This window comes from Candidatus Methanogranum gryphiswaldense (assembly GCA_019262145.1).
GTDB lineage: Archaea > Thermoplasmatota > Thermoplasmata > Methanomassiliicoccales > Methanomethylophilaceae > Methanogranum > Methanogranum gryphiswaldense.
Window position 1 is genome coordinate 861,368 of the sequence record CP076745.1, and the last position, 115,343, is coordinate 976,710.

General features: G+C 42.9%; 116 protein-coding genes and 4 tRNA genes (2 of these 120 running past the window's edge). 63 read left to right on the forward strand and 57 right to left on the reverse strand.

From position 1 onward, the window contains the following. On the forward strand, positions 1 to 1,710 hold the 3' portion of the coding sequence (locus KRP56_04405; protein ID UAL07096.1) for an ABC transporter ATP-binding protein/permease. 45 nt of this gene lie to the left of the window's left edge; the window shows 1,710 of its 1,755 coding nt (coding positions 46–1,755); its start codon lies beyond the left edge, outside the window; the stop codon is at positions 1,708 to 1,710. A gap of 50 nt (positions 1,711 to 1,760) precedes the next feature. Next, positions 1,761 to 3,536 (forward strand): ABC transporter ATP-binding protein/permease, encoded by a 1,776-nt coding sequence (locus tag KRP56_04410; protein ID UAL08457.1) that lies wholly within the window; start codon positions 1,761 to 1,763, stop codon positions 3,534 to 3,536. Between the two features lie 15 nt (positions 3,537 to 3,551). Here the strand turns inward: KRP56_04410 and KRP56_04415 are convergent, their stop codons facing one another. Genes KRP56_04415 through KRP56_04425 form a run of 3 tightly spaced genes read right to left on the reverse strand, consistent with a single transcriptional unit; the run spans position 3,552 to position 5,106 of the window. Then, the gene (locus KRP56_04415) at positions 3,552 to 4,334 is read right to left on the reverse strand and encodes a recombinase (GenBank protein UAL07097.1); all 783 of its coding nucleotides are present in this window, start codon (positions 4,332 to 4,334) and stop codon (positions 3,552 to 3,554) included. Between the two features lie 4 nt (positions 4,335 to 4,338). Next, positions 4,339 to 4,746 carry a hypothetical protein gene (locus KRP56_04420; GenBank protein UAL07098.1) on the reverse strand — a complete coding sequence of 136 codons (408 nt, stop codon included), beginning with the start codon at positions 4,744 to 4,746 and terminating at the stop codon, positions 4,339 to 4,341. A gap of 39 nt (positions 4,747 to 4,785) precedes the next feature. Beyond that, complete coding sequence (locus tag KRP56_04425) at positions 4,786 to 5,106, reverse strand: hypothetical protein (protein ID UAL07099.1); 321 nt, start codon at positions 5,104 to 5,106, stop codon at positions 4,786 to 4,788. 107 nt (positions 5,107 to 5,213) lie between these two features. On the opposite strand from KRP56_04425, the gene cls reads away from it, so the two are divergent. Together cls and KRP56_04435 are read left to right on the forward strand one after the other, a co-directional pair. Beyond that, a complete protein-coding gene (gene cls, locus KRP56_04430; protein UAL07100.1) occupies positions 5,214 to 6,695 on the forward strand; it encodes a cardiolipin synthase in 1,482 nt (493 codons plus the stop codon). A 60-nt stretch (positions 6,696 to 6,755) separates the two neighbouring features. Continuing rightward, positions 6,756 to 7,499 carry a hypothetical protein gene (locus KRP56_04435; protein UAL07101.1) on the forward strand — a complete coding sequence of 248 codons (744 nt, stop codon included), beginning with the start codon at positions 6,756 to 6,758 and terminating at the stop codon, positions 7,497 to 7,499. Positions 7,500 to 7,735: 236 nt separating this feature from the next. On the opposite strand, the gene KRP56_04440 is transcribed toward KRP56_04435, so the two are convergent. The 4 genes from KRP56_04440 to KRP56_04455 all read right to left on the reverse strand — a co-directional run bounded on the left by KRP56_04440 (position 7,736) and on the right by KRP56_04455 (position 12,469). Next, entirely contained in the window at positions 7,736 to 9,136 is a 1,401-nt protein-coding gene (locus tag KRP56_04440) for a methanol--corrinoid methyltransferase (protein UAL07102.1), read from the reverse strand. Between the two features lie 2 nt (positions 9,137 to 9,138). Further along, positions 9,139 to 9,921, reverse strand: a complete 783-nt coding sequence (locus KRP56_04445) for a cobalamin-dependent protein (GenBank protein ID UAL07103.1) — start codon at positions 9,919 to 9,921, stop codon at positions 9,139 to 9,141. A 362-nt stretch (positions 9,922 to 10,283) separates the two neighbouring features. Beyond that, positions 10,284 to 11,684: a methanol--corrinoid methyltransferase gene (locus KRP56_04450; GenBank protein ID UAL07104.1), complete on the reverse strand. Its 1,401-nt coding sequence runs from the start codon at positions 11,682 to 11,684 to the stop codon at positions 10,284 to 10,286. Between the two features lie 2 nt (positions 11,685 to 11,686). Further along, the gene (locus tag KRP56_04455) at positions 11,687 to 12,469 is read right to left on the reverse strand and encodes a cobalamin-dependent protein (protein UAL07105.1); all 783 of its coding nucleotides are present in this window, start codon (positions 12,467 to 12,469) and stop codon (positions 11,687 to 11,689) included. A 303-nt stretch (positions 12,470 to 12,772) separates the two neighbouring features. Between KRP56_04455 and KRP56_04460 the strand changes: the two genes are divergently transcribed. From KRP56_04460 to KRP56_04470, 3 genes are read left to right on the forward strand one after another with little or no spacing between them, the layout of a single operon-like run. Beyond that, positions 12,773 to 13,363: a GTPase gene (locus KRP56_04460; protein UAL07106.1), complete on the forward strand. Its 591-nt coding sequence runs from the start codon at positions 12,773 to 12,775 to the stop codon at positions 13,361 to 13,363. Then, a complete protein-coding gene (locus KRP56_04465; protein UAL07107.1) occupies positions 13,360 to 14,067 on the forward strand; it encodes a hydrogenase nickel incorporation protein HypA in 708 nt (235 codons plus the stop codon). Before KRP56_04460 ends, KRP56_04465 begins: the two co-directional genes overlap by 4 nt. Continuing rightward, positions 14,064 to 15,680, forward strand: coding sequence for a methylamine methyltransferase corrinoid protein reductive activase (locus KRP56_04470; protein ID UAL07108.1), 1,617 nt, complete (start codon positions 14,064 to 14,066; stop codon positions 15,678 to 15,680). Before KRP56_04465 ends, KRP56_04470 begins: the two co-directional genes overlap by 4 nt. A gap of 55 nt (positions 15,681 to 15,735) precedes the next feature. Here KRP56_04470 and KRP56_04475 read toward each other — a convergent pair whose 3' ends face one another. The 4 genes from KRP56_04475 to KRP56_04490 form a co-directional block, all read right to left on the reverse strand. Then, positions 15,736 to 16,566 carry an ABC transporter ATP-binding protein gene (locus KRP56_04475; protein UAL07109.1) on the reverse strand — a complete coding sequence of 277 codons (831 nt, stop codon included), beginning with the start codon at positions 16,564 to 16,566 and terminating at the stop codon, positions 15,736 to 15,738. After that, entirely contained in the window at positions 16,566 to 17,372 is an 807-nt protein-coding gene (locus KRP56_04480) for an ABC transporter permease (GenBank protein ID UAL07110.1), read from the reverse strand. The genes KRP56_04475 and KRP56_04480 overlap by 1 nt, the downstream gene beginning before the upstream one ends. A gap of 17 nt (positions 17,373 to 17,389) precedes the next feature. Continuing rightward, entirely contained in the window at positions 17,390 to 18,583 is a 1,194-nt protein-coding gene (locus KRP56_04485; protein ID UAL07111.1) for an ABC transporter substrate-binding protein, read from the reverse strand. Positions 18,584 to 18,736: 153 nt separating this feature from the next. After that, a tRNA-Leu gene (locus tag KRP56_04490) sits at positions 18,737 to 18,819 on the reverse strand. Positions 18,820 to 18,911: 92 nt separating this feature from the next. On the opposite strand from KRP56_04490, the gene iorA reads away from it, so the two are divergent. Beyond that, positions 18,912 to 20,732: an indolepyruvate ferredoxin oxidoreductase subunit alpha gene (iorA, locus tag KRP56_04495; protein UAL07112.1), complete on the forward strand. Its 1,821-nt coding sequence runs from the start codon at positions 18,912 to 18,914 to the stop codon at positions 20,730 to 20,732. Beyond that, positions 20,729 to 21,319 (forward strand): indolepyruvate ferredoxin oxidoreductase subunit beta, encoded by a 591-nt coding sequence (gene iorB, locus KRP56_04500; GenBank protein ID UAL07113.1) that lies wholly within the window; start codon positions 20,729 to 20,731, stop codon positions 21,317 to 21,319. Before iorA ends, iorB begins: the two co-directional genes overlap by 4 nt. Positions 21,320 to 21,427: 108 nt before the next feature. Here iorB and KRP56_04505 read toward each other — a convergent pair whose 3' ends face one another. Together KRP56_04505 and KRP56_04510 are read right to left on the reverse strand one after the other, a co-directional pair. Then, positions 21,428 to 22,144, reverse strand: coding sequence for a cell division protein FtsZ (locus KRP56_04505; GenBank protein UAL07114.1), 717 nt, complete (start codon positions 22,142 to 22,144; stop codon positions 21,428 to 21,430). Between the two features lie 101 nt (positions 22,145 to 22,245). Continuing rightward, on the reverse strand, positions 22,246 to 22,611 hold the full coding sequence (locus KRP56_04510) for a ribbon-helix-helix domain-containing protein (protein UAL07115.1): 366 nt from the start codon (positions 22,609 to 22,611) through the stop codon (positions 22,246 to 22,248). 346 nt (positions 22,612 to 22,957) lie between these two features. On the opposite strand from KRP56_04510, the gene leuS reads away from it, so the two are divergent. Next, on the forward strand, positions 22,958 to 25,834 hold the full coding sequence (gene leuS, locus KRP56_04515) for a leucine--tRNA ligase (GenBank protein UAL07116.1): 2,877 nt from the start codon (positions 22,958 to 22,960) through the stop codon (positions 25,832 to 25,834). A gap of 2 nt (positions 25,835 to 25,836) precedes the next feature. Here the strand turns inward: leuS and KRP56_04520 are convergent, their stop codons facing one another. Genes KRP56_04520 through KRP56_04530 form a run of 3 tightly spaced genes read right to left on the reverse strand, consistent with a single transcriptional unit; the run spans position 25,837 to position 28,980 of the window. Continuing rightward, entirely contained in the window at positions 25,837 to 26,379 is a 543-nt protein-coding gene (locus tag KRP56_04520; protein ID UAL07117.1) for a UbiX family flavin prenyltransferase, read from the reverse strand. Between the two features lie 8 nt (positions 26,380 to 26,387). After that, the gene (locus tag KRP56_04525) at positions 26,388 to 28,292 is read right to left on the reverse strand and encodes a beta-CASP ribonuclease aCPSF1 (GenBank protein UAL07118.1); all 1,905 of its coding nucleotides are present in this window, start codon (positions 28,290 to 28,292) and stop codon (positions 26,388 to 26,390) included. Between the two features lie 52 nt (positions 28,293 to 28,344). Beyond that, positions 28,345 to 28,980: a proteasome subunit beta gene (locus KRP56_04530; protein UAL07119.1), complete on the reverse strand. Its 636-nt coding sequence runs from the start codon at positions 28,978 to 28,980 to the stop codon at positions 28,345 to 28,347. 417 nt (positions 28,981 to 29,397) lie between these two features. On the opposite strand from KRP56_04530, the gene KRP56_04535 reads away from it, so the two are divergent. Next, on the forward strand, positions 29,398 to 31,650 hold the full coding sequence (locus KRP56_04535; GenBank protein UAL07120.1) for an adenosylcobalamin-dependent ribonucleoside-diphosphate reductase: 2,253 nt from the start codon (positions 29,398 to 29,400) through the stop codon (positions 31,648 to 31,650). Between the two features lie 19 nt (positions 31,651 to 31,669). Here KRP56_04535 and KRP56_04540 read toward each other — a convergent pair whose 3' ends face one another. Then, positions 31,670 to 32,131, reverse strand: coding sequence for a DUF2085 domain-containing protein (locus tag KRP56_04540; protein ID UAL07121.1), 462 nt, complete (start codon positions 32,129 to 32,131; stop codon positions 31,670 to 31,672). 157 nt (positions 32,132 to 32,288) lie between these two features. On the opposite strand from KRP56_04540, the gene KRP56_04545 reads away from it, so the two are divergent. Continuing rightward, positions 32,289 to 33,044 (forward strand): TetR/AcrR family transcriptional regulator, encoded by a 756-nt coding sequence (locus KRP56_04545; protein UAL07122.1) that lies wholly within the window; start codon positions 32,289 to 32,291, stop codon positions 33,042 to 33,044. A 19-nt stretch (positions 33,045 to 33,063) separates the two neighbouring features. On the opposite strand, the gene KRP56_04550 is transcribed toward KRP56_04545, so the two are convergent. The 3 genes from KRP56_04550 to KRP56_04560 all read right to left on the reverse strand — a co-directional run bounded on the left by KRP56_04550 (position 33,064) and on the right by KRP56_04560 (position 36,981). Continuing rightward, positions 33,064 to 34,485, reverse strand: coding sequence for a hypothetical protein (locus tag KRP56_04550; protein ID UAL07123.1), 1,422 nt, complete (start codon positions 34,483 to 34,485; stop codon positions 33,064 to 33,066). A gap of 1 nt (position 34,486) precedes the next feature. Continuing rightward, entirely contained in the window at positions 34,487 to 36,115 is a 1,629-nt protein-coding gene (locus KRP56_04555; GenBank protein UAL08458.1) for a type II/IV secretion system ATPase subunit, read from the reverse strand. Between the two features lie 335 nt (positions 36,116 to 36,450). After that, complete coding sequence (locus KRP56_04560) at positions 36,451 to 36,981, reverse strand: hypothetical protein (protein ID UAL07124.1); 531 nt, start codon at positions 36,979 to 36,981, stop codon at positions 36,451 to 36,453. A 594-nt stretch (positions 36,982 to 37,575) separates the two neighbouring features. On the opposite strand from KRP56_04560, the gene KRP56_04565 reads away from it, so the two are divergent. The 5 genes from KRP56_04565 (at position 37,576) to gpmA (ending at position 41,536) form a co-directional block, all read left to right on the forward strand. Further along, entirely contained in the window at positions 37,576 to 37,881 is a 306-nt protein-coding gene (locus KRP56_04565; GenBank protein UAL07125.1) for a hypothetical protein, read from the forward strand. Positions 37,882 to 37,916: 35 nt separating this feature from the next. Next, entirely contained in the window at positions 37,917 to 39,815 is a 1,899-nt protein-coding gene (locus tag KRP56_04570; GenBank protein UAL07126.1) for a U32 family peptidase, read from the forward strand. Positions 39,816 to 39,869: 54 nt separating this feature from the next. Continuing rightward, positions 39,870 to 40,274, forward strand: a complete 405-nt coding sequence (locus KRP56_04575; protein ID UAL07127.1) for a hypothetical protein — start codon at positions 39,870 to 39,872, stop codon at positions 40,272 to 40,274. After that, positions 40,265 to 40,714 (forward strand): hypothetical protein, encoded by a 450-nt coding sequence (locus KRP56_04580; protein UAL07128.1) that lies wholly within the window; start codon positions 40,265 to 40,267, stop codon positions 40,712 to 40,714. Before KRP56_04575 ends, KRP56_04580 begins: the two co-directional genes overlap by 10 nt. Positions 40,715 to 40,789: 75 nt before the next feature. Next, positions 40,790 to 41,536 carry a 2,3-diphosphoglycerate-dependent phosphoglycerate mutase gene (gene gpmA, locus KRP56_04585; GenBank protein ID UAL07129.1) on the forward strand — a complete coding sequence of 249 codons (747 nt, stop codon included), beginning with the start codon at positions 40,790 to 40,792 and terminating at the stop codon, positions 41,534 to 41,536. 53 nt (positions 41,537 to 41,589) lie between these two features. Here gpmA and KRP56_04590 read toward each other — a convergent pair whose 3' ends face one another. Then, positions 41,590 to 42,165 (reverse strand): flavodoxin family protein, encoded by a 576-nt coding sequence (locus KRP56_04590; protein UAL07130.1) that lies wholly within the window; start codon positions 42,163 to 42,165, stop codon positions 41,590 to 41,592. Positions 42,166 to 42,256: 91 nt separating this feature from the next. Here KRP56_04590 and KRP56_04595 point away from each other — a divergent pair, with 91 nt between their 5' ends. Then, on the forward strand, positions 42,257 to 43,033 hold the full coding sequence (locus KRP56_04595) for an alpha/beta hydrolase (GenBank protein UAL07131.1): 777 nt from the start codon (positions 42,257 to 42,259) through the stop codon (positions 43,031 to 43,033). Here the strand turns inward: KRP56_04595 and KRP56_04600 are convergent. The 3 genes from KRP56_04600 to KRP56_04610 are packed head-to-tail and all read right to left on the reverse strand — an operon-like array spanning position 43,014 to position 44,524. Next, entirely contained in the window at positions 43,014 to 43,547 is a 534-nt protein-coding gene (locus tag KRP56_04600; GenBank protein ID UAL07132.1) for a YkgJ family cysteine cluster protein, read from the reverse strand. The genes KRP56_04595 and KRP56_04600 overlap by 20 nt on opposite strands. Positions 43,548 to 43,551: 4 nt before the next feature. Next, positions 43,552 to 43,842 (reverse strand): hypothetical protein, encoded by a 291-nt coding sequence (locus tag KRP56_04605; protein ID UAL07133.1) that lies wholly within the window; start codon positions 43,840 to 43,842, stop codon positions 43,552 to 43,554. A gap of 34 nt (positions 43,843 to 43,876) precedes the next feature. After that, entirely contained in the window at positions 43,877 to 44,524 is a 648-nt protein-coding gene (locus KRP56_04610; protein ID UAL07134.1) for a class I SAM-dependent methyltransferase, read from the reverse strand. Positions 44,525 to 44,632: 108 nt separating this feature from the next. Between KRP56_04610 and KRP56_04615 the strand changes: the two genes are divergently transcribed. The 4 genes from KRP56_04615 to KRP56_04630 all read left to right on the forward strand — a co-directional run bounded on the left by KRP56_04615 (position 44,633) and on the right by KRP56_04630 (position 48,695). Beyond that, the gene (locus KRP56_04615) at positions 44,633 to 45,904 is read left to right on the forward strand and encodes a phenylacetate--CoA ligase (protein UAL08459.1); all 1,272 of its coding nucleotides are present in this window, start codon (positions 44,633 to 44,635) and stop codon (positions 45,902 to 45,904) included. 1 nt (position 45,905) lies between these two features. Beyond that, entirely contained in the window at positions 45,906 to 46,334 is a 429-nt protein-coding gene (locus KRP56_04620; protein UAL07135.1) for an amino acid-binding protein, read from the forward strand. Further along, the gene (locus tag KRP56_04625) at positions 46,335 to 47,297 is read left to right on the forward strand and encodes a translation elongation factor 1 alpha-related protein (GenBank protein UAL07136.1); all 963 of its coding nucleotides are present in this window, start codon (positions 46,335 to 46,337) and stop codon (positions 47,295 to 47,297) included. 126 nt (positions 47,298 to 47,423) lie between these two features. Then, positions 47,424 to 48,695: a phenylacetate--CoA ligase gene (locus KRP56_04630; GenBank protein ID UAL08460.1), complete on the forward strand. Its 1,272-nt coding sequence runs from the start codon at positions 47,424 to 47,426 to the stop codon at positions 48,693 to 48,695. 41 nt (positions 48,696 to 48,736) lie between these two features. On the opposite strand, the gene KRP56_04635 is transcribed toward KRP56_04630, so the two are convergent. Continuing rightward, on the reverse strand, positions 48,737 to 49,282 hold the full coding sequence (locus KRP56_04635; GenBank protein ID UAL07137.1) for a flavodoxin family protein: 546 nt from the start codon (positions 49,280 to 49,282) through the stop codon (positions 48,737 to 48,739). 84 nt (positions 49,283 to 49,366) lie between these two features. Beyond that, positions 49,367 to 49,783 carry an S-adenosylmethionine decarboxylase gene (locus KRP56_04640; protein ID UAL08461.1) on the reverse strand — a complete coding sequence of 139 codons (417 nt, stop codon included), beginning with the start codon at positions 49,781 to 49,783 and terminating at the stop codon, positions 49,367 to 49,369. A gap of 213 nt (positions 49,784 to 49,996) precedes the next feature. On the opposite strand from KRP56_04640, the gene KRP56_04645 reads away from it, so the two are divergent. The 7 genes from KRP56_04645 to KRP56_04675 all read left to right on the forward strand — a co-directional run bounded on the left by KRP56_04645 (position 49,997) and on the right by KRP56_04675 (position 55,590). Beyond that, complete coding sequence (locus KRP56_04645) at positions 49,997 to 51,130, forward strand: DUF362 domain-containing protein (protein ID UAL07138.1); 1,134 nt, start codon at positions 49,997 to 49,999, stop codon at positions 51,128 to 51,130. Positions 51,131 to 51,159: 29 nt separating this feature from the next. After that, positions 51,160 to 51,426, forward strand: coding sequence for a hypothetical protein (locus tag KRP56_04650; protein UAL08462.1), 267 nt, complete (start codon positions 51,160 to 51,162; stop codon positions 51,424 to 51,426). Positions 51,427 to 51,718: 292 nt separating this feature from the next. Continuing rightward, a complete protein-coding gene (locus KRP56_04655) occupies positions 51,719 to 53,542 on the forward strand; it encodes a sel1 repeat family protein (GenBank protein UAL07139.1) in 1,824 nt (607 codons plus the stop codon). A gap of 183 nt (positions 53,543 to 53,725) precedes the next feature. Continuing rightward, positions 53,726 to 54,268: an RNA 2',3'-cyclic phosphodiesterase gene (thpR, locus tag KRP56_04660; GenBank protein UAL07140.1), complete on the forward strand. Its 543-nt coding sequence runs from the start codon at positions 53,726 to 53,728 to the stop codon at positions 54,266 to 54,268. 53 nt (positions 54,269 to 54,321) lie between these two features. Continuing rightward, positions 54,322 to 54,789, forward strand: a complete 468-nt coding sequence (locus KRP56_04665; GenBank protein UAL07141.1) for a carboxypeptidase-like regulatory domain-containing protein — start codon at positions 54,322 to 54,324, stop codon at positions 54,787 to 54,789. Next, positions 54,786 to 55,223: a hypothetical protein gene (locus KRP56_04670; protein ID UAL07142.1), complete on the forward strand. Its 438-nt coding sequence runs from the start codon at positions 54,786 to 54,788 to the stop codon at positions 55,221 to 55,223. The genes KRP56_04665 and KRP56_04670 overlap by 4 nt, the downstream gene beginning before the upstream one ends. Continuing rightward, positions 55,216 to 55,590 carry a hypothetical protein gene (locus KRP56_04675; protein ID UAL07143.1) on the forward strand — a complete coding sequence of 125 codons (375 nt, stop codon included), beginning with the start codon at positions 55,216 to 55,218 and terminating at the stop codon, positions 55,588 to 55,590. Before KRP56_04670 ends, KRP56_04675 begins: the two co-directional genes overlap by 8 nt. Here KRP56_04675 and KRP56_04680 read toward each other — a convergent pair. Beyond that, positions 55,584 to 56,792, reverse strand: coding sequence for a cysteine desulfurase (locus KRP56_04680; protein ID UAL07144.1), 1,209 nt, complete (start codon positions 56,790 to 56,792; stop codon positions 55,584 to 55,586). The genes KRP56_04675 and KRP56_04680 overlap by 7 nt on opposite strands. Positions 56,793 to 56,803: 11 nt before the next feature. On the opposite strand from KRP56_04680, the gene KRP56_04685 reads away from it, so the two are divergent. The 3 genes from KRP56_04685 to KRP56_04695 are packed head-to-tail and all read left to right on the forward strand — an operon-like array spanning position 56,804 to position 58,927. Beyond that, complete coding sequence (locus KRP56_04685) at positions 56,804 to 57,751, forward strand: dihydroorotate dehydrogenase (GenBank protein UAL07145.1); 948 nt, start codon at positions 56,804 to 56,806, stop codon at positions 57,749 to 57,751. Then, on the forward strand, positions 57,744 to 58,508 hold the full coding sequence (locus KRP56_04690; protein ID UAL07146.1) for a dihydroorotate dehydrogenase electron transfer subunit: 765 nt from the start codon (positions 57,744 to 57,746) through the stop codon (positions 58,506 to 58,508). Before KRP56_04685 ends, KRP56_04690 begins: the two co-directional genes overlap by 8 nt. A gap of 5 nt (positions 58,509 to 58,513) precedes the next feature. After that, positions 58,514 to 58,927, forward strand: a complete 414-nt coding sequence (locus tag KRP56_04695; GenBank protein ID UAL08463.1) for a tetratricopeptide repeat protein — start codon at positions 58,514 to 58,516, stop codon at positions 58,925 to 58,927. Here KRP56_04695 and KRP56_04700 read toward each other — a convergent pair. Further along, positions 58,919 to 59,752, reverse strand: a complete 834-nt coding sequence (locus KRP56_04700) for a hypothetical protein (GenBank protein UAL07147.1) — start codon at positions 59,750 to 59,752, stop codon at positions 58,919 to 58,921. The genes KRP56_04695 and KRP56_04700 overlap by 9 nt on opposite strands. Before the next feature lie 192 nt (positions 59,753 to 59,944). Between KRP56_04700 and KRP56_04705 the strand changes: the two genes are divergently transcribed. The 3 genes from KRP56_04705 (at position 59,945) to KRP56_04715 (ending at position 62,521) form a co-directional block, all read left to right on the forward strand. Then, a tRNA-Cys gene (locus KRP56_04705) sits at positions 59,945 to 60,018 on the forward strand. Positions 60,019 to 60,238: 220 nt separating this feature from the next. Continuing rightward, entirely contained in the window at positions 60,239 to 60,778 is a 540-nt protein-coding gene (locus KRP56_04710; GenBank protein ID UAL08464.1) for a TATA-box-binding protein, read from the forward strand. 165 nt (positions 60,779 to 60,943) lie between these two features. Beyond that, positions 60,944 to 62,521: a zinc-ribbon domain-containing protein gene (locus tag KRP56_04715; protein UAL07148.1), complete on the forward strand. Its 1,578-nt coding sequence runs from the start codon at positions 60,944 to 60,946 to the stop codon at positions 62,519 to 62,521. A 166-nt stretch (positions 62,522 to 62,687) separates the two neighbouring features. On the opposite strand, the gene KRP56_04720 is transcribed toward KRP56_04715, so the two are convergent. The 3 genes from KRP56_04720 to KRP56_04730 form a co-directional block, all read right to left on the reverse strand. Next, entirely contained in the window at positions 62,688 to 63,344 is a 657-nt protein-coding gene (locus KRP56_04720) for a PHP domain-containing protein (protein UAL07149.1), read from the reverse strand. Next, positions 63,341 to 65,593 (reverse strand): methionine--tRNA ligase, encoded by a 2,253-nt coding sequence (metG, locus tag KRP56_04725; protein UAL07150.1) that lies wholly within the window; start codon positions 65,591 to 65,593, stop codon positions 63,341 to 63,343. Before metG ends, KRP56_04720 begins: the two co-directional genes overlap by 4 nt. A 192-nt stretch (positions 65,594 to 65,785) precedes the next feature. Beyond that, positions 65,786 to 67,168, reverse strand: a complete 1,383-nt coding sequence (locus KRP56_04730; GenBank protein ID UAL07151.1) for an MATE family efflux transporter — start codon at positions 67,166 to 67,168, stop codon at positions 65,786 to 65,788. Between the two features lie 87 nt (positions 67,169 to 67,255). On the opposite strand from KRP56_04730, the gene KRP56_04735 reads away from it, so the two are divergent. Further along, complete coding sequence (locus KRP56_04735) at positions 67,256 to 69,022, forward strand: ribosome biogenesis/translation initiation ATPase RLI (GenBank protein UAL07152.1); 1,767 nt, start codon at positions 67,256 to 67,258, stop codon at positions 69,020 to 69,022. A 100-nt stretch (positions 69,023 to 69,122) separates the two neighbouring features. On the opposite strand, the gene KRP56_04740 is transcribed toward KRP56_04735, so the two are convergent. Beyond that, positions 69,123 to 69,290, reverse strand: coding sequence for a hypothetical protein (locus tag KRP56_04740; GenBank protein UAL07153.1), 168 nt, complete (start codon positions 69,288 to 69,290; stop codon positions 69,123 to 69,125). 150 nt (positions 69,291 to 69,440) lie between these two features. Between KRP56_04740 and KRP56_04745 the strand changes: the two genes are divergently transcribed. Continuing rightward, positions 69,441 to 70,421: a hypothetical protein gene (locus tag KRP56_04745; GenBank protein UAL07154.1), complete on the forward strand. Its 981-nt coding sequence runs from the start codon at positions 69,441 to 69,443 to the stop codon at positions 70,419 to 70,421. Continuing rightward, positions 70,414 to 70,770 carry a hypothetical protein gene (locus tag KRP56_04750; GenBank protein ID UAL07155.1) on the forward strand — a complete coding sequence of 119 codons (357 nt, stop codon included), beginning with the start codon at positions 70,414 to 70,416 and terminating at the stop codon, positions 70,768 to 70,770. The genes KRP56_04745 and KRP56_04750 overlap by 8 nt, the downstream gene beginning before the upstream one ends. On the opposite strand, the gene KRP56_04755 is transcribed toward KRP56_04750, so the two are convergent. The 3 genes from KRP56_04755 to KRP56_04765 are packed head-to-tail and all read right to left on the reverse strand — an operon-like array spanning position 70,754 to position 73,892. Then, positions 70,754 to 71,350, reverse strand: a complete 597-nt coding sequence (locus KRP56_04755) for a hypothetical protein (protein UAL07156.1) — start codon at positions 71,348 to 71,350, stop codon at positions 70,754 to 70,756. The genes KRP56_04750 and KRP56_04755 overlap by 17 nt on opposite strands. 32 nt (positions 71,351 to 71,382) lie before the next feature. Then, positions 71,383 to 72,429 (reverse strand): cation diffusion facilitator family transporter, encoded by a 1,047-nt coding sequence (locus KRP56_04760; GenBank protein ID UAL07157.1) that lies wholly within the window; start codon positions 72,427 to 72,429, stop codon positions 71,383 to 71,385. 53 nt (positions 72,430 to 72,482) lie between these two features. Then, positions 72,483 to 73,892: an MFS transporter gene (locus tag KRP56_04765; protein ID UAL07158.1), complete on the reverse strand. Its 1,410-nt coding sequence runs from the start codon at positions 73,890 to 73,892 to the stop codon at positions 72,483 to 72,485. A gap of 68 nt (positions 73,893 to 73,960) precedes the next feature. Between KRP56_04765 and cobO the strand changes: the two genes are divergently transcribed. From cobO to KRP56_04795, 6 genes are all read left to right on the forward strand, one after another. Then, the gene (gene cobO, locus KRP56_04770) at positions 73,961 to 74,506 is read left to right on the forward strand and encodes a cob(I)yrinic acid a,c-diamide adenosyltransferase (GenBank protein ID UAL07159.1); all 546 of its coding nucleotides are present in this window, start codon (positions 73,961 to 73,963) and stop codon (positions 74,504 to 74,506) included. Between the two features lie 29 nt (positions 74,507 to 74,535). Further along, entirely contained in the window at positions 74,536 to 75,438 is a 903-nt protein-coding gene (gene cysK, locus KRP56_04775) for a cysteine synthase A (protein UAL07160.1), read from the forward strand. 6 nt (positions 75,439 to 75,444) lie between these two features. Then, positions 75,445 to 76,170, forward strand: a complete 726-nt coding sequence (locus KRP56_04780) for a TatD family hydrolase (GenBank protein UAL07161.1) — start codon at positions 75,445 to 75,447, stop codon at positions 76,168 to 76,170. Beyond that, positions 76,167 to 76,874 carry a ThiF family adenylyltransferase gene (locus tag KRP56_04785; GenBank protein UAL07162.1) on the forward strand — a complete coding sequence of 236 codons (708 nt, stop codon included), beginning with the start codon at positions 76,167 to 76,169 and terminating at the stop codon, positions 76,872 to 76,874. The genes KRP56_04780 and KRP56_04785 overlap by 4 nt, the downstream gene beginning before the upstream one ends. Positions 76,875 to 77,048: 174 nt before the next feature. Next, a complete protein-coding gene (gene metA / locus KRP56_04790) occupies positions 77,049 to 77,975 on the forward strand; it encodes a homoserine O-succinyltransferase (GenBank protein UAL07163.1) in 927 nt (308 codons plus the stop codon). After that, positions 77,975 to 78,358: a Rid family detoxifying hydrolase gene (locus tag KRP56_04795; protein ID UAL07164.1), complete on the forward strand. Its 384-nt coding sequence runs from the start codon at positions 77,975 to 77,977 to the stop codon at positions 78,356 to 78,358. The genes metA and KRP56_04795 overlap by 1 nt, the downstream gene beginning before the upstream one ends. On the opposite strand, the gene KRP56_04800 is transcribed toward KRP56_04795, so the two are convergent. Beyond that, positions 78,359 to 79,504 (reverse strand): radical SAM protein, encoded by a 1,146-nt coding sequence (locus tag KRP56_04800; protein ID UAL07165.1) that lies wholly within the window; start codon positions 79,502 to 79,504, stop codon positions 78,359 to 78,361. 30 nt (positions 79,505 to 79,534) lie between these two features. Continuing rightward, a complete protein-coding gene (locus KRP56_04805; protein ID UAL08465.1) occupies positions 79,535 to 79,750 on the reverse strand; it encodes a hypothetical protein in 216 nt (71 codons plus the stop codon). A gap of 175 nt (positions 79,751 to 79,925) precedes the next feature. Here KRP56_04805 and KRP56_04810 point away from each other — a divergent pair, with 175 nt between their 5' ends. Further along, the gene (locus tag KRP56_04810) at positions 79,926 to 80,840 is read left to right on the forward strand and encodes a DUF5685 family protein (GenBank protein UAL07166.1); all 915 of its coding nucleotides are present in this window, start codon (positions 79,926 to 79,928) and stop codon (positions 80,838 to 80,840) included. Here KRP56_04810 and KRP56_04815 read toward each other — a convergent pair. Further along, positions 80,832 to 81,086, reverse strand: a complete 255-nt coding sequence (locus KRP56_04815) for a hypothetical protein (protein UAL07167.1) — start codon at positions 81,084 to 81,086, stop codon at positions 80,832 to 80,834. The genes KRP56_04810 and KRP56_04815 overlap by 9 nt on opposite strands. A 68-nt stretch (positions 81,087 to 81,154) precedes the next feature. Between KRP56_04815 and KRP56_04820 the strand changes: the two genes are divergently transcribed. Next, complete coding sequence (locus KRP56_04820; GenBank protein UAL07168.1) at positions 81,155 to 81,718, forward strand: chorismate mutase; 564 nt, start codon at positions 81,155 to 81,157, stop codon at positions 81,716 to 81,718. On the opposite strand, the gene KRP56_04825 is transcribed toward KRP56_04820, so the two are convergent. After that, entirely contained in the window at positions 81,696 to 82,241 is a 546-nt protein-coding gene (locus KRP56_04825; GenBank protein ID UAL07169.1) for a GNAT family N-acetyltransferase, read from the reverse strand. The genes KRP56_04820 and KRP56_04825 overlap by 23 nt on opposite strands. Before the next feature lie 16 nt (positions 82,242 to 82,257). Then, positions 82,258 to 82,677, reverse strand: a complete 420-nt coding sequence (locus KRP56_04830) for a hypothetical protein (protein ID UAL07170.1) — start codon at positions 82,675 to 82,677, stop codon at positions 82,258 to 82,260. Positions 82,678 to 83,026: 349 nt separating this feature from the next. On the opposite strand from KRP56_04830, the gene KRP56_04835 reads away from it, so the two are divergent. From KRP56_04835 to KRP56_04845, 3 genes are all read left to right on the forward strand, one after another. Then, a complete protein-coding gene (locus KRP56_04835) occupies positions 83,027 to 84,427 on the forward strand; it encodes an MFS transporter (GenBank protein ID UAL07171.1) in 1,401 nt (466 codons plus the stop codon). A gap of 172 nt (positions 84,428 to 84,599) precedes the next feature. Then, complete coding sequence (locus tag KRP56_04840; protein UAL07172.1) at positions 84,600 to 85,229, forward strand: InlB B-repeat-containing protein; 630 nt, start codon at positions 84,600 to 84,602, stop codon at positions 85,227 to 85,229. A 332-nt stretch (positions 85,230 to 85,561) separates the two neighbouring features. Continuing rightward, the gene (locus KRP56_04845; protein ID UAL07173.1) at positions 85,562 to 86,482 is read left to right on the forward strand and encodes a DMT family transporter; all 921 of its coding nucleotides are present in this window, start codon (positions 85,562 to 85,564) and stop codon (positions 86,480 to 86,482) included. A gap of 26 nt (positions 86,483 to 86,508) precedes the next feature. On the opposite strand, the gene KRP56_04850 is transcribed toward KRP56_04845, so the two are convergent. Continuing rightward, complete coding sequence (locus tag KRP56_04850; protein UAL07174.1) at positions 86,509 to 86,997, reverse strand: hypothetical protein; 489 nt, start codon at positions 86,995 to 86,997, stop codon at positions 86,509 to 86,511. A 152-nt stretch (positions 86,998 to 87,149) separates the two neighbouring features. Between KRP56_04850 and KRP56_04855 the strand changes: the two genes are divergently transcribed. The 6 genes from KRP56_04855 (at position 87,150) to KRP56_04880 (ending at position 89,574) form a co-directional block, all read left to right on the forward strand. Beyond that, positions 87,150 to 87,374: a sulfurtransferase TusA family protein gene (locus KRP56_04855; GenBank protein UAL07175.1), complete on the forward strand. Its 225-nt coding sequence runs from the start codon at positions 87,150 to 87,152 to the stop codon at positions 87,372 to 87,374. Between the two features lie 103 nt (positions 87,375 to 87,477). After that, complete coding sequence (locus KRP56_04860) at positions 87,478 to 87,888, forward strand: DsrE/DsrF/DrsH-like family protein (GenBank protein UAL07176.1); 411 nt, start codon at positions 87,478 to 87,480, stop codon at positions 87,886 to 87,888. A 4-nt stretch (positions 87,889 to 87,892) separates the two neighbouring features. Continuing rightward, entirely contained in the window at positions 87,893 to 88,192 is a 300-nt protein-coding gene (tusB, locus tag KRP56_04865; GenBank protein UAL07177.1) for a sulfurtransferase complex subunit TusB, read from the forward strand. Between the two features lie 8 nt (positions 88,193 to 88,200). Then, positions 88,201 to 88,557 carry a DsrE family protein gene (locus KRP56_04870; protein ID UAL07178.1) on the forward strand — a complete coding sequence of 119 codons (357 nt, stop codon included), beginning with the start codon at positions 88,201 to 88,203 and terminating at the stop codon, positions 88,555 to 88,557. Between the two features lies 1 nt (position 88,558). Next, on the forward strand, positions 88,559 to 88,921 hold the full coding sequence (locus tag KRP56_04875) for a DsrE family protein (protein UAL07179.1): 363 nt from the start codon (positions 88,559 to 88,561) through the stop codon (positions 88,919 to 88,921). A gap of 152 nt (positions 88,922 to 89,073) precedes the next feature. After that, positions 89,074 to 89,574, forward strand: coding sequence for a hypothetical protein (locus KRP56_04880; protein ID UAL07180.1), 501 nt, complete (start codon positions 89,074 to 89,076; stop codon positions 89,572 to 89,574). A gap of 128 nt (positions 89,575 to 89,702) precedes the next feature. Here the strand turns inward: KRP56_04880 and KRP56_04885 are convergent, their stop codons facing one another. Beyond that, positions 89,703 to 90,272, reverse strand: coding sequence for a hypothetical protein (locus tag KRP56_04885; GenBank protein ID UAL07181.1), 570 nt, complete (start codon positions 90,270 to 90,272; stop codon positions 89,703 to 89,705). A gap of 51 nt (positions 90,273 to 90,323) precedes the next feature. Between KRP56_04885 and KRP56_04890 the strand changes: the two genes are divergently transcribed. From KRP56_04890 to KRP56_04900, 3 genes are all read left to right on the forward strand, one after another. After that, positions 90,324 to 91,223, forward strand: a complete 900-nt coding sequence (locus tag KRP56_04890) for a hypothetical protein (GenBank protein UAL07182.1) — start codon at positions 90,324 to 90,326, stop codon at positions 91,221 to 91,223. Between the two features lie 118 nt (positions 91,224 to 91,341). Continuing rightward, positions 91,342 to 92,067, forward strand: coding sequence for a hypothetical protein (locus KRP56_04895; protein UAL07183.1), 726 nt, complete (start codon positions 91,342 to 91,344; stop codon positions 92,065 to 92,067). A gap of 178 nt (positions 92,068 to 92,245) precedes the next feature. Further along, entirely contained in the window at positions 92,246 to 92,701 is a 456-nt protein-coding gene (locus tag KRP56_04900) for a zinc ribbon domain-containing protein (GenBank protein UAL07184.1), read from the forward strand. Between the two features lie 100 nt (positions 92,702 to 92,801). Here KRP56_04900 and KRP56_04905 read toward each other — a convergent pair whose 3' ends face one another. The 3 genes from KRP56_04905 to KRP56_04915 form a co-directional block, all read right to left on the reverse strand. Continuing rightward, on the reverse strand, positions 92,802 to 94,193 hold the full coding sequence (locus tag KRP56_04905; protein UAL07185.1) for an MFS transporter: 1,392 nt from the start codon (positions 94,191 to 94,193) through the stop codon (positions 92,802 to 92,804). Between the two features lie 356 nt (positions 94,194 to 94,549). Beyond that, the gene (locus KRP56_04910) at positions 94,550 to 95,188 is read right to left on the reverse strand and encodes a TetR/AcrR family transcriptional regulator (GenBank protein ID UAL07186.1); all 639 of its coding nucleotides are present in this window, start codon (positions 95,186 to 95,188) and stop codon (positions 94,550 to 94,552) included. 529 nt (positions 95,189 to 95,717) lie between these two features. Continuing rightward, complete coding sequence (locus KRP56_04915) at positions 95,718 to 97,328, reverse strand: GMC family oxidoreductase N-terminal domain-containing protein (GenBank protein UAL07187.1); 1,611 nt, start codon at positions 97,326 to 97,328, stop codon at positions 95,718 to 95,720. Positions 97,329 to 99,463: 2,135 nt separating this feature from the next. On the opposite strand from KRP56_04915, the gene KRP56_04920 reads away from it, so the two are divergent. Continuing rightward, positions 99,464 to 100,723 (forward strand): leucine-rich repeat domain-containing protein, encoded by a 1,260-nt coding sequence (locus KRP56_04920; protein ID UAL07188.1) that lies wholly within the window; start codon positions 99,464 to 99,466, stop codon positions 100,721 to 100,723. 449 nt (positions 100,724 to 101,172) lie between these two features. On the opposite strand, the gene map is transcribed toward KRP56_04920, so the two are convergent. The 3 genes from map to KRP56_04935 form a co-directional block, all read right to left on the reverse strand. Next, positions 101,173 to 102,063, reverse strand: a complete 891-nt coding sequence (map, locus tag KRP56_04925) for a type II methionyl aminopeptidase (GenBank protein ID UAL07189.1) — start codon at positions 102,061 to 102,063, stop codon at positions 101,173 to 101,175. Between the two features lie 555 nt (positions 102,064 to 102,618). Beyond that, positions 102,619 to 102,693 (reverse strand) — tRNA-Arg (locus KRP56_04930). 77 nt (positions 102,694 to 102,770) lie between these two features. After that, a complete protein-coding gene (locus KRP56_04935; GenBank protein ID UAL08466.1) occupies positions 102,771 to 103,454 on the reverse strand; it encodes an FKBP-type peptidyl-prolyl cis-trans isomerase in 684 nt (227 codons plus the stop codon). Positions 103,455 to 103,777: 323 nt separating this feature from the next. Between KRP56_04935 and KRP56_04940 the strand changes: the two genes are divergently transcribed. Continuing rightward, positions 103,778 to 103,854 (forward strand) — tRNA-Thr (locus tag KRP56_04940). A gap of 135 nt (positions 103,855 to 103,989) precedes the next feature. Continuing rightward, positions 103,990 to 104,520 carry a GNAT family N-acetyltransferase gene (locus KRP56_04945; protein ID UAL07190.1) on the forward strand — a complete coding sequence of 177 codons (531 nt, stop codon included), beginning with the start codon at positions 103,990 to 103,992 and terminating at the stop codon, positions 104,518 to 104,520. A gap of 13 nt (positions 104,521 to 104,533) precedes the next feature. On the opposite strand, the gene KRP56_04950 is transcribed toward KRP56_04945, so the two are convergent. Next, positions 104,534 to 104,803: a hypothetical protein gene (locus KRP56_04950; GenBank protein ID UAL07191.1), complete on the reverse strand. Its 270-nt coding sequence runs from the start codon at positions 104,801 to 104,803 to the stop codon at positions 104,534 to 104,536. Between the two features lie 454 nt (positions 104,804 to 105,257). Between KRP56_04950 and KRP56_04955 the strand changes: the two genes are divergently transcribed. Next, the gene (locus KRP56_04955) at positions 105,258 to 106,211 is read left to right on the forward strand and encodes an asparagine synthase (GenBank protein UAL07192.1); all 954 of its coding nucleotides are present in this window, start codon (positions 105,258 to 105,260) and stop codon (positions 106,209 to 106,211) included. A 108-nt stretch (positions 106,212 to 106,319) separates the two neighbouring features. Here the strand turns inward: KRP56_04955 and KRP56_04960 are convergent, their stop codons facing one another. Further along, on the reverse strand, positions 106,320 to 107,492 hold the full coding sequence (locus KRP56_04960) for a sel1 repeat family protein (protein ID UAL07193.1): 1,173 nt from the start codon (positions 107,490 to 107,492) through the stop codon (positions 106,320 to 106,322). Between the two features lie 307 nt (positions 107,493 to 107,799). On the opposite strand from KRP56_04960, the gene KRP56_04965 reads away from it, so the two are divergent. Beyond that, positions 107,800 to 110,046, forward strand: a complete 2,247-nt coding sequence (locus KRP56_04965) for a hypothetical protein (GenBank protein UAL07194.1) — start codon at positions 107,800 to 107,802, stop codon at positions 110,044 to 110,046. Positions 110,047 to 110,184: 138 nt separating this feature from the next. Here the strand turns inward: KRP56_04965 and KRP56_04970 are convergent, their stop codons facing one another. The 7 genes from KRP56_04970 to KRP56_05000 form a co-directional block, all read right to left on the reverse strand. Then, a complete protein-coding gene (locus KRP56_04970) occupies positions 110,185 to 110,631 on the reverse strand; it encodes a PH domain-containing protein (GenBank protein UAL07195.1) in 447 nt (148 codons plus the stop codon). A gap of 223 nt (positions 110,632 to 110,854) precedes the next feature. Continuing rightward, positions 110,855 to 111,103, reverse strand: a complete 249-nt coding sequence (locus KRP56_04975; protein ID UAL07196.1) for a hypothetical protein — start codon at positions 111,101 to 111,103, stop codon at positions 110,855 to 110,857. A gap of 84 nt (positions 111,104 to 111,187) precedes the next feature. Continuing rightward, the gene (locus tag KRP56_04980; GenBank protein UAL07197.1) at positions 111,188 to 111,412 is read right to left on the reverse strand and encodes a hypothetical protein; all 225 of its coding nucleotides are present in this window, start codon (positions 111,410 to 111,412) and stop codon (positions 111,188 to 111,190) included. Between the two features lie 29 nt (positions 111,413 to 111,441). Then, positions 111,442 to 112,962: a DEAD/DEAH box helicase gene (locus tag KRP56_04985; protein ID UAL07198.1), complete on the reverse strand. Its 1,521-nt coding sequence runs from the start codon at positions 112,960 to 112,962 to the stop codon at positions 111,442 to 111,444. Positions 112,963 to 113,236: 274 nt separating this feature from the next. Further along, the gene (locus KRP56_04990; protein ID UAL07199.1) at positions 113,237 to 113,731 is read right to left on the reverse strand and encodes a hypothetical protein; all 495 of its coding nucleotides are present in this window, start codon (positions 113,729 to 113,731) and stop codon (positions 113,237 to 113,239) included. 430 nt (positions 113,732 to 114,161) lie between these two features. Beyond that, positions 114,162 to 114,848 carry an ACT domain-containing protein gene (locus tag KRP56_04995; protein UAL07200.1) on the reverse strand — a complete coding sequence of 229 codons (687 nt, stop codon included), beginning with the start codon at positions 114,846 to 114,848 and terminating at the stop codon, positions 114,162 to 114,164. Between the two features lie 87 nt (positions 114,849 to 114,935). Continuing rightward, positions 114,936 to 115,343: the 3' portion of a nitroreductase family protein gene (locus tag KRP56_05000; protein ID UAL07201.1), read on the reverse strand. Its footprint extends 90 nt past the window's final position; 408 of the gene's 498 nt are visible here — the last part of the coding sequence; its start codon lies off the right edge, out of view; the stop codon is at positions 114,936 to 114,938.

Consider the following 115,343-nt stretch of genomic DNA (forward strand, 5'->3'; position numbering starts at 1 on the left):
ATATGTGTATTTTTAATTTTCATACAGGTATATTTTGATCTTGAAATACCCGCCTACATGTCATCTATCACCACAATAATATCGACTGGTGGTACTACAGACGAGGTCCTACATGAAGGACTTGGGATGATAGCATGTGCATTTGGAAGTTTGATTTCTGCCATAATCACAGTTTACATTGCTGCATACATCGCTGCATCCCTTTCCATGAGACTCCGTGAGTTACAATTCAAAAATGTGCTTTCATACTCAACCAAAGAGATAAATAAATTTTCAATGGCAAGTCTGATAACTCGTTCAACAAATGATGTCAATCAGATCCAACTTGTTGTTGCTCTAGGTCTGCAGGTAATGATCAAAGCACCTATATTGGCGGTATGGGCAATAATCAAGATAGCAAACAAAAGTTGGCAATGGAGTGCTGCTACAGCGGTTGCAATAATCGTTTTAATGTTGATCATCTCGATATTCATGATATTTGTAATACCTCGTTTCAAGAAAGTCCAATGGTTAACTGATAAACTTAACCGTGTAACGGGTGAGAACCTATCCGGTGTGAGGGTGGTACGCGCATACAACGCTGAGGATTATCAGGAAAATAAGTTTGATAAAGCAAACGAAGAACTTACTTCCAACAATCTATTTACTGGTCATTCCATGGCCTTTTTGATTCCCAGTATGAGCTTGATAATGAGTTTGCTCTCGTTATCCGTATATTGGATCGGTGCGATCCTGATAAATAATCTTAATGGAGATTATTCGGCACAATTCGTTATATTCACCGATATGATCGTATTTTCATCATATGCTATGCAGATTGTAATGGCATTCATAATGACGGTCTTTGTCTTTATGTTCCTTCCTCGTGCGATGGTCGCATCTAAACGTATACAAGAGGTTATAAACACAGAATCTTCAATAAAAGGAGGCAACGTCACAGAAAGTCCTACTGGAATGGAAGGCGAAATAACATTCAAAAACGTGTCATTCAAATATGTGGATTCTGCAGACTATGTTTTAAAAGATATAAATCTTCAAATAAAAAAGGGCGAAACTGTCGCATTCATCGGTTCTACAGGCAGTGGAAAAAGTACGATTCTGAATCTTGTACTACGTTTTTACGATGTAACAGAAGGACAGATCTTGATCGACGGCGTGGATATCCGTGAGTATACATTAGAAACACTCCATAAAAAAATGGGATATGTTCCACAAAGAGCTGTTTTATTCACAGGTACAGTCGATTCTAATGTAAGGTATGGCGATAACTCGGACATTCGTACGGAAGAGGAAGTCAAAAGAGCCATAGCCATAGCTCAAGGAAAAGAATTTGTAGAAAAGATGAACGGACAATATCAAAGCGAGATCTCTCGTGGAGGTACCAACATATCAGGTGGACAGAAACAACGTCTTTCTATTGCACGTGCCATATGTAAAAAGCCTGAATTCTACTTATTCGATGATTCTTTCTCTGCTCTGGATTATAAAACGGATCGTGTTCTAAGAGATAATTTGAAAAAAGAAACCAACGGCGTTACGAGTTTGATCGTGGCTCAAAGGATCGGCACAATAATGGAAGCCGATCAAATTGTGGTTCTTGATAACGGACACATAATCGGAGTAGGAAAACATAAGGACCTACTGCATAATTGTTCTGTTTATCACGATATTGCATCCTCACAACTTTCAGAGGAGGAATTGGGACTATGAGCTCAGATCCAAATGAAAAGAGAAGAGGCCCAATGATGGGGCCAGGCAATATGGGTATAAAAGAAAAACCCAATAATTTTAGAGATGCCTGGTCCAAATTATTTGCATATCTAGGTATTTACAAAAGACATGTCATATTTGCAATATTGTTAGCGATATTTGGTACGATTTTAATACTTCTAGGACCAAATATGTTGGGTGAGATAACCGATACGATAACCGAGGGCATGACCACCGGTAATATGAACATGGAAAAGATCGTTCATATCGGAATCTTCTTAGTACTAGCATACTCCATTGGAACACTCTTAACATTTGCTCAGAACTACATCCTAGCTACAATATCCCAAAGAACAGCAAAAAGACTCCGTACGGACATATCAAAAAAGATCAACAGATTACCATTGAGCTATCTTGATAGAACCTCAAACGGCGATATACTTAGCCGCGTAACGAATGATGTTGATACCATCGGACAGTCAATGAACATGAGCATAGGCACGCTCGTGACAGCGGTTACCATGCTCATAGGTTCATTGATCATGATGGCCTATACCAATATGACCATGATGGTCACTGCGGTCCTATCAACCGTATTTGGATTTGGACTTATGATATTGATAATCTCTAGATCTCAAAAGTACTTTAACCGTCAACAAAAGAATCTAGGCATGATGAATGGTCATGTCGAAGAAATGTATTCGGCGCATGACATCTTGACAGCATACAATGGCGAGAAAAAAGCCACGGATCAATTCGATACAATTAACAAAGACCTTTTCAATAGTGCCTTCAAATCTCAATTCTTCTCTGGTTTGATGATGCCATTCATGACATTCATCGGTAACTTTGGATATGTGGCTGTTTGTATTGTAGGTGCCGTCCTTGTGATAGATGGTGGCGTATCATTTGGAATAATAGTTGCATTCATGATCTATGTACGTTTATTCACACAACCTTTGTCGCAAATTGCCCAAGCATTCACAAGTATGCAATCAGTGGCTGCAGCCTCAGAACGCGTATTTGCCTTCCTCAATGAAGAAGAACAAGAAGATGAAAGTGAAAAATCAAAAAAGCTTGAGAACATAAAGGGTGACGTTGAATTTAGAAATGTGCATTTCGGATATCTTCCGGATAAAGAGGTCATACACGATTTCTCAGTCAAGATATCTGCAGGTCAAAAAATAGCCATTGTTGGACCTACAGGAGCAGGAAAAACAACCATAGTCAATTTATTGATGCGTTTTTATGAACTCAATAGCGGAAAGATATTGATCGACGGCACATCTATAGAAGAGGTCCCACGCAAAAATGTACATGAACAATTTTGCATGGTCTTACAAGACACCTGGCTATTCGATGGGACCATAAAAGAGAACGTTATCTATTGTAAACAAAACATAACTGACAATATGGTCGAGAATGCTTGCAAAGCTGTAGGCATGCACCATTTTATCATGACATTACCAAACGGGTATGATACTGTTTTAGATGAGAAGATGAGCCTATCAACTGGACAAAGACAACAACTGACAATAGCCCGCGCTATGATACAGAATTCACCTTTGTTGATACTTGATGAAGCAACAAGTTCGGTCGACACAAGAACAGAAAAAATAATTCAGGATGCAATGGATGATCTGACAAAAAATAGGACCTCCTTTGTGATCGCCCACCGTTTATCAACTGTAAGAAATTCAGACCTCATATTAGTGATGAGGGACGGAAGCATAGTTGAAAAAGGTACACACCAAGAACTTCTTGATAAGAAAGGATTCTACAGTGAACTTTACAACAGCCAATTCGAAGATGTGGAAATCGCATGATTTGATATCATACGATTAATGTTTTCCATTTTTAGGTTTGGCACGTAAATACTTCAAAAGTTCCACATCTTTTTCAGTCCATTCCGGAGTGTATCCTTTCATAACATATTCTTTGTACCATATTTCAGCCTCTGTCATCTTTTGTGATATTTCTGACATTTTATCGACAATTATTAGTGCAGTATTGTCTGACGAGGGTTTCCATCTTGAAGGCCACCTATAGTCATCCTCCTCAAGAAAACCGACAAGAAACACTACCCTGTCTAGATGAGAAAGTTCAGCATATAGTGATGCTTGCATCAGGTACGAAGGAGGTACACAATTCATATTCCCGTTTTCATCCATCCATTTATCTTTTGAACCCGACGTCTTGATCTCTAAAATAGAATCCCTTTTTCCATTCATTGTGATGTAGCCGTCCACCATGCCGCCAAATAACTTGTTGTCATGGAAATGGTCATATTGACATGATTCTTTTTCCACGGGGGGTTCTACGGCTATTTTTATGCTTTCATCGACACTTAGTGATTCTTTCAACATCCTTGTTACATTATGGCCGAGGTAATCGCGAAGAACAGGTTCCAGAATATTACCTGCATCAATATACTTATTCGGAGGATCACCAGGATAGATACGGGCTAATTCACAGGCCACTTTGAATGGTGTGGAAAAATCACTCATTCCGAATATTCCACCTATCTTCGCACCTGTGATCTTCTTTGGTTTCCATGTCTCAAAATACACGGTCTTCTCCTCATCACAGATCTCAGTTATGTTCATCCTTCCATCAAAGACCATTTTATCATCTCAATGAATATGCAAACAGGATCCGGGTTTCAGTGTATATAACACCCATCGACCACATTTGTTTGCGAACATCCTTATATGCAACATTATGCCCATCGATCCAAACAGTTTCGCTTCCACCACAACGGTCAGATACGTACACTTCTGTAAGTACATTGCCAGTTATTATCGGATATTCTTCAGTTCTGTCCTTTCTTAGACGAGTATGATCAAATATACCGCTGGCATATTTCTCATTCCCTTCGAAAGGATTCATTTCTTCAAAGTTCTCACGATAATTGAAGTTTAATGTGCCTTCTCCATTCTTGGATTCCAACTCATATCTTTCGTTGAATTGACGTATTATACCGTCATCCGATCTTTCCTGAGTCACCTCATATTCGAACCAAGTACCAATGTCCATGAACGAGAATCAACATGTGGTTTTAAAGACATGATTGATTCATTCTTTTATTAGAGACTTGAAGAAACTGGACATATCTCTCAATCTGACATTGTTGAGATAATATATATGGTCCTGTCCCTCTTTTTCGGAACATATCAATCCTGCTGTAGAAAGTATTCTTATGCATTCATTGATTCTTTTTTCATCCAATCCAAAAATTCCATCCGTAAATGGTGTTCTTAGATATTCCTTAGAAAGTCCGCGGACAACTTTAAGAACATCTCCATCTGACAATGCTTTCAATATATCTAATTCAGGATCGTCTGAAATCATTGATATCTGGCTCTTACAAAGACAAACGTGTTTGCTTTGCTTCATTTGGTTTTCATCTGTCACAATGTGTGATCGAAAAATTAAGATTTAATCTTTCCTAAATAATATATTCAATACTTAGGATAAAATACGACAAATTCGTTCGAGTGTTAATGGTCGGCCTTACAAATGCGTTCTTCACTTTTTTGGACGTAATATCAATTTTTGTTTGGTTGATAATAATCATCGACGTCGTTGCCATATTCGTCTTACTTTTTTTGGAAAGGATGGACCCTAGATCATTTGTGGCTTGGTTGACGATATTCATCTTTTTGCCATTTTTAGGTGTAGTGCTATACCTTTTCCTTGGATGTACCCTTTATCGGAAGCATGCTTTCACACTCAAGGAAATAGAAGATGAAAAACTAGCCAATCTCTATCTAAAGGAACTTGATAGGATAGAATCAGACATTGATGCAGATAAAATAGACCCAGATATTCGTAATTTCGCTAAAGCCATCAAAAATGCGGGTGGTTGGGGATACTCCAATAATAACGATATCGAATTGATAACTGAAGGTCAAAAAAAGATGGATATGTTATTTTTTGATCTAAGACAATCTAAAAAATTCATATTATTCCAATACTATATTTTACGTGATGACGAGGTTGGAAAGGAACTGATGGATATATTGACCCAGAAAGTGAAAGAAGGTGTAGAAGTGTACCTTCTTACCGATGCATTCGGAAATGGAAATGGACCGAAGGCAGGCATTCGTGAATTCAAAGCTGCAGGTGGACATTTTGCTCTTTTTCATAGATCTATCAAACTTCTTCTCAGTCCGAAAAAGAACAATCGGAATCATCGCAAGATCGCCATTATCGATGGGGAGATCTCATATTGTGGCGGATACAATATAGGCAAGGAATATGTGAATCATGGGCGGTTTGGCTATTGGAGAGATGCTTCTTTAAGGATCAAGGGCGGAGCTATAATTCCTTTGACTACAAGGATAATCGCTGATTGGAATTATACATCCAAAAAAGACATGATCACAGATCCCAAGAAGTATTTATTGAATGCACCCTATGAAAACAAAGGGGAAGAAAGAGCACAGGTCGTGTCAGGCGGACCCGACACATACAAGAACAATCCAGTAAGATCCCAATATCTCGAAATGATAAGACAGGCAAGGAAAACACTGTACATTACGACACCATATCTTACACCGGATGAGACGATAACTGAATGCATAAAATGCGCTGCCATGGCGGGCGTTGACACAAGAATAATTGTTCCTGCCGTCGGAGATCATATTTTTGTACACTGGAATACCCTTTCTGCCGCCAATGAATTAATGAAACATGGTGTTAAGGTATATCTCCATCAAAATGGGTTTAACCATGCCAAGACGATAATCTGTGATGATGCTTTCCTTTCCGTAGGTTCAGCAAATATGGATGATCGGTCTCTTAATTTAAATTTTGAAACAAATGTTATGGTATATTCTCGTAAGATTCGTGATCAGATGTATGAGATGTTCATGCATGATCTAAAATATTGTTCAGAATATTCTTGTGAAGAATATGAAAGCATGCCACTTAAATATAGAATAAGAACGAAAATCTCGTACTTCTTTAAACTGATCAGTTGACGTCCAATTACTAAAAATTATATATAACTTCAATGTTGACAGCGTTGCAAGGGAGTGAATATGGGCGATTTTAGGTTAGGAGCAACGATTTCTATTGCCCTTATTACGGTTTTAACTGTTACAGCTGTTTCAGTCATTTCTGATGACAGCGACGCAATCTCCTCTATAGAATATTCAGATTTGAATACATCTGATTTTTATGATAATATCATATACGATATCAAAAATGAAAATCCAACTGAATACAACATAGATCTGTCCTCTTTTACATCCACCAACACAATTGTACCTTCGCCAGTTATTGAAGCCCTTGCATCTTCAGATGGCATAAAACTTATATTCAATGTTTATTCCAACGAAGAGATTTACTACATATACATGATTGATTCATTAAGAGTCAACGAGGTCTCATCAGCATCTGTAGTAGATATCGGTGTTAACTTCAATTTTGAATCTAATGAAACAAGTAGCAATGTTGAGGACTCTGTGATCCTTATCATGAATGGAGAAGGTATTCAACCATTTGTCACCACTTTATATCTTAATCTAGGAGCAATAACTGATGAAGATATTTCCAATGTAGAATACACGGTTTCCTCAAGCACCGATGATCTGGAATTTTTAACCATTGATGGCGATTATATGGTATTTGAATTGAGCACAGCTCAAGACTATGTTTTTAATTCATCAGAACAAGTTGGATCTGATGCAAATGATGATTCTAAGATCAATAGGATCATAATTAGTATGATTGTAAGTGCTGCATTCATAATTGGAATACTTGCGATATTCAGAAATTATTGATGATCTCATTTTAAATCAAAACTTTAGGTTCATATCGGATGTCAAGATATGATGAAATGTACCCATATTGTTCAGCATGAGCAGTAACTAGCAATACGTAAAACTTGATTTGATATACTCCGGAACAGGATCATCCTTGTACCAATAATTTTCATTTGATCACATTAAATAATAAACAAAAATGAGGCTCGGGGAATGATCCCCGATAAAATGTTTAGAACACGAGATTACAACCTTCAGAGGTCGTAGTTCTTCATGTTAAAGTTGGGAACAAGTCCTGAGAACTCTTTTACAGCGTACTCAACGAATTTGCTCTCTTCCTTTGGCAATGCCTCGAACTTCTTGATGATGTCCTTGAGGGTGTCGAGCTGTTTGTTGGTGAGCGCGAGCTCTTTGGTCTCGTATCCTTTAAGGATGATCTTGGCACCGGTAAGTCCTGCTCCAAGGGCCCTGTTGTAGAGGTGGTTACCCTCTGCTGCGATGGCCTTTCCGATCTCGTATGCATGGTCGTATGCGAGAACGTATGCCTCTGGTCCCCTGGTCCTGTCAGCGAACATGTACAGATCCCTGAGGGTCTTCTCCTGTTTCATCTGGAGTGCAGTGTTCATGAGGGCTGCTTCGTATCCGATGGATCCGAACCAGCACTGGACGGATGTTCCACCGAACTCGGGGTGGTACTCGACAGATTCGTTGGACCAAAGGTCACAGCACTGTGCGATAAGGTTTCCCTGAAGATCGCAGTGTGCGCACTGGCAGTTCTTTCCTTCCTGAGCGGTAGGCATTCCTGCTATTGCTTTTACTATGGGTCCTTCGTAACCACAGTCTTTGTCAGGTCCGATTGCACCGGACTCCCATGCTGCAAGTGTCCTTGCTGCAGAGATCGACCTTGTTACTGCGGAGAATGTTCTCTGAACATCGTTGTCCTGCATTCCGCCAGCCATGAACATAGCGACGTTTGCTCCGGAGCAGTTTGTGTCTCCTCCAGCAACGCACTTGTGTTTCTTGGCGATGTTTGCGAACTCAGACCAGACATATGTCATGTCAACGGTTCCAAGGTATCCGACACCGAAGAGGAAAGCAACGATATCTCCATTTGTAACTGCGTAGTCTGCGAATTCTTTTCCACCGACGGTCTCACATGAGAGGTTGTCTGCACCGTTCTCGCAAGCGATCTCGGCACATTCGAAAAGTTTCTCAGGGTATGCGTGGTTCTTGTCGTGTCCAGGCCTGAGTCCATGATCTGCCTCACGCTGGTCAGGGATTGTCTGCCTTACACCACAGTTGAGTCCATACTCCTCGTGGTATTTCTCACACATTGCTTTCTGACCTGATACGACAGGTGCAGAGAGTTTTTCCTGGTTCATCTGTGAAACCCATTCGGTCTCAAGCTGAACGTCGGGGAATCCGACAGTGATAGCCCTGTCGAGAATGTCCTTTGTGATGTAATCGACATACTCTTTCCTGAGTTTTGCGGGGTCTTTCTCTGTTCCGGGCCTGGGTGCATAGTTGATCTCAGGGATAACTTTGCCTGCTCCGATCTTCAATCCGAATCCGTAGGAAACGGGCTTGATTGCACGTCCGAATGTCATATCGTCGGCACATGCGTATTCCATTTTTGTGAATCTCTTAACTGACATATTTACTGGCCTCCAATGATTGAGTCCCACTCTTCTCTAACTTTCTTCCAGTCGTATCCCTTGCGGATCTTCTCTGCAATTATAGGCGTCTGGGGGGCTTTCTCGGAATAAATTCCGAGGTCGTATGAGTTTGCATAATCTCTGTTGACTGCTCCACCACATCCCATGAGGGGTGTTTTCATACCTTTGTGGACGAGCATTTTTGCCTCAGCGGGGAATGCAGACATTGTTGTTGTCATAAGTGCTGTTCCGCTGGCGAAGAGTGGTTTGACTTCCACGACTTTATCAACGAACTCTGCGACAGGGACGTCACGGCCCATGTCGATGACAGTGTATCCGGAGGATCTGACCATGACTGCTGCGATGTTCTTTCCGATGTCGTGGGGGTCTCCCTCGGCAGCGTGCATGACAACTGTTCCTTTTGTCTCCCTGCCTCCAGGGACCTGTTTCTCTGCGATTGCGATTCCGATCTCCATGGTCTTTGCGGCCATCATGATCTCAGGCAAGTAGTAGACGTGCTCTGCGTACAGCTTTGCAACGACTTCCATACCAGCAACGAGTCCGTTGTTGATGACATCCAAGGGGTTCCTGTGTTTAAGGGCGTCCATAACTACGGGTCCGACGGTCTTGAATCTCATATAGAGTACTTCTTCTGCGACCTTCTTGAAGACCTCGTCCTTGGGCAACATCTTTTTAGCCATTTCTTCAGGGGTTGCGATGACTTGACCTTCGACGTCATATCTCTTCACAACGACTGAGAAATCTGCTCCATTTGTGCTTAGCATGTTAATTTCTCCAATTTGTTCAGCGTTTTCACGCTTGCAACCTAAATTTTCGGAATAATATTTAGGTGATTTTGTGGTTGGATGGGTTGTCAATGTCAAATAATAAAAATCATTAAATACTATTGAACATAGCAAATTCCAACTGTCCATATTTGCCAATATCTTGTAATGTTTGACTATGTCAAACATTATATTATAGTGGGGGAAGAATCGAATATAAAGATTGGATTCATCCAACGGATACAGATTATTGTATTCTACCGATAGAAATGATTATAAGCACATGGCGATAAATAATTTGAAAACTCAAAAAAAAGGAAAATAGATTAAAAAGTTTAAATCCTCAAAGAATTACTTGAACTTCAGAGTCCGTAGTTCTTCTTGTGGTAGTTGGGGATAAGCTCAGAGTATTTCTTGTCGCAGTACTCGAAGAATTTGCTCTCCTCTGTGGGGAGTGCTTCGAGTTCTTTGATCATGCTCAGGAGGACATCCTTCTGCTTGTTTGTGAGGGCGAGTTCTTTCGATTCGTTGCTTGCCTTTATGATGTGGGCTGCTTCGAGACCGGCTGCTTTCGCACGGAGGTAATAGTTGTTACCTTCTTTGGTGATTGCCTCTCCGATCTTGTATGCATTGTCGTAAGCAAGGATGTGTCCCTCTGGGCCACGTGTACGGTCAGAGATCATGTACAGGTCTCTGAGGGTTTTCTCCTGGCCAGTTGCAATTGCAGTGTTCATCAAGGAAACCTCGTATCCGAGGGATCCGAGCCAGCACTGAACTGAGGTTCCACCGAATTCAGGGTGGTACTCGACAGACTCATTGGACCACAGGTCGCAGATCTGTGCCATCAGGTTACCCTGAAGATCGCAGTGTGCGCACTGACAGTTCTTTCCTTCCTGGGCTGTGGGCTTTCCTGCGATAGATTTGCAGATAGGTCCCTCGTAACCGCAGTCCTTGTCCGGTCCTGCTGCTCCGCATTCCCAAGCAACCAATGTCCTTGCGGATGCGATTGCTCTTGTTACTGCAGAGTATGTTCTCTGAACATCGTTGTCAAGGAATCCGCCTGCCATGAACATAGAGGTGTTAGCTCCTGCACAGTTGGTATCTCCTCCAGCGACTGTCTTGTTCTTCTTTGCGATGTTGACGAACTCAGACCATACGTACTCCATATCGATGGATCCAAGGTATCCAATACCGAAGAGGAATGCAACGATATCTCCGTTGGTTGTTGCGTAGTCAGCGATTTCTTTTCCACCCATTGTTTCACAGGATAGAACATCTGCTCCGTTCTCACATGCAACATCTGCGCATCCAAAGAGGTGCTCAGGGTATGCGTGTGATCCCTTCATTCCGACTCTGAGTCCCTGCTCTGCCTCACGCTGGTCAGGTATTGTGTGCCTTACAGCGCAGTTGAGTCCGTACTCCTCGTGGAACTTCTCGCATATTGCTTTCTGTCCTTCTACGACAGGCTGTGCCATTTTTGGCTGTCCCATCTGTGAGACCCACTCGGTTTCCATCTGAACGTCAGGGAATCCGACTGTTACTGCTCTCTCGAGAACATCTTTAGAAATATAGTCGACGTATTCTTTCTTGAGCCTGGCGGCATCCTTCTCGGATCCGGGCCTTGGCGCATAGTTGAGCTCAGGGATGACCCTTCCAGCTCCGACCTTGATACCGAAACCGTACGAAACGGGTGATTTTGCGGTACCGAAGACCATGTCATCTGCGTGTGCATATGCCATTTTTGTGTATTTTGTGCTTGCCATGATCATGCACCTCCAACAATGTTTTCCCATTCAGCCCTAATCTTCTTCCAGTCGTATCCAGCTCTAACTTTGTCTGCGATCGGTGGGGTCTGGGGTGCTTTCTCCGAGTATATTCCGAGGTCAAATGACTCTGCGAAATCTCTGTTGACTGCACCGCCGGCGGCCATGAAGGGTATGTTGATTCCATCTTTCACGAGCATTGCTGCTGCGTGGGGGAATGCTGTCATTGTTGTTGTCATGAGTGCCGTTCCAGTGACCATCATTGGCTTGGCTTTCTTGACTTCTGCGACAACATCCACAACTGCAACATCCTTACCCATGTCTATGATTGTGTATCCTGTAGACCTGAGCATGACTGCTGCAATGTTCTTTCCTATGTCGTGGGGGTCTCCCTCTGCTGCGTGCATAACGACGACTCCTTTTGTCTCTCTTCCACCTGGAATCTGCTTCTCTGCAATTGCGATTCCGATCTCCATGGTCTTTGCGGCCATCATGATCTCGGGCAGATAGTAGATATGCTCTGCGTACAATTTTGCAACAGCTTCCATTCCAACGACGAGTCCGTCGTTGATAACAGCGAGAGGTGCTTTTGTCTTAAGGGCCTCTGTAACAGCAGGTCCGACTTCCTTGAATTTCATGTACAAGACAGTTTCTGCAACTTTCTTGTAAACTGGATCCGAAGGAAGCATTTTCTTCGCTATGCTCTCAGGGGTTGCTTCGTTCTGGGCCCCAATGTCGTAACGTTTGAGGATCTTTCCGTAGTCCACTCCTTTATAACTTACCATGTTTTTTCCTCCAATGTGCTCCACCGTAATGGACCGGTGTAACAGCAAATGTTCTTAAACGAGTGGTTAGTATTTAATTCATTTCGCGGTTGGATGTTATATCCACGTATTTATAAAAAAACAACAATCATTATATAGTAGTGATTAAAACTTCGTAATTTATAAGGTATTTTAGTGGATAAAAGTTACATCCATAGTAACTAGAGATTAATGTAGTTCTATAGAATTTTAGAGTCTATATTTAAGATAAAAAATACATTCCATTGTAAAGACTAAATACGAACTCGCGGATGTACTCCCACCATGTACGTATATATCCTGGGTGGCTTCCTCGGAAGCGGAAAGACCACCTTACTGATGAAGCTTGCTAGCATGTATAGCAAATTAGGAGAGAAAGTTGCAATCGTTGAGAACGAATCTGGAGAGGTCGGCGTAGACGGGGCAACTCTTAGAGCAGAAGGATATGATGCCATTGAGTTACCGGACGGATGCATCTGTTGCTCTTTATCCGGAAGTCTTCAAAGTGCATTGAAGAACATCAAAAAAGACATTGATCCCGACATTATAATAATAGAACCGACAGGACTTGCACTTCCCCACAAAGTTGTGGACCTTGTTCGTTTTTCTATGATCGACCCTGATGAGATCTGTATAATCGGTGTTGTAGATATTCAGAGATTTGATGATCTAGTAAAGAGAAAAAGCGAGTTCTTCAAAAGGCAAATGCACGGATCGGAATTCATCCTGATTAACAAGTGTGACATATCCACGCCAGAAAAGATCGCTGATGCTACCAAATGGCTTAATACAGAATTTCCTGACAAGAAGGTCATTCCTGTTTCAAACAAGACCAATGAGAATCTAGATAAAGTGTATGAGTTGATGAAGAAATGACCGAAGAAAATCATGAGAAAGTGCATGACGCCAATTGCCACTGCCACGAATGCGAAGAAAAAGGAAAAAAAGAAAAGACCTCAATTGAGGAGGCAGGCGGTGTAGTTGTAGGGTTTACCGGTCATATTCATGGATATAATGCTGATGTCGAAGCTAGACTGGACAAGGCAATGATGCATATCGGAGAATTTGTCCAAAAGGAATCAGGGTCCCTATTAGGCCATATAAAAATGGCCATCTATCTAGAAGACGGTAAAGGAGTAACTCTAAGTCTTACAAGATTAGAAAATGGAGTGGACCACCACGGTGTATTAGAACCTTGCGAAAAAGTAGATTTCAATATGATGGCAGCAGTTCTTGATGTAGACAAGCATGAGTTAGAGCATACGATGATGCATGCACTCGATGACACTGGTATTGATTACCATGTCGAAGCTGGACATCATCACCACGACGAAGAATGCCATGACCATGATGATGGTGACAAATGTAGTTGTCATGACCATGATCATCACCACGACGACGAAGAATGCCATTGTCACGATCATCACCATCACCATGATGATGAGAAATGCGATTGTCACGACCATGATGATGGTGAGTGTCATTGCAAGGCTTGTGAGCAACACCGCAAAGAGGAAGCGGAGTCTGTTAATAAACCAAAAAAATCATTTTTTAGTAAGTTTAGGAGGAAAACCGAATGAGCTACGGAATATCTTTGGATATGGGAACAAGCGGAACCAGGGCACATGCTGTCGACCTATCAGATGGAAAGATCCTTTCCACATCTGTCACAGAATGCCATCCATTACCAGGTGCCAATATTATGGACCACCTGACGTTCTGCATAAACGTCGGAACAGATATTGCCCATGAAATCGTCATGGACACGGTCAACAAGGTCATCAGAACCCTCGATATAGATCTTAAAAAGGTCGAAAGGGTCAGTATTTGCGGAAACCCGATCCAACTATCTCTTTTCCAGGGTATTCCCATTGACGATCTGGCATTTGCAGGTGAGAATGCTCACAAAGCCAGAGGAATAAAGAAACAAGAGAGAAATGCAAGAGTGATACCTGCAGTAGATGTGGGTATGGACGTGCCAGATCGCGCAGAACTATTCGTCCCACCGTCGATAAGACATGAGATAGGCGCTGATGCACTTGCAATGATGTACAAGAGCGGTTTCCTTGAGCAAAAGAAAAATTGCATGGTCACAGATTACGGAACCAATGCAGAAATGGCCTTGAAGGTCGGAGACGATATTTATACCGGATCTGCTGCGGCCGGACCGGCCATGGAAGGTCAGTCCATTAGATGTGGTATGCTCGCAGGTCCCGGTGCCATAAGCGATCTTGAATACGATTTCGCATGGAGATGCAAAGTGCTGGATGATCAGATCCTTCCTCAGGATGGAGATGTTGTTGATTTCGGTCTCAACATCATCAGAGAGGAAGGACCAATGCATGGTAAAGCAAAAGGAATTACCGGAACAGGTGTTGTTGCAGCCGTTGCAGTAGCTCTCGAAGACCACCTCTTGAGAAAAGGAAAGCTCAATACAGACAATGCAAGGATGACCTTCCAAGATGGCATATATATCGATTCAAAAGATGTATCTGAAGCTGCCAAAGCTATCGGTGCCATTAGAGCTGGGCATTTCACACTTCTTGAACATGCAGGCATCAAGTTCGATGAAATGAACATCATGTACATGTGCGGAGCATCCGGAACATATGTGGACGCAGTCAAGGCCAGGGAAGTCGGACTTGTTCCGCCTTCTTCGACGACTATCTATCAATATGGTAACACTTCTCTCGCAATGGCAACTGATATTCTTAAGAATCCTGAACTCTTGGATGAACTTCAGATCATCGCAGATGGGATAAGATCCAACCACGTTATGTTCGCACAGGATAAGACCTTCGAACAGATCTACCTGCAGGAACTTGCCTACTGGGAAGAGGGAATGTCCATGGACATGTATAACGACAACAATGCACTCGAAGGTATACAGCCACTTCCTAAGGTAAAAGGTAAGACAACTGTTCACCGCATGGTGACACGTGACATTCCTGACCTTGGAGCCAGAGGACTTCGCATAATACACGACATAGGTACTGAACTTGTAGGACAGATGGAAGGATGTACTGGATGCAAAAAGTGTGAGAAGGAATGCCCCGAAGACGCCCTTACAGTTGGTCCTGATAAGACCATGCATGTGAAGACCAAGAACTGTCTTGGTACAGCATGTTACAGGTGCCAGTTCATATGCCCTGAGAAGGTCTTCAAGTACGATATATTGAGACTTGTCAAATAAATAATTTAGGGGCAACGCCCCATTATTTTCTTTATTTCTATATTATATTCTTGAGTCAATTATCCATGACGTTCTCTTTTTCAAGTTCTTCAAGTATATGCTTTCTCATTGCTACAAATTCAGGATCTGCTCTATCCCGAGGCCTTGGCCAAGATGGTTCTATTATCTCTTTGATCACTGCAGGACGCTTGGTGAGCATGATGACTCTGTCGGATAAGAAAAGTGCCTCATCAACAGAATGTGTTACGAATACTATGGTCTGTTCAGTGTTCTCAAGTATCTTCAAAAGCTGAGTCTGCATTATATTCCTTGTTTGTGCATCCAAGGCCCCAAATGGTTCATCCATTAACGTGACCTCGGGATGATTGACAAATGCCCTCGCAATACCAACGCGCTGTTTCATTCCTCCTGAGAGTTCATGTACCCGCGCATCGACGAATTTCTCCAACCCTACTATTTTTATGTATCTCTCGGCCCTTTCATGACGCTCTTCTTTGGGAACATTTGATATTTCCAATCCGAACTCCACATTTTTCCTTACTGTTCTCCATGGGAACAGTGCGAAATCCTGGAACACCATTCCTCTATCTGGACCGGGGCCGCTACATTCCTTACCGCCGATCGTGATGGACCCTTCTGTTATCTCTAACAGACCTGCTATTGCTCTAAGGATAGTTGTCTTTCCGCATCCGGAAGGACCGACTATCGATACCAATTCTCCTTTTTTAACATCAAGTGTAAAATTATCGATGGCCACGACTTCTTTCTCATCTGTTCTGTAAACCACCTTGAGATCTTTGATGCTCATGAGGGTCGCACCTTCCGAGATGTCTTTGTATATCCCTTCTGTGCGCTTTACTTTTACTTTCTGTGCTTCGGGATCCATTAGACATCAATCCCCATTCTTTTGGAAACGAACCTGTGAATATAATCTGCAACACCTGTAGTGAGCAATCCTAGTATTGCGATCACCACGATGGCAGCGTATGCGCCTGGCCAATAACCGGCTGTGGCCTGTTCTGCAAGATAGAATCCTATCCCTCCAAGCGGGGTTGCATAAAGTTCTGCAGCCACGATACACATCCAACCTATTCCCAGACCTACTTTTATACCATTCATGATGTAAGGCACTGTGGAAGGTATTAGCACCTTCAAAAATATTTGAGATTGCGATGCGCCTAGTGTTTTTGCAGCGTCCACTAGAAGAGGGTCCATTTTTTTAACACCGAAAACAACACTCGTCAGCAATGGGAAGAATATACCTACAAAAACCACTAACATGGGGCCTATCTCATAGTTGATGGCGAGCATGAATATGGGCGCCCATGCAATTGGCGCTATTGGCCTCATTATCTCAATGATCGGATTAGCCAATTCATTCAAAACCTTGAATGTTCCAAGAACCAGTCCCAAAGGTACTGCGACGACCAATGCTAAAAGGAATCCCTTAACGAATGTTCCCATACTTGATTCAACATACGTTCTCAAGGAGATACCTGTCATGGTATCGCCGTTCTGAATCAGATCTATAAGCGCATCCAACGTCTGTACTGGGGTTGGTATGGCGGGAGTGTGGGCCAATATGGATATCTCCCACCATACTATTACAAATGCGACCAAGGAAACTACTGTTATCAATACGGTCCTTGTGAACCTGTGATATTTGTTGTGCTTGTCGTATTTGAATTCCATTGTCTACCGTCAACCGTTTATGCCTTAATAAGCTCGCTGTTGATTGTAGTGATCGTCGCAGGCGGCGCTCCCATCAAACCAAACTGAACAGTGCGGTTCTGAAGTGCTACTGCAACACCTGCACCGTTGGTCGCCCCAGAAAGAGATATGTTTATCCCGTATTCTGTAAAGAATCCTTGTTCAATTGCTGCGTGCAATGCGATCTGATGAAGATCTCCGGTTATGACCGCCACACCGACCGTCACTGTAGACGAGGATTTGCTTACATCATTGTTCAACACATTGGACAAATAACTGCCATCGATGAATGCGTTTGCAAAATCCGTTGAATCGGAGAATCCTAGATCTTGAACAGTATGTTTCAAAGAACCAAGTGCTTCAAGACTATCTGTGAGTGCAGCAACATCTGCTATGAGCGATGCCAACGGTGCATCATCGTCAGCGTCCCCATATGTGTATGTGACGGTTGCCAATGACTCTTCGATCTCTTCCTCTGTGAGTCCGACAGTTTTTGCCATACAGAGTGCAACAAGATCGGTGTATTCTGTCGAGGTCGGATCAGCCAATGCGTACTGTACCCATTCTACACCTTCCACATATGCTGCAAGGAACCTTTCTGTAACATCTGTATTGGATTTTATGTAAGACGTTGATCCTGCAAGAACGCAACATGTGTGATCGGGAAATATATTGTTTGTAAGCGCAAGCGCTGTAAATTTGCCTGAGGTATCATCCACTATTGCTTGATATTGTGGTTGCCAAAGTATTCCGCCCTCGATTATTCCATTATTGAGGGCATTGGTGGCATTCGTTATACTGGATACGTAATAAACGTGCGTTGGATCAATATCTGTTCCTTCCTGATACAACGAGAATGTCAGGCCGAGATAGTCTTCAACAATCGTCTGAAGTTGAATGTGCTGTATTGATGTTTGTCCGGGAGTTCCGAATATCAAACCGCCCCAGGCTACCGCGTTGGTACTATCGATCGTGTATGTATCGTCATCGTTGATAGTATAAAAGGCCGAAAGACCTCCCCTCTCATCAAGAATACTATCTTCTATGTAGATCCCTGACCCCTCCGTATTCACTCTGGCTAGCAAAGTATATGATGAGTCTGTCTCTGTATCATTCTTAGTAAGTGCGTAGACCCCTACACTTGCTATGACAATTATTGCAACGATTGCTGCAGCAATTACTTTCTTATCCATTTTAGACCTCGCCATCATCCAACTACTTAAAGAATATATTATCCTTTTGGATGTCATTTTCCTAATTAGGATAAATAATTATTATCTAATAACATCGTATTAAAGATTCTAAAGATTCCATAATTTTTAGCCTAATCAATAACTGAAAAATAGTGCAGGGGAGGGGATTTGAACCCCCGAAACACTAAGTACAGGATCCTAAGTCCTGCGCCTTTTCCTGGCTCGGCAACCCCTGCTTTGATGCCCGTACCCAATCCACATTTTTATTGTTTGTCCTCAAAAGATAATATAAACACTCAATAGATACACCGTCCATTAGAGGCATTATATGACTGATATTCTGGCTAAGGACGACCAGCAACTGCTTTTAGGCAACGAGGCAATAACAAGAGGGCTCGTGGAGGCAGGAGTCAAATTCGCCACCACATATCCTGGGACGCCCTCATCTGAGATAGGCAATATCCTTGAGACCATGGCCCACAAAACTGGCATGTATTTTGAATTCTCATCCAATGAGAAGGTCGCAATGGAGACCGCGGCAGCAGCAGCATCGTCAGGCGTCAGATCCTTCACATTCATGAAACATGTCGGACTCAATGTTGCAGCCGATCCCATGATGACACTTGCCTATGCTGGTGTGAAGGCGGGGATGCTGATATTATCTGCTGACGATCCGTCCGCACACAGTTCCCAGAATGAACAGGACAACAGATATTACGCCACGCTTTCACTGCTTCCAATGATGGAACCTTCCACGCCTCAGGAAGCCAAGGACATGATCAAAGAGGCCTACAGAGTATCAGAAGAACTCACCGTACCGCTCATATTTAGGACCACGACGAGGGTCAACCATGCCCGTTCAGTAGTAAAATTCGGATCAATTGATGAATCTCCTGCAATAGGACATTTTGATAAGGATGACAAAAGATTCGTCAATATACCTGCATTCGCTAAGCTCAACAGAGTGAGATTGCTTGAAATAAGTAAAAAAGCACAGGAGCTCTCCGAAGGGTCTCCGTTGAATTTCATTGAAGGTTCTGGCGATGTGGGGATAATAACATCCGGTGTTTCTTACACATATGTAAAGGAATACACTTCGGGGACTTCCATATTGAAACTTGGATTCACCAACCCCCTTCCAGAGAAGAAGATCGCTGAGTTCATAAGAAATAAAAAGTGCATCATTGTAGTGGAGGAATTGGAGCCCTTTGTGGAAGATCAGGTGCTCAGGATCTGCGCTCAGAATCAATTAAATGTGCCTGTCTACGGAAAAAGATCCGGACATCTTCCCAGACAATGGGAATTCTCGCCGGACACGATGAAAGGGCTTGCCGATCTTGTAAAGGTACAGGAGATGCCCGTGCCTCTCGATCAATGCTCGATCAAACTCCCCGGAAGACCTCCGACCCTATGTGCAGGATGTCCTCACAGAGGCATCTACGCAGCGACAAAGAAAGCTGTTGGAGATAACCCACATGTTTACTGTTCAGACATTGGATGCTATACTCTTGGTGTGCAAGCTCCCTTTAACACTGCCGATTTCATAATATGCATGGGAGGTGGCGCCGGAGCTGCAGGAGGATTCGCCCAGGCCACCGATCAAAAGGCCATCGCATTCCTGGGAGATTCAACCTTCTTCCATGCAGGAATTCCCCCGCTGACGTCCGCACTGTTCAACGATCACAAGATCTTGATGGTGATATTGGACAACAGGACCACGGCCATGACAGGACATCAACCAAATCCAGGAACCGGAAGAACATTCGGTAATGTCAACACCGAAGCCATCGACATTGAAGCAATGGTCAAGGGCGTGGGCGTCAAATTCGTAAAAACAGTCAATCCTTACGATGTCAAAGAAGCTACTAGGGTCATGAAAGAGGCAATGGAATTCGACGGGGTCTCTGTCGTCATATCCAAAATGGCATGTCCGTTGGAACTTAAGAAACAGAAACAACTCATCAACAAACAATACTCTGTTGATGGGGAAAAATGCATAAAATGCTACACATGCCTTAAAATGATAGCATGTCCAGCACTCATAAAGAACAAGGACAAGACACTTACTGTCGACAAAACGCAATGCATAGGTTGCGGAATGTGCGCCAATATTTGTCCTAAAGGTGCCATCTCGGAGGTGAAACAATGAAGTACACGATACAGATAGTCGGCGTAGGTGGACAAGGTGTCCTTCTAGCATCGATGGTACTTGGAAATGCCGCCATGAAAGCAGGATACAAGGTATCTATGAGCGAAGTGCATGGAATGGCACAGAGAGGAGGGAGCGTTCTCTCTACTTTGCGTTTCGGTGACAACGTGATAAGTCCGCTGGAAGCTACCGGTGGGGCAGATATCATAATGGGATTCGAACCCGTTGAGACCTGCCGGTCCTTGACCCTAGGTAACAAGGATACTAAGATCCTTATGAACCTCGACCCAATCTATCCATCGATGGTTGCGGCCGGATTTGAAGAGTATCCTAATATCGAAGAATTGGTAAGATCTGTCAAGAATGTGAATCAGCACGTGGCAACCATCGAAGCAACGAAAATAGCTCTTCAGGCAGGAAAAGCTGTTGCAGCCAATGCGGTCATGATAGGCGCGATCGCGGCCATCAAAGGCTTCCCGATATCCAAAGAACTTCTGAAAGAAACCTTGATGGAAACCGTGCCTGCAAAATTCGTAGACCTCAATTCGAAAGCGTTCGATATGGGCTATGATGCAATGAAACACTGATATGTAATGGTCATCCGATCCTCGAGATCATGACGAACTGAAACAACAAACTGTTAAAAATATAGATGTTGGGGCAATTGCCCCAATAGCTATTTAGCTTAGAAGACCTCAAATGTCTTGGACGACCGAAGACCTGATGTCTGTGATCTCCTTGAATCCTGTCTGCTCTTTCTTGCAAATGACACTGGCGACCGCTTCTACTTCTTCCTTCAGATAATTTGGAATCTTTTCTACAGTTCCCATTATTACCTTACGAATGCAAGCATTTACTTCTGCCATTGCCTTCTCAAGTGTCAACTCAGGCATCTGCTCGATCATACGATCGTTTTGAAACCTGAATACGTTCATGCAAACAGCCCTCAGTGACCTAAGTCCTTCTGCCGCTGCTGTCATCCTCGACCCCTCAAACGAGAAAGGATCGATGACGATCGCGAAGGTCATAACATTCAAACGATCGCATATCTCTGCTACGACAGATGCTGCGCCCGTTCCTGTCCCTCCGCCTAGTCCAGCCACTATGAACACTGCGTCGTGTCCTACAAGTGCCTGCTTTATTTCTTCCTCATGGACCTGCGCACACTTCTTACCAAGTCTCGCATCCCCATGTGTACCTTCTCCCCTGGTAACCTCCTTACAAATGTAGATCTTCTTGTCGGCCGATGTCGAAAGAAGAGCCACTTTGTTGGTATTGACAGCTACGGTGTCCACTGGAGCCAAAGAACAGTAAAGATCGTTCACAACGTTGCATCCAGCTCCGCCTACACCGATCACAGCAATATGCGGCTCCAAGGATATTTCCATACCCGCCTCAACCGTACTTACCATTAGTGCATCCCCCATTTTTTTAAATCGTTTTACCGATCGTCTGGCAGGACAGCGCCTAAGCGTTCCCATCCGTCCTGTCGGACGATCAAACTCCCATCCCTTCATTTGAGCTGCGAAGCCATCTGCGCTGCTTTCACGGCACGCGCAATGACGTCTTCCTGGATGCTCGCAGGGACAATGACATCCAAGATGCATTTCCTAGCGAACTCCTCTGCGGAGATCGAGCAAGTCCCATCCATTTCGATCCCTCTGAGGATTCCAAGTTGTACGTCACTGAGGTGGACGAACATCCCGCCTCCAGTTCCCGTACCAGTCATACCTGCCTTTTTGGAGGCTATATGGCTGACTATAGCTTCACGAATGAAATCTGACCTGTTTCCTACACCATGATCTGCCATAAAGTCTTCCATGTTCTGGATTTCCTCAGGTCCCATCCTGATCGTGATCTTGGTTCCTTCGTCGGCCATATTCATCACCGTTACTCATTTGCAAGTCATATCCGACTCGCAAATATGAATATGTCTTACGCGTATTTATATTTTGTCTGACAAACGCCTTACATTGTCTGACAGAAATAACCAGAAAAACAACAGTTATTCCCGAAACATTTTATTAAATAACATGTCACTATATAAACAATATGAAAAATTAAGGGGATTTTTAAAACAATATTTTTATTGTCGGACAAAAGAAAATTAAATTCCGATTCTATGTCATACAACTGTAAGACAGAAAAAATAGGTTCTATTCCGTTTGCGAAATTATATATTACGTGTGAATATACACGCGAGCATAGCTTAAAAAGGGATCCGAATGGCATACGATTACAACGAAATGGAGAAGAAATGGCAATCAAAATGGATCGAAAATGGCCTCAACCTTGCAGAGAGGGATGAGAAAAAACCAAAGTTCATGATGATCTTTGCATACCCCGGTGTTACAGGCTACCTCCATGTCGGCCATCTGAGGGGATATACGTATACCGACGCCATAGGAAGATACAAACGTATGACAGGATACAATGTTCTTTTTCCTGTCGGTACTCACGCAACAGGGAACGGTGCCATAAGTCTCGCTGCCAGAGTAAATAAGAACGATGCCGAATTCATAGACTACTTGATCAGGAACGGATGCCCTGAGGAAAAATTAGAACAACTTAAAGACCCCATGGGTGTAGTGAATTTCTTTAACGATGTCTATGTAGAGGACTATTGGAAGAAATTCGGATTCCTTGCAGATTGGAGAAGATTCACATGCACTCTTTTCCCGGATTATGGTAAATTCATCCAGTGGCAATTCAGAAAATTAAAAGAAAAAGAACTTTTAATGCAAAAACCCTATTTTGCACCTGCGTGCCCTAATTGTGGACCAGTTGCGGTAGATGCATCAGAAACAGACATCTCCAAAGGTGGGAACGCCGAAACACAAGAATATACGCTTTTAAAATTCAAATGTAACGACGTCTACCTCATCGCAGCTACATTGAGGCCTGAAACCGTTTATGGACAAGTATGTTTCTGGGTAAATCCCGAAGTAGAATACAAGAAGATCTCAAAGAACGGAGAGATCTGGATAGTATCTCCTCAAGCAGCAGAAAAACTTCAACTTCAAAAGGATGGGATCAAGATCGTCGGCTCCATACCAGGTCGTCAGATGATAGGATGGATGTGCGAAGCCCCGATGATCCATCGTATGATCCCTGTGTTCCCAGCCGCTTTCTGTGACCCTTCTGTGGGAACAGGATTGGTAACATCTGTTCCTTCAGATGCCCCCGATGACTGGATCTCGCTAGATGCCATAAAAAAAGATTCCAATATAATAACTGAGTACGGACTATCGAAGGATGTCGTGGATTCTGTAGTACCAATATCAATCATAGATATTGGAGGGTACGGGGATTTTCCGGCCAAGGATATGATCGATAAACTCGAAATAACTCAGCCTGGCGATCCCAAACTTGTAGAAGCTAAAAAACAGGTCTACAAGGACGGATACCACATGGGTAAGATGAAGGACGTCTGCGGACCATTCTCAGGAATGCGCGTGGAAGAGGCCAAGGACAAAATGAAACAGGCCATGATCGACACCGGAGAAGCAGAACTTTTCCATGACCTTACAGAAGAGGTTGTTTGCAGATGTGGACAGCCTGTCCATATCAGAAGGATCGATGATCAGTGGTTCATAAAATACGGTGATCAGAAACTGACCGATATGACCAGTGAGCATTGCAAGGATATGCAGATCTATCCCTCTGAATATTATGAGAATGTACACAATGTCCTTAATTGGTTCAGAGAAAGAGCATGCGTAAGACAGGGGAACTGGTTGGGAACCAAATTCCCATTCGATGAGAAATGGATAATTGAGGCCATATCTGATTCTACACTATATCCTCTCTATTACATCATTTCAATATATGCGAACGATGGAACGATCAAACCCGAGAACATGACCGAAGAGTTCTTTGATTATGTCATACTCGACAAAGGTCAAATAAACAAAGTTTCGGCAAACACCGGTGTCAGCGAAGAATTGCTCACCCGCATCAACAAGGACGTTCACTATTGGTATCCCTTGGATGTCAATCTGGGCGGAAAAGAACACATGACCGTGCATTTCCCGGTATTTCTAATGAATCATAGGGCGATATTGCCTGACAATATGCAGCCTAAAGGCATTCTGGTCAATTGGTACATAACCGGAAAGAAGAGCAAGATCTCCAAATCAAAAGGTGGCGCACAACCGATCCCGGGAGCGGCAGCGAAATTCGGTGTCGACGCGATGAGATTGTACTATGCACATGTGGCCTCTATGTTCGTAGATGTGGAATGGGATGAGGACACAGTGATGACCTACCGTCAAAGACTTGATAGGATCTTGGGGACTGTGGAAGAGATCGTTGCATCTGAATCAAACTCACCGAAAAGCAATATCGACGATTGGTTGATTTCCAGATTCAACACGCATATCACAGAGATACGTGCTGCTATGGATAAATTCGATCTGAGGGTGATGGCAACAACAGCCTATTATGAAATGCTTAATGACCTCAAATGGTACAACAGGAGAGGCGGAAAGAACAAAGAGACCATTAACGAGGCACTCAGTACATGGATAATGAGCATGATGCCGATAACACCTCATGTTGCAGAGGAACTCTGGTCTATAGCAGGGTTCCAAGGCCTTGTATCGGCAGCGCAATTCCCAGAAGCCAGAGAAATATCTTCGAATACAGAATACAATGAAGATTTTATCAGAGGCGTCATGTCGGACATTGCACAGATAAGAAAGGTTGCCAATATCGAACCGAAAAATATAGTGATATATACCTCACCGGCCTGGAAAGTAGAAGTCATGACATTTGCCCTTGAAATGATGAAGGATGGAAATCTCGACATACCTTCGCTTACCAAGAGATGTATGGCAGACGAGAACATGAGAAAGAATGGAAAAGCAGTTTCTGAATTCGCAAAGAAGACAGCAACAGAATTCATCAGATCTACAGTAGATGCTAAGAGGCCTATTGTCGAGCTCGATGAGACTGCATTCCTGAGATCGTGCGAGGGTTTCCTTTCTACCGAATTAGGAACATCGGTAAAAGTGTATAGTGCGGATCAAGAAGAACTGTACGATCCTCAGAACAAATCAAAGGTGGCGGTCCCCGGAAGACCTGCTATTCTTTTGGAGTGAGGTCATTCCCATCTTTTGTACAAGGTGTTCTGGATCGAAGCACGGTCTAGACACCTTCCCACAATAAAATCGACCATATCCTCAACGGTCTTGGGACCGGGATAGAATCCAGGATTCGCGTCCATTATCACAACGCCTGATCTGGCCAATTTAAGCTCATTTTCCAGCATTATCGCGCTCTTGGGCGTCTCTCTGATGACAAGGATCAACTTCCTTCCCTCTTTGATGCATACAGATACTGCCCTGGAGATCAGTGTGTCCGCTATACCACTTGCATATTTGGCAACAGATGATTCACTGCATGGAACTACGAACATACAGTCATACTCGTAAGATCCGGAAGAGATAGATGCGAAAAGATTCGTGTCCTCGAACACCTTGTCTGCCATTGCATACACTTCTTCCACTGAATAATCAGTCTCCGCCTGAATTATGGCTTTAGCTGTCTCGGAGATCACCAATATCTTCTCACCGGGAAGCTCGCGCAGAAGTTTTATACCGTATGCACTGCCGGATGCTCCGGTCATGGCCACCACATATCTCATCGTCTACCTTACCTGAGCCTTATTGTCTCCAAATTTTGGGGTGCTCTAGTTTCTATATTGAATTTCTTGTATATAGAAGAAGCAAGATCGGTACACTTCCTATCTTCACCGTGACCGATGACTATCCTATCAGGTTTCGGTTCGAGGGATGCTATGTATTTCATCAACTGTTTCCTATCCGAGTGACCGGAGAAACCATCTACCGTGACGATATTCATCTTGATCTGTAGATCCATGGTCTTTCCCTTGGAATTGAGCGATATGTCCGTCCTTCCTCTTTGTATCGTACGTCCCATACTGCCTTCGGACTGATAACCTACGAACAACAATGAGTTGTTCTCGTTGTCACACCACTCTTTGAAGTATTCCATCACAGGACCTCCGGACATCATACCGCTGGTGGCAAGCACTATGCAAGTATCAGGAGAATGACATATCTCCTCTCTCATCGCCATTGTCTCCACACGTTTGAATATTGGAGAAAGGAACGGATTCTCATTCTGTTGGAAGATCTGTGCCCTTAGTTGACTATTTAGGTATTCGGGGTACGCTGTATGTATCGCAGTTGCTTCCCATATCATTCCGTCAAGGTACACAGGGATAGTGGGTATCCTTCCCGTCCGCATGAGTTCCTCTATGACCAACATGACCTCTTGTGATCTTCCCACTGCGAACACAGGGATTAGTACCTTACCGCCATGGGATATTGCTTGAGTTAGAAGTTCGCGCATCTCATCCGATGCATCCACACGAGAGGGCTGCATATCATTATGACCACCGTATGTGGACTCGATCACCAGGGTCTCCAATCTAGGGAATCTGTTATTGGCAGGATTGAAAAGCCAGGTCTTCTCGAATTTGGTATCTCCGGTGAATGCGACATTGTGTAGGCCGTCACCGATGTGGAAATGTGCAATTGCCGATCCTAAAATATGCCCAGCATTATGGAAAGTAAGCCTTATATCTGGTGAGATATCCGTGGTCTCATTGTATTTGAGAGTTATTGTGTGTAATATCTCTTTTCTGACATGTTGTGCTTCGTAAAGTGCCTTCTTCGCCTCACCGAAACCTAGTTTGATGTTGTCAAGTTGCAACAATGCCATCAGGTCCCTTGTTGGCGGAGTACAATAAACCGGCCCTTCATAACCATATTTGAAAAGAGCTGGCAAAGTACCACAGTGATCCAAATGGGCATGTGTGATTACAACGGCATCGATATCGCTCAGAGGTTGAGCCTCGGGTATGGCAAAATATGGTGTCGCATCACTGCTGGGATCCAATCCACAATCTATTAGGATCTTGGACTCTCTGGTAGTGAGTAATGTAGCTGATCTTCCGACCTGCCTGAATCCACCTAAGGTGGTCATTCTTACCCATTGTTCTCCCTCGATCCTCGGTCTTGCAAGTCTCCTGGCGACATTTTTGAGCATGGTCCTCCTCTCGTCCTGCTCATGACGAAGATACCCTCTCACATCTGATACGGTCTTCGAAGGTATCGGTGGGGCACGGATGACCTTTATGTTCCATCCTGATTCTTTTTTAAGATCTGCAAGCAGTTTTCCTTCCTTCCCTACGACCTCATTGGGATTAATGGCCTCTATTATGGCCTCTCCAGTCTCTGGAATGAAATTCACATCGAAAAGTTCAGCCGACGCAGGGATCATCGAACGGATCTTTTCATCCACTTCGTTAACATCCTCAAGCATGCTGGGATCGGGCCTTATATCGACCCTTCTTCTCAATGTCTGAGCCAAAACTTTTGCTACATCGTTATTTTCAGTATACTTATCGTATTCCTTCGTATATATTGCAATTATCGGGCCTTCGAATTCAATGCCAGAAACGTTCATGTCTGCAGGAACGCTTTTTTTGACTTCCTCTCTGAGGTTGTCGAACAATCTATCGGGGTTCATATGAAATCCAGCTTAAAGAATGGGGTTTAAAAGATTTGAGAAAACACCAAGATCAATTGGGATAATTGAACCCAATCTCGGTGCAACGACTTTTGATCTGGTCCTGCGGGATCCATTCAAATCCTTTGGAACCTATGTATGCTATCAACATACCGTCACCTGTACAATTGTCCCTTCTCCTAGCGGAATTGAGAGCAGTTATGGCGACGTCTATGCCGTCTTTTTTACTAAGATCTGGTTTGAATGCGGCCTCGAGTGCTCCGAGGGCAAACACGGACCCGGAACCAACGGAGATATACTTGTCCTCTATGCATCCGCCTGCGCCGTCGATGCTGAAGACATGTCCTCCTGTCAGATCATATCCGCCAACAATGAGTCCTAGGTAGAATCCCTGACGAATGACAGAACCGACGAGGGTTGCGGCGGTCTGAACGGACATTGGCCCACCTTTTTTCATTGAATATATCGAAATTTCGCTCTGCATATATCTGACCATCAACTGGGCATCTCCAACGACCCCTGCGATGGTCATCCCGAGATTATCCGATAGAGGATATACTTTCTGGACCGTGCTGGACGCGATGAGATTATTCATCGTAGCTCTTTGGTCTGATGCAAGTATGACACCATCCTTTAGCTTAAGTCCTATCGTTGTCGTACCCGTCTTGAGAACATCCTCATCAGTCATGTCTTTCCCTTCGAAATCGATTAAAATGCATTTCGTGTGAACGAATGCTGACAGTGCGATTGATTCAAAGGTTATAAGGATTGCTACTGATGCAAGAGCGACCGACACATCACATTGACCATTTGTGATCCTAGATATTCACAATAGAATATTTACAATGGCAAACACAATGGATTATACATACATCCATGTATAATAACAGAAAATACCTATACATGTAGCCATCAAATAAAAAACACTTTATTGAATATTACCAGTAGAACAAAATATAGAGTATTAAAAAAGTTTAATTTCCTAAATGTCATTACATTTTGATATACATTATTAAGGGAATATCACATATGCGCCATCCATTAATCCAGTTTAACAAATTTTTATAATACTCCAAGAGCATGGGGTCCGCGGAAGGGAAACATAATGGAAATCGAGCAATGGCTTGGTGATGATAACCAACTCGGTATTGACATCTGGCAAAAGAAATACTGTTACATTGGGGAGACATTCGATCAATGGCTTGATCGTGTCAGTGATGGCGATTCTGCCATTAAAGATATGATCATCCAAAAGAAGTTCCTCTTTGGAGGCAGAATACTTGCGAACAGAGGTCTTCATAAAACGGGTCTTAAGGTTACATTGTCCAATTGTTACGTCGTCACTCCGCCGGAAGATTCCATAGAATCTATATTTGAAACGGCTGGAAAACTTGCTAGAACGTTCAGTTACGGCGGAGGCGTGGGCATAGATCTATCAAAACTTGCTCCCAGAGGTGCAAAGATCAACAACACTGCATCTGAGACATCTGGTGCCGTATCATTCACTGATCTGTATTCAATGGTAACAGGTTTAATTGGTCAACACGGCAGAAGAGGAGCATTGATGCTCACTATTTCGTGCGAACACCCTGACCTCGAGGAGTTCATGTCTGTCAAAATGGATGTGGACAGAGTTACCAAAGCGAACATGTCTATCCGTATGACGGATAAATTCATGAACGCTGTAAAGAACAAAGAAAATTTCGAGCAAACATTCAGTCGTCCAGAAACAGAGTCTAAGACGACAAAACAACTCAATGCATACGAATTCTTTAAAAAATTGTGCTACGCGAACTGGGATTACGGAGAACCGGGCTGTCTTTTTTGGGACAGAATAGAATCTTGGAACCTTCTCAGCGAGATACCTGATTATCATTATGCCGGAACCAACCCCTGCGCTGAAGAACCCCTTCCCGCAGGTGGAAGTTGCCTTTTAGGAAGTATAAATCTTGCAGCCTTCGTAAAAGATAAAAAATTCGATGAGAACGAGTTCAGAGAGGCGGTCGATATTTGTGTAAGAGGGCTCAACGATGTGCTCGAAGAAGGTCTTCCTCTCCATCCGTTGCAAGAACAGAGGGAATCAGTAAGAGACTGGAGACAGATAGGCCTCGGTATTATGGGCCTTGCAGATATGCTCATCAAACTAGAGCTTACATATGGATCCAAATCAGCAATGAACTTCTGTGACAAGATCGGATCTATAATGGCTGATGAAGCAATAAAAATGTCTGCCTTATTGGCCAAGGAGAGGGGAAAATTCCCCAAATGCGACACCGAGAAGATCCTGGATTCGCCATATTTCCAATACAATGCCACACCAGAGACCAGAGAACTTGTCAAAAAATATGGACTAAGGAACTCCCAACTTCTAACAATTGCTCCAACCGGAACGCTGTCGACGATGCTTGGCATATCCGGAGGAATAGAGCCTATCTTCGCCAATTACTACGAGAGAAGAACAGTATCCCTCTCTGGACATGATGACTATTACAGAGTGTATACACCGGTTGTCAGAGAATACATGGAGTCCCACGGAATAACTGATGATGCTAGACTTCCTGAGTTCTTCGTAACCGCACAAAAACTTGATTACAAACAACGTCTGAATCAACAAGGAACCTGGCAGATGCACATCGATGCGTCCATAAGTTCCACAGTAAATCTGCCCAATACCTTCACCGAAGGCGAGGTCTTTGAACTGTATATTTATGCATGGGAGATAGGGTGCAAAGGTGTGACCGTTTTCAGAGACGGGTGTAAACGTCTTGGGATATTATCTCCAAAAGAAAAGGAAGATAAGACCGGAAAGGTGGAACCATCGAACGATGAACCAAGGGAAAAACCTAAAAGAGGATTCGTCGAGAATGTAACGGACGATGTCGTAGGAAAGAAAAGAAAACTGATGACAGGATGTGGAAGTCTACACTGCACAGCATTCTTCGATCCACATACGGGTGAGCTCTTGGAAGCGTATCTCAACAAAGGTTCCACCGGCGGATGCAATAATTTCATGATAGGTCTATCCAGGATGATCTCACTTGCTGCCAGGAGTGGATGTGATATCAATGCCATTGTGGATCAACTGAAAAGCTGCGGCTCATGTCCTTCATATGCGGTGCGCAATTTCACCAAACATGATACTAGCAAAGGATCCTGTTGTCCTATGGCCGTAGGTTATGCACTGATCGATATGTATCAAGAAATGCAGAGAGAGGTGCACGGCATTCCATTCGAACCTACCAAGAAGGAACAGAAACCAAAAGTGGTGCTCAATCCATGTCCCAAATGTGGTGACGAACTCCAATTCCAAGGTGGTTGTAATATCTGCAAATCCTGCGGATGGACAAAATGTGAATAAACCGTCCAAATAAACCTTTTCAAACCTTATTACTTTTAATTCCAAATTCGTGGTCTGAATACGCCCATATCAATGAACCTATGCCGAACCCCGCCATTGTCCCGGTGACAACCCGGAAAAATAACATATTTGATCCGGATTGATTTTCTATTATCCATTCCATGATCATAATGAGGATTAGTAATGATGCAAAAACGACTTCCACCTTACCCTTTGGATCGGCGTAAAGTTGCAGGATCTCCCATGAGACCAATCCTATTATGATCCCAATAAATATGGATATGTCCCTTGAACAAAACGGCATCTGTGAGCCATTTATCATGAAAGACCTAGATTCCTCCTGATGACAAAAAAGATCCCCGAGTCCGTATATGAACGCTGTAAATGGGTCTGTAGACGTCCAAAGATCAAGATGATCGAACTTTCCTGCCACACCGTCCAATCCACGATATGTTCCATAATCATGAAAGATCGGAACCATTACGCAAAGAACCACCAAAAAAATCATAAACAACAATGTTCCCCTGCAAAAGGAGTATGTGTTCACGGGGACGTACATACAATGATAGGATAAAAGATAATCGTGGAAAAATGTACAATTACAAACAACTATATAAACACAAATTGATGACATGTACATGGTGGACAAATCGGACAGAAAGCATACAAGCCCAAATATTACTGCCAAAAGGGAGAAAATAAAAAAGAAGATTGCCTCCCAGATAATTCCAGTATTCTTGGAAAAAGGATATGAGAATACCACCATAAAGGAAATAGAGAATGTTACCGGACTGAAGGCGGGTAGCATATACAATCTATTCGAGGATAAATATGATATCCTGAAAGAATGTTTCGTCTTGATCTATAGTTCTGCATTTGAACTCTCACGTCAGAATTTCAAAGAAGACACTGATGTCCTCGAGTCGATCGCTCTTCCGCTGGCCCTTGAACTATATGCAACATCGAGTGACACCACGATCGCACAACTTATTGACGACGGTTATCGCTCCAGATCGATAATGGAAGAGATAATCAGAATGAAAATTCAATGGATAAGGGATTTCACGGAATTCACCTCTACCCCGATAGATGACGCCATGTTAAGACATAATATGCTGGCTGTAGTAGGTGCAATATCCAATTTCACATCTGAATATCATTACAACCCACATACTGACTACAGCAAAGAATTACATACGGTGCTTACAATCTTCTGTACTTTGTTCCATATTCCTTGCAACAACATAGACGATATTGTCAAAAACACTGTCAAAAAACTTGGCACTAACAATTTCAATCTTAATATAATCCAAACCTGTCTAGATATTACGAATGAGAAGTCCAAACCATTGCAAGATGCTCAACGTAACAAATACGCATACATAAAAAAGTAAAAAAGGAGGGGTCTACCCCTCAAAATGTTATCATCGTACTGGCATAGAACACAATAAGCGATATTGGCAATATCGTACCTATACGACGTAGAATTTCCTTAAAACTTGGATTTCCATTTAGGTAAGATGTAAGGAATGACATTAGAACACAGAGTTCTATGAGATATGCCAATAATATGACCGTAGTATCATTGAAATTACTGCCTTCAACAATATTTGATAGAGGCTTGAGCATTGATATGCTCATCCCCAATACCAATGGGGCGAACAACATCGCAGTCCCTGTCATCATGTCTACCATACTTTTCAATTTGTTACTTATGCTCTTCCTTACCGTTTCCTGATCCTGAAGTTGTCTACCTATTGATATGGCGAGGCGCCCAGCATCCCTGAGGTCCTTCTGTGCAGATCTACAGATATCACAAAACAGATCGGAAACGAACGAAGACGTCCTTCCGACTGACATTCTTATTGCAGTATAATTGTCTCCTCTGCACATCATCATCTCTCTTTTGACAGATTCGACAAGAGGCGCACATTCCTTCCTTACATTAATGGCAGAAACCAACGCATTCTCAAAATCATTTCCAGAGATCAGATTATTTCCTAACTCAAAAACGGAATCCTTCAAATATGCCTCCTGTTTCGACCTGATCTTCTCCCTCTTCGCATCGGGATAAGTCAATAGGAACATCATCAAACCTGCCACTGAGAATGATACGACGATCGATATGTCCATCTGACCCGTATTGATCATCAGGATCAACATCATCGGAACCGCTATCATGAACGGAACAAGGTATTTGACTTCCAGATTCTCAGATGTTGGGGACATGAAAGGATTCCTGTCCCGAACTGAAAGAATGACAATTACTATGGCTGCAGGGATACCAAAGAGCGTTATCGCAGATATCATATCGGAACTTATAGACGAACTTCCAAACATCCCACCTATATTCAACATTGGAAGTATGGACATCAATACCATCGGGACCATTATGCCTAGACCGAATACCGCCATGCATGGCGTGTTCAAAGATGAACTGTATGCCTCTCCTGCCTCCCTAAGGCCCAAAAGAGAGATGTCTGAAGCATCCTTCAACATCCTTGCCCTCTCGTTCTTATCGCTAGATTCGGAAGCAGCCATGACCATGTGCATCGAACGTCTGAACGCTGATAGCGATTCAGGTAAGGAGGCCAACAACGAGATCACCCCCGTTTTAATATCTGGGATTACCCTCGTATCTGCATCGAATGCTATTGTCCTGAATAATTTCTGAGCATTGTGCGGACCGCCTCTAGCAACATCTCTGACCGCTGTGTCTAAAGAACCGCCTCCGTCAATGACGACCGACATCATTCCTATCACCGTTGGACCTTCATTCATTAGGGATTTGGGATTGCTGACCGATTTTTTTCCAAATTGTAAATTGAATGACATGTCATTCACCTACTCCAGATATTGATTGGAATTTTGCTTTGAACGATCTCAACATATCTTCAGCAGTTTTTGCCCTGTTCTTCGACAAATGTTCATTTGATAACGCTATCCATTCCGGCCCAAAGAATTCCTCGCCATTTTTGTTACCCATATCGGCTAAGAAGGCCCTTATCATTCCTCTTGCCCTTATCTCCTTTATCGCTTCAATCCTTGATAGTTGAGAGATCGACATCACACGATGCATTACAGGTGACTCGAACAACATATCATTACCTGCGATATCCATGAACTCACCTGGATGCTCTCCCGTGGCTACGATTTCATTCATTCTTCTGATCTGATTTCCTGTCCTTCTATCCCTCACGGTGCCAAGGGTGACCAATACTTCCGTGGCCATGAATGCTTCTGGAGGTATGTTCATATCGTGTACTACACGATCATAGACAGACCTCGCAGAATCACCATGTATCGTACCCATAATTGAACTCCCAGCACGACCTGTCCTCATACTTTGATACAGGGTCCTGGCTTCCTCTCCTCTGACCTCTCCCAGTATGATCGCGGACTCTCCCATCCTCAACGATACCCTGAGTGCCTCATCCGCCCTTGAAAGCTCATTACCGTTCATCCTGTCGTCGATCAACATGGATTGCACCTTGTATCCCATCTTCCTCATCATTTCACCAGGAAGTTCGACCGTATCTTCTATCGTAAGTATCCTCTGAGAAAGAGGGAACTCGAACATAAGTGCAGATAGCATTGAACTCTTACCAGCTCCCCTTGAACCGCAAATCAGAAATGTAGCGCGATTATCGACCAAAAACGAAAGAAGTCCTGCGATCTTCGGATCCAATGTACCGTTTGCTATCAACCTTGTGAGTGTCCAAGGGCGCGTGGAGTGTTTTCTGATAGATACTGCATCTCCGTTCGGACTCATCGGATACCCTACAACGGTCGCCCTAGCATCATATCCTTTCATATCGGTCTCCAATATTGGATTGGATTCGCAGAACGGCAATCCGCTCTCTCTTTTCAAAATATTTATGAGATTCATGACCTCTTTTTTATCAACAATGAGATTTGTCCGGCAACGTATGTGTGAATTCACACCTGCTATCCCATTCATCGTTACATGTATGCGATTCTTGTCACAAGGTGCATCAATATAGATATCCTCAAGTTTAGAATCGGAAAGAAGAGTGTCAAACACACCAAGGCCAACTGTATATCTATACACTATATCGCACATCTCTACGACAGCTGCCTCTATGTTGCAGGAATCACTACCATAAACTGCCTCGATAACATCAGAGGAATTCATCAATATCCCCCTGGCAGTACTGATCACAGAGGACTTATCCATCCTACCTCCATTTTTCCTAAATGTTTCCCTGACATCCCCGATCGTGTTATAGATGACAACATTGAGAGAATCTGGATGAAGATATTCATTTGGCATGAGATTGTATTCGATCTCCCCATCGGGTGCGATACCGATTAGAACTTTGCCGCTCGAAGTTTCATATTCTGCCATTTTTTCAAGTTCTGTTCTTCTTCCAACCAACCAGCAATCAGAGTATGTAGGTTTTATCCGGACGTTACTCTCTGCCATATTACAAAAATCGGTCATGAATGTCCCTGCTGACCCACTATTCAGATAATTCCTTACTTTAACAGTAGTGGTATCCGATCCATCCTCTACAATATCCGATATGTCAAATGACCCTGGGCCATTTTTTGTATAATCATCAGAAATATCTTCTGAAATCTGATTGTGTCTGAGGTCTGCGACCTTTTTTTGAGGACATTTGGCTTTATTTTTGTCTTTATGATACTCAAAATTTTCTACGTCGCTGTAATCACTTATTATTAATTTCCCTTTATTGCTCACATACTGATCGAAACGAGGATCGTATTTGTCGCCCCCTCGTATGAATCCCCTTAATCCAGGCAATATGCGAGGCATCAATTACCACCTTTTGTTATGATCAGGGTCTTCTTTTTAATATTCTTAAGTCCTAATTCTGCTTGATCCAGCGCACGATATGTTTTCTTTAGACAATTCGCACACTCTCTGTCCTTAGCCCTAAATTTCATCAAAAGTTCCCTTGCAGCTTCGAAATAAGGGTCGGGAAATCCTTGCCAGGCAACATTTATAACATTGGCACGGGAATATTCACAAACATTGCATGAATGAGCCTTCACTGACAGATCAACACTCTTCACAGACCTATCAAGCAATGCAAGTTCGCATAGGATATTCGCAGTTTGACCGGATATCTCCATATCCTTTCCTGTTCTGAGTCTGATCCTTTCGACGTTGCCATACGAAGATATGCATCCCACCATACACCTAATGCAATCTAATGATCTTATCTCCGGAACATGCAGACACTTTCTGCAGTTTATTATGAGGATGTCGTTATCCTCCATAATAACTGAAAGGTCGCTTTTTTTCTTACTGCCTAAATTACGGCATATTTCTGTTAGGTCCATAAAAATGACACAAATTACACTTGTTTATGATGGAAGTACTAACTGTAATATAACGAAAATAAAGAAAACTTCAACCAAAACCATATCTCGACTTAAAGGAATCAATTCATGTTCTTTGTTATTCTATATTAAATGACACGGTTAATCTTATAAACTCACATATCGTAATAATGTCGCTATGTGGGCAACTAGCGGATACATAACATTAATAGAAAATCTATGCGAAATAAAAAGACTATTCGATAACGGAGATCGTGACGATTGTCTTAAATTAGTAGACATGGGTATCAGTGAATATGAGAATTGCCCTGACCTTTGGATAGCGAAGGCGATTCTAGTTAGGTCCAATCCGCAATTGCACAACTATTGTGTCATGAAGGCCAAATCCCTACTTTCACAGAATATAAATCTGCTCATCTTTAGAATGGATGACCTAAAGAACATGAAGTGTGATATGCCAGATAGTTGGTTTTTAAATCATAATTCAAAATCTACAGATGGCTAACTATATTATGATATATTGTCCATATATCTACCAAAAATATATATTTAACAACGAATAACTATATTTATTGAATAAGATTATTCAAATGTATGCTTACGTCGGAAACATATCTTGACTTCGTGGATGAATTAAATGATGTGAAATCACTGATTTTGGAAGGATACTACGACGAGTGCACAAACAAAGTTAATACTCTTATGAAGTGCGACTGCAACTGTCCTGATCTATGGGCACTAAAAGCCATAATGATGCATTCTAACGACAAGGTCTACAATTACTGCGTCATGAAAGCGAGATTCCTTGTAAAACAACACATCAAACTTTTAGTGTTCACGGATGAAGAACTAAAAGATCTAAAAATAGAAAAACATGATTTGAAACTTTATCTAACATAAGAGAACCTTTAAATCATATACGCGATAGACCAGTCATGGAAATATTGTCACCTGCGGGCTCACCCGAAGGACTGGTCGCTTCTATAAAAGGGGGCTGCGATGCCGTTTACCTCGGAGGTAAAATATTCGGAGCCAGAGCATTCGCGGACAACTTCTCTGATAAAGAACTCCAGGGTGCAATAGAGTATTGTCATGACAACAAGGTCAAGGCATATGTCACCGTGAATACGATCATCAAGGATGTAGAGATGGAAAATGCCGTCGGATATGTCAAATTCTTAAGGGACATAGATGCCGATGCTATCTTGATACAAGACCTTGGACTTCTTAAAAACATATCCAGATACGATATAGCAAAACACGCATCCACACAAATGGGAATCCACAGTGCGGCAGGGCTACGCTGGTGTTCAAAACACGGCATGGATCGCGCAGTACTATCCAGAGAGCTGACCTTTGATGAATTATCCGAAGTTATCAAGGACTCTCCGATAGAAACGGAAGTATTCGTCCAAGGTGCCATGTGCTATTGCATCTCTGGCGGATGTTTATTTTCCAGTTTGGTCGGAGGAAGAAGTGGCAACAGGGGACAATGCGCCCAACCATGTAGAAAGAAATATTTTATGGATGGAAAAGAAGGATATCTTCTCAGCAATGCTGACATCTATGGCGTGGAATGGATCAAAAAACTAGAGGCCATAGGCGTTACATCAGCAAAGATCGAAGGAAGAATGAGAAGCGAAGCTTATGCTTACCTTGCTACAAAGGTCTATTCGATGACCAAGAACGGAAATTCCTGGGATGAGATCAAAGATACCGACGATCTTCTCAAAACAGTGTTCAACAGAGGTTTTGGACCTGGATATTTCGATGGCGTAAAATCACCAGTACAATACAGATTCGCAGATAACAGAGGATATTATCTTGGAACGGTCATCATCTCTGACAGAAGGTTCAATACCAATGACCTGAACTGTCCAGTTCACATAAAGGATGGAATATCCATATTCCGGGGAGACGAGAAGGTTGGAGGATTCAAACTAACCAATATCGGTAAGGTCGCATCCCCATTCAGAATAAACGACGGAGAGTACGATATCTATAGAACCTATGACCCCGAGATCGATATTATCAAGAATCTTGTCGGAGAACCGCCAAAATTCACCGGAGATAAAACAAGGTCAGATGTGAAGGTAGATAAGAAGGTAGTAGAGCGTCCTAAGAAGAAACCCGAATTCTCTTTCTATGTGAACTCACTAAAAACCCTAGATACTGTGTTACCTTATGCGGACCGCGTATATTTTGACATGAATGAAAATCTGGAAATTGCAAAGAAAATGTGCAACAAGACCAATGTCGAATGCGTGACCAATGTCCCCAGACTATATCCGATGGGAAAGGTTGACGACGATTCCATCATGATACATTCTCCAGGACAGGTAGAATACGATAATGAGACACGTGTTTATGGTAGCTATTTCATGAATATGTTCAACAGCAATTTCGAGGCGGGATTATTCCAAACCACACTTTCGGTGGAATTATCAAAGATCGAGATGGAGAACATTGCGAAACACTACTCTGGCAGATTGGAAACCATCGTATTTGGAAGAACCGAACTTATGTGCACAAGAGACCCTAACATGACGAACGGCATCCTCAAAGATGAAAAGGAATTCGAATTTCCAGTGTACAAAGATGATCACGGGCTGTCACACATATTGAATTCATCGGACCTTCTTCTATTACCGTATATGAAAGAACTGCAAAATATGGGGATCAATTCCGTTGGTATAGATCTTAGAAAAAGACCCTCACAACTTGCAAAGGTAGTTGCTGAAGCTTACGTGAACCAAGACGTATCGATGAAGGGTAAGATCACAGAAATGTGTGTCGGTATCAATTATGGAACATACTTGAAAGCTATCAACTAAGTACACTAATTGTAAAGTCTGCTTTATATTTCATAAGAAACGAACTTCTTTTTTATGAAATTTGATAAAAGAGCAGATATTGGGTTTCCAGAGGCCATAATGGCAGTGATGATGGTGACAATTGTCCTTACATTATACTTAGGGGCATTTGTAATAAATTCTCAAACAGACAACAAAAATTATACTGAATTCGATCGAGATATCGTCTCAGATATAACAATTGTAGAAAATGTTGTGACTGGCGACATAAATGAAAAACTGTACAAATTCATGGAAAAAAATGAATTACTTGGTATAACTGTAAGATGTTGGACCCCGGGAGACATAGTTGAATGCGACATTTCATTCACAGTAGGCACAATGGACGAAAATGTCGAAGGTACAAGATTCATAAAAACGATACCGACAGATGATGGGCGCATGATACCCGTAGTGTTCGAGGTGGCACAATGCTTCTGAAAAACAATAGAAAAGGTCTGACAGGAATTATCGATGCCATGATATTCATCACCATAATGTCTGTGGTCTTCTCCGCACTTTATGCATATAATATCAACAATACGGATACTTTTGATCCTGATGCATCCGATATCTCTAATGAGATCTTGTCCTCCAAATTCTGTCTTGACGATATAATCGATACGGATGATTCCAGACTGGTAAGTTTTACAGATCTCTTAGCAGCCGCTACAATGACAGGGGACGAAAGAACAATCGATTATCTGCGCCTTGTCCTGAATTCTGCCACTGGACGTCCTGATTCATACAGAATGACCACAATATATGGTAACAATACTTTCACCATCGGCATAGATGAAGGAATACCTCGCTCTTCGTGTACAGAAACGACCGCCATCACATACGGTGGGTCCATGACAACAATATTGGAATTGTTCTGAATTTGTAAAGCATCAAAGTAATAATATGTGAGGTAATACACCAAAGCATAGGACAAAATCCAAAGAGTGATTGGAATGAAGTTGGTGCTTATCAGACACGGAGAAAGCGTTTGGAACAAAGAGAATCTGTTCACTGGTTGGACAGATGTGGACCTCTCCGAAAAAGGAAGGATCGAGGCAGCAGACGCAGGAAGGACACTCAGAGACAACGGTTATGATTTCGACATCTGTTACACCTCCTACCTTAAAAGAGCGATACATACACTCAATCTAACACTCGAACAGATGGACCGCGAATGGCTTCCCGTTTACAAGACCTGGAAATTGAACGAGAGACACTACGGTGCACTTCAAGGATTGAATAAATCCGAGACTGCAGAAAAATACGGTGAAGATCAGGTAAAACTCTGGAGACGTTCGTATGACATACAGCCTCCTTGCCTTGAACAAGACGACGCCCGCAATCCTGCAAATGCACCTATGTTCCGTGATGTGGAGAAAAAGGACCTTCCATTGACTGAAAGCCTAAAGGACACTGTGTCTCGTGTCATACCATTCTACGAAGAAGAGATCGTGCCCCTCGTGTTGCAAGGTGAACGGGTCCTGATAACTGCACATGGGAACTCACTCCGTGCGTTGGTCAAATATTTTGATGATATATCTGACAAAGACATCGTCAATGTCAATATTCCTACGGGGATACCTCTTGTATACGAATTCGATAAAAACCTCAATGTTATCGAAAAGTATTACTTGGGTGATCAGGAAGCCGTCAATTCAAAAATCAACGGTGTCGCAAACCAAGCTAAAAAGAACAAGTGACAAAGAATTAAAAAAAAGGAGGCAGGGTAAACCTGCATCCTTTTGGTTTTATCTCATTGATTTAACTTCTTCAAGGCCCATGCCATATTCTCACCCAGCACGGTCATCGTCCGAATACCTTCCTCATCTTTCTCATAATCCCCTTTAGCAACTGAAAGACTCATGTTCCAATATGAAGAACTAACTAAGACCATTTCATTGATTGTAAAAAAATGATTAATAGAATCTAATACGTGTATTGAACCTGCACGTCTGACCGCGCATACAGATGTGCCGACCTTTCTTCTCAAAGGATTACCGTTGGCCTTTGCTACGTATCCAGACCTATCTATCAACGCCTTGGCTTCAGTAGTAAGGTCCGCGAAATATGTTGGAGAACCAATGATTATCCCGTCTGCCTTGACCATCTTCGCATAACATTCATTTAAGATATCATCTTTAAGAACGCATTTGCCGTCCTTGTTCCTTATACATCCACCACACGCTCTGCATCCATGAAGGTCATTGCCACCTACCTGAACGATCTCAGTTTCAATGCCTTCATTCTGAAGAACATCAAGAACTGTTCTTATCATATGACATGTGTTGCCCTCTTTCCTAGGACTGCAATTAAAAGCCACCACTTTCATATTTTCACCATGATTCCTAAGACATCGTATCATTTTAAAATAGCGCAAACAGAGGATTAGATTTTTGTATCTGTTGGAAAATGCTTATCTCATGTCGATGGCAGATATCAACGGAATTAGATACAATTATGAGATCGAAGGAAAAGGAGAGCCGATCGTTCTAATATCCGGATATGGAGGTGATGCTCACTTCTGGAAAAGGGCCATTGAGCTGTTGTCAGAAAAATTCACGGTGATAACCGTAGACAATAGAGGTTCGGGAAGAACAGAATGCGATCTTGACTTTTCAATTGATGATATGGCCGATGATATCGCATCTCTCCTTGATCACCTCGCAATTAATAGCGCCAATATCTTGGGATGGTCGATGGGGTCCCACGTCGCACAGAATCTTGGAATAAGGCATCCAGAAAAGGTAAGGGCCTTGATCTTGGTCTCCACCTACGGATACCGTCCATCTCGCTCAGCATATATCTTGAACGCTGCTCTTTCCGCAATGGAAAAAGGAGCACCGGATGAACTCTTCGGGCATATCCTTAATGGGTTGATCTACACCGAGGACTTCTTCAACAAAAAAGAAAAAGAACAATCGGACATAAAAGTATCTGGCATAAATGATGCATATAAACTTCGTGCACAATTTAAAGCAATTGACCTTTCAGACACTACTGACCGTGTCTCGGCAATAACCGCACCAACACTGTGCCTACATGGCACCAAGGATATAATGGTTGAAATTTGTGAAGGCGAAAAAATAGCTAATAAGATACAAACCTGTAAATTCATCAAATTAGACGGAGAAGGACACCTCATTTCGCCAAAACTTTACATACCATACGTGATAAAATTCATTGAAGATCACGGTTGATGACCCTTTTCTCTTTGGCATCCTGCACTTTTTCGGTGATCGTGGATTTAATGGCCTTCGTACAAGGCCAGGTATCATCCATATATCCTATCAGATCCAATATCTCCACATCATCGTGTGTTATCGCAAGATAGACCCGACTCATGAACAAAGACACCGCATAAGGGAAATCATCGCATATCTCTGGCCGATCCTCCCAAATTGTACATCTGTTATCTTTACCTAGAAAAGCACAGGGGGACGTCTTTTTTAACAATAATCTTCCATCCGATGTCTGTATGAGATAATTTTTCATAAAATCATATAGCGGGATGTTTGCAGCATTCGAGATCCTATCGACCTCTTGCGGCTGCACGATTATGTTTGGCTGATGACAACAACGTCCGCAAAGCTCGCAGGGGAAATCGGCCTTGTAACTCATGCATATCTCATATGCGATATCAAGGTCCTTTTCCATATCTGAAGAGATTGCTCCCAATCCCTCCAAGATGTATTTCCCCCTGTACTTAGCCATCGATTCACAATCCGTTGGCGAATCCGTAAATGAATGCTACCATCGAAAGACAAAGTCCGATGCCACTGAGAATTAAGAAGACCTTCCAATTGGCATTTGTCCTTGAACGGTTCGCATAGTTAACGGCATATCCTCCGATGATTAGCCCCACTGCACCAGCAATTGCACCGACAATGTACTGGGACATCGCAAAATCCATGACAAAGGCTATGATACCGATGATGAGACTTAATGCACATAATCCCAAAGGATTGCGGGCCGATCTTCCGAAAACGTCATCCTCTAAACTATCCATGTTATTACTCCTGCGAAGGCAATATCATTCGATATTAAGATTCTTTGCAGAAATCTTGGGAATCGTCCGCTTTTTCAAAAATGCATTCTACTCTGACCCTCGTTCCACCGAACCTCATTCTCTCATTGATAGTATCGGCTTTTATGACGTTCATGCCGTTGAATATGTTCTCTATCTCTTTCAATGTGAAATATCTGTACACGATGCCATTCCCACGAATATTCGAATTCGATCCTTCGGCCCTCATATCCCCGACCGCAAATGATCTAACCAATATCTTGCCCCCACTGACGAGAACCCTGCAAGCCTCAGATACAGTACTGGATAGCTGTTCATCATCCAGATGCTCTAACACATGTACCAATGTCACTATATCGAAAGTATCGTCATCGAATGGAAGATAAGAACAATCTGAAACAACAAAATCCGCATTTTCTAAAAACATTTTTTTACAATATTCAACAGCATTCTCTGAAAAATCCAATCCCGTGACAAACGCACCTTCCTGCAATAAGGCTGCCACCGTCTTACCGTTACCACATCCGATATCCAAGGCCTTGTCTCCCTTCTCTACTACAAGCCCTGATAATTTACCGATGCCTCTCCAAGGACGATCGTTTTCGCAGTAAAAACGGTCCCATGACTGCCTCTGCTCCTCTCGTTTAAAAATTGGATCGGACATATGCAACAGCAAGTAAAGAACTCCATAAATAATATGACCTCGTTGAACCACCTATCTCATTCAGATATAGGAGACATCAAAATGTTTTGGAATCCAAGAATGGAATGCATGCCGAGAGAAGAACTCGAAAAGATGCAATACACAGAACTGAAGAAGCTTGTAAACAACTTATACAGCTTTAATCAGTTCTACCACGACAGGATGAAGAAAGAAGGTGTTCATCCAGACGACATAAAGTGTTTGGCTGACATAAGAAAACTTCCTTATATGTACAAACAGGACCTAAGAGACAACTATCCCACTAAGATGTTCACCGTCCCCAACAACGAGATCGTAAGATACCATGTCTCGTCGGGTACCAGCGGAAAACCCACACTCGTCGGATACACAAGAAATGATCTTGACTATTGGAGCGAAGCTTTAGCGAGATCGTTCACATCAATAGGTATAGGCCCCGAAGATACAATGCAGGTCTCATACGGATACGGACTTTTTACCGGAGGGCTTGGTGCACACTACGGAGCAGAAAAAGTAGGTGCGACCGTCCTACCCACTGGAACGGGAAATACCGAAAGACAGATAGAACTGATGCAGGACCTTGGTGTTACGGTAATTGCCTGTACGCCTTCATATCTCGTACACATAATTGATGCAGCAAAGAAAATGGGAATCGATTTCAAGAGGGACACCAACCTGAGAAAGGCCGTACTTGGAGCAGAACCATGGTCAGAAAGCATGAGAAAACACATAGAGGATTCTTCAGGCATAAGAGCCTATGATATCTACGGCACCTCTGAAATGGCAGGACCAATGTTCACAGAATGTGAGGAAAGGAACGGCATCCATATCCCCGCCGACATCATGTACGTAGAGATCATCGACCCAGATACGGGCGAGCCGTGCAATGACGGTGACAAAGGAGAAATGGTCGTGACCATGCTCAAAAAAGAGGCCATGCCTCTCATAAGATACCGGATCAAAGACGTATGCAGCATATCTCACGAACCTTGCGAATGCGGAAGAACCTCACCGAGGATCTCAAGGATATCTGGAAGATCCGATGATATGCTGATAATACGTGGAATAAACGTATTTCCATCTCAGATCGAATACACTTTGCTTCAGATACCACAGGTTGGAGCTCAGTACATGATATACATTACAAGAGTGGATGCACTGGATAATATGATCCTACAGGTAGAAATAAAACCAGAAGCTTTCAGTGACAAGATCGAGGATATGATAAAACTAAGGTCTCATATCGAATCCGAACTTAAAAAATACCTAAACATCGCTGTTGCAGTAGAGCTTAAGGCTCCCGGAGAACTTCCAAGGTTCGAAGGAAAGGCCAAAAGGGTAATTGATAAGAGGGTGTTTTAAAATGGCAGACGACAAAATAATCACACAGCTTTCGATATTCGTCAATAACGAACCCGGCCGTCTTGCCGCGGTAGCCAGTATCCTAAAGGAATGCGGCGTCAACATGAAGGCCTGCAACCTTGCAGAATCGACAGAATTCGGGATCCTCAGGGCCATAGTCGATAACCCGGACGAAGCTTACGAAAAAATAAGGTCCAAAGGGATAATAGTAAAAAAGACCGACATCATCGGAATAGCGATCGGCAATGTTCCAGGATCCCTTTTTGAAGCAGCTGATGTTCTCGGAAAGGCAAATATAAACATAGAATATGGCTATGCGTATGCCTCCAAGGACCGCGAAGGTCTCTTCATAAGGGTTGATGACCCCAAGAAGGCCATCTCAGTGCTTACGGCCGCAGGAATTAAAATCATAAAAGGATCGGAGATTTAAATGGGAAACCTCAATGTTGCCGTTATCGGTGCAAAGGACTTCGCTGGACAAGTTGGAAAGAAAGGGACCGTCACAGATATGACGTTCTTCGAACTCAAAAAAGGAAATGATTCTGTTACACTCATAGAGCCTTCAAAATATCCAGACAAATTGTCATCGCTCTTTTATTCTGTGGGAATGTCAGAATTCGTCATTTTGGTAGTTGACAAGATAGATGCGCAGTTGGGTGAATCCATCGTCATGGTCGATCTTTTCGGCATTAAGAACGGATGGATAATATTAAGGAATTATATCCAACCCGAACAACTCAAACCAATAATTGCTGGAACAAGCCTTGAAAGTTACACGGTCATAGAGGAAAATAACGTAAAGATACGCGAAGACCTCATAGCGATGGCATGTGCCGAAGGAAGAAAGGCAGGTGATGGAACACGCGGATCGTGTCCGATTGACAGTCATTTCAACGTTAAAGGGGTGGGTACCGTGGTCCTTGGTTCTGTCATCGATGGATATTTCAAAAAACATGACAAAATGACCATTTTCCCTATCAAAAAAGAAGTTGTCCTCAAATCGATTCAAAAACACGATGTCGATGCGGAGGATGGTATCAAAGGAGACCATGTGGGTCTAGCACTTAGAGGCGTAGAATCCGAAGAACTCGACAGAGGATTTGTTGTCACGACGGACCCGTCCATAAAGATGACCCGCAGTCTTACAGGAAAGGTCAAACTTGTAAAATACTGGGCGTCCCCACTTAAAGAAGGCATGGTCATCCATTTAGGACACTGGATGCAAATGGTCCCTTGCAGGGTCTCTAATGTGGACAACGGTTTCGATTTCAGATCTGCAACGGTCACATTTGATATCGAGACAGATATAATCCACAAACCGGGTGACACTGGCATAATCCTATATCTAGAGGGCGGAAAACTTAGGGTTGCAGGATCCGTTACACTTCCATAAAACAACTTATAAAAACCCCTTTTTAGCAATTTATATATGTGATGGGGCAGTTAGCACGGATGCGTGCCAATCCTTAGCACGATTACCGGTGATACGATGGCGTTCAGGAACAAAGAGATCGAGACAATGCCCCGTGAGGAACTCCAAAAGCTTCAGCTTTCTCTACTTAAAAAACAGGTCCGCACGATGTACGATTCCTCTGAATTCTTTCACAATAAGATGAAAGAGGCCGGACTTACACCTGACGATATCAAAGATTTCGATGATTTCAGAAAAGTTCCCTTCATGAAAAAGACCGATCTGAGAGACAATTACCCAGACAAACTTTTTGTAAAACCCTACGAAGAGATCGTCAGGGTACATGTGTCATCAGGAACCACCGGACGTCCAACTATCGTAGGATACACACAGAAAGATCTGGATGATTGGTCCGAATGTCTCGCAAGAGGCATGATAGCATTCGGAATGACAAAAAAAGACATGCTGCAGAACTTTCACGGATATGGTCTTTTCACTGGAGGGCTAGGCGTTCATTACGGAGCGGAGCGCATAGGTGCCACCGTTTTGCCCATTGGTACAGGCAACACCGACAGACAGATACAGATGATGCATGACCTTCCTGTGACAGTTGTAGCAGGAACTCCTTCGTATATGTTCCACATAGCAGATATTTGTGAAAGCAGGAATATCAACATACATCAAGACACGAAGGTCAGATTGGCCATTGCAGGCGGCGAACCTTGGTCAGAGAGTATGAGAAAAAAGCTTCAGGACCGTACAGGCATGAAGGTCCATAATTGTTATGGGGCAAGCGAATTCTATGGGCCCTGTTTCCTTGAATGCGATCAACAGTGTGGGTCTCATGTATGGGCAGATTACTGCTACATAGAGATCCTTGACAAGAACGGCGAAATCTGCGCCGATGGAGAAGAAGGAGACCTGGTTGTCACAATGTTACAAAAAGAGGCCTTCCCGCTCATCAGGTACAAGATAGGAGATGTAACCTCCTTGACATGGGAAAAATGTGCATGTGGAAGGACACATCCCAGAATAGGAAGGATATCTGGAAGATCCGATGACATGCTAGTAGTAAGAGGCATCAATGTGTTTCCGTCTCAAATCGAGGCAGTTGTGGGTGAATTCAAGTTCCTCAGTCCATTCTATCATATAACACTGACAAATGCCAATTACATGGATGACATAGTCATAGAAATTGAGATGGAAGAAAAATGCCTTACAGATGATATGACAGAACTGACATCAATGACCAAACAGGTCGAATCGAGGCTAAAAGATATCCTTAATTTGAAGACGAACGTCAAACTCGTACTACCAGGAGCACTCGAGCGGTTCGAGGGTAAAGCGAAGCATGTCACAGATAAAAGAAATTATGATTGAACCTTTGTAACATGCCATCAATAGAATGATGGCTAAAAGGTTCAGGTCATTTTGCCGATGAACATACTGATCTTATCATCATATTTTCCATCAAGGATCTCATCTCTTTTTGCAAATGGGATCCTTACCATACCACAATAATCCAAATTGAAATATTCACAAAAATCGACAAATCCTGTGATAGCACTATCGGCACATTCAGATCCGTCGCCGAGCGTCACCGCGATTGCCATTTTCTTACCCTTTATATCATTGCGAGTCTCAGGCTTTAATGCGTGAAGACGATTTAAAAATGCAAGGGTGCACGGCGTCAATTGATACATGTATATCGGACTTGCTACGATCACAAGATCTGCATCCAAGAATTTCGCATACAACTCCGACATGTCATCCTTTATGACACAATGACCTTTGACAACATTTGAACTGCAACATCCGCAATTAGAACATCCCTTGATCTGTTTATCAAACAGAGTAACGATCTTTGGACCTTCAGCACAAGTCTCGAATCCCTTAACTATTTTGTCAACGAGAGCAGACGTATTTCCATCTTTTCTCGGAGAACCGTTAAAAACTATGACCTTCATGAACAAAAAAAAACATTATTCATATAAAAGCATATAGAATGATTTAATTGCCCGGCCGAAGCCGGGCTATGAATTTAACTTTTATCAGATGTCTCTGAAGCAAACTGAATACTGCATCTTTTTCGCGCCGAAATATTTCTTCACGAACTCTGCGGTCTTCTCCGGGGGGAACTGCTTACAGGAGAATACATCGATGAACGCTCTATCTGTATCCTCTGCAAAGTGCCCTGAGATCTGAGATGTCTCTATCAACTGGACAAGGGAATATCCCTGGACCTTTGGTGAATCTCCGAAGAAAACTACCATCGGCTCTCCGTATCTCTTCATGTCTATGTATTTGGCCAGATCTATGGCAAACTGGGTGATGTGCTCTTTGGAAGAGATCTTGTGGTGGTCACACTCGCCGAGGTCAATACTGACCGCGAGGCCCCAAAGTTTCTCTTCATTGTATTTCTTCATTGCTGCCTCATCCGATATGAGGGCGCCTGCAAAGGGACTCATTGTGTACATTGATTCCACCTCACAAGAAAATTTCTTGTTGAACTTGTGATTTGATAGCAGTATTTCAAGTATTCTCTTCGATATATATCGATTTGTCTCATACTGGATAAATAAATACCGTAAGTGTCCCATATGGGATTTACAAAAGTAAAATCGAGTAGATTCCTGATGAATTGGTCTCCGGCCCCATATCGATTTAATACTATCAAGAATATGCATAAGCTGGCGGTTGGTATGGGTTCCAAAGTATACTTTACTGATATGCATACAGAATTCAATGATGGCCTTCTCGAAAAATTAGAAAGACTAACAGTAAAAGCTGGTCTTGAAGAGATCGATATGGAAAGAAAATTCGTAGCGATCAAACTGCATTTCGGAGAATATGGTAATCTTTCATACCTAAGACCCAATTATGTGAAGGTCATTGGCGACATAGTGAGAAAAAAAGGCGGGACACCTTTCATGACCGATTGCAGTACACTCTATGTCGGAATGAGGAAAAACGGTGTGGACCATCTCAGAAATGCTGAACTTAACGGATTTAATTCTGTGACTACCGGTTGCCAGACGCTTATTGGCGACGGACTTAAAGGAACAGATGATATTGAGGTCCTGATCAAAGACGGAATATATTTCAAAAAAGCCAAGATAGGCCGTACTGTCGCTGACGCAGACGTTATAATTTCACTCAACCATTTCAAATGTCACGAACTTACCGGTGTTGGCGGTGCACTGAAGAATCTTGGTATGGGTTGTGCATCCAAGAGAGGGAAGATGGAACTCCACTCATCTGGAAAGCCTACTGTTGATAAAGTCAATTGCAGAGGATGCAAAAAATGTTTCACTGTATGCGCACAAAACGCTATAGAATTGGTAAACAAATTGGCAAGGATCTCCCATGACAAATGTGTCGGATGTGGGAGATGTATAGCAATATGTCCGTTTGATGCCATTGCTGTTGTTAATGACGATAATTCCGACCTTGTAAACTGCAAAATCGTAGAATATGCAAAAGCAGTAATAGATGGAAAACCGAACTTTCACATATCGATGGTGACGGATGTTTCCCCCTACTGTGACTGTCACTCTGAAAATGATGTACCTGTGATCCCTAACTTAGGAATATTTGCATCTGCAGACCCTGTTGCTTTAGATAAAGCATGCATTGAAATGGCACAAAAACAACCAATAATGCCAGGTAGTAAACTCGATCTTGCATGCAACGGTAAGAAGACGAGCGACATATTCGTTTCAACCAATCCTAACACGCGCTGGCAATCAAACTTTGAGCATGCCGAAAAGATTGGAATGGGAAATGGGGATTACGAGATCATAATGGTGAAATGATGTTTGAATCTGGGATCTTGGAGGTGTGTATGCTGCTTTGTTTTGCAGCAGCCTGGCCTGTATCCATAAACAAATCTTTTCACACCCGTACTGCAACCGGTAAAAGCCTAGGATTCATGCTGATATTGGAAGTTGGATACGTATTCGGCATAGCAAACAAATTCGCCATAGATCAAGTCAATTATGTTGTATTTTTCTACGTTCTGAACATAACGCTTGTATCAATAGATGTAGCCTTATGGTTCAGGAACCACAAATTTGATAAATTGAGAGAAGCAGGACAATCGGTTGATTAAATAAACAAAGATTGCTAAATTAAATGCAATCTGGTGTCAGTAAAATACAATTAATTATGAGAACTATCGATAAATAATCGATAGAGGATTTGATGTCGCACGGATATTGTTGTAAAATTCAAATGAACTCTCATGCATACCACAACGGTGCAACCCATTTCTTGTAAACATCGTAATTCGGTCATAATCAGGACCATCTGCGCGACTGATTTTCAAAAAAAGAAATGATATGGTCAAAATAGCCCAACCAGCGACGAAGATATTATAATAAGCGGAGGAATAGGGGGAGAACATGTCGGTTCCGCAGAATGTCATCGATAAAGCCAATACCGGTGACATCAACTCATGCTTCGAGTTGGGTCAGATGTACGCCTTAGGTAAGGACACAAATGTCGATGAAATGGAAGCCTTCAAATGGTACATGAAGGCCGCGACCCTTGGACACACCCTATCTGAATATGTTATAGGCCTATGTTATGAAAAGGGCATTGCGGTCAAAAAAGATACACATGAAGCCATAATATGGTATTCTAAAGCTGCCTTGAAAGCAAATGAGGATGCGTCCTCTGCACTTGAAAGACTACTTGAAGATTCCTCTGTTCCTACGGATAAAAGACTATTCAATTATTATAAGAAAAAGGCCGAAGACGGCTGCCCCAGTTCAAAATACATGCTAGGCCTTTTCTATAACAGTGGCATCGGTACGGATTTCGATGCTGGAAAAGCATTCAAGATGTTCTCTGAATCCTCAGATATGGGGAATATGGATGCTCTCTGTATGAAAGGACTTTGTATATTGAGGGGGACAGGTACCGACCGTGACAGAACAAAGGGAGCTAGCATACTTGTCGAAGCAGCTGACAAAGGTTCTATCAATGCAAAATGCGAACTCGGCAGATGCTATGAACATGGGATCGGTGTTGAAAGAGATCCCAAGGCCGCATTCGATATTTATGCCAGGATGGCTGACATCGGCATCTCTATCGGACAGTATAATCTTGGCAGATGTTACATGGACGGCATATCTGTTCTAATTGACCCGATATATTCACACAGCTGGTATTCAGTAGCATTCAACAATGGATGCGTTCATGGTGAACTTGGCATGGCCAGATGTTACATGGGCGGTATCGGTGTTGAAAGAGACAAGAAAAAAGGATTAGAGCTTCTCCAATCTGCATCTGAAAAAGGATGCACAGATGCCATGGTCATGCTTGCTCAACTTTATTCCAAAGGAAAAGCGGTGAAAATGGATGCAAAACTTTCTGCAGAGTTATTCAAAAAAGCGGCAGACCTAGGGGACCCCTATGCAGAATTCATAACCGGAGAAAATTACCTTAATGGGAATGGTATGAGAACCAACCCCACCAAAGCAGCATACTACTATGAAAGAGCGGCAGAACACGGACATTCTGTATCCTGCCATATGATAGGTAACATGTATCTATCAGGCAACGGCGTGGAAAAGAATGAGGCAAAAGGATTTGCATGGTGCAGCAGATCGATGGAAGACGGATACAATAAATCGCAATTTGTGATCGCTGAATGCTATGCCAGAGGTAAAGGCGTTAAAAAAGATTTGAAGAAGGCCTTCGAGATACATTCCATCCTAGGAGACAAAGGCTATGCAAAATCACAACTTTTTGTGGCAAATTGTTTTATGGAAGGCATAGCGATTGATAAAAATGAGAAAAAAGCGTTCGAATGGTACATGAAAGGCGCCGAAAATGAGAACGTCATCTGTCAATATTTTGTAGGATACTGCTACGCTAACGGCATCGGTACGAAAGCCGATGAACAAAAAGCGATCATATGGTACACAAGAGCTGCTGAAAGAGGGCACACTGTATCCAAAGAGATCATAGAGAATTATACTGGAAAGAAAGTAATAATAAAGGGAGACGGCACACCGTTCGAATCCTACCTGTTCTCGGCAGAGAATGGAGACCCTGAATCCATGTTCATAATAGCAAGATATTATGAAGAAGGCATAAACACCGAAAAGAACTTGCAGGAAGCAAAAAAATGGTACAACAAAGCTGCTTCGCTCGGACACTTCGGCTCTAAAAAAGCACTACTGCGCATAAGAACTACAAAAGCAGGAAGTAATCCTTGAAACAAGGAAAAAGGTTTACTTCATCATGAAGTAGGTAACCGCAATAGCTGCTACCACAATAATGAAGGCGATTGCAGGGAATGCGGATACAAACTTATCCTCACCTGTTTTCGTCTTGATCTTATCTGCCATAAGGAAGCAAATAGCTGAATAGAATATAAACTTAGAGTATATTGGGAGAACATGAACGTGAGGACATTCATCTCCTTACCTGTACCTGCGAACGAAAATATCGTCCAGCTTTTGAATGAACTGAAATGTTCAAAGAACATTAAGGTCGCATCAGAAAATAATATACACATGACACTTTGTTTCATAGGCGATATCGATGAAGAGAAGATCGAAATCGTAAAAGAATGTGTCAATCGGTCTGTTATTGGAATAAACAGTTCCTCTATTGAACTTAAAGGATTGGGTGCATTTCCAAACATCACGGATCCAAAGATCATATGGGTTGGTCTGAGGTCGGATATTCCATTGAAAAAGATATCGGATTCAATAGGAAGAGAATTGGATGCCGTTAATATAGAACATGATCACAAACCTTTCAAACCACATATCACCCTAGGAAGGATATCTGGGCATTCAGATATTTCGATAACACTAAAAAAATATGCAGATATGCCATTTGGTGCCATATATTGTGACCGTGTCTTGATAATGAAAAGCGAACTCCTTCCATCCGGCGCAAGATACACAATATTGGATTCGATAAAATTACAGTAATTACACTAACTGTACTTTTTCTGTTTTATACTTCATCAAAAAGAACACTGTTCATGAGAAAAATAAAAAATCTCACCAAATTGAACAATGACAAAAGAGGAAGTATTGAAGGATTACCGCTCCAATTGATGATCGTGATACTCATTGCAACAATGGGCACTGCGATACTGATGGGATGGATGAGCAATATCGACACTCCGAATTCCATTGGTTCTGTGGACATAGTCTCAAATGATATCAATCTGAATGGAAGTAATTACACAGAAAGCGGTCATGTCGAAATATACGTAACAGACCAGGACGGAAATCCTCTAAATGGAGCAACCGTCGTCCTTTCTGGCCTTGGAGTTTGCGACAAAGAAGGCAGTACTGCGTACGGTACCACGGATGCGCAGGGACATATCGCATTCGATGATCTCAAAATAACCATGAGAGGTTCGAACATCGGTTTCATTACTGTCAATGTGTCAATGTCGGATTACGGTGAAGATAATTCTGCTAGAGTAGCGGTGATCGCATGAAAACGGACAGGAAGGCCATGATCGGTTTCCCGATGAGACTGGCCATTGCCTTCCTAATTCTCTCGGTCTCTGTACCCATACTTTCTGAACTGGTAGATGACATTGAGAACGACAACTCAGTAATGGCCGCATCCAATGAAGCAGAAAAGATATCTGATGCAATAACTAGAACATATTACGCAGGTGTCGGAGGAAGCTGCACGGTAGATGTTGATATCGGGTCTGACTGTTATCTAAGCATAGGGGGAAAGGATTCTTTCGCCTACACGATCGGTATCTTCCTGGGAGATGTTGAAAAAGAACGTATCTATTTACAAAGACCAACGGTGCAGATATTCGGAGACAGAGTGGACATCAGCGGACATACGACACTGTCTGTCGAATGTGTAAGGATCAACGGAGAATATGGGGTGGAGGTGAACATAGTTGATTGAATTCACTCTTTCTCGTGTTTCCATGATCGTATGTGGACTTATCCTTCTTGCCGCGATAATCGTTCCCGTAACCAACACATACGATTCGATGAAAGAAGATGATCTCATGGAAGTATCAGATAATGTGGCCGTGATGCTCGACTCATTCTGGAACTCTGAAGCGGATGTAATGTATCTCCGTGGCTGGGATATCCTACCAGATCCAGAATGTGGACTTCTATTGAACGGTCATGATGTCATCTTAACAAAAAACGGAAAAGAATATCGTTCGTTGATGGAACACTCCACTGAAAGATTTACCATGTCATTCAATGACGTATTGAATATCGAACGCTGCGAAAATGGATTAAAGATCACTTATCAATGATTACCGAACTGCTCTGCGATCTTTTTGACCGCAACGACGAATCTGGAGATGTCCTCTTCATTGTTGTAAAGGTAGGTGGATGCACGTGCACTCCCTTTTATTCCACGAGACTCGAAGAAGGGATGTGCGCAGTGCATACCGGATCTTATCATTATGCCGTCAATATTATCCAGCATCATGGCAACATCATGAGATATCAACCCATCGATATTGAATGAGAATGTCCCACATCTCCTCTTTGGATCCGTCGGACCGACAATTTGTATGCCGTTGACGTCCTTGAGTCCATCGAATATCGCCCGCATCAGCATCTTCTCGTGAGAAACGATATTATCAAAACCTACTTTATGTAAATATTCCAATGCGGCATTGGTACCAAATATTCCTGCATAATCCTGGAGTCCTGCCTCGAATCTATCCGGCATAGGTGCCAGATCCACATGATCGTATGTGGTGCGTCCTACCGCGCCCCCGCCGAAGAAAAGAGGACGTACTTTTTCAAGACTCTCTCTTTTACCGTACAGTACTCCCATACCAGAAGGCCCCAGCATCTTATGGATGGACATTGAGTAAAAATCCACATCCAGTCTTTTGAGATCTACTTTAAAATGCGGAGCGGCCTGTGAACCGTCAATAAGGACCATTGCTCCGTAATCATGAGCTATATCGACGATCTCTTTGACAGGAACGACACAGCCAGTAACATTACTGCAATGCTGGATCGATACAAGTTTGACATCATGACACATCTGTTCAGTGTAAGAGTTAATATCGAATTCACCGTCATCATCGGATGTCGATATCCGTCTCCTTATGCCGATCGTGTCCGCCAGCATGATCCATGGAACACTGTTCGAATTGTGTTCCGTATCCAGTGTTACTACTGCGTCACCACTTTTCAATCCCAGACCATAGGCCACAGTATTGATGCCTTCCGTACAGTTCCTGGTGAAAACATAACAATCCGGGTCCTCTGTACCGAAGAAAGATGCCAATCTTTCCCTGGTCTCATCGATCCTTACCGACACAGCGGTTGCCATACTATGGACGCTGCGTCCGCCACATGTCGGATATTCGGTATAATATTCCATGACCGCGTCTATCACGCTGTCAGGCCTAAGGGACTGACAAGCACTGTCCAGATAAACCCCCTTGCCTTTCCTCATCGTAGGAAAATCATTACGGACATCGGGCATGCTCATTATATTTGCTCATGCCTTGGAAGTATTTTAATCAAGTATGTTATACTAGGGTCGTTATGACACTTGAGACCTCCATAGGAAAAGTGAAATTGAGAAGACCTGGAATGGTCGCATCAGGCATCATGGATGAAACGGGACCATCGATGGTACGCATGATAGCATCGGGAGCAGGGGCCGTGGTGACCAAATCCATAGGTTTAGAACCAAAGGCCGGACATCCCAATCCCTGTTTCACGGAGATCAAGAGTGGATTCGTCAATGCGATGGGTCTGCCCAATCCAGGCATTGAACTTTTCAAGGAAGAGATGGAAATCGCCATCAAAGCAGGACCTATAATAGGCTCCATATACGGAGCAAATGCTGAAGAATTCGCAAAATTAGCTGGAAAAATGGAAGATTACGGCGCTGTGGCTGTAGAATTGAATCTGTCCTGCCCCCATGCAAAAGGATATGGGATGGAGCTTGGAACAGATCCGGTCATTGTTAAGACAATTGTCAGTGCCGTCAAAAATGCCGTAAGCATACCTGTGTGGTCCAAACTCACACCGAACACGCAATCCATCGCTAATATCGGTGTCGCCGTTCAGGATGCAGGCGGAGATGCCGTTGTGGCGATCAATACCCTGAAAGCGATGGTCATATCTCCCGAAATGAGAAGGCCTGTCCTCAGCAACAAGTTCGGAGGATTGTCTGGACCTGCAGTAAGGGCTGTAGGAGTTAGGGCTGTATACGATCTATACGCAGTGTTGGATATACCTATCATAGGGGTCGGAGGGATCTATGATGCCCATGATGCATTACAATACATAATGGCGGGTGCTAGCGGATTCCAGATCGGAAGCGCGATCGCGAAGAACGGTCCAAATGTTTTTGAAACAATTAACAAAAACCTGGAAAGATTCATGATAGATTATGATTACAGATCGATTAACGATATGGTAGGTGTTGCCAATGAGTAATTATGCCAAGATTATTGGAATTAATATCGAGTCATACGATACAAAAACACTGGAATTCCAATGGGACGAGAAAGCCCAACCTGGGCAATTCGCAATGGTCTGGGTACCTGGAATGGAAGAAATCCCAATGTCCCTTTCAAAGACTGGCAGGATAAAAAGCATAACCGTAAAAGGAATCGGAGATTCCACAAGAAGATTGCACGAACTTTCCATCGGAGATACTTTACGGCTAAGAGGACCTTACGGTAATGGTTACGACCTGAGAAAGGGGAAAAAATATCTGATCGTCGGAGGAGGTGTAGGAGTTGCCTCCATAATACCTGCAGTCAAAGAAACAGGTGCAGACACGATAATCGGAGCACGTACTGACAAAGATATCATAATGGACGATATCGCTCACAAATACACAACCAATACGTGGGTCTCCACAGATGACGGAAGCAGAGGGTTCCATGGCAATGCCGTTCAACTTATGAAAGAGAAATGCAAGGAGAATCACTACGACTGCGTGATAGCATGCGGTCCGGAGATCATGCTGTATTTCCTGTACAAGGCATGCGAGGAATTAGGGATCGATTGCCAACTCTCTCTAGAAAGACATATGAAGTGCGGTTCCGGAGTCTGCGGATGCTGCGTCATCGATGACCAACGTGTTTGCAAGGACGGCCCGGTATTCACAATGGAACAAATCTCGAAAATGAAAGATTTTGGGATCTGCAAGAGGGACGAATGCGGTCGCATAGTCAAATTCAGATGAGAGCCATCAAACCCCCGGATAGATACTTGACAATTAATCACGGCAAACTGACCGTGAAGGTCCCGATGAACATGTTCAAAGGGACCACTGGTATTTTAGATGAGGAAAGAGCGATACCTTTTAAAAAAGTGCTAAAAGAAAGGTATCCGTGGCTCACGGATAATTCATTGGATGTTCTCATCAGAAAAGCTAAAGAAGAGTACATTAGGACCGTCGACAACGAATCGAAAGGACGTTTGGTGGCAAAAGACCTAGAATCAAAAGGGAAAAATGAAGAGGCTCTAGCTCATCTCAAAAAACATATTGAGGCCGATCCAAACGATGCGGATTCCTGGTATGCACTCGGAGACCTGCTCTGTAAAATGGGACGTGCAGAAGAAGGCTACAAAGCTTATGCACGCGGAAGGGAATTATTCTGAGAACAGATCATTGATCGCATCAACAACTTCTGGTACGGTGGCACCCCACGGAACGATGACAAGATTGCCGTTCCTTGTATGTCCTTCCTTAACCTTGCAGCATTTTACAATTGTCCTGATTCCATCCAAAGGAACATTGTCCATAGGACAGACATTTATGAATTTCGGATGGGTGCCATATAGTGATTCAAATATTCTATCTGATAGATTGCATCCTATGAGCGTCACTTCATGCTTGAGTGTTGGTGCCTCGTCCAAGAAATAGAATGGTATTTCTGCCTTCAAATTAGAAACCCTGCAAGGGAACATTACTGCCTCTGTGTCTACATCCTTTACACGATCTGCCATGTCTATGTCGATCTTTTCCGTCACTATGGGATGATCAACGAAACCAGATGCCAGAGCAATATCCACCAATACCCCCAGCTTCGAAGGTGATGGGGGAACATTGTCGATAACCCTTAGTTTCAAAGGTTCTATGTCCTTTATGAAATTGATATGGGAGAACATGCCACAGACCACAACCGTCTTTCCAGGATACAATACCTGCACCCTTGCCAAGGCCGGAGCGTTCAATACATCCAATCCGGGGTCCTCGTGATAGACCGTATCTACTGGTAAAGACACAATCTCATAAGCGGACAGATTCTGAAAAAGCTCTTTATTACCAACCTTCTCGATCATTATGACCGCTATGTCTTTACCGTTACGAAGAACAAGATATTCTGTCCTTTTGTATGCCTTCCAGCCTACCATCAGATCTGTTATGCCTTCAATGGTCAACGGTACAGTAACATCGCGAAGAGACACGTCCTTACAATGCATGAAAGCATGAATGGTCTGACAGTTATAATTGTGTGTGCAAACACAATCGCCAAAAATAATATTCTACGGACCTTTGTGTCATCAACACACATCCTCATTTCACAGGCCACAATATGATAACGCCAGATAGTTGATGATGTGACTTCAGCTACCCTAAATCTTTTAATATACCCAATCTATCGGGTAGGTTAAGTCGGGATAACACAGAGGCTATGTGGCGGACTGCAGATCCGCATACGGGGGTTCGATCCCCTCTCCCGACTCCACATATTATCTTTTTCACGATTCTTTAACTTGGATCGTTCGATCATTACTAAGTTTGAATAAGACAAATATTTTATCTATTTGGACAATTGGCTGAATCTATAATGAAACTATGATAAAAAATAGATAAAAACCATCGATAACGTACCAATTTGTACATCCATTTTCAAAAGCTTTATAAAGTCTTTATAAATAAGCCCTGTTGGTGAAACGTTGGCTAAAATGAATATCGAGAATGTTGTTGCCTCCACCTCGCTTGGACAAGAGCTCAACCTTAATGCAATTGAGGATGCCCTTGACGGAGCAGAATACAACCCTCAGCAGTTCCCCGGACTTGTTTACAGATTGAAAGAACCTAAAACCGCAACTCTTCTATTCAGGAGCGGAAAGGTCGTCTGTACCGGCGCAAAAAGCCTTGACGATGTTAAAGTTGCCATAAGCAAAGTAGCGAAGGACCTTGAGAAGGCCAACATCAAGATCAGCATCGAACCTAAGATTGAAGTTCAGAATATTGTCGCATCATCCGATCTTGAGCAGGAGATCAACTTAAACACGGTCGCCATAACGCTCGGACTCGAAAAGGTCGAATATGAACCAGAACAGTTCCCTGGACTCGTATACAGGCTTGATGACCCCAAGGTCGTCGTACTTCTCTTCGGATCCGGAAAGATGGTCTGCACAGGTGCCAAAGTACCTGAAGACGTCGTCCGTGCCGTTGACAAGATCGCCGCAGAACTTAGATCCGCAAGCCTCATGGCCTAAATACGATCTGAGAAACTTCTTCCCTTCAATTTACTTTTTCGCAAACTGCGACAAATTCTTTTTTGAATTACAATTTTATTATCGATAATCGATAAATATCACAATTAGGAAATTTTTTCAAAAACAGACAGAAGCTTTTATATTTATAAATAAACATCGTCAAATATGTTCTGCCCAAAATGCGGAAAGCATGTTGAAAAGGAGGGAACGAAGTTCTGTACCGAGTGCGGCTATCAATTGCCGTTCGTCTCACAGTCGCAATATGCGACTTCAGATGAATCTAGGTCAAACCCTGACACTAATGCGGAAGGACACCAAGAACCTATCCAAATCGGCAATTCATATACCACCCAACCATCGATGGATAGGTGGGCCGAGCGCAACAATGCGCCTAAATACATTGCGCCTAGACCGATAAGTTCGGTACAGGTGAAAAAGAAATCAAAAAACAAGACCGCTGCTGTATTAGTGGCCATGTTGATGATAATGACCGCAGTAGCGATTGTTGTGATCGATAACAATGGTTCTGATGATAGTAGTTCTGATGATAGCGGAAGCAGTACTATCATAGTTGGTCAATCAATAGGTGACTATACGGTCACATACAACGGAGCCTTTGAATCTGAAATCTTCACGTATACAGAAACGACATATGATATGGATGATGACGGTGATGAAGAAACTTGTCTCATGATCTCACTTTCAGAGAGTTATGCCTCGAACTACGAATATTACGTTTGGAAAGTATATGACGAAAGCAGCACAACATACATCGCATACGTATACACATCTGATGGCTGGGTTGAATACATGTATTACAGTTCTAGCTACGACTACACCTTCACTGCCTATTCGGGATCCACAGTTGCAAAGAGCGAGGCATGTCTATACTGGAGCGGATACATAGCCGGAAGTTACGTGATCAGCGTGACTTGCTACGAATCAGAAAGCGACTACACCAGTTCCACATACAACTGGTCTTCATCGAAAGGTACCACTTACAGTGGAGACCTACGCCTTGACGGAGATATAACTACCGAATACACCTGGACATATGACGGCAACTCATACGAACTCACTGTGACATACACATACGAGGAATTCGAATATTACCACAATCTAACTACTACTAGGGACAACTCAAAAAGTTCATCCAATGTAACAAATTTTGTGATAGTAGACGATACTATATCGAGCATAGCCAGTCAACTCCAGGAGAAATACCAAGAAATATACGGATCCGATGCAAGTCTGAGCGGACAATCTTTCGCAAACTTTGTACTGGCATTCGTACAATGTTGCTATTATTATCCGGCATTCAACGACTACTATGCAGCAGATATGGTCGTGTATGGAAGCGACGAATATTACGCGTACCCCCTAGAAACCATATTTTATGGAATGGGAGACTGCGAAGATACATCTATACTCGCAGCAGCGATCTACGAGTCGTGCGGTTACGATGTCGCGATAGGGCTGATATCCAATACCTATACCTCTTCGGGTCAAACAGTAACCGTAGGTCATGCGATCGTAGGAGTTGCATTAGATTCTTACAACACCCCATCATACAACAGCAGTAACTACGAAATACTATCTCAGACCGTGAACGGTGTAACCTATTACGGCGGAGAAACAACTTCGGACAGTTATTATGCATTAGGTGTCATAACAAAGGGTTATGCGTCGAGCATAGGCACGTATTACGGTACTATACTTTGTGGATTCTATGTTGTAAATTGAATTTCGTTGAAAACTTTTTAAAAACCATTTTTATATTATCAACCTAAATTCATCATAACACAGATTTTATAACATTGCTTGAAATTGTTTAGTTACTTTGATACCTGTTTCTTCGCATACTTACATAGATACAGAAAAATTATCAGATATAAAATTTCAACAGAAATTACATCTTCTTGAAACCGCGGAACATCCATTGTCCTATCGATTTTGTCGCATATCTGATAGTACCCACTCTGCCTCTGCTATTACTGTCGACAGAAACCCTGTTATTCATCATATGGTCCAAAACCTCCTGCCATGTAGTGAGGCCATCTGGGAACTCAGCATATCCAGAACCTATCCTTGGAGGAGTGTGTGCATCGCTTCCTGCGGATATGGGCTTACCTATCTTTGATGCAAGTTTCTCGGACCTTCTATTCGCGTTATGAACGGACCTTGCATTTCTTGCCTCTGTCCCATCAAAACCATATTGCAAGGTATTCTTTTCTCCCAGACCCGACCACCATCTGTATGGATGAGCGACAAAAGCATACCCGCCCGCCTCGTGTATCGCATCTATCGTATCCTGAATGCTGAGGCCGCTAGGTATCTCTTTATCGATCCCAAAAGCAAGAATGTGCCCCTCTTTCGAGGACACCTCCTCACCAGGGATTATTATTATTTTTCCGTTGTCCTTTACGTCGAAATAGGCCTTGAAATTGTTATGGTCGGTTATGGCCACACAACCCAATCCGATCTCTATAGCTCTATCTACTATCTCTTGTGGCGTTGATTTTCCATCATTAGAATAGCATGAATGAACATGGAGATCTGCCTTCATCTTACACCAGCACCATCTAGTATCTCGCTCTCAACAGTAGCTACACAGCTCTTTCCGTCACCAAGAGGCAATATGCGATCCCCATCGATAACGGCCGCGACACGTTCTGGCGAACCAGCAGGTAACTCGATCGTTTCTTTAGATGCCAAGAATATGCCTTCCTTGACACTGGACACCACCATCTTGGTCTTCTGGAAATCCTTATACTCGATGGTCGCAGATGAATTCTGTAGCCCACAGTTTATTCTGGTACCAACAGGAACATCGCTTGAAGGTTTCAGTAACAACACCGAATGACCTCCTATCTCCTCGTCATCTGCTGCCAACAACATTCCAGATGACATTATTCCGCGAAGCTTAGCTGGTTTAAGGTTGGAAACAACGAACACCTTACGATTCAGCATCTGGTCCTTTGAATAGAATGCCTTGAGTCCCGCAACGATCTGTCTTGGCTCATCCTCGCCGATGTCCACCTTTAGCAGGTAGAGCTTGTCCGCATCCGGATGATCATTGACACTAACGATGTGCCCGACACGGAGATCTAACATCCTGAATGCAGAAAAAGGCCCAGTGATGATCTTTTCGCTCTCTGGTTTCTTATCATCTTTCTTATCGACCTCATCCTTCGGGATCTCCACCTTACTGTAGACTGGCATAGGTTCTTTGAGTGCCTGACCTACCGGCAAGGGAGAAAGGATATCATATCCTGCCTTCTCAATGCTGCCTTCATATCCCAGATATTCCCAGATCTTCTGAGAGGATATGGGCATGAACGGCCAACACATTATGCTCAATGCCTTTACGATCCTGAGAAGATTGTTCATGACCTTCCCACACTGAATCTTGTCCTGCTTTATCAAGGCCCATGGCTTCATTGAATCGAAATATCTGTTTCCGAACCTTGCAAGTTCCATGGCCGCCTTAAGTCCCTTCTTGAAATCACATCTCGAGAGGCAGTCATCGTATTCATCGAATGCTGCTTTTATCGCATCGGTAACTTCTTTGGCCTCATCATCAGACAAAGCCTCTGGAATGGAACTGAAATTCTTCTGCGTGAAGCTCAGACATCTATGATAGTAATTACCAAGTGCAGCAACGAGTTCCGAATTGACCTTTACTTGGAAATCATCCCAAGAGAATTCTGAATCATGTGTATCTGGCATATTTATAGAAAGATAGTATCTGACCGCATCCGCATCATATTTCTGTAGAACCGACGGCACATCGATCGCTCCCCCGCGACTCTTCGAAAGCTTGCCGCCATTGAACATCAAATATTCATTTGCTGGTATATCGTATGGTAGATTCAGATTGCCTATTCCCATGAGTATGGCAGGCCAGATTATTGAATGAAATGGAATATTGTCCTTACCTATGAAATAGTAATGTCTAACATCTGGGTCTTGCCAATATTCCTTCCAAAGATCGGGTTTGCCTATCATCTTCGAATACTCTACAGATGCACTTAGGTATCCGATCACGGCTTCGAACCAGACATAGATGACCTTATCGTCCCATCCATTGACAGGTATGGGTATCCCCCATGACATATCCCTTGTGATCGCACGGTCATGCAGACCATCCTTCAGCCAATTGGTGGTGAATGCATTGACATTTGACCTCCAATATGTCTTATCGTCTAAGAATTCCAAAAGTGGTTTCTCGAACGCACTCAATTTTAAGAAATATTGTTGAGACGGCCTTACTTCTGGCTCACCATTACAATGGATACAGTGCGCTTTAAGAAGGTCTCCAGGTTCAAAGGTCGTTCCACAACTGTCACATTGATCACTGCGGACATTCTCTGCTCCGCACTTAGGACACGTTCCCTCTACATATCTATCTGGAAGGAAACGTGCACACTTCGGACAATAATACTGCTGGGTCTCTTCTGAATAGAGGTATCCCTTTGCAAGAAGATCTTTGAATATACTTTGAACGACCTCTATATGTGTCTGACAATGGGTCTTATTGAATAATGAATATTCTATGTTAAGATCCTCTATCGCTTTCTTATTGATGGCATGATATCTCTCAGCTATGACCTCGGGTGTAACTCCCTCTTTTTCGGCTGTCACCGTTATAGGTGTACCGTGCTGGTCGGAACCACCGACCATGAGGACCTCATTACCTTTCAGACGATTATATCTGCTGAATATGTCCGGAGGCAAGAGAGAACCTGCAACATGCCCCAAATGTATGGGGCCGTTTGCGTAGGGCCACGCGATGTTGATACATACTTTTGACATTTAAACCGTCAACTTGATTGTTGATAAGAGTAATAAAAGTATTGAACCCCGATCTTCATTAAATATCGATTTAAATGGAAATATACGATGATTTCTCCTTTCTGGCAAGCATAAGATCAAGAATGCCTACTATTTCAAAAAAAGAAAATGTTGCATACTGAAAGATTTACAATACCGACCCATGGCCCATCATCATTGAGATATGGTTACAGCAGGCCTGTCCCTTGGTTCCAAACTTTTAATTGCGGTGCGCGCAAGATACCACATCAAGGCTCCCCCTAATATTTCGACCACTGTCAGAACCAACCATAAACCTGTAAGGGTGCCAATCAAGAATGTGACCGATACGAACGCCACTGTTAATAAGACATTTCTGATGAATGAGGACCACATGGAAACAATGGAACGTCCGATTGCTTGGAGCACAGACGAACCGACGAATATCATCCCCATGATAGGAAGAGAGATGAATAGGATACGGGTAAGATTTACCATCTCCCCGTGGAACGCTTGCATATCAGAAGCATATGTGAACAGCGAGGCTATCGGCTCTGCGAATATTATCACGATGATGGCCAAAATAGTCAATATCATTAGGGAGAATTTTGTTGAGAAATCGAATGCTTGCTTGATCATATCGTATCTCTTCATTCCAAATTCCGCCGAACAAGCAGATACCATCGCACCACCAACTGCCTGCGCCGGTATAAGTGCCAGATACATTATTCTCCACACAGAGGTGTATATGGCCATGACTCCTGAGGACGCCACTGCGATTATACAGAGGTTGTATACGATATTGAAAAGTGACATCAGACACAATTCTGCAGATTGGGGTATACCAACCACAAGTATCTCGTGCATCCTAATAGCACTGAATTTAAGGTCCTTCAATCTCATCGTGAGATACGTTCCTTTCTGAGCTATGAACCAATATATTCCCACGATGATCGATATCGAGAATGCTATTACTGTCGCCCATGCGGCACCTGATACACCCATTCCAAATCCATAGATCAGAATTGGATCCAATATCATATTGATGACAGCTGCCAGAACCTGTATGTACATCGATCTTTTAGCAGCACCCTCTCCCCTCAGGATACCAGACATCATACAGCTCATCATCAGGACGATCGAGCATAGATAGATCGGTACCGCATATGCCATGGAATCTTCGATCGTTCCCGCGGCACCTATCAATCTCAATACTGGTTCAGCGGTAAGTAGTAACAACGGCGTCATGATCAAAGCGATTATGATCACGAGTAATATCGCCTGCATTGCCAGACGCTCTGCGTTCTCTTTTCTATGCATTCCTATATTGCGTGCTATGGCAGCGGATGCCCCGATGGCCATTCCATTGCCCAACCCCAATATTACTGAATAAATAGGGCCCACAAGCCCCAATGCCGCCATCGGACCTGAACCCAATCCCGTAACCCAAAGAATATTGATGATACTGCTGCTCTGTTGGACAAGCAACGTGACCGCTATCGGTATAGAAAGATACTTGATCGCTTTCTTAGGATCGCCAAGCATCATATTGACCTCTTTGGTCTCCGTTGCCTCCATATTGTGGGGTCATACTCGTACGATATTTGATTTTATCTCCATCGATCTACCTTAAAAGTTAAATCATTGGTCAATATAGTCCGGTGCATGAGGATAGCGGTGGTATTGCATGACAGATGTCAAAGCAGGAAATGCAATCACGAATGCGAAAAATTCTGCCCCCTGATAAGAACAGGAATAGAATGCATAACATGGGGAGAAAGAGGGAAACCGATAATCTCGGAGGCCCTGTGTCAAGGTTGCGGTATCTGCATCAACAAATGCCAATTCGACGCTATCAAGATAATCGGTCTTGCAGATGAACTCAAGACAGAACTAATCCATCAATATGGAGAGAATTCGTTCCGCTTATACAGACTTCCGATCCCCAAAAAAGGATTCATAACCGGTATTCTTGGACCCAATGGGATAGGAAAAACCACGGCCGTCAAGATACTATCTGGCATAGAAATACCTAATCTTGGAAAATTCAATAATCCCCCGTCGAAAGAAGAGGTCCTCAAATATTTTGCAGGTACCGACCTCCATGACTATCTTGTCGGCGTATATGCTGGAAACACAAAGGTGGCGATGAAACCGCAGTACGTGGACAAACTTCCTCAATCTGTGAAGGGTGTTGTCCGTGATCTCCTTGGAAAAGTACAAGAAAGAATGACCTTGGAACAGGCCGCTGATGCCTTCGATCTCACAGAGGTCCTGGACAGGGAACTGGACAAACTTTCTGGAGGAGAACTGCAAAGATTGGCCATGGCTGCCACAATGATGAAAGACGCAGATGTCTACTTCTTCGATGAACCGACATCGTATCTGGACATATACCAGAGAGTAAAAATGGCAAGGCTCATCAAGACACTTGCAACAGACAAACAGGTCGTGGTCATTGAGCACGATCTCGCGATATTAGATTATCTGGCAGACAATGTGAGCGTTGTCTACGGTTCTGAGGGTGCGTACGGTGTGTTCACCTTGGCAAGACAGGTCAGAACTGCAATAAACGTATATTTGGACGGGTACCTGCCCGAGGAAAATATAAGATTCAGGGACAGACCTATCGAATTCGAAGCCTCCCCGCCAAGAACAGATTGGAATACCGCCAACCTAGTTGAATTCGATCACATAAGGAAGGATTTCGGAGAGTTCGAATTGGATGTGAGCAAAGGAGCCGTCAAGATCGGTGAATCGGTCGGTATAGTGGGTCCTAATGCCACAGGAAAGACAACATTTGTGAAAATGCTTGCAGGGGTCATCGAACCAGACGAGGGGAAACTGGACACATTATTAAAGGTGGCATATAAACCTCAATACATCTCCAACGATATGGAGGGTACAGTGCAAGATGTCCTATATGCCAACGCTTACGAGACCGTTATAAGTAATTTCTTCCAGGGAGAGGTCATCACCCCACTGGGAATTAAGAATCTCATGGATAAGGATCTAAAGAATCTATCGGGAGGAGAGCTTCAGAGAGTTGCTATAACATTATGTCTGGCAAAAGATGCAGATATCTATCTTTTCGATGAACCCTCTGCATACCTTGACTCCAACCAGAGAATGAATGCTGCCAAGACCATAAGAAGGATGATGGAGAAATCCGGGCGCAGCGCGATGATCGTGGACCACGACATATATTTCCTTGACATGGTCTCAGATTCCATGATGGTCTTCGGAGGAGAACCAGGACATCACGGTATCGGAGAGGGACCGTTCGATATGAGGATAGGAATGAACAAATTCCTTTCCGCTGTAGATATAACGTTCAGAAGAGATACTGAAACTCACAGACCCAGAATAAATAAACCTGATTCCAGACTCGACAGGGAACAGAAATCCAAAGGCGAATACTATTACGCTTGACCTGTTACATTAAACAGTATCTTTCAACATACGGCCAACGTTATATGTTTCAAACGAGACCCTTGTTGATTTGATACTGTGATCTTTGATTAGGGGTGGGTCAAACAATACCAGACTTAAGCTCTGGAAATATTACCATCGACACTATGTATGCCGAATATACACTCACGAGCAGAACACCGTCTTTTTTAGTGATCTTGTTTCTACTTCTTATCATGATGAACATTAGTGCTGCGAACAATATCATCACGGGTATGTGGAATGCCACTCTGAACCAAAATAGAAAAGGATCATACCGGTGGGTATACCCCAAAACTCCCATACCGCGATGATAATATATCAAAAAAGTATGTGTTACATTCTATTGACCGCGCCGCGAATACGTTTAAATTAAATACAACCATCGAACTCTCAGACCATGGACTGTATGGGAAGGGCAGACACACATGTACACACCTATTATTCCGGATTCAGTCAGCTGAGCGTACTTAAATTTCCTGAATCGACAACACCACCTGAAAAACAGGTGGATTGTGCCAGAAAGAATGGCATTAATGTCCTTTGCATTACGGACCACAACGAAGTGGCCGGTGGATTTGTAGCTCAGAAATATGCCAAGCAATTCAATGATATCGAAGTGGTCGTCGGAGATGAGATAATGACATCTGACGGCGAGATAATTGGATTCGGCTTAACAGAATATGTCAAACCTTTTATGACGATCGAAGAGACCGTAGACGTCATAAGAGAACAAGGGGCGCTCACCATTGCACCACATCCTTTCAGTTTTCATGTCCGTGGCCTCAAAGAAAAAATATTCGACATAGATCTGGATGCATTCGAGGTCATAAACGGTGGCCATCCCGACAAATATTCCAATCATTTCGCGCAGATGGTCATGGATAAATTCCCTGGAAGATGGGCCCCTATTTCAGCAAGCGATGGACACTCCAACTTTACAGTGGGATATAATTGGACTGAATTCGAAGGCAACACCGCCGACGACCTGAGAAAGGCCATAATAAACAAGACGACGGTTCCAAAAGGTAAGCCTTCACCGGTTCTAAGTGAAGTGCAATGGAGCTATGAGGTGGTCATCGGCGGACAAAAACTGATGTCCAAAGCCCTAAGAAGGAAACTCGAACCAATTGAAAATAATGCACTGATCGATAAAATACTCAGCCTGCCAGATCTAAAAAATGCGACAGGCATATTTGGCGGCTTAATGTACTGCATGCCGCCAATACCGTTCATAGCCACATTCCTCAGCACATCATACCTGAAACTGAATGCCATGCGCATGAATGCAGATGCACAGGACAGACTTGAAGAAATTGCAAAGATCATAGAAGGAAAAGACGAAACAGTAAAAAATGTCGTCGATGATTTACATGCATGACACATTCGATATAAAATTTTACAAAGTATGCGTTTGTATTCCGAAAGAATACTCTGAAGAATTAATGGACTCTGTGACAGACATAGCTAGACCTATGTATCCAGGATATGACAGGGTATTTTTAACTGCTCCTGTGACAAGCACATGGAGAACATTGGAAGGGTCAAATCCTTACAACGGCACCGTAGGTGAGATCACAACGGCCAAAGAGGTCCGCGTTGAATTTGCAGTTCATTCTGCAGACCTAAAAAAGGTAATTGAAAAAATAATATCGATTCATCCATACGAAGAACCGGGAATTGATATCCTCCCGATGATAGGTTGGAAAGATATCATTGACCATCCTTGATCTTCACGGCATATATTCCATCAAATGTCCTCTGAAGTTTGAATATCTTATTGCTTTGTTTTCTATACTCTAAATCCTCTTTTGATATCAGTCCCATATCAAAATATTCATCTAATGCCTTATCCCCTTCATCATAATCGAAGAATATACCGACAAGAACATTCATTTTGTAATTGCGGCAATATATGTCCGAAGGTATCTCGCCACCAGAACGGGCGAATATATCTTTCTTCAACTTTGGGAGCATCGATAACCCCTCATTACAGGCTAACAGGCATTCATCGTATTTCTTAGAATTATAGTAGGCAAGAACAAGCTTCTCATTAATATCATAATGCTGGATATTGTTGAATTTTGCTTCTTTTCCCATCTCTCCAATCGTTACAGCAAACCCGAAATTCCCATCTGCAATGGCTTGATCCAATACGGACATAACAAATGCAAATTTTGACGATGTGTCTGCACATTTGAGATATCTCCCCAGCTTCACTTTGTTTTGATCACTGAGTTCGGAATACCATTTTCCTAGACCGACGGCCGAGACCTCAGGAGGAGTGTCCTTGTTTTTGTTGAAGAGCATGAATTAGAATATCGCGAATGTCAGATAAAAACTCATTTCCTTATTTCTTTGTCTATATGGACGTTCGCGCCACAAAAATGCTGTTTCCCCTGAATCAGATTTGTTACATTCCATTCTATCGAATGCAAAAAATCCTCTTTTCTTTCAGAGCAATCATTTCTGCAATGACGACAATTGAAGCCACCACAAGGTTCTGGAGAAAGGGTCAAGTCTACTGAATTACCGAATTTTGACCATATGGCTTCCATGAGTGCCTTTTTTTCCTCATCTTCCTCGGCTATTGTCATAGAAGCAGGAAGGGTGACATGACAGTCCATATGCATCGAACTACCATACTTTATCACTCTAAGACTATGGATATCTATCCATTTGTCACTTCTGTGTTCGTTAAGACAGTCCACTACTTCTGAAAGGACCTCCTCATCCGCCCTGTCCATAATGCAATCCAAACTTGTCTTTATGACGCGGACACCAGTTATTATTATCAGTGCCCCGAAGATCAAGGCCAAAAGCGGGTCCATCCACCAGATATCCACGCCGAATAACATCCCGACATATACCGCTGATAGCCCGACTATGATACCAATTGATGAGTATGTGTCAGTGCATAGATGTTTGCCACTTGCTTCCAATGCAGGAGAGCGATTCTTTTTGCCCTTTCTTATAGCTATTCTGCCTGTTATAAAATTAACTGCAGCTGCGAATATGATGAGCACAAGACCGATATCCAGATCTGATAGTGGTTCAGGATCTAGGAAATTCTTTATCGCTTCCATGATGATCAGCGCACCGGCTACCGTTATGAGGGTGCCTTCCGCATATGCGGATATCGTCTCCACTCTGCCATGACCATACGGGTGGGACTTATCGGGAGGTTGTGCGGATAGGTACAAAGCATAAAGCCCGATGAATCCTGCCACCACGTTCACGATGCTTTCCATCGCATCCGTCAATATCGCAACGGACGATGTCAGCATATAAGCCAAGAACTTGATCGCCATGAGCGAAACGCCCACTACGACTACCACTCTTTGAAAACTGTAGTTCTCACGTGCAGCCGGGCTCATTTCAACTGACATTGAAACGAGAAATGTATCCAATGATATTTTAAGTTTATCTACATGTGCCAGTATTAGGAATTCCTAACATTTGTAACAACGACATTGTCCTCTTTTCCTCTGAACCATGAGACAAAAGTACCTATTATACACATTACCAGACAAACGGAGAACGCAGTCTTCATGACATTTATGAAATCGCCATACGTGGACGGATTGATGTTGTCTGTCGAACCTAGTATAACTGATATGCAACACATTGCGATCCCCATGCTCGTCATCATTCCGGTCTGTCTCATCAACGATACAGAACCGGATGCCAAACTTCTGTCCTTAGCGGACACGGATGACATGATGGCAGCGGTATTCGGTGCAGAGAAGAGGCCATATCCCAAACCCAACAGTAAAAGGATCATCGCGACATACCAAAGATTTACCTCCGTACCCATGAACAATATCAAGAAAACCGATAATGTGGTTATGGACATGCCCAACGTTGGCAACAATCTTTTATCAAGACTGTCTGAAAGACTTCCAGCCTTTGCGGTCAACAATACCTGTATCAACGGCTGTAACAACATTATCATTCCTGCCTGTGAGGCTGAAAGCGCCCCTATGGTCTGAAGATATAGCGCAAAGAAAAAGGATACCGAATAAGAGGATGCATAATTCATGAATGCCGCTATGATGGAACGCCTGAACACCTTGTTCTTATAGACGTTTACTTTCATGACCGGATGTTCTGCCCTTTTTACATATGACAAAAATACGAACAAGAGAGCCCCTCCTACACCCATGGATACGAATGCCCATATCTCCGGAAGATTGATCATTCCGTACATCAAGGTCAAGATCATTACCATGTAGATCACGGACCCCTTGTAATCCATTTTAATATCCTTTCCCAGAGTGATCTCATCTTTGAAGTGGCTGATCATTATCAAAGAAATGATAGATAGGGGAACAAGCGCATAAAACAAAAATCTCCATCCGAAGATATCGGTGACAACCCCTCCGATAGTTGGGCCTAATGCCGTTCCCATGTAAACAGCGGTCGTATTGATCCCTATTGCCCAACCACGCTTATTTGAAGGAAAAGCATTCACGATCATCGTTATGGATGTTACAGCAAGACATGCAGTACCCACTCCCATCAATGCCCTGGCCAACAGGAATAAGGAAAAAGAAGGCGCCAATGCAGCGAAAAACAATGAAACCAACATTATCAATACGCCCGAAATGAATACTTTCTTCAAACCGTATATGTCGGCAACTCTTGTCATAGGTACCATTGACATGACCGATGCCAAAAGGAAGATCGTATTGACCATTCCTAGCGAATGGGACCCCACTGAAAATTCTTGACCTATGGAGACAAGGGCTAAATTGAGCATCGTGCTAGCGAATGGCGCCAAAAAGATTCCGGCAGACGTTGCAACGAGCAACGTCTTCAATTCTCTGTCCGAGTAAGACGACCCCTCCATGGGGTGATTCTTACTTCCGTGATATAAATACTTATTAATCCTCACAAAAAGATGTATGCATAACGATCATGTCTAACATCCCCATCGAGATAAAAAAAGAACTCGGCCTTGTACATGTTTACACAGGTATGGGTAAAGGAAAGACCACTGCCTCCTTAGGCTTGGCCTTCAGAGCCGCTGGAAGAGGTCTAAATGTACTCATGATACAATTCCTTAAACCCCCTGAGAATTATGGTGAACATCTTGCCGCAGACCATTTTGAGAATCTGACGATAATACCAATGGGTCTGGACCATATGGTCGGAAGAGTGCCTAAGGCTGAGGACATACGGATCGCAAAAGAGACACTCGCTGAGGCAAGGGACCTCATATACTCAGAAAAGTACGACCTGGTCATATTGGACGAATGCAATGTCGCCATATCATGGGGACTGATTAGTTCCAAGGACGTGATCGATATACTCAAAGAACGTCCGGCGAATATTGAGATCGTACTGACTGGAAGAGGAGCTCCGAAGGAAATAATTGACTATGCAGACCTTGTCACAGAAATGAAGATGGTAAAACATCCGTTCGACAAAGGTATCAAGGCCAGAAAAGGCATAGAATATTGAAATAAATGATACAGTCGTGAGGTGTGGTTATGGCAATATACAAAGATATCACCGAGACAATTGGAGAGACGCCTATGGTAAGACTTAACAGGATCGCTCCTGAAGGCAGTCATGTTTATGTGAAGATAGAAAGAGGAAATCCTGGAGGCTCGATCAAGGACCGGCCGGTTCTGGCAATGCTCAACGATGCAGAGGCCAGAGGCATACTGAAAAAAGGAGGTGTTATCGTAGAACCTACATCCGGCAATACTGGCATAGCACTTGCAATGATATCTGCTGCTCGCGGATACAAAGCCATATTGGTGATGCCAGACACAATGTCGAAAGAGCGTGTTTCATGCATGGCCGCTTACGGTGCCGAGATAATTTTTACCCCCGGGATCGATGGCATGCAGGGTGCAGTAAAAAGAGCAAAAGAGATCGCTGAAGAACGCGGAGGATTCATACTCGGACAATTTGACAATCTCATTAATCAGGCATCCCACAGGGTCACAACAGGCAGAGAGATACTAAGGGATCTACCAGATGTCAACTTCATCGTCGCCGGCTTTGGAACAGGTGGTACCGCAACAGGCATTGCCATGGCACTCAGGGACGCTGGTTCGAACGCAACCGTCATAGGTGTAGAGCCTGCAGAAAGCCCATTGGTTACCGAGGGACATGCCGGACCACATAGGATCCAAGGGATAGGAGCCAATTTCATACCTGGTAACCTGAATAAGGACCTAATGAAGATCGTAACTGTGAAAAGTGATGATGCAGTAACAACGGCCAGAGACCTTGGCAGAAAAGAAGGCATCTTTGCCGGTATATCGTCAGGTGCAGCGACGTTCTACGCATTGGAACTGGCCAAGATAGACAAGAGCAGCAGGATCGTCGCAATACTCCCCGACGGTGGCGAGAAATACATGAGCATGGGAATCTACAACTGAGGCAAAATGGCAGACATACAGGGATTTGCGGATGCACATCTACACATTGTCGATGTAGAGAAACAAGGCGGATATCCTGATATCGAAAATGCATCCCTGTTGCTGTCGTGCACATCATCCTTTGATCAATGGGAAGAACAGAGAAAGATGGACGCAGCTGATTCGAGGATATTCCCATTCTATGGTATACATCCTTGGTTCGTCTCTACAGCACCTTCCGATTATATTGATCTGCTTCACACATTCCTAAAAAGAGACGAGCGTTCAGGTGTAGGCGAGATAGGGATCGATAAGACCCACCCCATATTAGATCTGCAGATGGAAATGTTCAATGCACAGATGGAAGTGGCCAACGAACTTAAAAGGCCGGTGACCATCCATATGGTAGGCACAGAGGCAGAGACGCTAAAGGTCATAAAGGATCAAAGAATGAAGGTCCCTGTGATACTCCATTCGTATTCAGGACCTGATAGCTACATCGGAGCCTTCTCCAAACAAGAATGTTATTTCTCCATATCTCCCAGGATACTTCAGAAATCTGAGATAAGGATAATGCGTCTACTTTCTACCATACCGGATGACAGATTGCTTATAGAGACCGACGCCCCGATACGGAGCCGCAACTGCAATGATATGGCACATCTTATCAAGATACTCGCGGGGTTCAAATCCATGACGACATCCGAATTGGTTGCCCTTACTAAGAACAACACCATGAGAGTGATCGGTTGAACACTTCCAGATCCGCGAGGACTGAACTTATCATAGGTCAAGACGGACTGGACCGTATGGGATCTGCACGTGCGGTGGTCGCAGGTGCTGGAGCTGTCGGCGGTTATGCTTTTGAGGCACTTGTACGCGTAGGAATTGGACATATTCGTGTCATTGATGGCGACAGCATTGTGGAAAGCAATCTAAACCGCCAGATACTGGCAACATATGACACGATCGGACGTCCGAAGGCCGTATTGGCCAAAGAAAGGGCATTATCCATCAATCCCACCATAGATGTAGATTCTGTCGAATGCCTGATCACAAAAGATACTGATTTTCAGGAACTGATAGGCCGTCCAGATATACTGATAGACGCAATAGATACGATAGGGAACAAAACAGCACTGCTCAGATATGCCTCTGAAAACAACATACGTACGTTCTCATCCATGGGTGCAGCTCTGCATATGGATACGACGGCGATACATATTGCCACCCTCAATAGAACACGGGTTTGTCCATTAGCATCTGCTCTTAGATCGAACTTGAGAGACGTGAACACATCCAATATAACGTGTGTGTATTCGGAAGAACAACCTGTCGTTACCCCTACAATGAAAGATGAACGCGGAAAAAGTGTTCTGGGTTCACTTCCAACTGTACCGGCGATCTTCGGAATGACTCTTGCCAACGAGGCAATAAAATTCATAATTTCAAAATGAGGATCGCATCGGCGACCTGTGTAAGTTGAGCAATGGAAAACCTTCAATCAGCCAGTAGCCCCATTACCTGATCGAGAACAGCTCCTTAGCACACAAATGGACGCTCTGAGTATCACATTGGACAACTTAATATAATGCCGCTACAATATATAATTTCACAGAGGGAGATGGACCGTGCCTATTAAGATACCTGATGACCTTCCAGCTGTATCAACTTTGGAAGCTGAGAATATCTTCGTAATGACCGAAAAACGTGCGGTCTCACAGGATATACGTTCCCTCAAAATTCTGATCCTCAATCTAATGCCTACAAAAGTAGAAACAGAGATTCAAATATTGCGTCTTCTTAGTAACAGCCCTCTGCAGACAGACATTTTCTTATTGCAGATGGCCACTCATAACTCTAAAAATACATCTCAAGAGTACCTGAACAAATTCTATTACACCTTTGATGAGGTAAAGGACCAAAAGTTCGATGGCATGATAATAACCGGAGCTCCAGTCGAAAATATAGATTTCGAAGAAGTGGATTATTGGCCAGAACTCTGTGATATAATGGAATGGTCCAAAAAGAACGTCTTCTCTACTTTCCACATATGCTGGGGTGCTCAGGCCGGACTGTATCACCATTACGGCATACCCAAATATCCACTCAATGAGAAGATGTCTGGTGTCTTCGAGCATTTCATATTAAACATGCAAGAACCCTTGCTAAGAGGCTTTGACGACGTATTCAATCTGCCACATTCCAGGCATACCGAGGTACATGCCAGTGACATCTATCGCGTACCGCGCCTTCATATCGTGGCAATGTCCGAGAAAGCAGGAGTTGGTATCGTGGTATCAGAAAAATGCGGACAAATATTTGTATTGGGTCATGCAGAATATGATAAGACCACATTAGCCAACGAATATGACCGTGATACTGGCCGCGGAATAAATCCACATATACCTGACAATTATTTCCCTAAAAATGATGTTCAGAATGATCCAGTGGTTAAATGGAGAAGCCACGCAACGCTGCTCTTCACAAACTGGCTCAACTACTACGTATATCAGGGAACACCATACGATGTTAATGACATAGGAAAGGATGCATAATGTCTATAGAATCGATTTCAACAGATAAAGCGCCCCTGGCGGCTGGCCCTTACTCACAGGCCATAAAAGTTAACGATATGATATTTACCGCAGGTTTGATACCTGTGGACCCTAAAACGGGAAAAATACCAGAAGAAATAGAAGATCAAACGAAACAGGTCATGGAAAACGTAATGGCTGTCCTCGCGGCATGTGGCGCGAAGAACAAGAACATTGTAAAGACAACGATATACCTTACCGATATGAAGACATTCAGCACTGTGAACGGCATATATTCGATCTATCTAGAACAACCTTATCCGGTAAGATCGTGCATTGAAGCAAAAAGTCTACCTAAAGGCGTGAAGATAATGGTGGATGCTATCGCATACATCGGAAAATGATCATATATTGATTATCTTGGGATTTACGAGTTTACCAATAATGGCGTCGCGGACGTATTTATTATACTGACTGAGATCAGGCTTATCCCTTAGTATCTCTTCTGATACATCCATTACATGCCTAAAGACACCTTTGAATATCCTACATGAGTTTCCACCGATATTCTCGATACCACATTCGTAACAGGCATCTATACTGCACCCACCGTTACAATGGTCGAAGAACTCGCATTCTAATTTGCATTTCTCTCTTCTGGCTATTGTACCTAACAAGATCTGTCTGAATCCTTCGGTCATGAATACTTCATTTATGTGCTCTATATCCGCGATGTTCGCAAGACGATATTTCTCTGGGCAATTCTTGGCACATGGATAGACATCCCCGTTAGGATAGATGCATAGCCATTTTGTGAGACATGAATTATGTGCACAATCTGAGTCAACCGATTCTCCCAATGCATTCAAAAGATACAGATAATGTGGTATCAGTGGAACATCGGAATCCTTGTCAAAAAGCCATTCATCGAATGCTTTGATACTCTCTGAAATATATTGGTCAGCATCCGGTATCAAAGATGTATCATCCGCTGCACATCCGGAAGGAATGATCGGAGACAAAGATAGGTTTATGTTCCTGTCTCTAAAGTATCTATAAAGTTCGACCTGTTTTCCTACTGTCTCGGAAGATATTGTAGAATTCACAGAGAATACGTGCTCTTTCTTAGAAAGATAGACCAGATTCTTATCTACAAGCTCTCCTTTTTGCCTCAATACACCGTCATAAGGTCCCTCGAAGGATATGCCGATATTAATCTGATTTTCCCTACAGAAATTAGCAAATTTTCTATCGATGAAAGTACCGTTTGTCTGTATGGTGTTCCCTACTCTGTGAGTGCCCTTGCCAAAATATTTGTTTTGAAATGAAATGACATCCCTATAAAATTGAATGGAGAGCATCATCGGCTCACCTCCGTGCCATATGAACCACGCAGACTCATACTCTTCAGAGATCAAACGAAACAACTTGTCCAATGTGCCAGATGATATGCAGCCCGAAACCCTTTCTTCCTGTCTATGATAGCAATGCCTGCAATCGAGATTGCACGCCATTGTTGGTTTTATTACAACCGAGATGTAAGGGTTCATATTCGACCGAATGAATATTCCAGATCAGGATCAGAACGGCCAATATGTCCAAACGCCGTTGAATCCGTGTGTGCAATAACAGCAACATGCACAGCACACTACTGCACCGCCTACTATGGCAAGATGCCATCCCATGGAATTACAATACCCTTTCTCACTACAGCAACTGTAATCACACGGTTTGTCACCACCGTGTTCAGCAGTATCAACGCGATCGTTATGGTCATTAGGGGCTTTCGCGTGCATAGCGATAGATGTGAATGCTGTAGGGGACTGGCTCATGTAAAGCGAGGTCAGTTCCTCAATAGATGAAGAGTTGTTGGACATGATTTCACCTGACCGACTGGCATCGGTACCTTCCACCGAAATCGATACGAATATATTAAAGGTTCGAACCATTCCCCAATAAACATCACGAAATATGTTCGGCTATACGCTCCCTCGCTACGATAAGATGTCCTCTTCCGACCTGGCAATATACCAGAGATATTACTGTGAGACGTGCCATCAACTCAAACAGGAATTCGGACTCGTTTCTACCGCAACTGTGAACTATGATATGACATTCAACACAATTGTTATCAACTCTATCGCTGGCGACATACTGGATTTTGAAGGAACCAAAAGATCACCGTTCTGTGTATTCTCAGATCCTAAGGCCGATTCAGATATGATGAGAAAAATGGCAGCATATACCGTACTCCTGACCAAATGGGAACTTGTCGATGACGATATAGACAAACCATCTCTGAGAACGGACCTGATCTCGCTAACCCTCGGAAAGGCAATCGCTAAAGCCGAGAAACTGTATCCCGAATACGATAGGACCGTCGGAGAAGGATTTGGCAGATTGCATGACCTCGAAAAATCAGAATGCACTAATGCAATTAAAATGGGAAATGTATTCGGAAGGGCACTTTCAGTTGCTTTGAGTGATTTTGCTGGCGAAAAAACAAACAATACCCTAGAAGATCTGTTTACACAGCTAACCACATTGGTATATGTGCTTGATGCCATAGATGACCTGGATGAGGACTATATTGACGAAACTTACAATCCATATCTGACCAATTGTGAAATGTTCATTAACAAAAAGGATTACATCTCAAAGAATGTCTATTATTTATCTGATACAGTGAACAGCATCGTTGGTTCCATGCAAAGATCCTACAATGATGTAAAAAAGGACATGCGTGCCTGTACTGGAGTATCTGATAACATCATATACTTTGGTTTGCCGGAATCAGCAAAGAATGTACTATCTGGAACAAGCCAAGCGAAAGCAAGTGTGAAGAATGTGCTCAAAGGACACAAGGAACGTAATGCCTCATATTGAACGTCTTCCACATGGGTCATAATCAGTACATACATCTAACGTATCCACGCGGACCCCTTTTCTTGAACATGCCGTCACACCTTGATCCACGATTAAACTCCTACAATTCTCACAAGACCCCGGACGATATCTCTCACATGTATTCTCCATTTGGGTCCTTTCATCTCTAATTGTACATAGCCAGATCATATCCGAATGTATGCAAAATCTACATGTCTTGCACTTACGGTAATTCTCATTTGTCATCTATACCTGATTGCAGTATCGATAGATAAAACAGAAAGTAACAAAAACCACATGTCTATACGGATGCTATGAAGATCAGGATAAGTTACATGGGAATTCCTTTTTCCAATTCCGAAGAGGCCGCCAACAAGTTCGCGGCATCCATGGAATGGGATAGCATAGAACTTATTCCCATGATAACCTCGCAAGGCGTAGTTAACTCCCTTACATCCGGTGAATGCGACTATGGTGTCGTAGCATCCAGTAATATCACCGCAGGACCGGTCATAGAGACCCAGGTAGCTTTGAAAGGGAGAAACGATATAATCGGCGTATCAACGGACATTGTTCCGATACACCACTGTGTCTTTGTAAAAGACAAAAATATCCGTATAAGAACTGTATCTTCTCATATACAGGCACTCCTTCAGACCAAGGGCACTCTAGAAAAACTATATCCTGGCACAACTAGACTTGAAGTCGAGGATACAGCCTATGCAGCAAAAATGTTAGCAGGCGGAGAGCTGCCTGACGACACTGCCGTCGTATGCAGAAAGAATGCCGGAGAATATTATGGTCTATTCATGGCTCACGAGAACATAGAGGACCGTAAGGATAACATGACCACATTCACACTTCTAAAGATGTCATGATGTCTCTACGTTCGATCCGTCCAAGTGTATAATGACGAACCTGATTTCTCTTCTTGCAAAGGTCTTCGAATTCCAACACCTTCTTGAAATTTGCTTTCTCCATACATCTTCCTGATGCTTCATTCTCCGAATCGTAACGTGCCTGTATCCAAAGATAATCAGTATTGTCGAATATCCATCTACATACCGCACATAGGGCCTCGGTCATTATCCCTTTGTTCCAATGATCCTTAGAAAGACAATATCCCAGCTCACAATATCTCTTGTTTGGGAAATCCTGCACCGCAGATATACTGCCGATGGGCATGTTATACTTTTTTTGCGTTATGCACCAGTCCATGGAACCAAAACGATATTCACTGATACACGATGCGATATAAATCGCTGTGACATTGATGTCCGAATGAGCATTCCATGTTAGAAACTCTGTGACATCCTGATCGGACATCCAGCTATCATAACATGTTGGAACATCCGCCATCGTAAAACGCCTCAGATGAAGACGTTCGGTGAATATGGGCATCGTCATATCACAGGAATTATATCCTGATGGAACAGTTGGCATAACCCTCACGAATAATACCATATATGACACTGAACGGAATGGACGTTTTGACAGCTATGCCTGTACAAGTGTCTCCTTTCTTGTATGCGTCCAAAATCGACTTGACGAGTTGATCATCGTTGACAGATGATGATATCTTTCTCGATTCTAAAACATCGACCTTCTTGATGTTCTTCTTCTCAATACTCCATGAGGTGGACCTGCATTTAGGACATCTTTTCGGAGGCCAATCTCTCTTAGCCGTCCATTTATGTGAACATCTAAGGCAGTCGTATGTCCTCGGTGCTTCATTCCAATGGTATGTCCCACAACTTGGACATCTGCGAGGGTCCTCACTTGTAGACCCCCATTCATAATTGCATCTTGCACAGGTCTTCAACTCAAAAGGCTTCATCCATATGGTAGACCTGCACGAAGGACAGTTACGGGGTATGCTATCCGTCTTCCTAGGCTTCCAGTGATAGGAACAACGTGAACACACGTAATATTTCGGTACTAGTATACCATTCCCGCTTTGAGCATTACCCGCCAAGACCTTCTGATCCCCTACTACCAGAATATGTATCCAACTTAAAATATTATCCGTATATTCTTCATTGAAAGGACTATGAAATTCCGAATAATCTAATGAAAACATTACGACATCCAAAGAAAATTTGTACTCAATAATAACGTCTATTGTCGATACCGAATGCCGCTGTTGGTCGTATAAGTTTGATATATTTGCATTATATTCACGGCCTATGCACAACGCCTATGGGATAGACAGAAAACATATGCTTATTCTGTTCGTTGTGGCATTTGTATCTTTGGCCGACGGAATGGACGGCAGCATTGCCAATATCGCCCTACCGACCTTGGCCGATGAAATGGGCACAGACACCGGAACAATTTCCTGGGTGACGGTCACATATTATATGATGGTCGCAGGAACCATACTACTTTTCGCAAGAATTGCGAGTAACGGTGCCATCAGAAAAATATTGATCCTCGGACTTGTCCTTTTCGCCGCCGGCTCACTTATGTGCGGTCTTTCTCAAACCCTACCTGTACTTCTCATTGCAAGAGTTATTCAGGGTACAGGTGCGGCCATGATGGGTGCTGCAGCACCGATGATATGCGTTGAATATCTTCCCAGGAACAAACTTGGTCTTGGATTCGGCGTCATAACCCTGGGATGTTCCATAGGGTATGCCACAGGACCCGCTATCGGAGGATTCATAATCGACGCGCTCTCGTGGCATTGGACATTCTTTATCAGCGTACCCCTTGCAATAATCGTCATGCCCATAATGCTGATCGCGATACCAAAAGACAGTCCAACAAAAGGAAAACATATTGATATCAAAGGCGCCGTGATCTTACTGCTAATGACGTTCTTCGGCATTTATGCTCTGCAGAGATGCTGTTATGAGGGCGAATTCTTGATGTCTATTATCGCAACAGTACTTTTCTTTGTACTTTTAATATTATTCGTATTCGTTGAACTTCGGAAAAAGAACCCAATACTGAACGTACGCGTGTTCATGAACAGAGACTTCAACTATGTTTTCGTGGCATTCCTCATTATCAATCTGGTGTATATGGGAATGTTATATCTCATACCCTTCTATCTGCAAATAAATCTGGGGCTTTCCGCATCCCTTAGCGGTGTGTATCTGCTCATTCCATCTATCGTGACCCTCATCTTCGTCATGCCGCTTTCAAGAAAATCAGATTTCATGGGAAGAAGGCTTTTCAGCATAATCTCATGTATCTTGCTACTAGTATCATGTTTGATCTGGGTGTTCTTCTCACCATTGAAAATGATAATACCTTTGATAATTGCGTTCGTCTTAATGGGCCTTACATGGTCCACATGCGGAGGTGCCATGGCCAGCCGTATTGTGGAAAAGACCGAGAATGAAAGCCGTGAGATGGGGTCGTCCCTTATGAACGAGGCCGTTTACATTGGGTGCGCAGTAGGTACCGCACTTTATGCGATGATATTCATATTCTACACTGGTTCAGGAAACATTGATTTCGCCGATCTTCCTCCTGACGTCTTCCTCAAAGGATTCGTATTCACATTGATCGTATCCGCGATACTATGTGCTATTGCCCTCTTCATGTCGACAGTTGTCAAAGATAAGAACGATGCTTAAATCCCATGATAATTCAGGAAATAGGACATCTTCATTACAAAGATGTCAAAATATTTGATTATAGTATTTAGCTCATTAAAAATGACCCTTCTTGATTTTTTTGATGTTCCCGTACTGTATTCTACAATCGGTCCGATGTAAACTTATTATACGTCACAATTAACTGAGGCACATGGCGAAAAAAAATATCCTCATTGCAATTACAGCAGTGGTCTTGGTCATTGTAGTGGTTGCGATCACAGCATCACTTTCAAATAATGATCCAAAAGAAGAGGAAGTAACTTACAACGGTAACGGAGGTTTGACCATAAGCGGCGAGAGTGTGGCCGTATCCTCAGATGAAACCGTTCAACCATGCATGTTTATCTACAACAGCTACGCATTTGACAGCTGGAACACAAAAGTGGATGGCAGCGGTACCACATATACAGAAGGCGAATCTGTAGACTATGGAACTGTACTCTATGCCCAATGGACCGAAACATATGCTGTTACAGGTTATTCCATTGATATTGGTCCCCTTACCCTGAATTTCAACGGTGAGATCGTGGATACAAGTTCACTTGTTATTGTGTTCCCCGATGTATTGCCTACATCTATCATCACATTGACTGGTATCCCCGATTGGGAATATTCTGGAGGTATATTTTCATGTGTATACGAAGGCAATACATATACTCTGACGATAACTGTGATCGATGCGGATAATGTGACCTGCACCCTTGTTGATGATATTCCAACAATAACAATAGAGACAACAAGCAATATCGAACTTTCACTAATGTTTGTTATATCCGAGTAAGAAAAACCCTTTCCAAACCCCTTATTTTTTATTCATAGTACACATAAATGAAATTTCCTCCGATCCATTGAATGTGTGGTTTGGATACTGTACGACATTATGAAAAAAATTTGAATTTACAATGCATTTTTACCGGCAAAGTGTTAAATATTTTCCATTACTGAAGAATATCTGTCTAAGAATACAAGAGACTCGCGTTCGATGATTGCCCCCTTTAGATCAACATAAATGTCAACGCTTACGATAAACGATTGAAATACAAAGTGAACAAATTTTAAATTGATGATAGAAATCTAAACCCCGTAAAAACCCAAATGTATGTAAGGTTCTAAATGAAAGACTTAGGAGAAGATATTACCGGCCATCTGCTAGCGTTGATCACCATCTTGATCTGGGGAACTACTTTCGTATCGACAAAGATGTTGCTAGATTATTTTTCTCCAGTAGAGATATTGTTCATGAGGTTCGTGATCGGATTTGCAGTCTTGGTCGTCATTTGTCCTCATCTGTTAAAGGTCAGAGATAAAAAACATGAGATGTATTTTGCCGCTGCAGGTCTGTGCGGCGTAACACTCTACTATCTTCTAGAAAATATGGCCTTGTCTTATACGCTTGCCTCCAATGTTGGAGTGATAATCTCGATTGCACCTTTCATAACAGCAATATTCGCACATTTCTTTATCAAAAACGAGAAATTCAGAATACAGTTCTTTATCGGTTTTATTATTGCAGTGGCTGGAATATCACTCATAAGCTTTAATGGGTCCAATGTCCTCGAATTGAATCCATTAGGCGATCTTCTAACGGTTCTGGCCGCAATAGCCTGGGCGGCATATTCTATATTGACCAAGAAGATTGCAGAATTCCATTACAACATGATATTGGCAACACGCAGGATCTTCTTATACGGACTTATATTTATGATACCCGAACTTCTCGTATTCGGATTCGCCCCTGATGTTAACGCACTAATGCAGCCTACCAATCTATTCAACATATTGTTCCTGGGAATAGGCGCATCGGCGATCTGTTTCTTGACATGGAACTCTGCGGTTAAGATGCTCGGCGTAGTAAAAACCAGTGTTTATATCTATTTGGGTCCTGTGATCACTGTGATAACGTCTCTCCTAGTATTACATGAAAATATCACCATCGTTGCAATAATAGGAATGATACTTACCCTTGCTGGACTGATAATATCAAGGAACGGGATCATAAGAAAAAAGAAGGATGTTGTTGATGATGTCCCCTGACAAATATGATTTTAGAACAATGATGATCAGAATCTGACAAACATCTCGTTGAATTCCACCGTGGTACATCCTTTGCAGAATTCTTCGATATTGAATTGAGCAGCCTGTGCCTTCGCATGGTCCCTTTTATTTTCATCGACGATGAAGATCGTATCATCGGATTCGAATATCACATATTTGATGTAATCATTGGCAAACCTCACCTCCGCTGAGAATCCGTTATAAACAGCTTCCTTAAGATTATCAACCATGAACTCAAATGTGCAGGTCCTGTATTGTGGAAGATCGTCCTCCACATTGTATTTTATCAAGTTCTGGCCCTCGGTCCTGGATGCAATGATGTTGCGACTCACTTTTGAATCATCATAAACACGGTACACGCTGAAATCAGCATTTATACGATCCTCTATGACAGGATGGTCGAAAATCCATAGCTCTATTATATCCTTGTTGCACATGACCACTTCTTTCATATCCGATTCCAACTGAACGCGCTTATTAATTATGCGTTGCATGGATTTAATGATATCAAGACACGTAATTGATTGATTTTGTTGATCTGAACGTTGTCCTCGCAATGGTTTTATTAAAAAATCTGAATGAACCATATTAAAAATTAAGAAACGTTTATATTCGCACAAGTTGATTGAAAATTGGGTGTTACAAAATGGTCGACATTCTAGACTGCAAAGGACTTATGTGTCCTATGCCCGTCGTTCAATTGGCTAAGAAGATCAAAGCCATAGAGATAGGTCAAGAATTAGAATTGATCTCTGATGATGTCGGTTCCAAAGAAGATATTCCTGCATGGTGCCAAAGGACCGGCAATCAACTAATCGAAATGAAGGAGTCAGGTAAAACCTACACGTATCGTATAAAAAGACTCAGATGAAACCAAAGGAAATCATGTGATTTCCATATGAACAGTGATTAACATGACGCATGTTGACATTATATCGATATCTGACCAAAGATGAATCTTGAGATGATGATCAATGGATGAAACAAAAAAAGTAGCAATAGTTGTGTCTGAATGCTCTTTTGATAAGGGCGTGATGGCGATGATGATAGCAAATACTGCGGCGAGTATGGGAATGGAAGTACATGTGTTCTTCACATTTTTTGGATTGAACCTATTGAAAAAAGGTGCCAGGCCCAAACTCTCTGGCATGTATCGTTTGTTCACTGGAACATTTGAGAAAAAGATGTCTAAGGTCGGGATCCCCAAATTTGGTGAACAACTGAGTATGGCCAAAGATCAGGGTGTGAACATATATGCGTGCAGTACGTCCATGGCCTTGATGGGTGTTAAAGAGGAAAATATGACCGATGGCGTAAAGATCATAGGTGCAGCCGGTTTTCTGAACATTGCTGCAGATTCGGATATGCAATACTTCATTGGATGATAACTTGACCTCTACATTGTTCATTCTGCTAAAATCCCCCTACGAATATCGTGACCTGAACATAATCAATATGTTGAAAGGAGATAGGTCAGGAGTTATACTGTTCGAAGATGCGACGCTATTCTCAGTTTATAGCGAGAGAAGAACAGACCTTTTGAAGGTTGTCGATAGGGTCTTTGTCATCGATGACGACCTAGAGGCAAGAGGATTCAAAGGTAAGGCTGGAGAAGGAACAGAGGTCATTGACTATCCACATGCAATAGACCTGATAATGGATGGATACGATCAAACGATCACATTGTGAGGCATATTATGGGAATATTAACGATACAGATAAGATCCGGTACCATGATGAATATGGACCCTAATGTAGCATTGAAATTGACCAGGGCCGCCATTGATAAAGGCCACAAGGTCAAGATATTCTGTTATGGAGAAGGAGTGACCCTCATAAAAGCTGGCCAGAATCCAAAGAGATTTCCCAATGTTGGCAACATGATCGAAGAATTCGCTTCCTTGGGGGTGGAGATCGTAATTTGTGAGACGTGCGGTTATGCGCGCGGCATCCAAAGAGGAGAAGAGATAAAAGGAACGAAGGTAGGAAGCATAACTAACGATTTCTCGCTCTTTGTCTCGGAAAGCGACCGTCTTGTAACAATATCCAGGTGATATGATGGCTGATAAAATCATTGTTTTGATAAGAAAACCACCTTATGGAACAGAGGAGGCATTCGCAGGAGCCAGGTTGGCTCTTGGTGGACTTGTGAGCGGAGTGATCGCAAAGGCAGATGTCCTTCTTATCGAAGATGGCACATTGAATGCTATAGATTCTCAGGTACCCACGGCAATAGGGATGCCATCCAACGGAGATGCACTTCAAGACATAATCGATATGGGCGGAGAGGTCTTCTGTGTAACGGAGGACCTTGATCAACGGATCGATGGCGCGAAGGTCTTAGACGGTGTCAAATTGATACATCGGACCGAAGTACGCAGTATTGTTGATAGGTATCAGATCGTCAACACTTTCTGATCCAATCCCTATCAACTGTCTTTTACCTTTGAATTATCGTATGATATCGACTAATTAATGATGTGCCTTCCACCACTTCAACACGATTATTTGTCTTTTAAATATGCAAGAACAAGATAACAGTTATAACCGCACACATCCATCTTAAGAACATGCAGTTTCGTGTATGTGAATTAGTCAAAACGAAAGGCGTTGTACTGCCTTTGGCAATACTTCGCATAATGATAGGTTTCATGCTTCTGTGGGCATTCTTCGATAAGATGTTTGGTCTAGGCCTCTCTACCCCGGCAGGATCCGGTATGATAGATGGGGGATCGCCGACGCACGGATTCCTTTCTGGCAGCAACACGCTAAGTTTCCTAGCAGCCTATTCCAACATCCTTGACGTCGTGATCATGTTGGCATTCCTGCTGATAGGCATAGCCCTTATGCTCGGCATTGGTATGAAGATCGCAACGATAACGGGGGCCCTTGTGTTCTTAATGATGTATATAGCGCTGTTCCCACCCGAGAACAATCCCATACTCGACGACCACATAATCTACATCTTCGTCCTGATGGCGGTGTACATGGCTAATGCAGGCTCCTATCTCGGACTAGGGAACTGGTGGAAGGAACAGAAGATCGTAAAGAGGTTCCCATTCTTGGAATGACTGAAATGGACCGTATCGGTCGAAAACAAACATTTTCCCAACTTCAATTTTAAATGGCCGTAAGGATCAATATTCTTTCAGCAGATACGCGAAGAAACACGAACCTTTCTTAACAATGACCTCCCACGTCAGTCATCTGAATGATCATGATATCTGAAGGACATCCTGTTCTTGCTGAACGGATCAATAAAAAATACCAGATATATCCAATCCTTGATCCCTTTTTCTTTCGAATAAGGCGGAGTGAACATTCTTCTGACCGAAGGAGTGAACATATACAGTATCACTATCGCCATTATCACTATCATCAACGTTGGACGTATGGAAATAGGGCCAACGGTCATATCGAGGTCGAACACAGAGAATCTTATGAACATGCTGAGAACCGACAACAGTATGTAAATTCCAGATAGCCTTACGATCGATCCCCAGGCACTCCTATTGCGCGAAAGAAGCCAGAATGCTGCTATAAGATACCTGAAATACAGACCTAATAGGACGATCATCAAAAGGAAATAGATCAATATGTCGACCATTGACCTTGTCAATATGATCTCGTCCACTTCCAACATAGCTCTGTAAAGGTATACAGAAGCAACGAACAATGCCAATGCCATCACGACCAACATGGACTTTGGTGGATTCTTCAACTTATCCATGTATTCTTTCTTGTCCAGAGGCGGAATGCATTGCTCCATGCAAGGATATATCGCGTTCATTTAAAATAATCTGTCTTTGTTACGAGTACGATGAATAGGGATCTGATCGATGCCACCGACAAGGTTCTCAAGACAATACTTGGCCGAACATGGACGGACCTCGTTTTCCGTCCTTCATTGGTCCTAGTAGTGATCTTTTCATATATTTTCTACGCAACCTATTACATTTACAGGGTCCACGTATCATCTTTGACCTCATCCAATCCAGATATGCTCGTGGGAGACACCCTGATCCTGCTGATAGGTTCCCTTGTGGTAGTCCTGATCGCCGTGATACTAATGTTCGGTAACACAGCCCATGAGAAACACGAATCCGCCCTCAGAAGAGACCTAATAGAATATGTCAGAGTCAGGCAAGACAATGATTCAAGCGGTGTATCATCTACCCTTTTAGAACTCATCACCATAGATAAGAGCATTGTCGATATTAAAAATAGAAAAAAAGATACGATCAATCTTTTATTCATATTGGGCGTGGCAATCGTGTTCGTATCACTGAGCCTCATACCTAACCTCGGCCTTTATCAAGAGATATTCATGATCCTGAACTATACCCTCACGATTGGTATAGCTATGATTGCCTTGCCTTCCCTAAGCACGTTCCTCTCAGATCATGAAAAAGGAACAGTGAGATTCTGTAATAAGCTGTGTGAGATCTCTGATGCTCTAAGATTGGGAATAGCTCCTTTGGATCTTAAGACCGTAGATATGCCTCTAAAAAAATACAGGTTATACACTGTAGCTACCTTAGGTATCTTCGGAATATACTGGTTGACCCGTATATTCGCCATAAGGAACAAACACTACATGGAACAATGGTATTTCGAGGACTGCCTTTTTATGTCCTTAGAGGAACACATGGTGAATAAGATCGACCTATTCGATGGTGACATTAGAGAAACCATCATATCATCCCATAAGGATGCATAAATGTTATAGAATTTACCAACGCTACAAAATGCATCTTCATCAAGAGGATGCTGGTGGAACTGAATCATATGATTGGACTGATCAGAATTTACATTATATTTTCAGAAAAAGAGACACTATGAAAGCTTCTACGACGGAAAGGACAGCATATGCCATCCCGATGACCGAATCAGAATTGGTGGATGAACAGCCGAGAGATGCATTAGGAAGATTTACTGCAAAGAAGAGGGTCGTCCTTATCGATGAATATGGAGATATGGGAACAAACAAAGAATCAAAAAGATGGTTTGCCCTCACAGCGATGGTATCTGACCACCCTCATGAGTTAATGGAAATATCTCAAAGGTATGAACCCAACACGAAAGGAAAATTATACAGTAAAAGCAACGAATTAAAATTCATCACATCTTCGGATGAGACCCGTCTTTCGATACTGACGGACATCGCCAAAACAAAACCATCTATTTTTGCCATTGAAACAGACAAATGGAAAATTGACCCTTACAGCACTTGGCCAAGACAAGGATCAAAACTTTATGTAACAAGTGCAGGACTCCTCATGGACCAAGTTGCAAAGAATTTTAATGGCGAACTGCACGTGATGTTCGACAAGAACACAGCGCTTCAACCAATTGATGCCGTAAAAATATGCAGACAAGCAGGAAAGAAACATGGTAATCAAGTGATCTGCAACGACCCTGCTGCAGATTCGAGATATGAACTGCTAATGCAGACTAATGACTTTGTAACAGGTTCAATAGGTTTTAAGATGAACAGTCCTGAAAAGAACAGCGATAGATTCTTCAAGGTCATAGAGAATTTTACAAAAGAAATAAGAAAATGAAACTACGTGGGCCAGGTGTATGGCCGTTGTCTCTTGAGTTAACTTGAGGGCAATTTGTATAAATATTCAATACAAAAATATCTTATGCAGCCAATCTTCGTATGCTTTGAAGATCATCGATGAGAAAAAATAAGAATATATCGTATCAAGGATATATCGTATCAGAACAGGTAATATCATGTATTGCAGAAGATGTGGAAAAGTCATAGATAACAACTCCAAATTCTGTCCTGAATGTGGAGAACCTACGGGAACGGTACCACCATACGGTAATACATGCTACAATCAGAACCAGCAGTATAACAATACGTGTACAATGCCAAAAAAGGACGTGGGTGTGACTGTCATACTCGCCCTCGTAGGAGGCCTACTATTTTTCAACGGTATCGGACAGATATATGTTGGGAAGATAGGAAGAGGTCTATCCATAATGCTATTCGGATGGCTCCTTGGAGCGGCAACTATCATATCTATGATATCTTTCGACATCACCAATGTCAATATAACTTTTGGAACCTGGGTAATATTTGCTTTTTGTGAACTCGCACTTTTTATTTGGCAGGCTTATGATGCATATATGCTCGCTAACGAATACAATAAGAGGACATGTGAAACTGGACATCCCCCGTGGTAATGATTCGATGATCTGTGATCGATCTCGTGAGCTACCGTCCTTATCCAAATTAATTTGAATGATGTTTTTCACATCTGGATCTTTATATTTGAAAAATAAATTATTGATCTTTAATAGGTTTCCCTCTGAACCATGAGATAACAGCCCCGATTATACACAATGCAAGACATATCATGAACGTCAAATGTATCGAATCGATGAAATCTCCATAGTTTGAAGGAGTTATATCGCCCATATATCCCATGAATATGGATATGCATATCATGGCAATTCCCATCGATATCATCATCCCTATCTGACGAAAGACCGATGCCATGCCTGCGGCCTCGCCTTGATATTTCTTTGGCACTGAAGAGACAATAGCTGAGACATTGGGTGCGGAGAACAATGCCATACCGGCACCGAACACCAAAAGTATCAAAGCCATGTAGGCCAAAGATGTGTCCAATTCTATGAAAATCATCATTGCCGAACCTATGCATACTATGCCCATTCCTAACGTCGGCAATATGCGCTTATCTCTCATCCGATCAGACAGAGAACCTGCCCATATTGTGAAAAAAACCTGTACCAGAGGCTGAAGCATCATAAGGATTCCGGCCTCTGTCGCTGTCATTTCACCTATGCTTTGAAGATATAACGCCATGAAGAATGTGAGTGATGATGCAGCTGCATAGTTCATAAAAGCAGCTAGACAGGAACGCCTGAACATACTTATTCTAAAAAGTTCAACCTTCAGCACTGGCTGTTCCATTCCTTTCAGAAGATAAAAAGTGAACGCCAATGATATCGCTCCCAAAAATATGAGGATCAAAGCCCATGACTCAGTAATATAGGCCACCCCATACATGAGCATCAATATGGAGGCCATCCAAAGAATAGCGCCCTTTGTATCCATATTTTCTCCGCGCATCGGAGCGATCTCCTTTTTGAACCTCATAAAGAACACGAACGATAACACAGAGATAGGAACGACCAACACAAAGAGGACCCTCCATCCCATGACATCGGATATAGCTCCGCCGAGACTGGGGCCCACCGTGAATCCAACTAACATTACGGCCATGTAAACTCCAATGGCCCAGCCACGTTTTTCCAAAGGATATACTGCCGATAACATCGCCACACCGGTTACAGCAAGCACAGAAGAGCCAGCACCTAAAATAAAGCGCATTATCAGTAAAAATTCGAGATTGGGACTCATAGCAGATAATATGGCGGAGATAGTAACGACCACAAGACCGATCATCGACATTTTTCTCATGCCATATATGCTTGCGAAACGCGCGGCCGGTACCATGAACATGACCGATGCTATGAGAAAGGACGTGTTGATCATTGCAAGGGAATGAGCACCCACGCCGAAGTCCCTACCAATGCATGGTAAGGCCAAGCTCATCATCGTTCCCATGAGTGGAGTAAGTATGGACCCCACACATGTTGCCAAGAGGACCATCTTTGATTCCCTCTTGGAATAAACACTGTTTTCCACACGCCCGTTAGAACTTGATGGATAGATATTGATTTGGGTCTCTGGTACAAGTGGAACAACCGTATCATTCTAATTTTCAAAATAATGACACATACGATGAATATCTGTTAGAATGTTATAACAATTAACTATTGAACACAAACAAGAAAAATAAACCTAAGTGGATCCAAAAGACCCTCTTCATACTTTAGGAAAAATTTTAAATGATGACCATTCGACGTAGAGATCTTACTTCATATGACAATCAAATGAATATCATTGTGCCAGTGATGGGAATTTCAAATAATGCTTCTTACAATTTAATACAATTTGAACTATTAACATTTTTTGAATTGATATTTAAGGCCTTGAAATTTTTACGAGCCGCTTATCGCGTCCTTACCATCTTTAAGCTGCACTAAAATGATCCTAATGCTTCTGCCATATGTTCCGATGCACTCTTTTGTAACATCAGTGATATTGCGCGTAGAACTGTATATCGGGTATATTCCCACTGCAAGCGACATCTGTGTATCAAAGAAGAACGATGACTTCTCATAGTCCAGCTCCGGAACGAGCTTGCTTATCAACTTGATCATAGACTCCTTACTCTCAGAGATCTTTGTCCGAACCTCATCCAATTTCTCAGAGGACATGTTTTTCTCGAGAACCGTGTGCATTATGGAGTACAATTCTACCATTCTGCCGTGCCTCATCAAACACTCTGCCCACATATCTGCAATCTCATTGATATCGTATTTTTCCCCAGACTTGAAAGTCTTCTTTAGATCCTTGGCCCATTGCGCAACATCCATGCTCAATATTACGGCTACCACTTCTTCTTTGGTGGAAAAATAATTGTAAATTAGCGGCCTTGTCGCATTCAATCTCTTTGCTATTGCCTCGAACGTCAGACCATTAAATTTCTTTTCATCATAGATCTCAGAACTAGCAGTTATGATCTCATTCATCCGCGTCTCTTTATTTTTCTCAGATCTTGCACGTTGAAATTCCATTTTATCACTAATTTAATACCTATAGTTGATGTTGTTCGTGCGTATTTAATAATATTCATTGTGTATCTTAACTCGAATTAAGATACGCTCCGTAAGCAATAAATAGTTAGAATACGTTGTGTATCTTAAGGCTAAGGGTGACTGAAGCCTGGGAGAAAATAACATGACCGAAGTAAAACAGAGCTGGTTCTCGAAAACCAAAGCATCAATATCAAATAAATTCAAATCATCGAATTCTAAATGCAAAAAAGACAAAAAGTAAGGATACTGCCCGCTAATTACGGACAGGGATCTATTATTATGCCGAAACATCCTTAATTAAATTTCAAAAATCGATATGGATCCATCCTGGATATGTATGGAAATAAAATTAAAAACCTCTGTATCCCCCTCATATCCTTCTCCGGCAACATCAAAATAGGATGTCTAATTATTATATTCTGACGTATTTTTGAATTCTTACTTATAATATATTTTAAAAAAATTACTGGAGTAGATCATTTCTGATCATACCCCAGAAAAATCAAGGTTACATTATTTCCGACTTGATGATCTTCGAAGCCATTTCACCGATATAAACGACTGGACCCATTGTGTGTCCACAATTGACCTGTGGCATTATTGAAGCATCCGCTACACGCAAACCTTTGACCCCACGGACCCTCAGATGTGAATCCACGACAGCCATCGGATCCTTATCGAGGTCCCCAATACGTGCGGTACCAACTGGATGGAATACAGTGCCAGCCTCATTACGTATAAATGACTCGATCTCCGCATCGGTCGCATCGAGAGAAGGATGAACAAGCTCAGTATAGGGGGATAAAGCCTTGGTCTTAGTCAGCTGCATAGCATAACGCACGCCCTTGATAAAACGTCTCATATCATCCCCATCACCGAAATAATTGGGATCGATCAGAGGCTTATCGTGCGGATCCCCTGATGCCAGCAATACATTCCCTTTACTCTTCGGGATCGTAAGTATCACTGGAACAGAATAGCCGCTTTTGTCGGCAATACCTTCCACTCCTAAGAACTCCTTCTCCGAACCGCTTGCATTATGCGTATAATAGAATATCAACTCGAAATCTGGCCCTTTGTGGGTACCATCCAAAGATACGAGACCGGCAGCCACTCCGGGATAATAACACGATGGACCTGTGTGATCCTTCCTCCATTGTGCAATGGACTCCTCGCTAACCGGGTTAAGATGAGAATCCGGAATCGATTTAGAAGATAAGAATTTCATTGTGAACATCAAGTGGTCATTCAGATTCTCACCAACACCAGGAACGTCCGCAACCAATGGTATGCCGTGTTTCTTCAATTCCTTCTTAGGACCAACTCCTGACAGTTTTAAGATCTGAGCAGTATTGTATGTTCCGGCAGAGAGGATCACCTCCTTGTTGGCCTTTATGCTTTGGACCTTCCCTTCATGTTCGATCTCGACACCAGTTACGATGTTGCCCTCGAATATGACCTTGCGAACAAATGTGTTCGGCTGAATAGTAAGGTTAGATCTTTTCCTGATCTCCTTGGAAAGATAATTGTCCGCTGGTGTTTTCCTTACATTATCAACAAAATATTTTTGCACGATATCAGCACGATATGCATCCTCGCCGGAGAAATCACCGATCCCACCAAATCCTGCCTCTTTGAACCCTTTCAACATTGTGTGCACGAAATCCGTAGGATATGCTGAATCCTCCAAACGAAGCATGCCTCCCTTTCCCCTGTAACGGCTTGGTCCAAGGTTTGTATCCTCAATCCTCTGGAAGATCTCCAGTGCCTTTTCATAATTCCATCCTTCGGCACCTTGTTTTTCCCAAGAATCATAGTCTTCTTTGGTTCCCCTCATCCAGAATCCCACATTGATCCCGGAAGAACCTCCAACCACGCGACCTCTGGGATGATAGATCTTACGACCATTCAGACCTTTCTGCGGCTGCGTCTCATATTGCCAGTCATAGTCTGTCCCCCAAACCATGAAAAAAGCCCCTGGTGTCCTGGAGATGTCATTTGTATTCTCACCACCCGCCTCTAACAATAATACAGATGTCTTCGGGTCCTCACTGAGTCTGGACGCTACTACCGGTCCGGCTGTCCCGGCTCCAACAATTATGTAATCGTATGATCTCATTAACGCTACCTCCTTTCTTATCTTAAACTTCCTTATCTTCACACAAAAAATCCATTATTGATTGTAGTAGAACTGTATCAATTTAAAGAGTTTCACATTTAAATGTAAAAAATCACAACCTGTATGATTCCAAAATATAATTTACTTCGATAAATGATACTCTACATATCCAATTGAACAATGCAAATATTTACTTTTGTAAAAAAACAAAAACCAGAGAAATCAATGCAACCTCTTTTTAAAATAATCAGCAACGTGCAATACAAAAAATAACAACGATCTTAAAAGTTCAAATTTCTTATCGATAAAAAAAATTACGCCGCAATATTATATACTTACAATATGTAAGTAGTATATGGAGATGGTTAACGGCCCACGAAGAAGCCGGATACCCTATGTGTCGATCTTCAACGTTCGTACAGAACGTTCATAATGACCCATAGTTCCTCGGTCACGGTCATCACACTGAGTCCATTACCATGAAACTCGGTGTAGATCTCGAAGATCTTACACCACCTCCTACCAGGATGAACCTGCGGATTCGCCGAAGTTTAAAGCATGCGGCAACTCCGTAGGCTTCTCACTCCCGCGAACATGCAACCGCCGGAGCGATTGTATTTTTATCACATCCTGGTATCAAAACAAAAACCAAAATCAGTTAACACAATTCAAACAATACCAGAAGACGGGCGGCCCGAATCCGTCACGACCTGTCACGTTCCCGGCAGATCCGGTACCGCCCCGGCAGACGGGACACATGCTAATTTCAATTCATAGAATTGATTTGAGATACAGAGAGATAGATTTGTCCCCATGAACTTCTGTCTGCCGAAGTACGGGACGCTTGCGGATCTGCGTGTATTTTTAACGCGAACAGATCCGCAGGGTCATCCCGACAGGAAGCATTTTGATCTTCAAAACCAGTGTATACACCCCGTGAGGAATGTTGAAGATCGACATCATTCAGATGTACGGTCCTTCTGGAAGCCGTTTTCATACTTCCCATATAATATACGACGTTCGAAGTATTTAAAGACAAGCGAAAAACAACTAAAATTCATTAAAAATATTGAATATTTTTAGAATATGTTCTTAAAAACCAAATCTCAGAACATTAATTCATTTCTGAAATTGAAATAGAAAACCATACTCTAGATTGCAAAAATACAAATCGATCATGAATGACTTTTATCATATTTTGATCCCTTGAATTATAACAATGTCAATTGAAGATGATCTTACACTCGAACATCATCATTGGTCTTTTGTATGATTTTAAGTATTTTGAACAAAAAATATATGTTGTAGTATGGTTCTACGTCCTCATAATGTGGTAAATACAAAAAATATATATTTAGATGGCTGCAACTAATATGAGCAATTTTGTTTTTTTATATAAATTTGAAACTATTGATGAATTTTACTATGTAATAGATCATATGGAACCCTACGTCGATCTATTGCCCTATGAAGGTCCATTCTTAGGAGGTCTACCCTCGGTGAATGATTTTGTAGTAATATATTTTAAAGAATTAAGAAAATTACAAGATATTCCTTTATTGGAATCTCGTATAAGGATATTATACGATTCAACAGAACGCGTATTGGAAAGTATCAAAAAATACAGAGAATTAATATTGATGGATATTGACTTTTAATATGCTTATAACGAAGGGTCAAATATCAATTGTTCAAATTCGTCTTTCAAAAAATTCACGAACGACGAAATAAGGACAGATCCTTGATGCTCTGTACACACGATAACCGACAGCATCTCCGCCGATGTATGTCACGACTGCCGGTGATCCAGGCGATAAGGGACCTCAGAGATACGATCCATGACGTAACTGCAAGATGATATCGAAGCAGCTGGGGGTAGAGATACAGAATTGCAGATGCCTTTGTATGAAGAAGAATTGATTATATGTCATAAATTTTTCATAAAATAACAGAAACTGGGAGTAAGATTACTTTATATTCTCAATACATGATTGTTACCCGGGTTTCGACTCGGTCAGATATATCGACCACATACTGGATATGTGCATAAAGATTGCAATTACTGAAGCTATCATAAACCGTATAATGAATGTAAAAAGCAAACCGATGTCTAAACTGCACAGGAGATAAAAATAATGAATATGAGTCTCTTCAATAGAAAAAGGACATTGTATGCGATTTTGCTTACTGTTCTATTAACTACCACGGTTCTCGCTGTTACATATGATAAAGATGACAGCTCAGCAGTGGTCGCTGATACGTTCAATGACGGAAAATTTTACTACAGCATAACTTCTGAGGAAAACAACGAGGTATCCATTACCGATACCATGGTGAGCACAGGCAGTATATCCATACCGTCCAGTGTAGAACATTATGGAAAGACGTACAATGTCACCTCAATTGGCAATAATGCATTCTATGGATGTTCCGGTTTGACAGGCTCATTGACCATACCTGACAGTATTACTGTCATTGGAAGTTATGCATTCTATGGATGTTCCGGTTTGACAGGTTCCCTGACGATACCCGACAGCCTTACCACCCTCAACATTTATGCATTCTGTAACTGTTCCGGTTTGACAGGTTCCCTGACGATATCCGACAGCCTTACTAGGATTGGTTTTGGTGCATTCTCTGGGTGTTCTGGTTTCACTGGTTCATTGACCATACCTGGTAACGTCACCATGATCGATAATTTTGCATTCTATGGTTGCTCTGGCTTCAATGGTTCCCTTATCATATCAGGTGGTGTGAAGACCGTCGGCTTCTCATCGTTCGAGAACTGTACAGGATTCACAACTCTTACGATACCTTGGAGCGTCAATGTGATTGAAAATACCGCATTCAAGAACTGCATCGGTCTAACATCCATATCCATAAGTTCCAATCCCAAATGGACCGATATAATGAGTAATGATGTGTTCTCCGGTATAACATTCTACGATGAGACCGGCACGACCGTTCTGGAACAAACGGCAAGCAATCTTTGCCGCTATTCCTTTTCCGGTACATATGAGCATATGGTAAGGGGCGATCCGATCGAAATAAATTCCATCAATTTCTATGATGAGGAAGGTTGGCCACTGGACGAACCGATCCAACCTGACGTGGCCAAAGGAAGCTCTTTCATCATCCCTTCATACTCAGGGATCAAGACTGGATATGTTTTCAGCGGATGGAATGACGGAACAGCCATCTATGCAGCAGGGTCCACATATACGACAGGTTCGTCCGATGTTTCTTTTACAATCGTATGGACCGCTACAGATAGTAACGATGCCGATGATTCCAATTCTTCTACCGATTGGTTATTGTATGCTACAATTGTCATCGTTATTCTGATTGTAATAGGTCTTGCCGCATATTACTTCAAAATCCGGAAGAATGCATGAATAAACTGCCCGGTACACATACCGGGCTACTTTTTATTTTCTGATCAATTGCGGATTCGATAGTTGTAATTCACACCAAAACCTATTGGGACCTAAACGATGATTAAGAGCCGAGAAGACCGTCGATGCTCTGTACGACACGATAACGGACAGCATCTCCGACGATGTATGTCACGACTACCGGTGGTCCAGACAATAAAGGGCTTCGGAAATATGATCCATGACCAGAACTACAAGCTAATATCGGAACAGTTGATGATAAAGATACAGAATTGCAGATGTCCTTGTATGAAGAAATAAAAAAAATAATTTGCATTAAATAAAACACAAGCAATTTATCCCATTCAATTAATTTATTGAATTCTATAATTTTATGCAGAATAACAGAAACAATCTGAATTCATTATGTCACTCCACACAAAAACTTATAGAACCTTATTTAATAACATTTAAGGCAAAGTTGTAACCTCTGCCCTTGGACCTGCGATATAGAATGTGTGTTCATGCTGAGATACTATGCCACCATTGATCTCTATCATTTGTGTATAACCGGAAAGTATACCGCGACGTAAAAGGTATCTTACATGTTTTTCAGCATCTGGAAAATCACAGCTTCTCGCACAGAATGCAAATGTACTGAACTCACCTTTCACATATTCCAAGAATTCTTGAGCTTTAGGATCGTCCACCTTACGTTCTCTAACCACACGAACTATGTTTCCTTGAGGCCCATCGACGACTGCGCCTCCTCCATTTGTAGCAAACGGCTCTACGGCCATTACATGGCCTGTCTTTAAAATCGTACTATCTCCATTCGCATAACTCGGCACGGAAAACCCCGCATGTAGTTTATAAACCTCGATTTGGTGTCCGTTGAGATTGTCAATAGGTTTGAAACCTGCTTGATTTATCACCATCTCGACCACACGTCCGATATCTCCAAGTGTCGTACCTTCACCGACAAACTCTGCCACTGCGTTCCTAGCAAGCTTTGATGCTTCGATCAATTCGGTATATTTCCTGGTACCGACTTCCACTGTGCCTGCTATGTCGCCTATATAACCGTCTATCTCAGCACCACAGTCGATCTTAACAACGTCCCCCAGCTCGAAAACCGTGGGATCATTGATACATGGTGTGTAATGAGCAGCAACTTCATTTCTGCTTATGTTACATGGAAACGCAAGTCCGCAACCGTGCTCTCTGATGTATCCCTCGACTTCCTGTGCGACATCATAGAGTTTACCGCCTGTTTTAACAAGCTCCATTCCTAACTCTCTAGCAGCTCCTGCCACCTTACCAGCTTTACGAAGTTTTTCTAATTGTTCGCTTGTCAGCATCTTAATACTTCCTCGATTTTTCTTCGCCTACATTTTCCATAAAATTTGAAGCTGTCATTATATCTTGAGCATTGACATCGTATAAAAAATTACAGTCACTTGTCTTCAAACCTGAAACCTCCGATACGTTCAATCCGTGTTTTGCAATTTCCTCACCTTGATCTTGAACATTACCGTGTTCAAAATTTGATGATTTCACTCAATCTATTAACAGATTTATTTACCATATTTTATTCTTCTTTGATAAAATTCTCACGTCTTTTAACATCTTAGCTACCGTACACTGCGATAACCGACAGCATATGTCACGACTGTCCGATGGTCTAAGCGATAATGGACCTCAGAGACACGATCCATATCACTACAAGATCATATCGGAACAGCTGAGATAGAGATACGGTTCGAATCCCTTCCTGCTCGCCTCTTTATATTCTGATATAAATCACATGATTAATACAAAAATCTGATATCTAAAAACAAAATGCATATTGGAAATTATCTTGAACGAACCTTTCAGGAAAAAAACCCAGACAAATGTAATAGAAGACGAAGAGGCGAGCAGGAAGGGATTCGAACCCTCGGCTTGCAGCTTAGGAGGCTGCCGCCATATCCAGACTAGGCCACCTGCCCGCGAGTTATCTGAGGCTAAAAGGTTATTGGATAAAAGGTTTATGGATGGACGCCAGTGATATTCACTGGCTGTGATCTCATTTCTTTGCCAAGGACCAGATCTCGATGAACTCGACTGTGTCGACACTGAATGCCTCACGAAGTTCCGAGACGATCTTGAACCTTGCAACGGGCCATTCCTGGTGGAACTTTGTGACCTCGGGGAGTGTCACAACGACCTTGTCACCGGGGAATGCAAACTCGAATCCCACAGCATCGCCGAAGTTGAGCTCGATGATGGCCTTCGCCTTCTCGACCTGTTCCTCGATGATCTCTGTGACAGTGATCTTGTAGAGGAGATCGTGTCCTGCGAGGGGGTTGTTGAAATCGACCTTTACGCGGCCTGCACCTGCGGACATGACTATTCCGGATTTGTTGCCGAGTGTGACCTGAAGTCCTGGGTAGGGGTTGATCTCCTGCTTGTAGAACTCTCTGATCGGATAGATCTCGATGAATTTGGGGTCCCTTACACCTGCTGCTTCTTCACATGGAACGGCGACCTCGATCTCCTTTCCAACCTCTGCGGTCTCGAGGGCTTTCTCGAGTGCGGGGAAGAGCTTCTTGGAACCTACCACATATGCCATTGGGGCGTAGTGGTATTTCTCGTTGTATATTCCTGCGTCTTTAGCGACCTGTTCGACGGTGGTGTCGTAGAGTCTCTCTGTGTCGGCAAAGTATGCCTTGTAGTCCATGCGGATCATTTTCTTAACGTCTGCCATGATTATTCACCATTTATTAATGAATGTAATAGATTTGGCGATACTCTACTTTATATTAAAGTTATCGCCCAACAAGGATCTTCAAACCTCATCGTTTTATGCGAATCCAGTATCGTGAATAATAATTATGGGGTCAAAACAATGACAGACACATAATTTCTCATCATATGGTCATCCAATAACGATACGCCGTATCATCCTCCGAGGATGCATCGAATAAGAAAAATAATGTGCGATCACCTATCCAGCACTTGGATTTATATCATTATTTATCGATGATAACATGAAAACCATTAAAAACAAGATACCCATACCGTCGATTCAAAGCCACCTTTGCATAGCCCGGTAGTGCGGCTGACTTGTAATCAGCAGGTCGGGGATTCGAATTCCTCAGGTGGCTCCACTTCTTCTTATCCTTTTGAAAAATGGTGATTTATTTTTCTATTCATGTATGTTCATATTTGATCTTTGACCGAATTCTGTCAAGAAATCGTCAAAAAGCATCACAGATAAATATACAATCTGCAAGCATTCCACGATGAAAATGATCGTTACGATGCTACCTTTAAAAGAACAGGGTGTAGCCACATTCAAACACGATGTGCAAGAAGCGTTCCAATTCGGCTTCGAAACGGAATTCAGAAAATGCGAAGAAACTATCCTTCCAGAGAAGGATATAAATGATTCGCTGAACGCAAAGGGAGCTGAAGCCTACTGGGCTATCGCCGACGGGACCCCATGCGGTGGAGCCGTCATAAATATCGATGCTGATGCACACCACGGCCATCTAGATTTGTTGTTTGTAAATACAGATCAACAAAGATCGGGAATCGGATACGCCATTTGGAAGGCCCTCGAAGATATGCATCCCGAGATCAATGTTTGGGAAACATGCACACCTTATTTTGAGAAAAGGAACATCCATTTCTACGTGAACAAATGCGGTTTCCACATCGTTGAATTCTACGGTCCGTTCCATCGTGACCCTAATTCTCCCGAGGGAGTTGGCGGAATGCCAGCAGAACAGGGAGATTATATGTTCAAATTCGAAAAGAATATGATTAGATGAGATAAATGATCTTTCAAGAGCAGACACACACAGCACACCAGAAGAAGAGAAGCACGACCTTCATGCCGATGTTCTTGGAACAAATGCGCACGCATCTTTGATTTGCCGATATCGGCCGTACACATTCCTTTCCATCGAAGAAAATTGTTCTGTTCGTAGCTTTCTCAATGACCTGTTTATCAAAATTAGTCATATCGTCAAACGAATACTTTGTCTCTTTCAGCAAAAACTGATGTGGAAGGCGCACTTCCACAAAACAGTTGCCGTTACGATATGTCTGCATTGCTTCTTCCCATCATCTGATGCCTATCTCTCCCCTACATATCGTCGTAATCATGCTCGGCCTTGCATCAATATTGAGTGAAAAACTCAATTTTTCACTTGAATAAGAAAAAGATGTATTTTCCTTCCCCCTTGTATAATATAGCGTTTTCGTGATAGTGACTATTGCATTTTCGTGATTTTATTTCCACATGGTTTCTCAGAGACCCAAATCGATCTCGTATTTGACGTTTACATTGTTAATTTACATAGCATCCATCTGACCTATGATTCTTGTACTTTCCACTTGATATACGTTTATACGCAACCATTTTTGATAATTGTACAAACACATGGTATCCTCAAAATACACAATCACTTCAAAGGTACATTATCACCTTCGTGAATGATCAGATAATAAAGTATGCTGTGCCCTCAATCACAGTTAAATAATCCCAAACCTTCGTTCCCGCAACATGTCCTTCAGATACAGCTCATTGGAAGATTCTATCGTCAACGTAATCAAGAAAAACGTCGAAGGGAAGGACATAGGTGTGGCATTCTCCGGCGGACTGGATTCGGGACTGGTGTCGGCAATATCCAAGAGATACGCCAATTCGGTAACGCTTTACACATGCGGCACCGACAAAGCGTACGATGTCCTCATGGCAAGAGAACTCTCCGAGAAACTGGAACTCCCGTGGGTGCACGCTAGGATATCAATAAACGACATCGAGGAACGCCTCAAGGAAATGATGGTCGCCACGGATACCACAGACCCATTCACCCTCTCATACGAACTACAATTGTACTGCGTGTGCATGACGGCGAAAGAGGACTATATCGTCACCGGCCAAGGCGCGGACGAATACTTCATGGGGTGCGCCAAATTCATAGACCAGCCTGATGAGGATTACGAGGTCCTGAAGGATTCTGCGGTCGGAAGGCTTATAGATGTTTCCGTCCCCTGCGAGAGAAGGATCGCGGCACATTTCAAGAAGGAATTGATCTATCCCTATATGGACGACGCTGTTGTATCCGAGATAAAGAAGATAGACCCCGAAATACTCAGACCCACGGACATGGACTCCAGGAAATCGGTATTGAAAGAGATCGCAATGGACCTCGGATATCCGTTCCTTACAACCAGGAAAAAGAAGTCGTCGCAATACGGCTCCGGTACCACAGATCTTGTACGCGCATTGGCCAGACAGAGGAAGATGAAATACAACGAGTATATCGAATCATTATGCGATGAGGTCCTATCTGGAACGCCGTCAAGGAAGAAGACCGCGGCCGTCTACGCCCGCATAGATCCGATACTGAAGGCGGAAGCAGAAAGGATCCTTCAAGAACAGGGGTCATCACCATCCGAAGCCGTGGATATGCTCTACCGCAAGATCGTAGCAGATTACAACAATAAAGACTGAGTTCTGTACTTCACGATCGGCATGTACGTTGTTCAGATCTCTGAGATCGCTCCAACTTGATCGCAAATTTTTGTCTTGACTGCAAAGTCCATCAGATGTGCCCAATTATCATTCCTTACCGATTATCTTGAATGATTTGTATGACTCACCGTCATCTATGTACATCTTAGAATCCTTTGCACCAGCCTCGAGTGCCTCAAGATTGTATTTAGCAGGTTCGTAACCGCCATTCAAAGCAAGTTCGAACATTTCTTTGGCCTTTGCCCTATCTGCCTTGACACCAATGCCCATGGCGTACATAGAACCAAGATTGGAGGATGATTCAGCAAATCCTCCCGCAGATGCTTTACTGAACAGATCAAAGGCCTTCTTCGTGTCCTTAAGGACACCGACACCGTTGAGATACAGAAGTCCCAGATTGTTCATGGATTCCAAAGAACCTTTCTCCACGGCCTTTGAAAGATAGATCACTGCTTTCCTTTGGTCCTGATCCACACCGAAACCGAACATATATGCTGTGCCTACCGCGGCCATGCACCTGGGATGACCGACGGAGGCCCCCCTCTCATAACATTCAAAGGCCTTCTTCCGGTCCTGCATAGCATGCGGACCGCCATGGTCGTATGTACATCCTAAAGAGAACAAGGCATCCGGACATTTCTCCACCGCGGCCTTCTTGAGATACTGGAATGCCCTAAAATCATCCGGCGATTTCATACCGAGGCCCAAAGTATACATCAGATACAGGTCGTATTGAGCAAATTTGTGGCCCTCGTCCGCGACCGCTGTCAGAAGTTCCAGCGCCTTGCTGAAATCCTCTCTGTCGGGATCTGTGAGGTACATTGTACCCAATCTGAACTTCGCCTCTAGATTGCCCTGTGCTGCGGCCTTCTCATACCACTCAGCTGCCTTTGCGGTGTTCTCCTTCACACCGTCACCTCTCTCGTAGGTGAGCCCCAAATAGAACTGCGCCTGCTCAAGCCCCTGCTCTGCAGCCTTGCCGCACCATTCCAGATACTTCGAAGGGTCTTTCTTTACCCCTTCCCCTTTCATGTACATTACAGCAACAGCTAATTGACCTTCAGCACTTCCTTGCTCGGCCGCCTTCATATACCATTTGAAGGCCTTCTTGGGATCCTTCTTCACCACATGGCCTTCAGCATAGGCTGTACCAACATACAACTGAGCTTTCAGCTCTCCTTTCTCTGCGTCCTTAACGACTTCCTCAAAGGTAGGCACAACAACGATAAGCGCGTCCAAAGTTATTGAATCATCGGTCATAGATACACAATTAGTTGCAAGATAAAAATTTGTACAAAACTAATCGAAAAGTATTTGATTACATCCAACTGTATATTAGATTTGCCGTGGGCGTTCGATTATCTCGGGCTCTATCCATTTGTGCTTAGCGATATAGGTGGAAACACTGTTCACGGCAATTAGTCACAACATTCTTACTTTTTGACTTACAGTCGATGACTGAAATCCATAAAATAATGAATTGATCTAACGATATACGATGACACCGCTCAAATCGTTGTTATCCAGTATTGAACAGATTTATAATTTTCAACGACCTAGTTGACTCATGGATGATAAAAGCAAATACGTCATTATAACGGTCGTATTGGCGGCACTAATCGGAGCCGGATGCTATGCTTTCGGAGTATCACAGCAATCGAATGACGATGAGACCGATCTTACCGGATATTGGTACCAAGTTGGTTACTACATCTATGATGACGGCATCTATCGCTCCGTCGATCAGAGCTCGATGTCCCTCGACTACGGCATAAACATAATAGGTTGTGAAAAAGGAATATTCACTGGCATATACCAGAACGGCGAGATCACCGGAAGTTATTCAGACGATACCATTGTCTTCACAGGTGTGTACGATGATTACACCACTTGGTTCTATGGGACAATATCCGGCAACATGATCTACGCCTCATGCACTGAATATGGCGGTAACATGAAGGGCGGATATCTTGTTTATTCACAGGACATCAATGCTGTTCCTTCCAATCCATCGGTCACGGACATCATGGGCGACTGGGAGGTCGTATCTGCATACGCATTGATCGAGGGCAATATTGTCCAGATCAGCGGTGATTCCCTGACCATAACAGAACAGATGGGGTCCGTATTTTACGGTAATATGGAACAAATGAAAGACAGCCAGATAGAAAACACCGATATAACTGGTGCCTTTACAAATATCGACAATGACGGTTACCGCATCGGATACATGTTGGATGAATACGGTGTGAATTGGACCGTCCTTATGAAAGATGGACAGATCGTACTCCGCACTAACATCCTCGACACCATGGAAACAGAAGAATACTTGCTTGGATCTGTAGAAAGATCATACACCCGGGATGGCGATTCATCCTCTCTGAATGTGGAAGCAGACCTGGCTGAAACATCATGGAGATGGGAAAGCTCCATGGTCGCATATGATAATACTGTGTCTGATATCTACATCGACTACATCATCAATTTTGATACACAGGAAGGTTCTATCCTTTCAGGTACGATGGATTACAGAGGGTACAGCCATGAAATGACAGCCTATCTCTATGGTTCATCACCAGTCACTATATGCATATCAGGAAAATATTCCGAAATGGACATCTACGGGATCGGGACCATCATCGATGGGAAGATCTATTTCAACGAATGGTCCGATGACGGGAAAGAGCTCACAAGTACTGTGTTCACACAAGTAACTGACGAACCGATAGAGCCAGATACACTTGTAGGTCACTGGTCGTGTCTTTCTTCCATCGGTATCGACATTGATGACCAGATATATTATTCGACAACTGGATACAATATGGAAGAACTTTATGATCTGACCATTCTAAATGCTGAGGACGGCATGTTCAATGGATATTTCGAAGATGTAAAGATCGCCGGTACGTATGAGGGCGGCGTTTTAAGATTCACTGTGACAACGGATGAAGGACTATCCTTATTCTTTACTGGACGTTTTACAGCAGATAACGTGTTCTTGTCCGAGGAACTCTATTACAACGAAAACGGAATCATCCAGGTCTGGAGGTCTATCTACTCCACATCCTACATGTTATCAGGATTATCGTCCGTCGAGGACGATGGAATTGCTAGTGATTGGACATCGCCCGATGGATATTCTTTCCAATACATCGACGGGACCGCAGATGATCTATTAGGCCGGAATATAACAATAAAAAAGATGGGACCGTTCGTAACTGGAACCATGGAACAGGAAGTTGACGGAGTACTGGTCGACAAGAAGTTCATTGGCATATACCACATAAGCGCGAACAACATATCCAGCAGAGCTATCATAATGGATGAGACCGGACTTGTATATGAGGTGAAACTATTGGACGGCGTACTCTATCTTTCAACAACGACCGTAACTGATTCTGAGTACACTGGAGAACGTGTTGCCGCTGACCGCATCTATACGCTGGATGGGTCCTCCCCGATAATCCCCGGCAGCCTTGACCTTGAAGGTACTGTGTGGACATCCACATATTCAATCTGTATGGACAAGGATGGTAACGTAGGAACATATGGCAATATGACGATCTCCATCGAAGATCAGTATCTAAATCTGTTCTCTGGTACTGTTGTAATTAACGAAGAATCCTACGGACTTGTAGGGTACATGATATTCGACAGCGATATCGATGAACCCAACTTGGTAATATCATATTGTGACAACGTGATGTTCGAAAGTAAGACAGCGGTGATCGACAGCGAAGGTGTGATGCATCTGACAGGATACAATGACGGATCGGATAGCAGCAAAGCCTTCAAGGTTGACCTTAGCCAGTAAAAACGAGGGACGACCTCCCTCACCTTATATTTTTATCACAGTTTACGGAAGTATCCTGGATCGTGGATACTTACTATAAAAGAATAGGGATCAAGGTCGAGATTGCTGAAAACGAATTGAAATGATTTAAAAAAGGTTTCATTCTTTTTCAGATTCTTTCTCAGCTTCAAATTTGGCCTTAGGACAGTGATCCCTGAGTATGCGAATGAACTCCTGTTTATCTTTTGGAGATACAGCTACGAATCCGTCTGTGCCATGATATATGAATACGGAGTCCGATGAGAACCCCAAGGAATATTTCCAAAGATTCTTGTCCTCTATCTTCTTGATCGATGGATACGGTATAGCAGGTGGCTCACTGAAGGTCAAAGGACATTTGATGACCAGTCTGTCTTTATCGAATATGTACTTGGTGCCATGGGCAGAAAGGACTATCAACAAAATGATCACGAAGAACATCGGAAGGGTATAAACGAACTCTCCCCTGAATATTATATAGAATACAACGGCGACAAAGCCTATCATGGCCATTATGGCCCAAAACACATTACCGAATTTTGTAGGAAAAACATTTGCGTCGTCCATATGAAGTTAAGCAATAATTCAGGATATATACCTGTCTATTGCTGGATACAGAAATGATCGGACCATATTCTTTATTATGTGGTCCCACAATACTTGCTCTCCATGAGACAATTGAACACCAGGGATTACTTTGCCATAGGTGTGATCGCATTCATTGTGATCGTAACAGTGATCGTTGCAATAATCACCGTAATGAAATAATGATGTTCCAGACATCTTAATTTCACGCAATGGTCTTGATTACACGCGCAGGATTACCCACTACCACAGTATTTGGGGGAACGTCCTTTGTTACAACAGACCCAGCGCCCACGACTGAGTTCTCACCTATGGTCACGCCCGGCAATACGATCGCACCTGCCCCGATCCAAGCATTCTTCTCTATCACGATGGGCAATGATATCACTGCCCTTCTGTCACTCGGATCCAATGGATGGTTCGACGTCACAAGTTTCACTGCAGGTCCGAACATTACATCGTCACCGATCGTTATGCCACCCTGGTCCAGGAAATAACATCCACCATTGATGAAAACATTCTTTCCGAATTTGAGGAACTATCCCCAATCTGAATAAAAAGGTGGGATTATAGTAACATCTTCAGAAAGTTTTGAACAAGTGAGCTCCCCGACGAGTCTCCTGATCTCTGCAGCATCGTGATAACCGCAGTTTATCTCCGCGGTTATCCTCATCATGCGAGAGTATCCGTCCAATACTTTTTGATGGTCGGCATCAGACGCCCTTATGGGCTCTCCTGCCTTCATACGGTCATAGATGTCCATATGCCGACCATCGTTTTATTCAGATAAAATCACTCTGCTCCCTGAACAGCCCTGTTGGAGAAGCCGTCGCCCTTACGAGCGACTTTTGTGCACTCCTTATCAGAATAGGGCACCTTGTTGGGTGCGATCTGTACCGATATCCTCTTGCCATTCAGATTCTTGTTGGACAATGCCTTGAGTGTCATCTCGGCATAGTCCCCTTTGATCTCGACATATGATGTTGTGCTGCCGAGCCCTACTCTTCCGACAAGATCGTCGGTGAGCTTTGCGGACTTCTTCACAACATCTGATATCTGCACGCGTCCGTAACCATCCTCTTTTCCGAGGTTGATCTGCAATGCGACCATCTCCTGTCTCTCGGTCTCTGTCTTGGACGGGATAACCTTGACCACTTTAACCTCGGGTACAGGCGCCTGAGCGAGATTTCCGGACATGATCGAGATGAGATCTTCCATCCTCATCTTATGGATCCTCTTTCCGGTCTCTCTCTCATACATCCTTACGCGGTTGTCCTCCATCTTTGTGACGAAGGATATCGCGATACCTTCTTTGCCTGCCCTTCCGGTCCTTCCGATACGGTGGAGATAGACCTCTGGATCTGAAGGAACATCATAGTTGACGACAACGTCGATGTTGTTGACATCGATGCCTCTTGCGGCAACATCTGTCGCGATAAGAGCCTGGAATCTGTCAGATTTGAAGTTCCTGATAACTTTCTCTCTCTTCATCTGAGGCATATCGCCGTGGAGTTCGCCCACTTTGTATTTCTCGCTGAGCTCTTCGAACAGCTCGTCGACCATCTTCTTGGTCTGACAGAATACAATTGTCTTAGGGGAGTTGCATGACAAGATCATCTCGAGTCTCTCGTGCTTTCCTCCTCTGGAAACTGGAATGAAATACTGCGTTACAAGGTCAGAACATGGTTCATCCTTTGATACACGTACTTCCAATGGGTCGATCATGAAACGTCCGCCCATGCGCATGATCTCATCTGCCATGGTAGCAGAGAAGAGCATTGTGTGTCTCTCCTTGGGTAAGGAGTCCATAATGAAATTGACCTCCTCTTCAAAACCCATGTCGAGCATACGGTCCGCCTCATCGAGTACGGCCTCTTTGATGCATGTTACGTCGAGGACACCTTTCTCAATCAGGTCCTTTACACGTCCTGGGGTTCCGGCAACGATGTCAGTTCCTCTCTTAAGGTTAGCGAACTGAGCGCTGTAGCTTGAACCACCGTATATCGCCACGCTTCTGTGCCTGGTGTAACTGGAGAGCTTGTAAAGCTCCTCCTCTACCTGAGCTGCAAGTTCCCTTGTAGGGCAGAGTATGATCGCTGAGGGCTTCTTCATCCCTGGAGCGATCCTTTCCATTATTATTGTACCATATGTCGCAGTCTTGCCAGTACCTGTCTGTGCCTGGGCAAGGATGTCCCTACCCTCGATCCCTACAGGTATTGCTTCTATCTGGACTGGGGTTGGTTCTGTCCATCCCATGTCCCCTATTGCTTTCAAAATCTTTACGTTGAGTCCCAAATCTGTGAAATTAGTCATGTCACGGTCCTAAAAAGTCCGTGCGAGATATCGGACCCTTACAATTCTGGGGTTAGCATTACCCCTATTTAAAGCAGATGTTCTAAAAAAGACATTACAATGACACCTTGTTCATACTGAAAACACAAGAGCAGATTATGCATTGTTTTGACAGCTTATAATAGTTCTTGATATTGTGATCGATCGAATGGTCCATTCTCATTAATTTTCAAGTAAATGTAGTTATACCGATCTTAAATTGTGTCTTATCTTAGCATGAATCTTGAAAAGCAATTCACATGAACATATCCAAGATCATGGCCGATGCAATACAGGTTATACCTATGAATGACGCCATTGACGAGAATCTGAGGAATTTCAATTTCCTGCTTACCGTTGCCTCTTTGATTTTTATGCCCTGCTCCAGATCCTCCATCATGAGGATCCGCATGCTGACCATGTCATGTTTGTAATTGTCAAACCTATCAGCGTCCAACTTCCTATAATTGGAATGAGGGAATACAACGACCATTGACAATGAAAGCGATAGGACCAATGAGATCATACCGAATGTCAGAATAAACTTACTTCCGTAATTGAAATCATTGACAGCCACCAACGTCGCTGTTGTCGTCAATATTATGCTGTTGAACAAAAGCGATACAGAAACGCGATCGTACATGCCGTTGTCCGTGCCCCTGAGATCATCATATCTATCGAATAACGATTCCCTATGAAAATCAAGAACTTCTTTATCCCAATCATCGTATTGAGATTCTCTGTCCAACATGGTGGTACATCACATATCATATATTTTGTCTTTGTGAAAAAAAGACCTGGAGAACCATTTAAATCTGTATGTAGTTGCTAGTATTGGACTCATATTGGGATGCATCAAGATATGAATGGAAAAAAAGACGCACTCAAACGCGGTATATTTTTATTTTTACCTGGTACAGTTGGAATTTTGATTGGATATGCGATAATCCTTCTTACAGACGACATTATTTTACAAATATTGATCGCGGCTATTGTTATTACCATAATAACCATTAGCTATATGCGTGTTAAAAGCTTAAAAAACAATAATTTATGATATATTTGACTTATTTGGAAATCAAGTAAATCTGTAAGATTCATTGTTAGAAGTTGGAAAGGATATCACTGATAACAGTGATCTGATGATGAAAAATTGAAGAGGGGCCTTGGCCCCATTGATCTTATTTGCTGTTGACGATCTGTTCAGCAGATTGGATGCACTTGGTCAGAACAGAATACGCATTGATCATGTCAGCCTCTCCGACAATGAAGATCGTATCCGTATGACAGCTGACGGTCTCCTCTATGTTGATGCCGGCGTCGGACAGGTTCGTTATAAGGAACGCTATGACCCCGCTGGTATCGACTATCTTTTCCGGAGATTTCACGGCTATTTCAACCAGGTTCTCTCTGATCTTTATGATGTTGAATCTTCCGACGGTGTCCATGATCCTGTCCTTCAACATACGGTCCGCTATGATGGTGACAGCTGATGCGGATTGAACACACTGCATGATCGAATTCTCATTCCAAAGGTCCTTGAAGAGATTGTCCATCTTATGAAGAACTGTCCAATCGTTCTTCGCTGTGACGATACACGTCTTGGTCCTCATCTCCAGCCTGCTGTCCTTGAGGATCTTGAGAATGCTGAGTTCGTGGTCGGTGGTCGTGTTCAGTTTGCCTGCATAACGGCGACATGCGATCATGACGGCCTCCTCATTATCAACCTCGAGGTCCTTCATTATCATTCTTGCCAGTGAAGAATAGTTTATCAGGCCTTTCGCAACACAGTCCTTGATGCTCGGATGGGCGTCAATATAGATCCTGGTTCTTTCGGCCAAACTCTCCTTAGACACATTTTTGGACATAATAGATGAATATCGTTCTAAGTATATATGTTTTGTTTCATATCAGACAAATTGTCTTAAATGGTTTAGAAAAAATATCGATTATCATCAATCAAAATATCTTACGCGTCCTGGCTCGTAATGTCCACGAGGAGAGGGCGACTCGTCTGGTACGCCCAATACAATAATGGCCATCGGCTCAGAATCCTTGATCTCGAGTAGCTTCTTCACACGCTCCACAGGATCTGGGTTGGGATACAATCCACACCAGCAAGTACCGTACCCAAGACCTTTTGCTTCAAGCAAAATGTTCTCGACGGATGCTCCACAGTCCTGTTGCCAGAATTCCGACAGGGACGGTATCCCAGAGATGATGATAGCGCAAGATGCCTGTTCGGCCATCTTCACATACGGAGTGACCTGTGACAGGTTCTCCATTTTGCTGCGATTCCTTACGACCGTGAATTTCCACGGACGAGAGTTTCTGGCACTGGGGGCCATCATTGCAGCCTCAAG

Bases quoted from the DNA above. Each gene is read 5' to 3' on its own strand.
- KRP56_04410 (UAL08457.1), top strand. From the start codon at position 1,761: ATGGGTATAAAAGAAAAACCCAATAATTTTAGAGATGCCTGGTCCAAA.
- KRP56_04415 (UAL07097.1), bottom strand. From the start codon at position 4,334: ATGGTCTTTGATGGAAGGATGAACATAACTGAGATCTGTGATGAGGAG.
- KRP56_04420 (UAL07098.1), bottom strand. From the start codon at position 4,746: ATGGACATTGGTACTTGGTTCGAATATGAGGTGACTCAGGAAAGATCG.
- KRP56_04425 (UAL07099.1), bottom strand. From the start codon at position 5,106: ATGAAGCAAAGCAAACACGTTTGTCTTTGTAAGAGCCAGATATCAATG.
- cls (UAL07100.1), top strand. From the start codon at position 5,214: ATGGTCGGCCTTACAAATGCGTTCTTCACTTTTTTGGACGTAATATCA.
- KRP56_04435 (UAL07101.1), top strand. From the start codon at position 6,756: ATGGGCGATTTTAGGTTAGGAGCAACGATTTCTATTGCCCTTATTACG.
- KRP56_04440 (UAL07102.1), bottom strand. From the start codon at position 9,136: ATGTCAGTTAAGAGATTCACAAAAATGGAATACGCATGTGCCGACGAT.
- KRP56_04445 (UAL07103.1), bottom strand. From the start codon at position 9,921: ATGCTAAGCACAAATGGAGCAGATTTCTCAGTCGTTGTGAAGAGATAT.
- KRP56_04450 (UAL07104.1), bottom strand. From the start codon at position 11,684: ATGGCAAGCACAAAATACACAAAAATGGCATATGCACACGCAGATGAC.
- KRP56_04455 (UAL07105.1), bottom strand. From the start codon at position 12,469: ATGGTAAGTTATAAAGGAGTGGACTACGGAAAGATCCTCAAACGTTAC.
- KRP56_04460 (UAL07106.1), top strand. From the start codon at position 12,773: ATGTACGTATATATCCTGGGTGGCTTCCTCGGAAGCGGAAAGACCACC.
- KRP56_04465 (UAL07107.1), top strand. From the start codon at position 13,360: ATGACCGAAGAAAATCATGAGAAAGTGCATGACGCCAATTGCCACTGC.
- KRP56_04470 (UAL07108.1), top strand. From the start codon at position 14,064: ATGAGCTACGGAATATCTTTGGATATGGGAACAAGCGGAACCAGGGCA.
- KRP56_04475 (UAL07109.1), bottom strand. From the start codon at position 16,566: ATGGATCCCGAAGCACAGAAAGTAAAAGTAAAGCGCACAGAAGGGATA.
- KRP56_04480 (UAL07110.1), bottom strand. From the start codon at position 17,372: ATGGAATTCAAATACGACAAGCACAACAAATATCACAGGTTCACAAGG.
- KRP56_04485 (UAL07111.1), bottom strand. From the start codon at position 18,583: ATGGATAAGAAAGTAATTGCTGCAGCAATCGTTGCAATAATTGTCATA.
- iorA (UAL07112.1), top strand. From the start codon at position 18,912: ATGACTGATATTCTGGCTAAGGACGACCAGCAACTGCTTTTAGGCAAC.
- iorB (UAL07113.1), top strand. From the start codon at position 20,729: ATGAAGTACACGATACAGATAGTCGGCGTAGGTGGACAAGGTGTCCTT.
- KRP56_04505 (UAL07114.1), bottom strand. From the start codon at position 22,144: ATGGTAAGTACGGTTGAGGCGGGTATGGAAATATCCTTGGAGCCGCAT.
- KRP56_04510 (UAL07115.1), bottom strand. From the start codon at position 22,611: ATGGCCGACGAAGGAACCAAGATCACGATCAGGATGGGACCTGAGGAA.
- leuS (UAL07116.1), top strand. From the start codon at position 22,958: ATGGCATACGATTACAACGAAATGGAGAAGAAATGGCAATCAAAATGG.
- KRP56_04520 (UAL07117.1), bottom strand. From the start codon at position 26,379: ATGAGATATGTGGTGGCCATGACCGGAGCATCCGGCAGTGCATACGGT.
- KRP56_04525 (UAL07118.1), bottom strand. From the start codon at position 28,292: ATGAACCCCGATAGATTGTTCGACAACCTCAGAGAGGAAGTCAAAAAA.
- KRP56_04530 (UAL07119.1), bottom strand. From the start codon at position 28,980: ATGACTGATGAGGATGTTCTCAAGACGGGTACGACAACGATAGGACTT.
- KRP56_04535 (UAL07120.1), top strand. From the start codon at position 29,398: ATGGAAATCGAGCAATGGCTTGGTGATGATAACCAACTCGGTATTGAC.
- KRP56_04540 (UAL07121.1), bottom strand. From the start codon at position 32,131: ATGGTTCCGATCTTTCATGATTATGGAACATATCGTGGATTGGACGGT.
- KRP56_04545 (UAL07122.1), top strand. From the start codon at position 32,289: ATGGTGGACAAATCGGACAGAAAGCATACAAGCCCAAATATTACTGCC.
- KRP56_04550 (UAL07123.1), bottom strand. From the start codon at position 34,485: ATGTCATTCAATTTACAATTTGGAAAAAAATCGGTCAGCAATCCCAAA.
- KRP56_04555 (UAL08458.1), bottom strand. From the start codon at position 36,115: ATGACCGATTTTTGTAATATGGCAGAGAGTAACGTCCGGATAAAACCT.
- KRP56_04560 (UAL07124.1), bottom strand. From the start codon at position 36,981: ATGGACCTAACAGAAATATGCCGTAATTTAGGCAGTAAGAAAAAAAGC.
- KRP56_04565 (UAL07125.1), top strand. From the start codon at position 37,576: ATGCTTACGTCGGAAACATATCTTGACTTCGTGGATGAATTAAATGAT.
- KRP56_04570 (UAL07126.1), top strand. From the start codon at position 37,917: ATGGAAATATTGTCACCTGCGGGCTCACCCGAAGGACTGGTCGCTTCT.
- KRP56_04575 (UAL07127.1), top strand. From the start codon at position 39,870: ATGAAATTTGATAAAAGAGCAGATATTGGGTTTCCAGAGGCCATAATG.
- KRP56_04580 (UAL07128.1), top strand. From the start codon at position 40,265: ATGCTTCTGAAAAACAATAGAAAAGGTCTGACAGGAATTATCGATGCC.
- gpmA (UAL07129.1), top strand. From the start codon at position 40,790: ATGAAGTTGGTGCTTATCAGACACGGAGAAAGCGTTTGGAACAAAGAG.
- KRP56_04590 (UAL07130.1), bottom strand. From the start codon at position 42,165: ATGAAAGTGGTGGCTTTTAATTGCAGTCCTAGGAAAGAGGGCAACACA.
- KRP56_04595 (UAL07131.1), top strand. From the start codon at position 42,257: ATGTCGATGGCAGATATCAACGGAATTAGATACAATTATGAGATCGAA.
- KRP56_04600 (UAL07132.1), bottom strand. From the start codon at position 43,547: ATGGCTAAGTACAGGGGGAAATACATCTTGGAGGGATTGGGAGCAATC.
- KRP56_04605 (UAL07133.1), bottom strand. From the start codon at position 43,842: ATGGATAGTTTAGAGGATGACGTTTTCGGAAGATCGGCCCGCAATCCT.
- KRP56_04610 (UAL07134.1), bottom strand. From the start codon at position 44,524: ATGTCCGATCCAATTTTTAAACGAGAGGAGCAGAGGCAGTCATGGGAC.
- KRP56_04615 (UAL08459.1), top strand. From the start codon at position 44,633: ATGCCGAGAGAAGAACTCGAAAAGATGCAATACACAGAACTGAAGAAG.
- KRP56_04620 (UAL07135.1), top strand. From the start codon at position 45,906: ATGGCAGACGACAAAATAATCACACAGCTTTCGATATTCGTCAATAAC.
- KRP56_04625 (UAL07136.1), top strand. From the start codon at position 46,335: ATGGGAAACCTCAATGTTGCCGTTATCGGTGCAAAGGACTTCGCTGGA.
- KRP56_04630 (UAL08460.1), top strand. From the start codon at position 47,424: ATGCCCCGTGAGGAACTCCAAAAGCTTCAGCTTTCTCTACTTAAAAAA.
- KRP56_04635 (UAL07137.1), bottom strand. From the start codon at position 49,282: ATGAAGGTCATAGTTTTTAACGGTTCTCCGAGAAAAGATGGAAATACG.
- KRP56_04640 (UAL08461.1), bottom strand. From the start codon at position 49,783: ATGAGTCCCTTTGCAGGCGCCCTCATATCGGATGAGGCAGCAATGAAG.
- KRP56_04645 (UAL07138.1), top strand. From the start codon at position 49,997: ATGCATAAGCTGGCGGTTGGTATGGGTTCCAAAGTATACTTTACTGAT.
- KRP56_04650 (UAL08462.1), top strand. From the start codon at position 51,160: ATGCTGCTTTGTTTTGCAGCAGCCTGGCCTGTATCCATAAACAAATCT.
- KRP56_04655 (UAL07139.1), top strand. From the start codon at position 51,719: ATGTCGGTTCCGCAGAATGTCATCGATAAAGCCAATACCGGTGACATC.
- thpR (UAL07140.1), top strand. From the start codon at position 53,726: ATGAACGTGAGGACATTCATCTCCTTACCTGTACCTGCGAACGAAAAT.
- KRP56_04665 (UAL07141.1), top strand. From the start codon at position 54,322: ATGAGAAAAATAAAAAATCTCACCAAATTGAACAATGACAAAAGAGGA.
- KRP56_04670 (UAL07142.1), top strand. From the start codon at position 54,786: ATGAAAACGGACAGGAAGGCCATGATCGGTTTCCCGATGAGACTGGCC.
- KRP56_04680 (UAL07144.1), bottom strand. From the start codon at position 56,792: ATGAGCATGCCCGATGTCCGTAATGATTTTCCTACGATGAGGAAAGGC.
- KRP56_04685 (UAL07145.1), top strand. From the start codon at position 56,804: ATGCCTTGGAAGTATTTTAATCAAGTATGTTATACTAGGGTCGTTATG.
- KRP56_04690 (UAL07146.1), top strand. From the start codon at position 57,744: ATGAGTAATTATGCCAAGATTATTGGAATTAATATCGAGTCATACGAT.
- KRP56_04700 (UAL07147.1), bottom strand. From the start codon at position 59,752: ATGCATTGTAAGGACGTGTCTCTTCGCGATGTTACTGTACCGTTGACC.
- KRP56_04710 (UAL08464.1), top strand. From the start codon at position 60,239: ATGAATATCGAGAATGTTGTTGCCTCCACCTCGCTTGGACAAGAGCTC.
- KRP56_04715 (UAL07148.1), top strand. From the start codon at position 60,944: ATGTTCTGCCCAAAATGCGGAAAGCATGTTGAAAAGGAGGGAACGAAG.
- KRP56_04720 (UAL07149.1), bottom strand. From the start codon at position 63,344: ATGAAGGCAGATCTCCATGTTCATTCATGCTATTCTAATGATGGAAAA.
- metG (UAL07150.1), bottom strand. From the start codon at position 65,593: ATGTCAAAAGTATGTATCAACATCGCGTGGCCCTACGCAAACGGCCCC.
- KRP56_04730 (UAL07151.1), bottom strand. From the start codon at position 67,168: ATGGAGGCAACGGAGACCAAAGAGGTCAATATGATGCTTGGCGATCCT.
- KRP56_04735 (UAL07152.1), top strand. From the start codon at position 67,256: ATGAGGATAGCGGTGGTATTGCATGACAGATGTCAAAGCAGGAAATGC.
- KRP56_04745 (UAL07154.1), top strand. From the start codon at position 69,441: ATGGACTGTATGGGAAGGGCAGACACACATGTACACACCTATTATTCC.
- KRP56_04750 (UAL07155.1), top strand. From the start codon at position 70,414: ATGCATGACACATTCGATATAAAATTTTACAAAGTATGCGTTTGTATT.
- KRP56_04755 (UAL07156.1), bottom strand. From the start codon at position 71,350: ATGCTCTTCAACAAAAACAAGGACACTCCTCCTGAGGTCTCGGCCGTC.
- KRP56_04760 (UAL07157.1), bottom strand. From the start codon at position 72,429: ATGTCAGTTGAAATGAGCCCGGCTGCACGTGAGAACTACAGTTTTCAA.
- KRP56_04765 (UAL07158.1), bottom strand. From the start codon at position 73,892: ATGGAGGGGTCGTCTTACTCGGACAGAGAATTGAAGACGTTGCTCGTT.
- cobO (UAL07159.1), top strand. From the start codon at position 73,961: ATGTCTAACATCCCCATCGAGATAAAAAAAGAACTCGGCCTTGTACAT.
- cysK (UAL07160.1), top strand. From the start codon at position 74,536: ATGGCAATATACAAAGATATCACCGAGACAATTGGAGAGACGCCTATG.
- KRP56_04780 (UAL07161.1), top strand. From the start codon at position 75,445: ATGGCAGACATACAGGGATTTGCGGATGCACATCTACACATTGTCGAT.
- KRP56_04795 (UAL07164.1), top strand. From the start codon at position 77,975: ATGTCTATAGAATCGATTTCAACAGATAAAGCGCCCCTGGCGGCTGGC.
- KRP56_04800 (UAL07165.1), bottom strand. From the start codon at position 79,504: ATGAACCCTTACATCTCGGTTGTAATAAAACCAACAATGGCGTGCAAT.
- KRP56_04805 (UAL08465.1), bottom strand. From the start codon at position 79,750: ATGCACGCGAAAGCCCCTAATGACCATAACGATCGCGTTGATACTGCT.
- KRP56_04810 (UAL07166.1), top strand. From the start codon at position 79,926: ATGTTCGGCTATACGCTCCCTCGCTACGATAAGATGTCCTCTTCCGAC.
- KRP56_04815 (UAL07167.1), bottom strand. From the start codon at position 81,086: ATGACAAATGAGAATTACCGTAAGTGCAAGACATGTAGATTTTGCATA.
- KRP56_04820 (UAL07168.1), top strand. From the start codon at position 81,155: ATGAAGATCAGGATAAGTTACATGGGAATTCCTTTTTCCAATTCCGAA.
- KRP56_04825 (UAL07169.1), bottom strand. From the start codon at position 82,241: ATGCCCATATTCACCGAACGTCTTCATCTGAGGCGTTTTACGATGGCG.
- KRP56_04830 (UAL07170.1), bottom strand. From the start codon at position 82,677: ATGAAGCCTTTTGAGTTGAAGACCTGTGCAAGATGCAATTATGAATGG.
- KRP56_04835 (UAL07171.1), top strand. From the start codon at position 83,027: ATGCACAACGCCTATGGGATAGACAGAAAACATATGCTTATTCTGTTC.
- KRP56_04840 (UAL07172.1), top strand. From the start codon at position 84,600: ATGGCGAAAAAAAATATCCTCATTGCAATTACAGCAGTGGTCTTGGTC.
- KRP56_04845 (UAL07173.1), top strand. From the start codon at position 85,562: ATGAAAGACTTAGGAGAAGATATTACCGGCCATCTGCTAGCGTTGATC.
- KRP56_04850 (UAL07174.1), bottom strand. From the start codon at position 86,997: ATGCAACGCATAATTAATAAGCGCGTTCAGTTGGAATCGGATATGAAA.
- KRP56_04855 (UAL07175.1), top strand. From the start codon at position 87,150: ATGGTCGACATTCTAGACTGCAAAGGACTTATGTGTCCTATGCCCGTC.
- KRP56_04860 (UAL07176.1), top strand. From the start codon at position 87,478: ATGGATGAAACAAAAAAAGTAGCAATAGTTGTGTCTGAATGCTCTTTT.
- KRP56_04870 (UAL07178.1), top strand. From the start codon at position 88,201: ATGGGAATATTAACGATACAGATAAGATCCGGTACCATGATGAATATG.
- KRP56_04875 (UAL07179.1), top strand. From the start codon at position 88,559: ATGATGGCTGATAAAATCATTGTTTTGATAAGAAAACCACCTTATGGA.
- KRP56_04880 (UAL07180.1), top strand. From the start codon at position 89,074: ATGCAGTTTCGTGTATGTGAATTAGTCAAAACGAAAGGCGTTGTACTG.
- KRP56_04885 (UAL07181.1), bottom strand. From the start codon at position 90,272: ATGGAGCAATGCATTCCGCCTCTGGACAAGAAAGAATACATGGATAAG.
- KRP56_04890 (UAL07182.1), top strand. From the start codon at position 90,324: ATGAATAGGGATCTGATCGATGCCACCGACAAGGTTCTCAAGACAATA.
- KRP56_04895 (UAL07183.1), top strand. From the start codon at position 91,342: ATGAAAGCTTCTACGACGGAAAGGACAGCATATGCCATCCCGATGACC.
- KRP56_04900 (UAL07184.1), top strand. From the start codon at position 92,246: ATGTATTGCAGAAGATGTGGAAAAGTCATAGATAACAACTCCAAATTC.
- KRP56_04910 (UAL07186.1), bottom strand. From the start codon at position 95,188: ATGGAATTTCAACGTGCAAGATCTGAGAAAAATAAAGAGACGCGGATG.
- KRP56_04915 (UAL07187.1), bottom strand. From the start codon at position 97,328: ATGAGATCATACGATTACATAATTGTTGGAGCCGGGACAGCCGGACCG.
- KRP56_04920 (UAL07188.1), top strand. From the start codon at position 99,464: ATGAATATGAGTCTCTTCAATAGAAAAAGGACATTGTATGCGATTTTG.
- map (UAL07189.1), bottom strand. From the start codon at position 102,063: ATGCTGACAAGCGAACAATTAGAAAAACTTCGTAAAGCTGGTAAGGTG.
- KRP56_04945 (UAL07190.1), top strand. From the start codon at position 103,990: ATGAAAATGATCGTTACGATGCTACCTTTAAAAGAACAGGGTGTAGCC.
- KRP56_04950 (UAL07191.1), bottom strand. From the start codon at position 104,803: ATGCAGACATATCGTAACGGCAACTGTTTTGTGGAAGTGCGCCTTCCA.
- KRP56_04955 (UAL07192.1), top strand. From the start codon at position 105,258: ATGTCCTTCAGATACAGCTCATTGGAAGATTCTATCGTCAACGTAATC.
- KRP56_04960 (UAL07193.1), bottom strand. From the start codon at position 107,492: ATGACCGATGATTCAATAACTTTGGACGCGCTTATCGTTGTTGTGCCT.
- KRP56_04965 (UAL07194.1), top strand. From the start codon at position 107,800: ATGGATGATAAAAGCAAATACGTCATTATAACGGTCGTATTGGCGGCA.
- KRP56_04970 (UAL07195.1), bottom strand. From the start codon at position 110,631: ATGGACGACGCAAATGTTTTTCCTACAAAATTCGGTAATGTGTTTTGG.
- KRP56_04975 (UAL07196.1), bottom strand. From the start codon at position 111,103: ATGTTCGGACCTGCAGTGAAACTTGTGACGTCGAACCATCCATTGGAT.
- KRP56_04980 (UAL07197.1), bottom strand. From the start codon at position 111,412: ATGGACATCTATGACCGTATGAAGGCAGGAGAGCCCATAAGGGCGTCT.
- KRP56_04985 (UAL07198.1), bottom strand. From the start codon at position 112,962: ATGACTAATTTCACAGATTTGGGACTCAACGTAAAGATTTTGAAAGCA.
- KRP56_04990 (UAL07199.1), bottom strand. From the start codon at position 113,731: ATGTTGGACAGAGAATCTCAATACGATGATTGGGATAAAGAAGTTCTT.
- KRP56_04995 (UAL07200.1), bottom strand. From the start codon at position 114,848: ATGTCCAAAAATGTGTCTAAGGAGAGTTTGGCCGAAAGAACCAGGATC.